This is a genomic window from Streptomyces sp. A3M-1-3 (assembly GCF_024213665.1).
Classification (GTDB): Bacteria; Actinomycetota; Actinomycetes; order Streptomycetales; family Streptomycetaceae; genus Streptomyces.
Genome location: NZ_JANAVP010000027.1, coordinates 1 through 95,890, shown reverse-complemented (window position 1 = coordinate 95,890; position 95,890 = coordinate 1). Strand labels below are relative to the sequence as shown.

83 protein-coding genes, 2 tRNA genes and 8 pseudogenes are annotated in these 95,890 nt (G+C 69.5%); 29 read left to right on the top strand and 64 right to left on the bottom strand.

What is annotated here, in order from left to right; translation table 11 throughout:
• Positions 1 to 215 precede the first annotated feature (215 nt).
• The 4 genes from NLX86_RS26490 to NLX86_RS26475 all read left to right on the top strand — a co-directional run bounded on the left by NLX86_RS26490 (position 216) and on the right by NLX86_RS26475 (position 6,586).
• Positions 216 to 530 carry a hypothetical protein gene (locus NLX86_RS26490; protein ID WP_254374305.1) on the top strand — a complete coding sequence of 105 codons (315 nt, stop codon included), beginning with the start codon at positions 216 to 218 and terminating at the stop codon, positions 528 to 530.
• Entirely contained in the window at positions 530 to 856 is a 327-nt protein-coding gene (locus NLX86_RS26485) for a hypothetical protein (RefSeq protein WP_254374304.1), read from the top strand. The genes NLX86_RS26490 and NLX86_RS26485 overlap by 1 nt, the downstream gene beginning before the upstream one ends.
• 177 nt (positions 857 to 1,033) lie before the next feature.
• A complete protein-coding gene (locus NLX86_RS26480) occupies positions 1,034 to 3,115 on the top strand; it encodes an AAA family ATPase (RefSeq protein ID WP_254374303.1) in 2,082 nt (693 codons plus the stop codon).
• A gap of 36 nt (positions 3,116 to 3,151) precedes the next feature.
• On the top strand, positions 3,152 to 6,586 hold the full coding sequence (locus NLX86_RS26475; protein ID WP_254374302.1) for an AAA family ATPase: 3,435 nt from the start codon (positions 3,152 to 3,154) through the stop codon (positions 6,584 to 6,586).
• Positions 6,587 to 6,961: 375 nt separating this feature from the next.
• On the opposite strand, the gene NLX86_RS34840 is transcribed toward NLX86_RS26475, so the two are convergent.
• Together NLX86_RS34840 and NLX86_RS26465 are read right to left on the bottom strand one after the other, a co-directional pair.
• The gene (locus NLX86_RS34840) at positions 6,962 to 7,882 is read right to left on the bottom strand and encodes an SUMF1/EgtB/PvdO family nonheme iron enzyme (RefSeq protein WP_254374301.1); all 921 of its coding nucleotides are present in this window, start codon (positions 7,880 to 7,882) and stop codon (positions 6,962 to 6,964) included.
• Between the two features lie 15 nt (positions 7,883 to 7,897).
• Entirely contained in the window at positions 7,898 to 8,677 is a 780-nt protein-coding gene (locus NLX86_RS26465; RefSeq protein WP_254374300.1) for an aminotransferase class IV family protein, read from the bottom strand.
• Positions 8,678 to 8,833: 156 nt separating this feature from the next.
• On the opposite strand from NLX86_RS26465, the gene NLX86_RS26460 reads away from it, so the two are divergent.
• From NLX86_RS26460 to NLX86_RS26450, 3 genes and pseudogenes are all read left to right on the top strand, one after another.
• A complete protein-coding gene (locus tag NLX86_RS26460; RefSeq protein ID WP_254374299.1) occupies positions 8,834 to 9,046 on the top strand; it encodes a hypothetical protein in 213 nt (70 codons plus the stop codon).
• 133 nt (positions 9,047 to 9,179) lie between these two features.
• Positions 9,180 to 9,329 (top strand): annotated as a pseudogene (locus NLX86_RS26455) (NUDIX hydrolase); the annotation flags it as partial.
• A gap of 16 nt (positions 9,330 to 9,345) precedes the next feature.
• Complete coding sequence (locus NLX86_RS26450) at positions 9,346 to 9,687, top strand: hypothetical protein (protein WP_254374298.1); 342 nt, start codon at positions 9,346 to 9,348, stop codon at positions 9,685 to 9,687.
• Positions 9,688 to 10,211: 524 nt separating this feature from the next.
• Here NLX86_RS26450 and NLX86_RS26445 read toward each other — a convergent pair.
• Positions 10,212 to 10,294: transfer RNA gene (locus tag NLX86_RS26445), tRNA-Leu, on the bottom strand.
• 302 nt (positions 10,295 to 10,596) lie between these two features.
• On the opposite strand from NLX86_RS26445, the gene NLX86_RS26440 reads away from it, so the two are divergent.
• The 7 genes from NLX86_RS26440 to NLX86_RS26410 all read left to right on the top strand — a co-directional run bounded on the left by NLX86_RS26440 (position 10,597) and on the right by NLX86_RS26410 (position 19,856).
• Positions 10,597 to 11,424 (top strand): DUF3662 and FHA domain-containing protein, encoded by an 828-nt coding sequence (locus tag NLX86_RS26440; protein WP_254374297.1) that lies wholly within the window; start codon positions 10,597 to 10,599, stop codon positions 11,422 to 11,424.
• A 10-nt stretch (positions 11,425 to 11,434) separates the two neighbouring features.
• Positions 11,435 to 11,932: an FHA domain-containing protein gene (locus NLX86_RS26435; protein ID WP_254374296.1), complete on the top strand. Its 498-nt coding sequence runs from the start codon at positions 11,435 to 11,437 to the stop codon at positions 11,930 to 11,932.
• A gap of 129 nt (positions 11,933 to 12,061) precedes the next feature.
• Positions 12,062 to 13,567, top strand: coding sequence for a Stp1/IreP family PP2C-type Ser/Thr phosphatase (locus tag NLX86_RS26430; protein WP_254374295.1), 1,506 nt, complete (start codon positions 12,062 to 12,064; stop codon positions 13,565 to 13,567).
• A 24-nt stretch (positions 13,568 to 13,591) separates the two neighbouring features.
• Positions 13,592 to 15,004 carry an FtsW/RodA/SpoVE family cell cycle protein gene (locus NLX86_RS26425; RefSeq protein ID WP_254374294.1) on the top strand — a complete coding sequence of 471 codons (1,413 nt, stop codon included), beginning with the start codon at positions 13,592 to 13,594 and terminating at the stop codon, positions 15,002 to 15,004.
• Positions 15,001 to 16,461, top strand: a complete 1,461-nt coding sequence (locus NLX86_RS26420; protein WP_254374293.1) for a penicillin-binding protein 2 — start codon at positions 15,001 to 15,003, stop codon at positions 16,459 to 16,461. The genes NLX86_RS26425 and NLX86_RS26420 overlap by 4 nt, the downstream gene beginning before the upstream one ends.
• A gap of 167 nt (positions 16,462 to 16,628) precedes the next feature.
• Positions 16,629 to 18,614, top strand: a complete 1,986-nt coding sequence (gene pknB, locus NLX86_RS26415) for a Stk1 family PASTA domain-containing Ser/Thr kinase (RefSeq protein WP_254374292.1) — start codon at positions 16,629 to 16,631, stop codon at positions 18,612 to 18,614.
• Positions 18,615 to 18,824: 210 nt separating this feature from the next.
• Positions 18,825 to 19,856 (top strand): restriction endonuclease, encoded by a 1,032-nt coding sequence (locus NLX86_RS26410; protein WP_254374291.1) that lies wholly within the window; start codon positions 18,825 to 18,827, stop codon positions 19,854 to 19,856.
• Positions 19,857 to 19,864: 8 nt separating this feature from the next.
• On the opposite strand, the gene NLX86_RS26405 is transcribed toward NLX86_RS26410, so the two are convergent.
• The 6 genes from NLX86_RS26405 to NLX86_RS26380 are packed head-to-tail and all read right to left on the bottom strand — an operon-like array spanning position 19,865 to position 24,200.
• On the bottom strand, positions 19,865 to 20,542 hold the full coding sequence (locus tag NLX86_RS26405; RefSeq protein ID WP_254374290.1) for a class E sortase: 678 nt from the start codon (positions 20,540 to 20,542) through the stop codon (positions 19,865 to 19,867).
• A 37-nt stretch (positions 20,543 to 20,579) separates the two neighbouring features.
• Positions 20,580 to 21,785 (bottom strand): class E sortase, encoded by a 1,206-nt coding sequence (locus NLX86_RS26400; protein WP_254374289.1) that lies wholly within the window; start codon positions 21,783 to 21,785, stop codon positions 20,580 to 20,582.
• The gene (locus tag NLX86_RS26395; protein WP_254374288.1) at positions 21,782 to 22,420 is read right to left on the bottom strand and encodes an aminodeoxychorismate/anthranilate synthase component II; all 639 of its coding nucleotides are present in this window, start codon (positions 22,418 to 22,420) and stop codon (positions 21,782 to 21,784) included. Before NLX86_RS26395 ends, NLX86_RS26400 begins: the two co-directional genes overlap by 4 nt.
• Positions 22,417 to 22,593 (bottom strand): hypothetical protein, encoded by a 177-nt coding sequence (locus NLX86_RS26390; protein WP_254374287.1) that lies wholly within the window; start codon positions 22,591 to 22,593, stop codon positions 22,417 to 22,419. Before NLX86_RS26390 ends, NLX86_RS26395 begins: the two co-directional genes overlap by 4 nt.
• Before the next feature lie 58 nt (positions 22,594 to 22,651).
• Complete coding sequence (locus NLX86_RS26385) at positions 22,652 to 23,386, bottom strand: class E sortase (protein WP_254374309.1); 735 nt, start codon at positions 23,384 to 23,386, stop codon at positions 22,652 to 22,654.
• A 43-nt stretch (positions 23,387 to 23,429) separates the two neighbouring features.
• Positions 23,430 to 24,200 carry a DUF881 domain-containing protein gene (locus NLX86_RS26380; protein WP_254374286.1) on the bottom strand — a complete coding sequence of 257 codons (771 nt, stop codon included), beginning with the start codon at positions 24,198 to 24,200 and terminating at the stop codon, positions 23,430 to 23,432.
• 140 nt (positions 24,201 to 24,340) lie between these two features.
• Between NLX86_RS26380 and crgA the strand changes: the two genes are divergently transcribed.
• Complete coding sequence (gene crgA / locus NLX86_RS26375; RefSeq protein ID WP_254374285.1) at positions 24,341 to 24,601, top strand: cell division protein CrgA; 261 nt, start codon at positions 24,341 to 24,343, stop codon at positions 24,599 to 24,601.
• A 296-nt stretch (positions 24,602 to 24,897) separates the two neighbouring features.
• On the opposite strand, the gene NLX86_RS26370 is transcribed toward crgA, so the two are convergent.
• Together NLX86_RS26370 and NLX86_RS26365 are read right to left on the bottom strand one after the other, a co-directional pair.
• The gene (locus NLX86_RS26370; protein ID WP_254374284.1) at positions 24,898 to 25,803 is read right to left on the bottom strand and encodes a rhomboid family intramembrane serine protease; all 906 of its coding nucleotides are present in this window, start codon (positions 25,801 to 25,803) and stop codon (positions 24,898 to 24,900) included.
• Between the two features lie 109 nt (positions 25,804 to 25,912).
• Positions 25,913 to 26,440: a peptidylprolyl isomerase gene (locus tag NLX86_RS26365; RefSeq protein WP_254374283.1), complete on the bottom strand. Its 528-nt coding sequence runs from the start codon at positions 26,438 to 26,440 to the stop codon at positions 25,913 to 25,915.
• A gap of 284 nt (positions 26,441 to 26,724) precedes the next feature.
• Here NLX86_RS26365 and NLX86_RS26360 point away from each other — a divergent pair, with 284 nt between their 5' ends.
• On the top strand, positions 26,725 to 27,411 hold the full coding sequence (locus tag NLX86_RS26360; RefSeq protein ID WP_254374282.1) for a DUF5324 family protein: 687 nt from the start codon (positions 26,725 to 26,727) through the stop codon (positions 27,409 to 27,411).
• A gap of 1,498 nt (positions 27,412 to 28,909) precedes the next feature.
• On the top strand, positions 28,910 to 29,674 hold the full coding sequence (locus NLX86_RS26355) for a response regulator transcription factor (protein WP_254374281.1): 765 nt from the start codon (positions 28,910 to 28,912) through the stop codon (positions 29,672 to 29,674).
• Positions 29,675 to 29,987: 313 nt separating this feature from the next.
• Here the strand turns inward: NLX86_RS26355 and NLX86_RS26350 are convergent, their stop codons facing one another.
• The 38 genes and pseudogenes from NLX86_RS26350 to NLX86_RS26165 form a co-directional block, all read right to left on the bottom strand.
• The gene (locus NLX86_RS26350; RefSeq protein ID WP_254374280.1) at positions 29,988 to 30,173 is read right to left on the bottom strand and encodes a hypothetical protein; all 186 of its coding nucleotides are present in this window, start codon (positions 30,171 to 30,173) and stop codon (positions 29,988 to 29,990) included.
• 25 nt (positions 30,174 to 30,198) lie between these two features.
• Positions 30,199 to 30,480, bottom strand: a pseudogene (locus tag NLX86_RS35170) (activator-dependent family glycosyltransferase); the annotation flags it as partial.
• A gap of 398 nt (positions 30,481 to 30,878) precedes the next feature.
• Positions 30,879 to 32,471 (bottom strand): acyl-CoA carboxylase subunit beta, encoded by a 1,593-nt coding sequence (locus tag NLX86_RS26345; RefSeq protein WP_254374279.1) that lies wholly within the window; start codon positions 32,469 to 32,471, stop codon positions 30,879 to 30,881.
• 11 nt (positions 32,472 to 32,482) lie between these two features.
• On the bottom strand, positions 32,483 to 33,274 hold the full coding sequence (locus NLX86_RS26340; protein ID WP_254374278.1) for a 4'-phosphopantetheinyl transferase superfamily protein: 792 nt from the start codon (positions 33,272 to 33,274) through the stop codon (positions 32,483 to 32,485).
• On the bottom strand, positions 33,271 to 34,230 hold the full coding sequence (locus tag NLX86_RS26335; RefSeq protein WP_254374277.1) for a Gfo/Idh/MocA family protein: 960 nt from the start codon (positions 34,228 to 34,230) through the stop codon (positions 33,271 to 33,273). The genes NLX86_RS26340 and NLX86_RS26335 overlap by 4 nt, the downstream gene beginning before the upstream one ends.
• Positions 34,227 to 35,636 carry an NDP-hexose 2,3-dehydratase family protein gene (locus NLX86_RS26330; protein ID WP_254374276.1) on the bottom strand — a complete coding sequence of 470 codons (1,410 nt, stop codon included), beginning with the start codon at positions 35,634 to 35,636 and terminating at the stop codon, positions 34,227 to 34,229. Before NLX86_RS26330 ends, NLX86_RS26335 begins: the two co-directional genes overlap by 4 nt.
• Before the next feature lie 171 nt (positions 35,637 to 35,807).
• Positions 35,808 to 37,112, bottom strand: coding sequence for a lipopolysaccharide biosynthesis protein RfbH (rfbH, locus tag NLX86_RS26325; protein ID WP_254374275.1), 1,305 nt, complete (start codon positions 37,110 to 37,112; stop codon positions 35,808 to 35,810).
• The gene (locus tag NLX86_RS26320; protein WP_254374274.1) at positions 37,109 to 38,146 is read right to left on the bottom strand and encodes an NAD-dependent epimerase/dehydratase family protein; all 1,038 of its coding nucleotides are present in this window, start codon (positions 38,144 to 38,146) and stop codon (positions 37,109 to 37,111) included. Before NLX86_RS26320 ends, rfbH begins: the two co-directional genes overlap by 4 nt.
• Positions 38,136 to 39,122, bottom strand: a complete 987-nt coding sequence (gene rfbB / locus NLX86_RS26315) for a dTDP-glucose 4,6-dehydratase (RefSeq protein ID WP_254374273.1) — start codon at positions 39,120 to 39,122, stop codon at positions 38,136 to 38,138. Before rfbB ends, NLX86_RS26320 begins: the two co-directional genes overlap by 11 nt.
• Positions 39,119 to 40,186 (bottom strand): glucose-1-phosphate thymidylyltransferase, encoded by a 1,068-nt coding sequence (locus tag NLX86_RS26310; RefSeq protein WP_254374272.1) that lies wholly within the window; start codon positions 40,184 to 40,186, stop codon positions 39,119 to 39,121. The genes rfbB and NLX86_RS26310 overlap by 4 nt, the downstream gene beginning before the upstream one ends.
• A 203-nt stretch (positions 40,187 to 40,389) precedes the next feature.
• A pseudogene (locus NLX86_RS26305) lies at positions 40,390 to 41,271 on the bottom strand (acyltransferase family protein); the annotation flags it as partial.
• A gap of 600 nt (positions 41,272 to 41,871) precedes the next feature.
• Positions 41,872 to 43,260 (bottom strand): FAD-binding oxidoreductase, encoded by a 1,389-nt coding sequence (locus tag NLX86_RS26300; protein WP_254374271.1) that lies wholly within the window; start codon positions 43,258 to 43,260, stop codon positions 41,872 to 41,874.
• A 387-nt stretch (positions 43,261 to 43,647) separates the two neighbouring features.
• Positions 43,648 to 44,739, bottom strand: a complete 1,092-nt coding sequence (locus NLX86_RS26295) for a methyltransferase (RefSeq protein ID WP_254374270.1) — start codon at positions 44,737 to 44,739, stop codon at positions 43,648 to 43,650.
• Positions 44,740 to 44,822: 83 nt separating this feature from the next.
• Entirely contained in the window at positions 44,823 to 46,346 is a 1,524-nt protein-coding gene (locus NLX86_RS26290) for an FAD-dependent monooxygenase (RefSeq protein WP_254374269.1), read from the bottom strand.
• Positions 46,347 to 46,534: 188 nt separating this feature from the next.
• Positions 46,535 to 47,374 (bottom strand): NAD(P)H-binding protein, encoded by an 840-nt coding sequence (locus NLX86_RS26285; protein WP_254374268.1) that lies wholly within the window; start codon positions 47,372 to 47,374, stop codon positions 46,535 to 46,537.
• A 45-nt stretch (positions 47,375 to 47,419) separates the two neighbouring features.
• Positions 47,420 to 47,905, bottom strand: a complete 486-nt coding sequence (locus NLX86_RS26280) for a flavin reductase family protein (protein ID WP_254374267.1) — start codon at positions 47,903 to 47,905, stop codon at positions 47,420 to 47,422.
• Between the two features lie 31 nt (positions 47,906 to 47,936).
• Positions 47,937 to 48,761, bottom strand: a complete 825-nt coding sequence (locus NLX86_RS26275) for an SDR family oxidoreductase (protein WP_254374266.1) — start codon at positions 48,759 to 48,761, stop codon at positions 47,937 to 47,939.
• A complete protein-coding gene (locus NLX86_RS26270; RefSeq protein WP_254374265.1) occupies positions 48,758 to 49,588 on the bottom strand; it encodes an SDR family oxidoreductase in 831 nt (276 codons plus the stop codon). Before NLX86_RS26270 ends, NLX86_RS26275 begins: the two co-directional genes overlap by 4 nt.
• Before the next feature lie 11 nt (positions 49,589 to 49,599).
• Positions 49,600 to 50,715 (bottom strand): acyl-CoA dehydrogenase family protein, encoded by a 1,116-nt coding sequence (locus tag NLX86_RS26265; RefSeq protein WP_254374264.1) that lies wholly within the window; start codon positions 50,713 to 50,715, stop codon positions 49,600 to 49,602.
• Between the two features lie 17 nt (positions 50,716 to 50,732).
• Positions 50,733 to 51,644, bottom strand: coding sequence for an FAD-binding oxidoreductase (locus tag NLX86_RS26260; RefSeq protein WP_254374263.1), 912 nt, complete (start codon positions 51,642 to 51,644; stop codon positions 50,733 to 50,735).
• Positions 51,545 to 52,102: an FAD-binding protein gene (locus tag NLX86_RS26255; protein ID WP_254374262.1), complete on the bottom strand. Its 558-nt coding sequence runs from the start codon at positions 52,100 to 52,102 to the stop codon at positions 51,545 to 51,547. The genes NLX86_RS26260 and NLX86_RS26255 overlap by 100 nt, the downstream gene beginning before the upstream one ends.
• Positions 52,099 to 52,509, bottom strand: coding sequence for a hypothetical protein (locus tag NLX86_RS26250; RefSeq protein ID WP_254374261.1), 411 nt, complete (start codon positions 52,507 to 52,509; stop codon positions 52,099 to 52,101). The genes NLX86_RS26255 and NLX86_RS26250 overlap by 4 nt, the downstream gene beginning before the upstream one ends.
• Before the next feature lies 1 nt (position 52,510).
• Positions 52,511 to 54,016 (bottom strand): MFS transporter, encoded by a 1,506-nt coding sequence (locus NLX86_RS26245; RefSeq protein ID WP_374213963.1) that lies wholly within the window; start codon positions 54,014 to 54,016, stop codon positions 52,511 to 52,513.
• Between the two features lie 232 nt (positions 54,017 to 54,248).
• A complete protein-coding gene (locus NLX86_RS26240) occupies positions 54,249 to 54,824 on the bottom strand; it encodes a dTDP-4-dehydrorhamnose 3,5-epimerase family protein (protein WP_254374259.1) in 576 nt (191 codons plus the stop codon).
• A gap of 7 nt (positions 54,825 to 54,831) precedes the next feature.
• Complete coding sequence (locus NLX86_RS26235; RefSeq protein ID WP_254374258.1) at positions 54,832 to 56,103, bottom strand: nucleotide disphospho-sugar-binding domain-containing protein; 1,272 nt, start codon at positions 56,101 to 56,103, stop codon at positions 54,832 to 54,834.
• Between the two features lie 10 nt (positions 56,104 to 56,113).
• Positions 56,114 to 56,626: a nuclear transport factor 2 family protein gene (locus NLX86_RS26230; protein ID WP_254374257.1), complete on the bottom strand. Its 513-nt coding sequence runs from the start codon at positions 56,624 to 56,626 to the stop codon at positions 56,114 to 56,116.
• Positions 56,627 to 56,644: 18 nt separating this feature from the next.
• A complete protein-coding gene (locus NLX86_RS26225) occupies positions 56,645 to 58,141 on the bottom strand; it encodes an FAD-dependent monooxygenase (protein WP_254374256.1) in 1,497 nt (498 codons plus the stop codon).
• A 27-nt stretch (positions 58,142 to 58,168) separates the two neighbouring features.
• Positions 58,169 to 58,804 carry an NAD(P)-dependent oxidoreductase gene (locus NLX86_RS26220; RefSeq protein WP_254374255.1) on the bottom strand — a complete coding sequence of 212 codons (636 nt, stop codon included), beginning with the start codon at positions 58,802 to 58,804 and terminating at the stop codon, positions 58,169 to 58,171.
• 93 nt (positions 58,805 to 58,897) lie between these two features.
• Positions 58,898 to 59,080 carry an acyl-CoA carboxylase subunit epsilon gene (locus NLX86_RS34535; protein ID WP_308409644.1) on the bottom strand — a complete coding sequence of 61 codons (183 nt, stop codon included), beginning with the start codon at positions 59,078 to 59,080 and terminating at the stop codon, positions 58,898 to 58,900.
• 445 nt (positions 59,081 to 59,525) lie between these two features.
• Positions 59,526 to 61,013, bottom strand: a complete 1,488-nt coding sequence (locus tag NLX86_RS26205; protein WP_254374254.1) for an FAD-dependent monooxygenase — start codon at positions 61,011 to 61,013, stop codon at positions 59,526 to 59,528.
• A 2-nt stretch (positions 61,014 to 61,015) separates the two neighbouring features.
• Positions 61,016 to 61,951 carry an aromatase/cyclase gene (locus tag NLX86_RS26200; RefSeq protein WP_254374253.1) on the bottom strand — a complete coding sequence of 312 codons (936 nt, stop codon included), beginning with the start codon at positions 61,949 to 61,951 and terminating at the stop codon, positions 61,016 to 61,018.
• A 21-nt stretch (positions 61,952 to 61,972) separates the two neighbouring features.
• Positions 61,973 to 62,758 (bottom strand): 3-oxoacyl-ACP reductase, encoded by a 786-nt coding sequence (locus tag NLX86_RS26195; protein WP_254374252.1) that lies wholly within the window; start codon positions 62,756 to 62,758, stop codon positions 61,973 to 61,975.
• Positions 62,759 to 62,846: 88 nt separating this feature from the next.
• Positions 62,847 to 63,116, bottom strand: coding sequence for an acyl carrier protein (locus tag NLX86_RS26190; RefSeq protein ID WP_254374251.1), 270 nt, complete (start codon positions 63,114 to 63,116; stop codon positions 62,847 to 62,849).
• Between the two features lie 84 nt (positions 63,117 to 63,200).
• Complete coding sequence (locus NLX86_RS26185) at positions 63,201 to 64,424, bottom strand: ketosynthase chain-length factor (protein WP_254374250.1); 1,224 nt, start codon at positions 64,422 to 64,424, stop codon at positions 63,201 to 63,203.
• Positions 64,421 to 65,701, bottom strand: coding sequence for a beta-ketoacyl-[acyl-carrier-protein] synthase family protein (locus NLX86_RS26180; protein WP_254374249.1), 1,281 nt, complete (start codon positions 65,699 to 65,701; stop codon positions 64,421 to 64,423). The genes NLX86_RS26185 and NLX86_RS26180 overlap by 4 nt, the downstream gene beginning before the upstream one ends.
• Positions 65,698 to 66,024 (bottom strand): TcmI family type II polyketide cyclase, encoded by a 327-nt coding sequence (locus tag NLX86_RS26175; RefSeq protein ID WP_254374248.1) that lies wholly within the window; start codon positions 66,022 to 66,024, stop codon positions 65,698 to 65,700. The genes NLX86_RS26180 and NLX86_RS26175 overlap by 4 nt, the downstream gene beginning before the upstream one ends.
• 665 nt (positions 66,025 to 66,689) lie before the next feature.
• Positions 66,690 to 67,481: a hypothetical protein gene (locus NLX86_RS26170; RefSeq protein WP_254374247.1), complete on the bottom strand. Its 792-nt coding sequence runs from the start codon at positions 67,479 to 67,481 to the stop codon at positions 66,690 to 66,692.
• Between the two features lie 273 nt (positions 67,482 to 67,754).
• Positions 67,755 to 68,513: a TetR/AcrR family transcriptional regulator gene (locus tag NLX86_RS26165; RefSeq protein ID WP_254374246.1), complete on the bottom strand. Its 759-nt coding sequence runs from the start codon at positions 68,511 to 68,513 to the stop codon at positions 67,755 to 67,757.
• A gap of 63 nt (positions 68,514 to 68,576) precedes the next feature.
• On the opposite strand from NLX86_RS26165, the pseudogene NLX86_RS26160 reads away from it, so the two are divergent.
• Positions 68,577 to 69,243 (top strand): annotated as a pseudogene (locus NLX86_RS26160) (IS5 family transposase); the annotation flags it as partial.
• Here NLX86_RS26160 and NLX86_RS26155 read toward each other — a convergent pair.
• The 8 genes and pseudogenes from NLX86_RS26155 to NLX86_RS26120 form a co-directional block, all read right to left on the bottom strand.
• The gene (locus tag NLX86_RS26155; RefSeq protein WP_254374245.1) at positions 69,164 to 69,934 is read right to left on the bottom strand and encodes an alcohol dehydrogenase catalytic domain-containing protein; all 771 of its coding nucleotides are present in this window, start codon (positions 69,932 to 69,934) and stop codon (positions 69,164 to 69,166) included. The pseudogene NLX86_RS26160 and the gene NLX86_RS26155 overlap by 80 nt on opposite strands.
• Before the next feature lie 236 nt (positions 69,935 to 70,170).
• Positions 70,171 to 70,567: pseudogene (locus NLX86_RS26150) on the bottom strand (ATP-binding protein); the annotation flags it as partial.
• A 200-nt stretch (positions 70,568 to 70,767) separates the two neighbouring features.
• On the bottom strand, positions 70,768 to 72,216 hold the full coding sequence (locus NLX86_RS26145; protein WP_254374244.1) for a DUF2786 domain-containing protein: 1,449 nt from the start codon (positions 72,214 to 72,216) through the stop codon (positions 70,768 to 70,770).
• Positions 72,217 to 72,319: 103 nt separating this feature from the next.
• Positions 72,320 to 73,378 (bottom strand): hypothetical protein, encoded by a 1,059-nt coding sequence (locus NLX86_RS26140; RefSeq protein WP_254374243.1) that lies wholly within the window; start codon positions 73,376 to 73,378, stop codon positions 72,320 to 72,322.
• A gap of 134 nt (positions 73,379 to 73,512) precedes the next feature.
• Positions 73,513 to 73,902 (bottom strand): hypothetical protein, encoded by a 390-nt coding sequence (locus NLX86_RS26135; protein WP_254374242.1) that lies wholly within the window; start codon positions 73,900 to 73,902, stop codon positions 73,513 to 73,515.
• Positions 73,899 to 74,168 carry a hypothetical protein gene (locus NLX86_RS26130; RefSeq protein WP_254374241.1) on the bottom strand — a complete coding sequence of 90 codons (270 nt, stop codon included), beginning with the start codon at positions 74,166 to 74,168 and terminating at the stop codon, positions 73,899 to 73,901. The genes NLX86_RS26135 and NLX86_RS26130 overlap by 4 nt, the downstream gene beginning before the upstream one ends.
• A gap of 64 nt (positions 74,169 to 74,232) precedes the next feature.
• Positions 74,233 to 74,487 (bottom strand): annotated as a pseudogene (locus NLX86_RS26125) (ATP-binding protein); the annotation flags it as partial.
• Between the two features lie 150 nt (positions 74,488 to 74,637).
• Positions 74,638 to 74,710 (bottom strand) — tRNA-Ala (locus NLX86_RS26120).
• Positions 74,711 to 74,848: 138 nt separating this feature from the next.
• Here NLX86_RS26120 and NLX86_RS26115 point away from each other — a divergent pair.
• Positions 74,849 to 75,397, top strand: a complete 549-nt coding sequence (locus NLX86_RS26115) for a DNA-binding protein (protein ID WP_254374240.1) — start codon at positions 74,849 to 74,851, stop codon at positions 75,395 to 75,397.
• Positions 75,398 to 75,447: 50 nt separating this feature from the next.
• Positions 75,448 to 76,776 (top strand): serine/threonine-protein kinase, encoded by a 1,329-nt coding sequence (locus NLX86_RS26110; RefSeq protein ID WP_254374239.1) that lies wholly within the window; start codon positions 75,448 to 75,450, stop codon positions 76,774 to 76,776.
• Position 76,777: 1 nt separating this feature from the next.
• Here the strand turns inward: NLX86_RS26110 and NLX86_RS26105 are convergent, their stop codons facing one another.
• The 3 genes from NLX86_RS26105 to NLX86_RS26095 all read right to left on the bottom strand — a co-directional run bounded on the left by NLX86_RS26105 (position 76,778) and on the right by NLX86_RS26095 (position 79,620).
• On the bottom strand, positions 76,778 to 78,133 hold the full coding sequence (locus NLX86_RS26105; protein WP_254374238.1) for a hypothetical protein: 1,356 nt from the start codon (positions 78,131 to 78,133) through the stop codon (positions 76,778 to 76,780).
• A gap of 307 nt (positions 78,134 to 78,440) precedes the next feature.
• The gene (locus tag NLX86_RS26100) at positions 78,441 to 78,575 is read right to left on the bottom strand and encodes a DLW-39 family protein (RefSeq protein WP_003958712.1); all 135 of its coding nucleotides are present in this window, start codon (positions 78,573 to 78,575) and stop codon (positions 78,441 to 78,443) included.
• Between the two features lie 355 nt (positions 78,576 to 78,930).
• Positions 78,931 to 79,620, bottom strand: a complete 690-nt coding sequence (locus NLX86_RS26095; RefSeq protein WP_374213961.1) for a tyrosine-type recombinase/integrase — start codon at positions 79,618 to 79,620, stop codon at positions 78,931 to 78,933.
• 211 nt (positions 79,621 to 79,831) lie between these two features.
• Here NLX86_RS26095 and NLX86_RS26090 point away from each other — a divergent pair.
• The 3 genes and pseudogenes from NLX86_RS26090 to NLX86_RS26080 all read left to right on the top strand — a co-directional run bounded on the left by NLX86_RS26090 (position 79,832) and on the right by NLX86_RS26080 (position 81,609).
• Positions 79,832 to 80,661: pseudogene (locus tag NLX86_RS26090) on the top strand (IS5 family transposase).
• Positions 80,658 to 81,101, top strand: a complete 444-nt coding sequence (locus NLX86_RS26085; RefSeq protein ID WP_254374237.1) for a hypothetical protein — start codon at positions 80,658 to 80,660, stop codon at positions 81,099 to 81,101. Before NLX86_RS26090 ends, NLX86_RS26085 begins: the two are co-directional and overlap by 4 nt.
• Positions 81,102 to 81,171: 70 nt before the next feature.
• Positions 81,172 to 81,609, top strand: a complete 438-nt coding sequence (locus NLX86_RS26080; RefSeq protein ID WP_308409640.1) for an HNH endonuclease family protein — start codon at positions 81,172 to 81,174, stop codon at positions 81,607 to 81,609.
• A gap of 342 nt (positions 81,610 to 81,951) precedes the next feature.
• Here the strand turns inward: NLX86_RS26080 and NLX86_RS26075 are convergent, their stop codons facing one another.
• A complete protein-coding gene (locus NLX86_RS26075; protein WP_254374236.1) occupies positions 81,952 to 82,170 on the bottom strand; it encodes a hypothetical protein in 219 nt (72 codons plus the stop codon).
• 602 nt (positions 82,171 to 82,772) lie between these two features.
• Between NLX86_RS26075 and NLX86_RS26070 the strand changes: the two genes are divergently transcribed.
• The 3 genes from NLX86_RS26070 (at position 82,773) to NLX86_RS26060 (ending at position 90,563) form a co-directional block, all read left to right on the top strand.
• Entirely contained in the window at positions 82,773 to 83,105 is a 333-nt protein-coding gene (locus tag NLX86_RS26070) for a hypothetical protein (RefSeq protein ID WP_254374235.1), read from the top strand.
• 71 nt (positions 83,106 to 83,176) lie between these two features.
• On the top strand, positions 83,177 to 90,133 hold the full coding sequence (locus NLX86_RS26065) for a polymorphic toxin type 27 domain-containing protein (RefSeq protein ID WP_254374234.1): 6,957 nt from the start codon (positions 83,177 to 83,179) through the stop codon (positions 90,131 to 90,133).
• Between the two features lie 16 nt (positions 90,134 to 90,149).
• Positions 90,150 to 90,563: a hypothetical protein gene (locus tag NLX86_RS26060; protein WP_254374233.1), complete on the top strand. Its 414-nt coding sequence runs from the start codon at positions 90,150 to 90,152 to the stop codon at positions 90,561 to 90,563.
• A gap of 198 nt (positions 90,564 to 90,761) precedes the next feature.
• Here NLX86_RS26060 and NLX86_RS26055 read toward each other — a convergent pair whose 3' ends face one another.
• Entirely contained in the window at positions 90,762 to 91,502 is a 741-nt protein-coding gene (locus tag NLX86_RS26055) for a hypothetical protein (protein WP_254374232.1), read from the bottom strand.
• A 537-nt stretch (positions 91,503 to 92,039) separates the two neighbouring features.
• On the opposite strand from NLX86_RS26055, the pseudogene NLX86_RS26050 reads away from it, so the two are divergent.
• Positions 92,040 to 92,324: pseudogene (locus NLX86_RS26050) on the top strand (HNH endonuclease); the annotation flags it as partial.
• 71 nt (positions 92,325 to 92,395) lie between these two features.
• Here the strand turns inward: NLX86_RS26050 and NLX86_RS26045 are convergent.
• Positions 92,396 to 92,929, bottom strand: coding sequence for an NUDIX hydrolase (locus tag NLX86_RS26045; protein WP_254374231.1), 534 nt, complete (start codon positions 92,927 to 92,929; stop codon positions 92,396 to 92,398).
• Between the two features lie 49 nt (positions 92,930 to 92,978).
• Positions 92,979 to 94,313 (bottom strand): transcriptional regulator, encoded by a 1,335-nt coding sequence (locus NLX86_RS26040; protein WP_254374230.1) that lies wholly within the window; start codon positions 94,311 to 94,313, stop codon positions 92,979 to 92,981.
• A gap of 326 nt (positions 94,314 to 94,639) precedes the next feature.
• On the opposite strand from NLX86_RS26040, the gene NLX86_RS26035 reads away from it, so the two are divergent.
• Complete coding sequence (locus NLX86_RS26035) at positions 94,640 to 94,876, top strand: hypothetical protein (protein ID WP_254374229.1); 237 nt, start codon at positions 94,640 to 94,642, stop codon at positions 94,874 to 94,876.
• Positions 94,877 to 95,388: 512 nt separating this feature from the next.
• Positions 95,389 to 95,817, top strand: coding sequence for a hypothetical protein (locus tag NLX86_RS26030; RefSeq protein ID WP_254374228.1), 429 nt, complete (start codon positions 95,389 to 95,391; stop codon positions 95,815 to 95,817).
• Positions 95,818 to 95,890 lie beyond the last annotated feature (73 nt).

Here is a 95,890-nt window from a genome sequence, read left to right as displayed (position 1 = left end):
CAGGTCTGTCTTCACACACTGACATTGGACGCCCTCGTCCTATGTCCGCAGGCCATCCCTTGGACTCATTCATCTAGGGCCTGTTCTGAGTTGAGATCACGCGAGGACTGGCAGGCTGCGTAGTACGCAGGCCGCCGCAGGCGGTCGGACCGGTCGTCCTGGTCACCCGCGGAGCGCGCAAACGCGAGATTCTGTGCCGCCGCCCCTGGGAGAGCGTGCTGGCCGCGGCGACCGAGCGGCTTGAGGCCCCCGGGACCGCCAGCTATCTGTTCCGTCCGAACTACCACAGCCGCGGGAAGAACGCGGTCACCAACTTCCTGGACCGAACCAAGCCCAGCCAGGGCGTTCGACGGCTGTCCGTGACACGTCTGCGATCGACCTGGCTGGTCGGCCTGTTCAACGACCGGGTGCCCATCACCGTGATCGTCGCAGCAGCGGGTGTCGACACCCTGCACGGCCTCTCGCGCATCCTGCCGTATCTCGACGCCGTCCCCGCGCACGAAGCCGCGACACTGCTGCGGGGCGATTGATGACTACGCCCAGCGGTCCGCCCCGCAACCGGCACGAACGGCTGCTGGCCATGCGTGCCGAACGAAGGCTCCTGCACGACGCCGACGTCGAAGCCGCCATCGATGCTGTGGACAACAACGGGCTCATCCCCCTCCTCCAGGACTTTGTCCACCTCGGCCGCGGCCGCAAACTGCGCCTCAGGGCCCTTCTGACCGGCATCGAGCTGCGCGCCGCGCGTGCCGACAGAAATCCGGACCCGCGCGGTCGGGCTACCTCAGTGAGAACGATCAACCAGGTCGGCACACGGCGGACAGCAAAGCGGGAACAAGAGCCCGGCAACGAGTAACTAGCCCATCTTGTCTGGCGAGTTGATAACCCGGGTTATCAACTATTCAAACCATTCAAGGTTCCAATCTCCCTATCGTTCCGTCCCGTTGGCGAGCAGCGCAGCAGGCACCTGCCGCACCGCCGTCCACTCCGCCCGTCCCCTCCGCACCACCGACCGGCGCCCGGGAGGCACCTCATGACCGAGACGGAACAGTCCGAGCAGAACGTGCACCACTCCACCGACCCCGCCCAGCCCGACCAGCCCGCGACTGTGGCCGAACTCGTGCAGAGGCGTCTCGAGGAGTCGTCGCTCAGCGAGCCCGTGAAGGTACTCCTGCAGGAGGGGCTGGGCAACGGCGAGGCCCGGGGGACGTCTTCCGTCGGCCGGATCTACCTCGAATCCGTCGCCGTCACCGGGTTCCGCGGCATCGGCCCCCGGACCTGGCTGGGCCTCAGCCCCCGGCCCGGCGTGAACCTGGTCGTGGGCCGCAACGGCTCGGGGAAGTCCAGCATCGCCGAGGGCATCGAAACGGCCTTCACCGGCATCAACATGAGGTGGCACGGTCTGCACGCTTCGCGCAGCAGCAACTGGCGCAACCTCCACCACGGCGGCGGCAAGCCGGAGATCGAGGTCAAGCTCGCCATCGAGGGCGACGCCGGCCGCAGCACGCTCACCCGCACCTGGGACGGGGAGGACTTCGGCGCCTCCCGGGGCGAGCTCAAGCGGCCGGGACACGGCCGCGGCGCCGTCGACCAGGTGGACTGGAAGCAGGCCATGGAGGACTACCGGCCCTTCCTGTCGTACGTCGATCTCGACCGCATGATCAGCGGCAAGCCCGCCCAGATGTACGACGCCATCGCCTCGATCCTTGGCCTCAGGCATGTCAGCGCGGCCGACGGCCGGCCGGGTGGAGGAGAAGGCACTCGACGACGCGGCGAAGGCGGCGAAGGCGGAAGTGCCGGAACTCATGGCCGCTCTCTACGGCCTGGAGGACGACGAGCGGGCGGTCCACGCGCTCGTGGCCCCCGATACCCCGGGCAGCCCGGCCTTGCCGAGCTGCGCCTCGCGGCCGGTGCCCAGGGGCCCGACATGGAACAGGTCGACGCGGCGGTGGCCCGGCTGAGCAGGGCCCTCGCCGACGAGGAGGATGTACGCGGCACTAGCGCCGAGGAGGCCCACCAGCGCGCCGACCTCCTCGCCAAGGCCCTGTCCCACAGCGACCGGCACCCCGACGAGGAAGCCTGCCCGGTCTGCGGGGCGGACGGCGTGCTGGACGCGGACTGGGCCGCGAGCGCCGCCGCGCAGGTCGCCGTCCTGAGGCAGGAGGCGAAGGCCGCCGACGACGCGCGCCGCGAACTGCGGTCGGCCGCGCAGGCCGTGCAGGACCTCGTGTACAGGCCTCAGCGGATCCCGGCCGCTCTAACCGACCCGTGGGGCGCCTGGACCGCCTGCCGGACGATCAGCGATGCCGGCGAGCTGGCCCGGCGTGCGCGTGAGGCCGCCGCGACCCTGGCCGACGCCTGCGCTGTGGTCAGTCAGAGCGCCGCCAAGGAGCTCGAGAGGCGGGACGAGCGCTGGCGCCTGCTCGTCATCCGCCTCGCCGCCCGGGCGGAAAGGGCCCGGGCCGCCGAGGAGAACGATCCGCGGCTGAGGAACATCCGCAAGGCCCGCGCATGGATCAAGAAGCTGTGCACCGAGCTGCGGGAGCGGCGCATGGAGGGCTTCGCCGACCACTCGCAGCAGATCTGGGAGAAGCTCCGCCAGGAGAGCGACATCGACCTCAACGGCGTGAGCCTGCGGGGCAGCGAGAAGGCCGCCGTCCGCTCGCTCGTCATGGACGTCTCCGTCGACGGTCAGGACGCTTCGGCCCTCGGCGTCATGAGCCAGGGGGAGCTGCACTCCCTCGCACTCTCCCGGCGCCACAGCCGCCGGCCGTCACCGCGGGGCCTCCCTCGCCCTTCGGACGGCACTGGAGATCTGCATCGACCGGGTGCTGGACGCCGCGGTGCCCGGGCTGTCCCGGACCACGGGCAGGGCCAAGCTGCTCTGTCTGCGCTGCTACACGGCGGCAGAGACGGCCCGTCGCGCCAAGGCCACCTGGTCGCACCTGTGCCTGGGGTGCCACTACCACCAGTACGAGATCGGCCCCACACACGACCAGGTCCGCACCTGGCGTGCGGAGGTCGGGGAGCTGGTCCGGGAACTGACGTCCTGACTGTTCGTCACTGTCCGGTCTCTGATAGTTGTTTCAACGGGGTACGGGCGCATGGCCCGTAGCGGCGTCCCGCCGGCGCCGCAGGGAGGGATGCACACATGAGCACCACCACACGCGACGAGGTCCTCGCCGTCGAGCAGAAGGCGGTTGACCACGCGTACGACTGCTACACGGCGCGGCTGGCCGGGATGAGCGGGACGTCGGCCGCCGCGGCATCGGCGAGCGGTAAGGACGGCATCGCCAACCGGATCGACGCGGAGGCGCGGGCCGCGGCGTACGGCGGGCTCGGCGACGAGGCGCTGGTCTTCTCCCGCGTCGACGCGCCGGAGGAGCCCGGCGGTGAGCCCCGCCCCTGGTACATCGGTCGACGGATCGTGTACGACTCCGCGAAAGAGCTGGTGGTCCTGCCGTGGACCAGCCCGCTGGCGAAGACGTGGTCCGAGGCGCGGCCCGAGGCACCCGGGGAGGTGGTCCTGCGGCGGCAGCTGCGCTGCGTGCAGGCTGTCGTCAAGGACTACTTCGACGAGATCGCCCCAGCGACGCCCGCCGCCCCCGCTCCCAAGACCGTCCCGGAGCCGCGGCCGGCCGCCGACGACGCGACCGAGGACAACGCACGGACGGCGCCCGCGTCCGAGATCCCTGCCGAGGCACGGCCGGAACCGGACACGCCGCAAGGGAAGGAGTGCCTGCCGTCCCCCACGCCCGGCGACGTCGTCGGCGTCCAACGCCGTAAGCCGCTCCAGCCCGACGACTTCCTGCTGCGCGAACTCCAGCGCTCGCGCAGCGGCCGCATGCGGGACATCGTCGAGACCATCCGCCGCGACCAGATGGACCTGGTCACCGGCTCCCCGTCCGACATCCTCGTCGTGCAGGGCGGCCCGGGCACCGGCAAATCCGCCGTCGGTCTGCACCGCGTGACCTGGCTCGTCAACAACGAGCACTTCAAGGCCCAGGACATCCTCGTCATCGGCCCCCACCAGCGGTTCCTCGACTACGTCGGGCAGGTCCTGCCCACCCTCGGCACACGGGACGTCAACGCCGTCCAACTGACCCGACTGTGGGACGCGGAGACACTCGGCACCGACACCCCGCAGGCGCGGCTGGTGAAGTCCGACGAGCGCATGGCGGCCGTACTGCGGCGCCGTGTCGAGAACGACTGCCGCCCCGAGGCACTCGACGAGCTCACCACCGCGCCGTCCTTCGAGGGCGACGAACCCGCCGTCGTCGTCACCGCCGGAAGCACGACCCTGCGCGCGCCAGGATCCAAGGTCCTCGCCCTCCTCGACGAGGCCCGCGGCGGCGACGGACCCTACCGGCAGCGCCGCGAACGCTTCCGCAGCCTGTTCGTCGACCTCCTCCTCCAGGAACTCGCCGCCGTCGCACCGCGCCGCGGACAGGGCGGCACCATCCGCCGCGACCTGGAACGCAACCGCCGCGTCGAGCGGCTCGTCGAACGCATCTGGCCGTCGCCGGGCGCCAGGGAGGCCCTGCGCAGCCTCTACGACTCGCCCGACATCCTGCGCGCCTGTGCCGACGGCATCCTCGACGACGACGAGCAGTCGACCCTGCACCGCCCCCGGGCCGCCACCGCCGACGCCGACCCCTGGACCCTCGACGACCATGTCTGCCTCGAGGAACTCATGTTCCTCATCGCCGGGGAGACCCCCAGACGCTACGGGCACATCGTCGTCGACGAAGCGCAGGACCTCACCCCCATGCAGGCCCGTGCGCTGCGCCGCCGCTGCGCGGTGGGCGGCTCCATGACGGTCCTCGGCGACCTCGCCCAGGCCACCGGGCCCCATACCCACACCGGCTGGGACCGTCTCGGCACCCTCCTGTCCGACGACGGCGACTGGCGGGTCGCCGAGCTGAACACCAGCTACCGCGTGCCGGCGGAGATCATGGCGTTCGTCGCGCCCCTCGCCCGTGCCGTCGCCCCGACACTGCCCTACCCGAGGGCCGTGCGCGAGGCGGGCACGGACGCCGTACGGACCGTGGCGACCGAACCGTGGAAGCTCCTCGAGGACACCGTCGCCCACGTGACCCGCCTGGTGGGCACCAGCGACGGGCGCACCCTGCGCTCCGTCGCCGTCATCGTCCCCGACGACTCGGGATGGCTCGAAGAGATCACCCGTCACCTCGATCAGAGCACCGGCATCGCGGGGCCGCGCCGCGAAGCGGTGTCCGTACTGGCCGCCGCCCAGGCCAAGGGAATGGAGTACGACCACGTCCTGGTCGTCGAGCCCGCCACCATCGCCGACCGCGGCCCGGCCGGCCTGCGCCAGCTCTACATCGCCCTCACGCGCAGCACACAGAGCCTGACCGTGCTGCACACCTCCCCGCTCCCGGAGATCCTCACGAACACCGACAGCACCACCGAACCGCCCTCCACCGAGGCAGGATCCGGCACAGTACCGGGCGACGTCCCCGAGATCGGGACCGACGTTCGGGTGCGGGTCCTCGGCCCTGGGCCGGGTGGCCGCTACAAGGTCAAGGCGCTGTCCCCCGACACCTACCGCCCGCTGGTCCTGACCGTCCGGCACGGCTCCGCTCCGCCGCGCCCGGGCGAGGAACTGGACTGCTGGGTCTTCGCCAACGAGACCAACCAGAGCGTGCTCACCGCCGACCAGCGCGGCCGCCGGCCCATCTCGCCCAGGATGGCGGAACGCTATGTGGCAGCACTCGGCGTGCTCGACGAGCTGGTGACCACTGACGGAGGCGTTCCCCAGGACGCCCGCAGCCGTCTGTCCGAGCTGCAGGGCATGGCCAATCGCATCCTCCGCCGCGATCAGGCAGATTGGGTGGACGTACGACGCGTGCTCGGTTCCCCGGGAAGGCACCGTCTGGGCGTGCTGCGCGACCTCGCCGCAGGTGCCAACCGCGCGCTCAAGGACCACGCGCTGGACGCCAACAGCCTTCGGGACGAGCTCGCGAACTCCGGCTGGACCGATGCCCTGACCGAGGCACGAGAAACGCTCCGGGCCCGCCTGGCCGATGCTGCGGAACCGGACTCCGAGAACGCACTCGCCATCGCTGCGCATCAGCCCGAGCAGAAGGAAACCGAACCCGTGACCACCATCGAAGAGGCTCCCGCCGTACCGGCCGTGACCACGAAGGAGGGTTTCCTTCGCGCGCTGGAGACCTCGGCGGCTGCCGACCGCACGTGCAAGAGGCACGAGGCGGTACGCCACGCGCTGAAGTCGGCCCTGCTGTGGGCAGACCTCGAGCCAGCCGACTCGCCGGTCGTCGACGTCAGCTGCGTCACGGACCGCGGCCTACTCATCTACGAGGCCCTGGGGGCCGGCCGCTCCACGTACGCGGACCTCCGCTCGGGTGCGACCCGCCTCCTCGAGATCAACCACACCCTGCCCAGCCCGGCCGACGGTCTCTATTTGGTCCTCTGCGAACCGCCCGCCGAGGACTGGTCGGCCGACACCGTCCGCGACGTCTTCAAGGTCCACGTCTTCTGGCGCAGCACTGAAGGATGGGGCGGCCAAGACACGGAAATCGCATTGGGCTCCTCCGGGGCATGATGCTGGCAGGCACGCACGGGCGCAGGACGCGCGAGCCTGTCGGAGACCTGAGCACCCCAACACCGGTGAAGGATCGTCCAGAATTTGGGCTGCCGCCCTCCTGCCGGGGCGGGCCGTAGGTCGCGTCGCCGCGGATCGGTACCTTCGGTGCGGTCCAGTAGGCACCCCCTGGCTTCTGATGCCGCACCAGAAGGATCATCCGGGTCAGTGGATCCAGGATCACTGGGAGCACGAAATTGGAAGGGCGATCAGGGCGTCCGGCGTTCATCGTCACACACCGAGGCTGCATTGATGTTATTCGAATCGCATCATGTGGCGTGGGCACGGGTGATCGACACGCAATGCAGGCGTAAAGCAGCATTGGGCGAACGAGGATCAGTCCGGCAGGGTGACGCAGCGAAAGCTGGTGTCGTCGTCACTCATGTCGGCGGATGCGTCGTTGAACGTCGACGGGGCGGCCAGGCCGAAGGGGCTAGTGAACGCGCTGCCTTTGAGTTCGTGCCGGCCGGGATTGGTCTCGTCGGCGCACCATTCCCACGTGTTGCCGCACAGGTCGTAGACCCCGAATGGGCTGACCCCACTGTGGTATCGGCTGACGGGGGTGGTGTGTCCTATCCCGGAGTCGCGGACGTTGCACTTCGCAGCGGTGGCTGCCTCCCCCCACGGGTACGTGCTGCCCTTGCTGCCGCGTGCTGCTTTTTCCCATTGCTGGCTCGTGGGGAGGGATTTGCCTGCCCACGCGCAGTAGGCGGCGGCGTCGCGCCAGGTCACCCACACAACGGGATGATCGAACGTGCTGTCCGGTGGCCGCTTCTCGTCGCCCCAGTGCTTGGGCGTCTTGTGGCCTGTCGCGGTGGTGAAGCGGGAGTAGTCGGCGTTCGTGGTTGGGAAGACGTCAACGTAGAAGGCGGGCAGCCACCCGGGCTCGTTGGCGGGGCCGGCCAGGTGGATGCCTTCCTCGATGAGGACCATGAGCTTCCCGTCGATGGGATGGCGCCGGTACTGCCGGTCCGGAGTCAGCAGTGTCTCGGCGCGGGGATCGGCGGTGGCGGCGGCCTGCGCGGTCATCAGGGCAGCGAAGCGTTCTTGCACCTCGGGCCCCGAGCGGGCTAATGATGTGTCCAGCGCGGACTGATTGGCGAGACGGGGCGCGATGGCCTCGCCGCCTCGCTCCCACTTGGAAACCATGCGGTCGCTCACCCCGATGTGCGCGGCGAATGCGCGAACGGTCATTCGCTTGGCTTCGCGTAAGGCCCGGGTCTCCCGGCCGGTCCAACGCACCACCTGGCCCCTCACCGCGGCGTGCCCGCCTTACAGGGGATCGCCGGGGACACCGAGGTACGCCTCACGCAGGGCCGTCAGGACCGGGTGCTCGGTGGAGAGCTGCACATCATCGATGGTGCTGATCGGCCGCACCCCGATGGTGGTGTTGGTCGCGAACGCGGCTTGCACTGTGCCAACGGAGTCGAGGGAGACCGGGGCCGTGGTGTGCTCGTGGTACTGCTGGAGCAGACCCATGGTGACGCCAGGCAGGACATCCCCCTTGGGCCAGACCACGCTGCCTGTCTCGTCGATAAATCCGACGTTCCACGTGCCGCCCTCGGAGATCAGGTGGTCCGGGCCCACGAACAGGGCATCGTCGAAGCCGTCCAACTGGGCTGCGCGCCGGTGATGCAGGGCGCCGAACAGTCCGAGGTGCTTCACCTGCGCGATGTCACGCTGATACGGGACGGTCTTCACGCCCAGCGGCGGCAGGGGCAGGTCAGAGGCCGACCGGTGGGTGACCAGGACCTTGGGGGCGTCGGCAGTCGCAGGGTGGCCCATGTCGAAGGCGGGGTCGAAGACGGTCACCCGCACGACGAACGACCCGGCGATACCGCCGACCGCTTCTCGGACGAAGCCGAGGACCTGTTCCGAGTGGAGCGTGGCGCCGAAAACGGTTCGGCAGTCTCGCACCAGACGCTCAAGGTGCAGACCGAGACCGCGCACATGCCCGTCGTCGACGCGCATCGAGGTGAAGTGGCCGTAGTTGGTCAGTCCGAGCACCTTGAGTGCGTCAGGATCAACCGGTTGTCCGTTCAGCAGTGCCATGCCGCAAGTCTGGCAGCCCCGGCCGCGTCGCGGCGAACAATCCCCGTCGTCAACGGCCCTAAGTTCAGCAGGAGTTCCTTCCTCGCCCGCTACCCGCAGCCGTTAGCTGGTCACACACAGCCAGCCACGAAACACGCTACGGAAGAGGCAAACCCGTTGATCTCTCATGCCACCCCCCGCCAGCGCGACGTGCCGTACGACCATCGCGCGCAGCAGGCTGCTCTGCCTGTTCAGCTCCACCACCGTGACGGCACCACGGAGGACACCATCCTGGTCCTCACCCCTTCCGAGGTAGAGCTGTTCCACCTCCAGCTCGAACGAGCCATCGATCTCCGCGAGAAGGCGATGGAGCGTTCGGTGGCGAACTGAAGGGCCTGTCGCCTGCCGACATCCGACACGCTCGGGGCTGCTGTCAGGGCATTCGGAAAGCCGCGACCTTATGCGACATTGTGGTCCGCCTGATCGGCTCCGCGGACCCTAACCCCCTTGAAGGTGAAGAGACATGAAGCGGCTCATCGCACGTATCTGGCGCATCATCCGTGGCCCGATGCAATGGCGGATTCTCTGGTTGGCGCACGCCAAGTTCATGGTCGGTGTCACCGGCGTCGTGCGCGATGACGAGGGGCGCGTCCTCCTCCTGCGCCATCGCATGTGACGTCACCGGCACGTTGGACTCGTCGGACACGGAATCGCTGGCCACCCCCGACACCCGAGCCGTCCCGACCAGCAACCCGGCGGCCGACGCGTTCCTGACCACCATGGGCAACTACCAGCAAGGCGTCAACCAGCGGTACGACGCGTTCCTCAACGAGGTCGGCCACTCCGAAGTGGAGCAGCTGCACGCGGTTGTCCTGCAAGCAATGATCTCTGGTGCCCTGACCGGCCTCTCGTCATGGCTCAACCAACGTCACGGGCCCCGCTCGTTCGTCTCCCTGTTCCTGTCGCCCACATACCCCCGCGCCACTGGCGGGCGGCAGGCCAGACAGATCGAGCTTCTGCCCCTCGACTAGATCCGCCACCCCCCGGACCTCCGAGGTCTACTTCCGCCTTCGCAACAGCGTCGAGGGCTACAACGGCTACGCGAAGAACCCCCTCGCCGAAGCCATCGAGGCCGCGGGCTCCCGCCGGATCCGCGGCATCGCCGCGCAGACCCTCCTGCTTGTCTTCCAACTCGCCCACGCGAACCGCCGGAAGATCAAGAACTGGGTCGAGACCCTCGCGCTCGACGGCGAGCGACCCCGCAGGCGCACCCACCACAGATGCCGGACAAAGCCACTCGGAACCTGGACCCCCACCGGGTACCTGGCACCGGCCGGCTCACAGCCCCGGAGCTCCTCACAACCGCAGAAGATCGACAAACAGCAGGGCCCTCCGGGTGACCGATGCCACCGGGAGGGCCCTGCCGCGTACAGACGGACTCTGAGGCATCGCCCGAGGCCGCCCCAACGCCCCATGACCGACCGGACAACGAGAAACGGGCCCCCGCGAGCGACTTTCGTCACTTGCAAAGACCCGTTTCATCGGTTTCTCTTTGTGCGCGAGGGGGGATTTGAACCCCCACGTCCCGAAGGACACTGGCACCTGAAGCCAGCGCGTCTGCCGTTCCGCCACTCGCGCATGAGTAGTGCTGCTGGGGCTCTCTCACTGGCTTGTGCGAGCGCCTGGCGACATCCGGAAGATTAGCACGCTGGCGAGGGTGGATTCACATCCGTTTCCGGGCACCCGTCACACACCCCGGCCGCACCCCGCCCGGCCGGAGACCATCCCGGGTGCGGGACACTGTCCATGGCCCGCCTCTACGATCCCTTGTGAGGACCAACACTCATCCACAGGGCAGACAAGGGGAACCAGCCGATTTCCCGACGCGTGGATACGATCAGTAAGCAGTACCAGGACGGCAACGACGGAGGAGGTGCCTCATGGGAGTCCTGAAGAAGTTCGAGCAGCGACTCGAAGGTCTGGTCAACGGCACCTTCGCCAAGGTGTTCAAGTCCGAAGTCCAGCCCGTCGAGATCGCCGGCGCCCTCCAGCGCGAGTGCGACAACAACGCGACGATCTGGAACCGCGAGCGGACCGTGGTCCCCAACGACTTCGTCGTCGAGCTCTCCGCCCCGGACTTCGAGCGCCTGAGCCCCTACTCCGGCCAGCTCGGCGACGAACTGTCCGGCCTGGTCCGCGACTATGCCAAGCAGCAGCGGTACACCTTCATGGGACCCATCAAGGTCCACCTGGAGAAGGCCGACGACCTCGACACCGGCCTCTACCGGGTCCGCAGTCGCACCCTCGCCTCCAGCACCGACCAGCAGGGCCCCGAGCGCGGCGCCGCGGCCCCGGCCGCAGGCCGGCCCGGCGGCTACGGCTACCCGCCCGTGGGCGCACCGCCCATGCCCGCGGCGCCGCCACCCGGCGGCGGGCGCCCGGCCGCGGACCGCCGACCGGCCGCCCCGGGACCCATGCCCGGCACCCAGGTGCGACGCTGGATCGAGATCAACGGCACCCGCCATCAGATCTCCCGCCCGACGCTGGTGCTGGGCCGCAGCACCGAAGCCGACGTGCGGATCGACGACCCCGGCGTATCCCGCCGGCACTGTGAGATCCGGACCGGAACGCCCTCGACGATCCAGGATCTCGGGTCTACCAACGGCATCGTGGTAGACGGGCAGCACACCACCCGCGCTACGCTCCGCGACGGCTCGCGGATCGTCGTGGGCAGTACAACCATCGTTTACCGGCAAGCCGAAGGGTGAAGCGGGGGCAATGTCAGAGCTGACCCTGACGGTCATGCGGCTAGGTTTCCTGGCCGTTCTGTGGCTGTTCGTCATCGTGGCCGTACAGGTCATCCGCAGCGATCTCTTCGGTACGAGAGTGACCCAGCGCGGCTCACGCCGCAACGCGGACAGCCGCCAGCAGCAGGGCGGCCGGCAACCAGCCGCGCCCCCGCAGCAGCGCCAGCGCCGCGGAGCACCCACCAAACTGGTCGTGTCCGAGGGCTCCCTCACCGGCACCACGGTCGCCCTCCAGGGCCAGACCATCACGCTGGGCCGGGCGCATGACTCAACGATCGTGCTGGACGACGACTACGCGTCCAGCAGGCATGCCAGGATCTACCCGGACCGTGACGGCCAGTGGATCGTCGAGGATCTCGGGTCCACCAACGGCACGTATCTCGACCGGACCCGACTCACCACCCCGACACCCATTCCGCTGGGCTCGCCGATCCGCATCGGCAAGACCGTCATCGAGCTGCGGAAGTAGTACGACAATGAGCGAGCGGAGCGAGCGAGCCGCGGCGGTCCCGACAGCGGACCCGAGCGCGCTCCCGACCGGAGGGTGGGCAGTGTGGCTCGAGACCGGTTGTACCCGGATCCGACGGGCGAGGTGCGCATGAGTCTTTCACTGCGCTTCGCCGCCGGATCGCACAAGGGCATGATCCGCGAGGGCAACGAGGACTCCGGCTACGCCGGCCCCCGCCTCCTCGCCATCGCCGACGGCATGGGGGGCCAGGCCGCGGGCGAGGTCGCCAGCTCGGAGGTGATCTCCACCCTCGTGCAGCTCGACGACGACGTACCCGGCTCGGACATCCTCACCTCGCTCGGCACGGCCGTACAGCGCGCCAACGACCAGCTGCGCGTCATGGTCGAGGAGGACCCCCAGCTCGAAGGCATGGGCACCACCCTGACCGCCCTGCTGTGGACCGGCCAGCGGCTCGGCCTCGTCCACGTCGGCGACTCCCGGGCATACCTGCTCCGCGACGGCGTACTCACCCAGATCACCCAGGACCACACCTGGGTGCAGCGCCTCGTCGACGAAGGCCGCATCACCGAGGAAGAAGCCACCACCCACCCGCAGCGCTCCCTGCTGATGCGCGCGCTGGGCAGCGGCGAACACGTCGAGCCCGACCTCTCCATCCGCGAAGTACGCGCCGGCGACCGCTACCTCATCTGCTCCGACGGACTCTCCGGGGTCGTCAGCCATCAGACGATGGAGGACACGCTCGCCAGCTACCAGGGCCCCCAGGAGACCGTCCAGGAGCTCATCCAGCTCGCCCTGCGCGGCGGCGGCCCCGACAACATCACCTGCATCGTCGCCGACGTCCTCGACGTCGACGGCAGCGACACCCTGGCCGGGCAGCTCAGCGACACCCCTGTCGTCGTCGGCGCGGTCGCCGAGAACCAGCACCAGCTGAACGACGGCAGCGCCATGCAGACCCCCGCGGGCCGCGCCGCCGGCCTCGGCCGTCCCGTACCCCCGCAGGCCCCCGCAGGCGGCTTCGGCCCGCCCGGCAGCGGCGACGACTTGGGATACGGAGCCGCGCCCGACGGCGCCTTCGGCGCGTACACCGACGAAGACTTCGTCAAGCCGCGCGGCGGCCGTAAGTGGCTGAAGAGATCGTTCCTCCTCGTACTCGCGCTCGCGGTCATCGGCGGCGGCGTGTACGGCGGCTGGCGCTGGACCCAGACCCAGTACTACGTAGGCGTCAACGACGAGCACGTCGCGCTCTACCGGGGCATCAGCCAGGACCTGGCCTGGGTCAGCCTCTCGGAGGTCGAGAAGGACCACCCCGAGATCGAACTCAAGTACCTGCCGCCCTTCAAGCGCAAGCAGGTCGAGGCGACCATCAGCGAAGGCAGCCTCGGCGACGCCCGCGCGAAGATCCAGGAACTCTCCACCCAGGCCGCCGCCTGCAAGAAGGACGAGCAGCGCCGCAAGGCCGAACAGGAGATCAGCAAGCCCACGGACCAGGCCGATGGAGAAGGCCAGGCCGGCGGCACGACCGGCGTCCCCGAGAACCAGTCCGCGACGAACAAGCCGACCGCAGCAACCCCCACACCCGGTCCCAGCCTCTCCGAGGAAGAGAAAAAGCTGGTCCCGCTGTGCGGTAAGCAGTAAGAGCCGTAGGGGGCCTTCAGCACCATGAGCGTTGTCACCAACACGACCACGATCGGCGCGATCGACGCACCGAGCCGACGCAACACCGAGCTTGTCCTGCTCGCGTTCGCCGTCGTCATCCCGGTTTTCGCGTACGCCAACGTCGGCCTGGCCATGACCGGCGAAATGCCCACCGGCATGATCGGCTACGGTCTCGGGCTCGGCCTGCTCGCCGGCGTCGCCCACCTCGTGGTGCGCAAGTTCGCCAAGTACGCCGACCCGCTGCTGCTCCCCCTCGCCACCCTCCTCAACGGCCTGGGCCTGGTGCTGATCTGGCGCCTGGACCAGTCTGCGCGCCTCATCAACCGAGCCGAACAGCGCTTCGGCGCCTTCAGCCCCGACGCCCCCAAGCAGCTGATGTACTCGGCGATCGGCATCGCCCTGCTCATCGCCGTCCTGCTCATCCTCAAGGACCACCGCATCCTGCAGCGCTACACCTACATCTCCATGGCGGCGGCGCTGTTTCTGCTCATCCTGCCGATGTTCTTCCCCGCGGTGAACGGCGCCAAGATCTGGGTCAGCCTCGGTCCCTTCTCCATCCAGCCCGGCGAGTTCGCGAAGATCATCATCGCGATCTTCTTCTCCGGCTACCTGATGGTCAAGCGCGACGCCCTGGCGCTCGCCAGCCGCCGCTTCATGGGCATGTACCTGCCGCGCGGCCGTGACCTCGGACCCATCCTCGTGGTCTGGGTCATGTCCATCCTGATCCTCGTCTTCGAGACCGACCTGGGCACCTCGCTGCTGTTCTTCGGCCTGTTCGTGATCATGCTGTACGTCGCCACCGAGCGGACCAGCTGGATCGTCTTCGGCCTCCTGATGTCCGCGGCCGGAGCCGTCGGCGTCGCGACGTTCGAATCACACGTGCAGCAACGAGTCAACGCCTGGCTCGACCCCTTCGCCTGCTACGACAAGCTCGGCGCCTGCGAGCAGATCGCCCAGGGCCTGATGTCCTTCGGCTCCGGAGGCGTCCTCGGCACCGGCCTCGGCCAGGGCGACTCCGACCTCATCGGGTTCGCCGCCAACTCCGACTTCATCCTCTCCACCGTCGGTGAGGAGTTCGGCCTCGCCGGCACGATGGCCTTCCTGCTGATCTACGGCCTCATCGTCGAGCGGGGCGTACGCACCGCCCTCGCCGCCCGCGACCCCTTCGGCAAGCTCCTCGCCATCGGCCTCTCCGGAGCCTTCGCCATCCAGGTCTTCGTCGTCGCCGGCGGCGTCATGGGCCTCATCCCGCTGACCGGCATGACGATGCCGTTCGTCGCCGCCGGCGGATCGTCCGTGATCGCGAACTGGGCACTGATCGGCATCCTGATCCGCATCAGCGACACCGCACGCCGCCCCGCCCCGGCCCCCGCACCGTCCCCCGACGCCGAGATGACCCAGGTGGTCCGACCGTGAACAAGCCCCTGCGCCGGATCGCGATCTTCTGCGGCCTTCTCGTCCTCGCCCTGCTGATCCGTACCAACTGGCTCCAGTACGTCGAGGCCGAAGAGCTCAGCACGCACGCCAAGAACCGCCGCGTCCAGATCGAGCAGTACGCCCAGGAGCGCGGCAACATCATCGTCGAGGGCCAGCCCATCACCGGGTCCATCGTCACCAACGGCAGCGACTTCAAGTACAAGCGCACCTACAAGGACGGCCCCATGTGGGCCCCCGTCACCGGCTACGCCTCGCAGGCCTTCGGCGCCAACCAGATCGAAGCCCTCGAAGACGGCATCCTCACCGGCAACGACGACCGGCTCTTCTTCGACCGCACCGTCGGCATGTTCACCGGCGAGAAGAAGCAGGGCGGCAACGTCGTCACCACCCTCAACGCAGCCGCCCAGGAAGCCGCGTTCAAGGGCCTCGGCGACAAGAAGGGCGCCGTGGCCGCCATCGACCCGCAGACCGGCGCGATCCTCGCCCTGGCCAGCACCCCCTCGTACGACCCGTCCAGCTTCGCCGGCAACTCCAAGACCGACGAGAAGAACTGGGTCGCCCTCAAGGACGGCAAGGACAAGGCACTCGTCAACCGCGCGCTGCGCGAGACCTACCCGCCCGGCTCCACCTTCAAGGTCGTCACCGCGGCCGCCGCCCTGGAGCACGGCAAGGTCACCGACATCAACGCGCCGACCGACACCCCCGACCCGTACATCCTGCCCAACACCAGGACCGAGATGGTCAACCACGCAAGCGGCTGCGAGAACGCCAGCCTCATGCAGGCCATGAAGGTCTCCTGCAACTCCGTCTTCGCCAAGCTCGGCGACGACGTCACGCGGGACAAGATGGTGGAAACCGTCGAGAAGTTCGGCTTCAACGACCCCAAGATCGACACCCCGGTCCGCGCCTTCGCGTCCGTCTACGACACACAGATGGACCGCCCCGGCAACGCACTCTCCTCCATCGGCCAGTTCAACACCGCCGCCACCCCGCTGCAGATGGCCATGGTCACCGCCGCGATCGCCAACGACGGCAAGCTGATGAAGCCGTACATGGTCGACCAGCTGACCGCGCCGAACCTGGACGTCCTGGAGAAGCACGAGCCGGAGGAGATGAACCGGCCGCTCTCGCAGGAGAACGCCCAGAAGATCCAGCAGATGATGGAGACCGTCGTCGAGTCCGGCACCGGCACCAAGGCCAAGATCGACGGCGTGACGGTCGGCGGCAAGACCGGCACCGCCCAGCACGGCGAGAACAACAGCAAGAACCCCTACGCCTGGTTCATCTCGTACGCCAAGACCGGCGACGGCTCCCCGGTCGCCGTCGCCGTGGTGGTCGAGGACGGCGCCGCGGTCCGCGACGACATCTCCGGCGGCGGACTCGCCGCCCCCATCGCGAAGGCCGTGATGAAGGCGGTCATCGACAGCAAGAAGTGACTCGCCTCACATCCGGGGCCTATCCGGCCACGTAGCGGTACCGGTCCGATATCAGCCGGCGGTCGCGGACGGATCAGCTTCGCTTGGCCGGTAGCGTATGCGCGAACAGCACACCGCCGGACCACACACCGGTGCGGTCGGGACTGACGGAGAGGGCTGGAACAGTTATGGAAGAGCCGCGTCGCCTCGGCGGCCGGTACGAGCTGGGCTCGGTGCTCGGCCGTGGTGGCATGGCCGAGGTCTACCTCGCACACGACACCCGGCTCGGCCGCACCGTCGCCGTGAAGACACTGCGGGCGGACCTCGCCCGTGACCCGTCCTTCCAGGCCCGGTTCCGCCGTGAGGCCCAGTCGGCCGCCTCGCTCAACCACCCGGCGATCGTCGCCGTCTACGACACCGGCGAGGACTACGTCGACAACGTCTCCATCCCGTACATCGTGATGGAGTACGTCGACGGGTCCACCCTGCGTGAGCTGCTGCACTCCGGCCGCAAACTGCTGCCCGAGCGCACCCTGGAGATGACCATCGGCATCCTCCAGGCCCTGGAGTACTCGCACCGCAACGGCATCGTCCACCGCGACATCAAGCCGGCCAACGTCATGCTGACGCGCACCGGCCAGGTCAAGGTCATGGACTTCGGCATCGCCCGCGCCATGGGCGACTCCGGCATGACCATGACGCAGACGGCGGCAGTCATCGGCACCGCGCAGTACCTCTCGCCCGAGCAGGCCAAGGGCGAGCAGGTCGACGCCCGCTCCGACCTCTACTCCACCGGCTGCCTGCTCTACGAGCTGCTGACCGTACGGCCGCCGTTCGTCGGCGACTCCCCGGTCGCGGTCGCCTACCAGCACGTACGCGAAGAGCCGCAGCCGCCCAGCAACTTCGACCCCGAGATCACCCCCGAAATGGACGCGATCGTCCTGAAGGCGCTGGTCAAGGACCCGGACTACCGCTACCAGTCGGCGGATGAAATGCGCGCCGACATCGAGGCATGCCTCGACGGCCAGCCGGTCGCAGCCACCGCGGCGATGGGCGCGGTGGGCTACGGCGGCTATCCCGACGACCAGCCCACGACGGCCCTGCGCTCCGCCGACGCGCAGCAGACGTCGATGCTGCCGCCCATGAACCCCGTCGACGGCGGCTACGGCTACGACAACCGGCCGGACCGGCGCCGGCAGGACCGGCAGAAGAAGTCGAACGCCTCCACGATCCTTCTGGTGGTGGCCGGCATCCTGGTGCTCGTCGGCGCGATCCTGATCGGCCGCTCGCTCTTCGGGACCAGCGGCGGGGACAACAAGCCCGACGTGCCGCAGCTGGTGGGCGAAACGTTCACCGACGCCCAGAAGCTGGCGGACAACGTCGGCCTGAAGGTCTCCATCTCCAAGCAGGAGCCCTGCGACGAACAGCCCAAGGGCAAGGTCTGCAGCCAGGACCCGGCCGGCGGCACCAAACTCGCGGAGGGCGAGACCATCCAGGTGGTCGTATCCACCGGAGCGCCGAAGATCGCGGTCCCGGATGTTCTGGGCCTGTCCTTCGACGAAGCGAAGAAGCAGCTCCAGGACAAGGGCTTCAAGGTCGACCGCAAGACGGAGGAGTCCGACCGCACACCGGGCACGGTGATCAAGCAGAACCCGGAGGGCGACACCTCGGTCCAGAAGGGCACCGAGATCACCCTCACGGTCGCCCGGGAGGCCAAGAAGGCCGAAGTTCCGGACCTCACGGGCAAGACACCGGACCAGGCCAAGCAGGCCCTGGAGGCGGTGGGGCTCGCGCTCGGCAGCACGACCGAGGTCGACTCGGCGTCCACGCCCGGCACCGTCGTCGGCCAGAGCCTCCAGGCGGGCACCCAGGCGGAACCCGGCTCGCCGGTGAACATCCAGGTCGCCAAGGCGGCCCAGCAGCTCACCGTGCCGCAGGAGATCTTCGGCAAGACCATCGCCGAGGCCCGGCAGATCCTGCAACAGCGGGGCCTGCAGCTCGGCAACATTGTTGAGGGTCCGCAGGAAGAGGACGCCAGGGTGATCAGCAGCGACCCCGGCTTCGGCCAGCCGGTACAGCCCGGCCAGTCGATCAACGTCAAGACGATCGGCGGCCAGGGCAACAACAACGGCGGCCAGAACGGCGGCGGCGGCCTCATCGGCGGCAGAGACTGACCCACCCCGGCCCGCACAGCACGGCGAGAGGCCCCGGCACCCGGACGAACGGGTGCCGGGGCCTCTCGTTGCGCGTACCACCGCACCACTGCACAAATAGCCGAATGCCGATCGTGTCTTCATATGTCCGCACTCGTTAGCCCGGATAGGGGTGGGGTGCCGGACTCCGCCCGGGCCGCATGGCCACTACGCGAGTAGAGGGGCAGGAACATGATCAACGAGTCGGTGCTGCTGGAGTCGAGGAGTCTTCGGGCTAGCGTGGTCGACAGGACGGACGTACTCGACCGCGTCAAGGCCCTGTCACTGCTGCCGGACGGCATGCATGTGACGACCGCCATGGTGGCGGCCTATTTCAAGGTCGGCATCAAAGCCATCCGCTCCCTCGTGCTGGACCACCGCGAGGAGCTGGAAGCACACGGCTATCGCGTCTTGACAGGTACAGAACTGAGCTCCTTCAAGGAGCTCAGTGGGATTCAGTCGCACACAGCCTCACTGGCGCTGTTCTCTCGCCGCGCCGTCCTGAACGTCGCCATGCTGCTCCGCGACAGCGAAGTCGCACGTCAGGTGCGTACGTACCTGCTCGACGCCGAGTACATCGCCCGCACCCAGCCTGTGGATAACTCTGTCCACAGGGAGGCGGAGTCCCTCGACGACCGGATCGACCAGCGCATCACACACATCCTCGGCAAGACCGTGGTTCCGATGTTCAACGCGCTGATCGAGACCTCCGGCGAGCAGCGCAAGGAGCTCATCACTCTCCGGGAGGACGTCCAGCGCATCGAGCGCAGGCTCGTCCAGCACGACGTACAGATCCGGCGCCTCCAGCAGGCGCAGGAGCAGCGGCCGATCACCGGGGTCATGGCATCCATCGACGCGATGAACTGGCGGAAGTTCGAGGAGCATGTGGCCGGGCTGCTCCGCAGGGACGGCTGCACCGACGTCCAGGTCCACGGCGGCAGCGGAGACCGCGGCGCCGACGTGACGGGACACACCGCGGACGGACGGCGCGTCGTCGTCCAGTGCAAGAACTTCGCGCCGCACCGCTCCGTCCTGAGCGGCGAGATGCAGAAGTTCCTCGGCGCCTCCAAGGTCCAGCACCGCGCCGAGGTCGCGCTGTACGTCGCCACCTGCCCCTTCACCCGGGAAGCACTCGCCATCGCCGCCGAGTACGGCGTCACCGCCGTCCACCGCGGCCTGCTGGAGGCCTGGAGTGCCGGAGCGAGGCTGCAAGTGCTGCGGTGAGCCGTCGTCTAGCGCAGCTCCGCCGGCGGCGTCCGCTTGCCGTCCACCTTCTCCGTACGCTCCAGCTGCCCCCACACCACGTACCGGTGCTTCGACGTGTACACCGGTGTGCAGGTCGTCAGCGTGATGTACCGGCCCGGCTTGGTCTTCCCGGACTCCTTCGGGACCGCGCTCAGGACCCCCACGTTGTACTTCGAGGTCTCGGGCAGCGCCGCGTAGACCTTGTAGACGTACCAGAGGTCCTTCGTCTCGAAGACGATCGAGTCGCCGTTCGTCAGCTTGTCGATGTTGTGGAACTTCGCCCCGTGCCCGTCCCGGTGCGCCGCCAGGGAGAAGTTCCCCTGCTTGTCCCACGGGAGCGCCGACTTCACCGGGTCCGTGTAGTAGCCGGCGATACCGGCATTGAGCGCTTTCGTACCAGTTCCCCGCTTGACCAGCACCTCGCCGTTGTCCATCGCGGGTACGTGCAGGAAGCCGATGCCGTCCTTGGTGTCCAGCGCGCCCGGGCCGCTGCTCGCCCAGTTGTCGCGCACCTCGTCTCCCTGCTTCGAGGCCTCGCGGTCCGCGAGTACATTCGTCCACCACAGCGAGTAGACGACGAAGAGCCCGAGCACCAGACCGGCCGTGATGAGAAGTTCGCCGAAGACACTGATGACGCCGGCGATCCGGCTGCGCGCACGTGCCACTGCACCTGTTCCTGTCTAGAAATGTCAGCCCCTCGCCTCACCCGACGAGTGCGTCCGGTTTGCCCTTGCTGCGCGGCCGCTCCTCCACCATCTTCCCCCAGACGATCATCCGATACGTACTGGTGAACTCAGGCGTACAGGTCGTCAGCGTGATGTACCGGCCGGGACCCGTGAAACCGGAACCCTCCGGCACGGCGCCGATGACGCTCACGTTCGACGGCGGCGTCTGCGGCAGGATGCTCGCCATCTCGTACGTGTAGAACGTGTCCTGTGTCTCGACGACGATCGCGTCGCCCGGCTCGAGCCGGTTGATGTAGCGGAACGGTTCGCCATGGGTGTTGCGGTGGCCGGCGACCGCGAAATTGCCCTGCTTGTCCGACGGCATCGCGGTCTTCAGCTTGCCTTCGGCGTAGTGGCCGACCATCCCCCGGTCCAGCACCCCGTGCTTGTCGATGCCCTCGGCGATCGGGACCTTCACATCGAGACTGGGGATGTACATGATGGCGAAGCCCTGCCCCGGCTCGAAGGCCCCCGCCTTCCGCCCCTTCGCCCAGTCGTCCTGAAGGTTGTTGGCCGCGCCGTTCGCCTGCCGCTCGGCAAGTACGTTCGTGTACCAGAGCTGGTACGTGACGAACAGCAGCATCAGCACCCCGAGGCTGATGAACACCTCACCGACCACACGGCTCGCGACAACGGCCGGGCTCTCCTTGCACGCCCGGGCCGCCCGCCTGGCCTCCATACGCGTCCTGGGGGCGGCCGCAGCCGGGCCGGCCGCAGAGTCAGCACGGCCGCCGCGCTTGGCCGCCCTGCGGCGCTCGGCGCGCCCCCCGGTGGGCGGGGCCGCATCCGGGGACACCGCGCGCCGGGTCTCAGCGGTACGCAGAGCCACGGTCTCGTCGTCCTGCACGGGGACGAACGCGCCAGGCTCGGGCACAGCCTCCGGCGCCGCCACGGGCCGGGGCTGGGGCTGGGGCTGCGCCCGCACCCCGTACCAGTCCTGCTGGTAGCCCTGCGGGTCATACCATTCCTGGGGGTCCCGCTCGGCCTCCACAACCGGCGCCTCCTGCGGAGGCGGCAGGTTCCCGGCCCGGAACCAGGGAGACGCATCCTGCCCCGGCAGCGGGTCGTTCAGCGGGTCGGCCAACCGGTCCACCGCCGCCTCGAACGTACCGGCAGCCTCGTACGAACCGTTCTCGTACGAGGCGTCGTAGCCGGAATCCCGCTCGGGGCGGAGTGCGGTCACGCGACAGCCTTGCCCACCACCGGCGCAAGACCCGCCGACCGCTCGACGGCACCGTCGTCCCCGCACTGCACCAGCCAGTTGGCGAGCATCAGGTGCCCGTGCTCGGTGAGTACCGACTCCGGATGGAACTGCACTCCCTCCACCGCGAGGTCACGGTGGCGCAGCCCCATGATGATGCCGTCGGCCGTCCGCGCGGTGACCTCCAGCTCCGCCGGAACCGTCTCCGGCTCCGCGGCGAGCGAGTGGTACCGCGTCGCCGTGAACGGCGACGGCAGCCCGGCGAAGACCCCCTGGCCACCGTGCGTCACCAGCGAGGTCTTGCCGTGCAGCAGCTCGGGGGCGCGGTCGACCACACCGCCGTACGCGACCGCCATCGACTGCATCCCGAGGCAGACACCGAACACCGGCACCCCGGTGTCCGCACAGTGGCGGACCATGTCGACGCAGACACCGGCCTGTTCGGGGGTGCCGGGGCCCGGCGACAGCAGCACGCCGTCGAAGCCGTCCTGGGCGTGTTCGAGTGCGACCTCGTCGTTACGCACGACCTCACACTCGGCGCCCAGCTGATACAGGTACTGGACCAGGTTGAACACGAAGCTGTCGTAGTTGTCGACGACCAGAATGCGTGCACTCATCGGGCGGCTCCCGCTCCCTCGTCGACGGTCACATCGTTGAACGGAAGCAGCGGCTCCGCCCACGGGAAGACGTACTGGAAAAGCACAAAGACCACTGCGAGGACCAGCATGAGCGAGAGAGCGGCCCTCACCCACGCGTTGCCCGGCAGATGCCGCCAGATCCAGCCGTACATGCTGTCCCTTCCGATCGGTACGGCACCAGACTAGAGGGCGGCGGCGGGGGCTGGTGGGTCAGCTGCGCAATGCCTCCGGCTTGCCTTCCGCAACCGGCTGGGTGGCGTCCATATACGCCCAGGCGATCAGCCGGTGGCTGTGCCCCCACTCGGGCTCGCAGGTGGTCAGTGTCAGATAGCGGCCGGGCCCCTTGAAGCCCGCCGCGTCCTTCTGCAGCGGCCCCGGCACCGGATCGATCACCCCGACATCGCTCGGCAGCGTCCGGTACGGCTTCCTGACGATCCGGTACGTGAACCAGGTCGTCCCGTCCGTCAGCACCACCGCATCGCCGGGCCGCAGCTTCGGGAAGTCCTTGAACGGGTCCCCGTACGTACGCCGGTGCCCGGCCACCGAGAAGTTCCCCGTCTCACCCAGCCGCGCTGTGCGGGCATAGTGGCCGAGGCCCTTCTTCAGCGTGCCGGTCCCGGTGCCCTCGAGCACGGGCTTGTGCCACTGCTCGCCGAACCGCGGGATGTACATCACGGCGAACGGCCTGCCCTCCCGGTACGGCGGCGGAGGCGGAGGCGTACGCGTGGGCGTGGGCAGCTCAGCCGCCTGCGACGGCTTCTCGTCCGTACCGATCGGCACCGGAGTCTGCTCCCACCGCTCCCGCAGCCGGCCGATCTCGCCGTCCATCGCGGTGTCGGCCTTGACGCCCGTCCAGAACACCACGTACGCCACGAAGAGCACAGTCAGCGTGCCGGCGGTGATGCACACCTCGCTGAAGGTCCGGACGATCAGGCGCACGGTCACCGTGGTGCTCGTCGTGCTCACCGGCCGTTCCCTCCCCCAGGGGCTACCGCACAGGCTTCGCGTAGTGGAGATCCACTGTGCCCGAGTAGCCGGGAAGAGTCACCGCCTCGTGGTCGTCGACTTTCCAGCCGAGGCCGTAGGCGTCGACGTACAACTGGTAGTTCTGGATCGCGGGGGAGGCGGTCAGCGCCCGCTTGAGGTCCGCCGGATCGCCGACGGCCGTCACCTTGTACGGCGGCGAGTAGACGCGGCCCTGGAGGATCAGGGTGTTGCCGACGCAGCGCACCGCGCTGGTGGAGATCAGCCTCTGGTCCATCACCCGGATGCCCTTGGCGCCGCCTTCCCACAGGGCGTTGACGACGGCCTGGAGGTCCTGCTGGTGGATGACCAGGTCGTTGGGCTGGGGCTCGGGCACGTTGGGGATACGGGCGGTGGCGTTCGGCGGGGCGTCGTTGAGGGTGACCGTCACCGCCTTCCCGGCCAGCGGCTCGGTGCCGGCGTCACGCTGCAGCGCCCTGAGCTTGGCGTCCTCGGCCTTCGTACTGCCGTCGTCGCGCTCGGCGAGGGCGTCGACGTCCTCGCGCACCGACCCGGCGGACTCCTCCAGCGCCGCGTTGTTCCCGCTGCGCTCCCGGATGAGGTCGGAGAGCTTCAGCAGAGAGTCGTCGGTGCGGATGTTCGTACCCTTGGAGGTGTTGAAGCTGGTGACGAAGATGAGGCCGGCGAGGGCGAACACAGCAGCCGTGAGCAGCCGGACCGGCCGCCAGGAGACACGGCGGGCGGGCCCGGTGGGGGAGTCGGCAGAATTGCTCAACGTACCCTTATCTCCTTCGGCGCCGCGGAAGCACTACGCTAACGGACGCCCGGGGGAGGCAGAGATCCCCCTGCCCCCCATCCCGGCGCCAGCCATAGTTCCCTGCGCGGTAACGCAGCGCATCGACAGGAGAGTCCCTCGTGCCGAAGTCACGTATCCGCAAGAAGGCCGAGTTCACGCCGCCGTCTTCGGCGACAAAGCAGGCGACCAGCATCAAGCTGACCAACCGAAGCTGGGTCGCGCCGGTGATGCTGGCGCTGTTCCTGATCGGTCTCGCCTGGATCGTCGTCTTCTATGTGACCGAGACCCAGCTGCCGATCGAGGCCCTCGGTAACTGGAACATCGTCGTCGGTTTCGGCTTCATCGCCGCGGGCTTCGGCGTTTCCACCCAGTGGAAGTAGCCTGCAGCTCCTGCGTGAGTAGCCCTTGCGGGCCGCTCGGTCAAGCTCTGCCCTGAAGTTATCCACAGCGCTATCCCCAAGATGGGGAAAAGGTCAGACGATCTGTGGATAACTCGACGGGTGTTGACGCCGGTGTGACTGCCACCGCTCCTCACCGGATACAGCCTCGCCCCTTGTCCGCCCTGGGAAAACCCTGATCAGCGACAAGGGGCACAGGTGTTCCCCACGCCACGCACAAGATCCGCCACTCACTGTGGACAACTCAAATGGGCGGCCCGCCCTGAGGGTCCCGGCTCTCAGGTGAGCATGGCCGTACGGGCGACGACGGTGAGGACGACCGCTGCGAGGACGAGCGCGCAGGTGCCCCACTGCACGAGCGCCCGGCGCTCGCGCGGTGCGTGGACCATGGCGGCGGCTATCACGACGCCCGCGATCAGCCCACCGACGTGCGCCTGCCAGGCGATGTTCGACAAGGTGAAGGTGAAGAGCAGGTTCAGCGCGAGCAGCACGAAGACCGGGCGCATGTCGTAGTTCATCCGCCGCATGAGTACGACGGTGGCGCCGAGCAGGCCGAAGATCGCACCGGAGGCCCCGAGTGAGGGCTGGTTCTGGGCGGCGATGAGGTACGTCAGCGCGCTGCCGGCGAGTCCGGAGATCAGATACAGCGCCAGATAGCGGGCCCGGCCCAGCGCCGCCTCCAGCGGCCCGCCGAGCCACCACAGTCCCAGCATGTTGAAGGCGAAGTGCCAGATCGCCTGGTGCAGGAACATCGAGGTCAGCAGGCGGTACCACTGGCCCTCGGCGACGCCCTCCAGCGGGGCGCCGAAGAAGTCCTGGTAGCGGCCGATGAGGGAGAGCTGATCGACCACCCGCTCGCCGACTCCCGGGATCAGCGCGAGGAGGAACACCGCCGCGTTGAGACCCAGCAGGATCTTGGTGACCAGGTGCGGGTCCGCCGCCACCGCGCCGCCGGCGATGGTGCGCGGCCTGTTCGCGGCCGGGGCGTGCCCCGTGCCGGAGCCGCCGCGGACGCATTCGGGGCACTGGAAGCCGACGGATGCGCTGACCATGCACTCGGGGCAGATGGGCCGCTCGCAGCGTGTGCAGCGGATGCCGGTCTCGCGGTCCGGGTGGCGGTAGCAGCCGGGCAGGCGGTCCGCGGGCACGCTCTTCTCCGGGCTTCCCGGTGGCTGCTGACCCATCTGGTCCCCTCGGTTCTCTCTGCTCACGGCGCCGCTCAGTGCGCCGCCCCGCCTATCCAGTACGGATGGGCGGGGCGGAATGGTTCCCGTAGGAACGCAGCCGGGCGCGTCAGCGCTTCTCGATGACGACCGACTCGATGACGACGTCCTGCACCGGGCGGTCGGTGCGCGGGTTGGTCTTGGTCGCGGCGATGGCGTCGACGACCTTCTTGCCGGCTTCGGTGCCGACCTCACCGAAGATCGTGTGCTTGCGGGTCAGCCACGCCGTCGAGGAGACGGTGATGAAGAACTGGGAGCCGTTGGTTCCCGGGCCGGCGTTGGCCATGGCCAGCAGGTACGGCTTGTCGAACGACAGCTCGGGGTGGAACTCGTCCGCGAACTCGTATCCGGGGCCGCCCGTGCCGTTGCCCAGCGGGTCACCGCCCTGGATCATGAAACCACTGATCACACGGTGGAAGACCGTTCCGTCGTACAGCCGGTCGGTGGACTTCTTGCCGGTCTGCGGGTGGGTCCACTCACGCTCGCCCTGGGCGAGCTCCACGAAGTTCTTGACCGTCTTCGGGGCGTGGTCCGGCAGCAGCCGGATCTCGATGTCGCCCTGGTTGGTCTTCAGGGTGGCGTAAAGCTGCTCGGACACGATCTACCTTCCATAGTCCTCACTGACGACTCACGATCCTCGCACGGACCTGATTGGGACGAGTACCTCACGAACCGCCGCGCGGCGTGGCGAACCGTGGCATTGTCGTCGGCAAGCTCCCCTTGCACCGCATTGCCCGGTGTCATCACCGATGACCCGGATGCCCGCCCGCACATGCCACCTTGCCGCCTGACAGGCATGATCCGACAAAGGGTGGAAAGGTGAACCGTGACTTTCCTGGGCCAACAGCCCCAGACTCGTCCGCCACCGAGGAGGAGGATCCCGTGACCCGCATCGAAAGCGTGCGCGCCGCGACCGGTACGGCGAAGGACAGCGTGCAGCACGCCGCGGAAGCGGTGGCGCCCTACGCCGGCCAGGCCAAGGACCAGGCCGCGTACTACGCCCATGAGGCACGCGTACGGCTCGCACCGAAGGTGTCGCACGCGGCACATCAGGCGGCCCACCAGGCCCGCACGCAGTACGCCGTACATCTGGCGCCCCGGGTGCCCCCGAGGGTGGACGAGGCCGCGCACAAAGCCGCCGTCCGCACCCGGAGGGCTGCCCGCCAGGCGGCTGAATACACCGTTCCGCGCGTGGAGAGCGCGGTGGCCGCCGCACAGCCGGTGGCCGAGGAAGCCGCGTCCCGTTCGGCGGCGGCTCTGGCCGCGCTGCGCGGGCAGGTGACCGTCAAGGAGATCAGCAAGATCGTCAGGAAGCACGAGCGGCGCGCCAAGGCCGGCCGGGCGGCCAAGGGCCTGGTGGTGCTCGGTGTGCTGGCGGGAGGCGCTTTCGCCGCCTGGAAGTGGTGGGACAAGCAGGCGAACCCGGACTGGCTGGTCGAGCCGCCGGAGGCGACCGAGGTGTCCGACCGCGCCCCGCTGGCGTCGGTCGACGGCACGGGCCCGCTCGACCCGGAGGTGCAGGCCAAGCAGGCAGAGGCCGAAGCGCGCGACCGCGACGACAAGCGCTGACCACAGCCGGACGGAAAGAGTCGGCCGGAAACGGGAAAAGGCGCCGGGAGACCACAGGGTCTCCCGGCGCCTTTTGCTGTCGCTGTGGAGCCTAGGGGAGTCGAACCCGAACCGAGCGACGCTCTCACCTGCGGCTTTACGAAGTCTTTGCGAGAGAATCGGACTTTCCCACCCGTTTCAGCCCTGCTCCATCCTGCTCGATCCCGTTGCCCCGACTCGATGTGCCCACTGGTGGGCACACCCTCACAACCCGTTGCGACTGCAACTCGAATGCGAGCCTTGCCCCCAAGAATCATGGGCTCTCAGCCCTCCATATCTGGCAAACGCGCAAACAGCGTGTGAGCGCCCGACGGTCGCGGAGCCGGGCCAGCTCAAGCAGGCATTGCCATCCGAATGGTGTCGGCTCCGTCCGTGCTCGTTAGGCCGAGGTCCGTGAGGGGCTGCGTGCTGGTGACCACGTCGACGCGATGGGATCGCGCGTAGGAGGCCAGTGGCAGAGAGAGCTTCAGCTCGCTGACCACCCTCCGCGCGACTACAGCCAGGTAGTGCAGCAGTCCCGTCGTCACTCGCATCCACCCTTGGAGGAGCCGGAGGTTGGCGATACCGCACTCAGCCTCCAGCCGGGCCACCTGCTCACGGCCGGGTTTCAGGAAGAACCCGCCGGGGAACCGTGCCCGGCCACCTGTACGGCTACCAGCTCGCGCACGGCGTGATACCTCGTCTGGGCTGGGGCACCGGGCAGCCCAACCGTCTGCCACACCTGCGACAACCACTCCTGCCAGCAGCCGAGACACCTTCGACTGGGGCACCGCAGCGGAGAACCGGGCCGAATGGCTCGCCCGGCGCCGCGACCCAGGCAGCCCCCTGGCCGACCTCCGCGGCCCTTCTGGCCGATCCCGCGCGATCGGCGCCGCCATCCGCGCCGGCCGGGAGGACCACGAGTCCGAGCGGGAGATCGCAGCCCACATTCAAGCCGCCATTGCGGAAGGCAGACCGCGGCTCATCGTGGCTCCGCTCAACGCCTCGACGCCGGGGACTCCGGTCGTTGCCGACCCCACCCCCAGGCGATTCCTGGTCGCCCGGGACCTGGGATCGTCGGCGGACCTCGACTTCGCCCCCCCACATCGATCGGTCACCGCCGAGTGCGAACCCGAAACCCCGTGTACGACGTACGGAGCGTGTGTACACTGTTTGCGTGAGCGAAACAATGACGTGAATGTGCATGTTTAACTTGCATTAAACGGGGGGCACTCATGGTCGACGCCATGACATCGTTGGCCGACCAACGGGGAGCGGGGAAACAGCCTGACGAGGTATCGCCTCTGACAAGTTGGTGGCGTGCCAGCTACCCAATGGCTCTGGTACGGATTAACTTTCGCTGCATTTCGATGCAATACCGGGCCCCCTCACTTTCGCCGTTCATGGGCATCCCTCTATGCATGCAGGTAGATGCTTACTCAAAATCCATTCATTGGACGAAAGTGGAGGCTATCTCGATATGAAATACCAGTCCACGAAAACGGTCGCGCCACTCATTCCGCATCAATTATCCGCAGAAGCCGCGTCCACTCGACCGCAGGAGCGGACGGATCACAAGGCCGTACGCGTACTCGTCGTGGAGAGCGAGTCCCAAGACGCCGACCTGCTCATTCTGGGACTGCGCCGACATGGGTGCAAGGCGGAGCAGGTCCGAACCGGCACCGAGGCGCTCCAGCAGTATCGGAAGGCCGACCTGCTCCTCGTCGACCTGGATCTGCCGGACCTGGACGGTGTGGAACTGTGCCGCAGTATTCGGGCCGTCTGTGACGTCGCCATCATCGTCGTCACCGCCCGCGACACGGAACTCGACAGGGTCCTCAGTCTACGCGCGGGAGCGGACGACTATGTCGTCAAGCCATGCAGTCTGACCGAATTGGCTGCTCGCATAGAAGCCGTGATGCGCAGGGTCCGGCTGCAGCCGTTCGTCCCCGAGGACGTCATCACGGTCGGCGCACTGCACATTGATCACCGCGCCCGGGAAATCCGCCTAGACGGCCGCCATATAGAGGCGACCCGAAAGGAATTCGATCTACTCTATCTGCTCGCCTCACGGCCGGGCAATGTTTTTTCGCGCAGACAGATCATGACCCAGGTGTGGAGCGACCCCAGAGCGAAACCCGGTCGGACCATAGATACGCACGTCAGCAGCCTGCGCAGTAAACTCGGTTCCAGCCGGTGGATCGCCACGGTGCGCGGTGTCGGTTTCCGTTTCGGACCTTCCTGATTTTTTCGGCGACAGCCGCACGGCTGTTGCCCCGACTGCTGAATCCTCTCCCGGGGACTCCTCCAAGAACTCCGGCACATTCCAGGCCCCGTGACAGAGGATCCGGGACCCGTCGATCAACGGCGATCGCGGTTTCCGGGGCGGCACCGTCCCTGGGCTCCGGACGACGCGGCCGACGACCGCGCACGTGGCCCTCGGCGGCCCGATCGCCCGGCCGTGAGCCGTTCCAGGAGTGCCACCACCTCCAGCGGCCCCGGTAGGCCCAGGGACCGTCGATGCAGTGTGCCAGCCCCCTTGGCGAACGCGGGGTCCTTCACCACCTGCTCGATGCCGAGGTACAGATCGTCCACGGACCACTACGGCAGCGGCCCCGGGCAAGCAGCACGTCGAGCGGTACGTATCCAGCCGCACGGACGTTGTCGGGCAGCGCGTGGGCGACCAGTTCGACGTCCCGGTGCGCGGCCTTCCTCAGGATGTCCATGAGGGGCAGGCCGCTCATGCCCTCGGGTCATGCCGAGGAGGAGGACCACTCGCGGGCGCTCGGGCCGTGCCCGGAGCCAGTCCGGCAGGTTGCACGCACCGGTGTAGGCCACTCTCCGGATCGGTACGGACAGGCCCCTGAAGGAAAGTTGTGTCCCCGGTGATACCAGGTCCAGGCTCCACTGGCCCAGCAGCTGCTCGGGCGAGAAGGCGAGGCCGTACCGCCGCAGATGCGGCCGCAGCCACTCGACGAACCGGTCGACCTCCCGGTCCTGCTGCCCGTGGATCCAGCCAGGACGTCGAGCGGCCGTGATGGCGGCGGACATGTCGGCCTCCGCGAGGCCTGCGTGTGAGGCGACTCACACATCGTGACCGGCCGCCCGCAGCGACGCGGTGATCGACTCGAGCACGTACCCGCCCATGGCCTCGAGCGCGCCACGCGGACGAGTTTCCAGGGGTAGCTTTCCCTCGCTCAGTCCGGCACAGCATGTCGTCGACGTGGTAACAGTTGCCGATGCTCACCGCGTTGAGTCCGGCCGACCGGACCGCGCCCAGCACATCCGGCTGCCTGGCGACCACCACGTCGTGCCCCGCAGCCCACAGGGCCCACGCCAGTGACACCGACGGCGTGGAGTGCTTCGGCGCCCGTCGACATCATGAGTACGCACATCTGTCTGCTCCAAGGGTCGATGACAATCGCCGGACGGCGGTGGCCCGGCGACGGTCACACCGGCGGGTTGCCGTGCTTCCGGGAGGGCGGGTCGGCGTGCTTGGTGCGGAGCATCGCCAGGGACCGGATGAGCACCTCGCGGGTTTCGGCCGGGTCGATGACGTCGTCGACGAGGCCGCGTTCGGCCGCGTAGTACGGGTGCATGAGCTCGGTCTTGTACTCCTTGACCATGCGGGCCCGCATGGCCTCGGGGTCCTCGGCCTCGGCGATCTGGCGCCGGAAGATGACGTTGGCGGCACCTTCGGCGCCCATGACGGCGATCTCGTTGGTCGGCCACGCGTAGGTGAGGTCCGCGCCGATGGACTGGCTGTCCATGACGATGTAGGCACCTCCGTACGCCTTGCGCAGGATCAGGGAGATCCTGGGGACCGTGGCGTTGCAGTAGGCGTACAGCAGCTTCGCGCCGTGGCGGATGATTCCGCCGTGCTCCTGGTCGACACCGGGCAGGAAGCCGGGGACGTCCAGGATGGTGACGATCGGGATGCTGAAGGCGTCGCACATCTGCACGAAACGCGCCGCCTTCTCGGATGCCTCGATGTCGAGCACCCCCGCGAGGCTCTGCGGCTGGTTGGCGACGATGCCCACCACCTCGCCGTCCAGGCGTGCCAGGGCGCAGATGATGTTGCGGGCCCAGCGCTCGTGGACCTCCAGGTAGTCGCCCTCGTCGACGAGTTCCTCGATGACCTTGGCCATGTCGTAGGGGCGGTTGCCGTCGGCCGGGACCAGGTCCAGGAGCGCGGTGCTCCGGCGGTGGGCCGAGTCGTCCGGGACGGCCGACGGAGGCAGCTCGCGGTTGTTCTGCGGGAGCATCGACAGGAGGTAGCGCACCTCCGCGATGCACGTCTCCTCGTCGTCGTACGCGAAGTGGGCCACGCCGCTCGTCTCGGCGTGCACGTCCGCGCCGCCGAGGCCGTTCTGGGTGATCTCCTCGCCGGTGACCGTCTTGACGACGTCCGGTCCGGTGATGAACATCTGGGACGTCTCGCGGACCATGAAGACGAAGTCCGTGAGGGCGGGGCTGTACGCCGCGCCACCCGCGCAGGGTCCCAGCATCACCGAGATCTGCGGGATCACCCCGCTCGCCCTGGTGTTGCGCTGGAAGATGCCGCCGTAACCGGCGAGGGCGGAGACCCCCTCCTGGATCCGGGCGCCCGCGCCGTCGTTCAGCGACACCAGCGGAGCCCCGGCCGCGATGGCCATGTCCATGATCTTGTGGATCTTCATGGCGTGGGCCTCGCCCAGCGCCCCGCCGAAGATCCGGAAGTCGTGCGCGTAGACGAAGACGGTACGGTCCTCCACCGTGCCCCAGCCGGTGACGACACCGTCGGTGTACGGCTTCTTCGTCTCCAGGCCGAATCCGGTGGCCCGGTGCCGGCGCAGCTGCTCGACCTCGTTGAAGGAACCCGGGTCCAGCAGCAGCTCGATGCGTTCCCGCGCGGTCAGCTTGCCCTTGGCGTGCTGCGCCTCGGTCGCCTTCTCGCTCGGGCCGGCCAGCACCTGGGCACGCATCTCGTGCAGCTCCGCCACGCGCCCGCGCGCGTCGTCGAGTTGGTGCCTCTCCCCCGGGCGGTCGTCCAAGACGGTCATCGTCCTCCTCCTCAGATCTGTGTCGGGCTCTTGGGTGGCGCCTGCCTCGACGGCGCCCGGACGCGTTCACCGACGAGTACCGCCCGTGGCGGCAGCCGACGTACGACCTGTCGCGGCGCGTGTCCCCGGATCGCGGCCGCGGCGGCGTGGTCCCTTCCGCAGGGCACGTCCACGACGGTCCAGCCGGCGGGCCGTGACGGGGTGTGCGCTCCTTCGTCGCCGAGGTACACGTCCGACATCCAGCCGCCGACCCCGACGCCAGTCCCCTTGAGGTACGCCTCCTTGCGGGCCCACAGCCGGGCGAACAGAGCCGGGCGGTCCCCGGGCGCATGCTCCTCCAGCTCGCGCCGCTCGCTCGGGTGGAGTGCGGGTGTGCACACCTCGACCCGCTCCGGTCGCGGGAGCGGCTCCACGTCGACCCCCACCGGTGAGAGGGCGACACCGATGAGGGCGGCGCCCGGGCTGTGCGACAGCGAGAAGTGCACACCCGAGTCGACCAGCACCGGCCGCCCGTGCGGAGCGCCGCACCGAGGGCACGCCGCCCGCGAGAAGACGATGTCCTGCGGCGCTGTCCTCGAGTACGCCGCCAGCAGCCGCCGCAGCGCGATGTGGGCCACCACGTACCGCTGGCGGTCGGCGGGCCGCCGGAAGGCGTCCGCGCGACCGCGCTCGGCTTCGTCCAGCTCGTCCAGGGCGAGTGGGCCGTGCAGGGCGGCCGTCTCGGGCTGGGGCAGCAGCCAGAGGTCGAGCCTCCCCTGCCGCAGCCGCGGCTCGGCTCCGAGCGGTGACCGCGGGACGGTCACGCGGCCGCCTCGCGTACGTCGTCCAGCAGACGGGCCTGGCGCAGCGTCTCCTCGGCCGGGGCAGCGCCCGCGCGCACCGAGGTGACGAAGGCGGCGATCGTGGCGGCCACCTGGTCGTGGGGGGAGAGCCGGATCTCCTCACGGCCCCCGCCCCGGTGCAGCCCGATCACCGGGACGAAGTCCGCGGGCGGGGTGAACGCACGGTCCACCGTGATCCGGCCCGTACTGCCCCACAGCTGGTACTGGGAGAGGTACGCGTGCTCGAGACCGAAGGTGATCTGTGCCGTAATCCCCTCGCGGGTGCGCAGGAGGACGGCGCCCGAGGTCTCCACCGCGCGGCCGCGCCCCCGTGTGAGCTGGGCCCCGACGACCTCCAGTCCGGGGCCGAGGAAGTGCAGGGCCGCCCGCAGCGGGTAGAGGCCGACGTCCGCCAGCGCCCCGCCGCCGAGCTCGGGTTGGTAGCGGATGTCCGTGTCCGCCAGCGCCGGGATGGTGAACGCCGCGCGCAGCGACCGGAGTTCGCCGATCGCGCCGTCGGCCACCAGGCGCCGTACCGCTTCGTGGAGCGGATGGTGGACGAACATGATGTTCTCCATCAGCGCCAGCCCGCGGTCCCGGGCCAGGTCGAGGAGATACCCGGTGCGGGAGGCGTTCATCGCCAGGGGCTTCTCCGCGAGCACGTGCTTGCCGGCGTCGAGAGCGGCCTCGACCCATCGGTCGTGCAGCGCGGCGGGCAGCGGTATGTAGACCGCGTCCACCTCCTTGAGCTCCAGCAGCTCGGCGTAGCCCAGCACCGGGTGGCCGCCGAAGCGTTCCGCGAACCGTTCCGCCTTCTCCGGTGAGCGGCTGGCGACCGCGACGATCTCGGTGTCCGCGTCGGCCTCGAAGGCGGGGAGCATCCGGCGCACCGCGATGTCCGCGCAGCCGATCATCCCAATGCGCACCGGTTCGCTCATCGGGCGGCCCCCGCCGTCGCGTTGAGGCACGCCAGCAGGGTGCGCCCCTGGACGTTGACGTAGTGGCTGTGCCGGACCAAGGACGTCAGCTGTGCCGGGGTGACCCAGGCGTAGCCGGGCGGCGGGTTCTGCGGCGCGTCGGCCTCGTCCGCGTCCACGATCAGGTAGCGGCTCTCGGCGTTGAGGAAGCGCCCGCCCTCCTCGGAGTGGACGGCCTCGTAGCGGATACGGTCTCCGCTCGCATGCAGCACCGTGTCGAGGAAGCGCGGCCGGTCCCGCGCATCGAGGTGGGCGTAGTTGGCGGGGGTGTACTGCACGGTGGGTCCCAGCTCGATGGTGTCGAGGAAGCCGCCCTCGACCCGGGCGTGCACCAGGACGTGGGGCACGCCCTCGAACTCGCGGGTGAGGAAGGCGGTGACGCCCTGGCCCACCGGTTCGAAGAGGGGCTGGGTCCACCCCGTGACCTCGCGGTTGCCCGCCCGCACGGACACCGCCGCCACCCGGAAGTAGCGGCCGTCCTCGTGCTCGATGGCGCTCTCGCCGCGCTTCCACCGGGGAACACGCGCGAGCGGGACCCGCTCGGCCCGCACATCGTGCCGGGCGCGTTCCCCGGTGATCCAGGAGAACAGCTCGGTGTCGCCGAGCAGCGCTCCCGCTCCGGTGTCCGGGTGGGGCAGGCAGGACAGCACGGTGCGCGCGTCCATGTTGACGACGTTGTCCCGGTGCAGCAGTTCGCTGATCTGGCCGAGGGTGAGCCAGCAGAAGTCGTCGAGCAGCGGCACTTCGCCCGTCGCTTCCACGATCATGTTGCGGTTGGACTTCCGGTAGAACCACGAGCCGTGTTCGGACTGCAGCACGTCGGCGATGACGCGCCCGCGGCGCGGACCGGCGAAGTACTCGATGTACTTCACGTCCGCACCCTTGTGGGCCTTGGTGTAGTTGCTGCGGGTGGCCTGAACCGTGGGCGAGAGCTGGAGCAGGTTGGGGTTGCCCGGCTCCATCTTCGCCTGCATCAGCAAGTGCGGCACCCCGTCGAACTCCTTGACGAGGATGCCCAGGATGCCCACCTCGGCCTGCTTGATGATGGGCTGGTACCAGTCGGCGTACGGACCGTCCCCGTAGGGGCCGTCCTCCTCCGTGACGTGCAGGCCCTCGACGGTGAAGAAGCGGCCGCTGCGGTGTCCGAGGTTGCCGGTGTGCTCGTCGAACGACCAGCCGTCCAGCTCCGCGAACGGGATGCGGTCCACGCGGAACTCATTGACCCGGCCACGCTCGGCAAGCCAGGCGGCGAAGTCCCCGGTGGGCAGCTGGACGCCTTCCGCGGCGGCGGCGGACAGCGCGATGCGGGACGGCAGACGCACATCCGCGCGCGCCTGGAGCTGAGTACGGAGGGGTGGGGAAAGCATCAGGTGACTCCCTGGATCCGGTGCGCCGAACCGCGAGGGCCGGGCACGAAGGCGTGAGGGTGAAGCCGACGGGTGTCCGCCGATGGTGGTCGGGCCGTGCAGGCCGGTAGGGGCCGCAGCCGCATGCCCGGCCGCCGCGCACCACCGCGCGTCCTCGCGCAGCGGCGCGGCTCACCCGTGCGCGGCGACGAACTCCTTGATCGAGGCGGTGACGTAGTCCAGCATCTCGTCGGTGAGAGCCGGATAGACCCCGATCCAGAAGGTGTGGTCGGTGATGATGTCGCTGTTCGTCAGCTCGCCCACGATCCGGTGCGGCTGGTCGATGTAGGCCGGGTGCCGGGTCAGGTTGCCGCCGAACAGCCGGCGGGTGCCGATCTTCCTGTCCTCCAGGAAGGCCACCAGCTCGGCGCGGCTGAACGGCGCCTCGGGGTCCACCGTGAGCACGAAGCCGAACCAGCTCGGGTCGGAGCGGGGGGTGGCCTCCGGGAGCAGCAGACCCGGTATGCCGTCCAGGCCGTCCCGCAGCCGCCGCCAGTTGCGCTTCCTGGCGTCGATGAAGTCGTCCAGCTTGGCCAGCTGGGTCAGCCCCAGGGCCGCCTGGATGTCGGTCGCCTTCAGGTTGTAACCGACGTGGGAGAAGATGTACTTGTGGTCGTACCCGGCGGGCAGTTTGCCCATCTGGTACTGGAAGCGCTTGAGGCACTTGTCGTTCTCGCCGGGCTCGCACCAGCAGTCCCGGCCCCAGTCCCGCAGCGACTCCACGATCCGGGCCAGGCTCAGGTTCGAGGTCAGTACGCAGCCGCCCTCACCCATGGTGAGGTGGTGCGCCGGATAGAAGCTGACGGTGGTCATGTCGCCGAAGGAGCCGGTGAGCTTCCCGTCGTACAGCGAGCCGACCGCGTCGCAGTTGTCCTCGATCAGGAAGAGGTCGTGTTCCTCGGCGAGTTGGGCGATCTCGGTGACGGGGAACGGGTTGCCCAGCGCGTGCGCGATGATGATGGCTCGGGTTCTCGGGCCAATCGCGGCCGCAACCCGGTCGGCTGTCGCGTTGTAGGTGGTGAGGTCCACGTCCACGAAGACCGGGACGAGGCCGTTCTGCAGGATCGGGTTGACGGTTGTCGGGAAACCCGCCGCGACGGTGATCACCTCGTCGCCCGGCTTCAGCCGCCTGTCCTCCAGGACGTGCGAGGTGAGCGCCGACACGGCCAGCAGGTTCGCCGACGAACCGGAGTTGGTGAGGTGGGCCTTGCGGCGCTTGAGCCGCCGGGCGAAGGCCGACTCGAACTTGCGGGAGCTCCGGCCGGCGGCGATGCGCATCTCCAGCGCGGCTTCTACCAAGGCCGTCCGGTCCGTCTCGTCCAGCACCGCGCCGGACGGCCAGATCTCCGTCGTACCGGGGACGAACCCCCTTTCCTGGGAGGTCTCCTGGTGGTACTTGCGGACCTCCTCGAGTACCTGTTCCTTGCGGTCGCTCACAGTGATTCCTCTTCCATGTCCGGTGCGTTGGCCGTGACGCCGAGCGGTGGGTGCCCGGGCGGCAGTACGGGCGCGAGCAGATCGCGCAGGGAGTCGTCGAGGTTCCGGCACGGCCGCCAGCCGAGCAGCCGCTCGGCGCGTGCGATGTCCAGCCGTTGCCAGGCGACGTCGGTGCGCGAGGGCGGGCCCTCGGGGTCCTCGACGACCGGGACCTCCAGACCGCTGAGCGAGACCATCCGGTGGATCAGGCCGCGCATCGGGACCGCCTCGCCGCGGCCCACATTGACCACCCGGCCCCTGACGGTCTCTCCCGGTGCGGTGGCCACGGCCAGCACCGCGGCTGCGGCGTCGCCCGCGTCCACCAGGTCGCGGGCCGCACGCAGCGGCGGGAGCCGCAGCACGGCGGCTTTCTCGCCTCGCGCGATGTTGCGTGCGGCCTCACCGAGATGTGCCGCGACCCGGCCGAAGAGACTGCCCTCCGGTACTCCGGCGCCGAGCACGTTGGCGAGCCGGAGCACCACGCCGTCGACGCCCCGCTCGGACGCGGCGCGCAGGACGGCCCGTGTGCCCAGGAGCTTGGTGCGTCCGTACGCGGTGACCGGGGCCGGCTCATGGTCCTCGCCGGTGGCGGCGTCCAGGGCGCCGGCCCCGTACTCGTGGACGCTGCCGAGCTGGATCAGCCGTACGGGCGGACCGGGCAGCTCAGCGAGGGCCGCGACGAGGCGCTCGACCAGTTCGGCGTTGCCCGCGGCCATCTGTTCCTCGTCCGCCCGCCAGGCCCGGCCGGCCGCGTTGACGACCACGTCGGCGCCGGTCGAGTCGAGGAGCCGGGCGATCTCCTCCGGCTCCGTCGCGAGCAGGTCCAGGCGTACGGACGTGAGGCCTTGCGCGGGGTCGTCCCCACCGGTGCGGGACACCGGGTGGACCCGGGCGCCGAGCGCGGTGAAGGCCTCGCCGATGTGGCGGCCCAGGAACCCGGTGCCGCCCAGGACGACGACCGAGAGCCCGGCCGCCGGACGGGCGTCAGGTCGCACGGGTCGCCCCGTGCTTGACGGCCTTCCACCAGCCGGGGTTGTCCCGGTACCAGGCGACCGTCTCGGCCAGGCCCTCCTCGAAGCCGGTCAGCGGAGCGTAGCCGAGCTGCTCACGGATCTTGGAATCGTTGATCGAGTACCGCAGGTCGTGCGCCTTGCGGTCCGGGACCCGGCGGATCATCTCCTCGCCCACGCCGGTCAGTTCGAGCAGCTTCTCGGTCAGGGCGAGGTTCGTGTACTCGTTGCCGCCGCCGATGTTGTAGATCTGGCCGGGTTGCCCGTGGTTGAGCACCAGGTCGATGCCGCGGCAGTGGTCGTCCACGTGCAGCCACTCGCGGGCGTTGCGCCCGTCGCCGTACAGCGGGACCTGGCGGCCCTCCAGCAGGTTCGTGACGAACAGGGGGATGACCTTCTCGGGGTGCTGGTACGGCCCGTAGTTGTTGGAGCAGCGCGTGATGGACAGGTCCACGCCATGTGTGCGCCAGTACGTCCGGGCGACCAGGTCCGAACCGGCCTTCGCCGCGGCGTACGGGGAGTTGGGCGCCAGCGGCCATTCCTCGGTCCAGGATCCCTCCTCGATCGAGCCGTACACCTCGTCCGTGGAGACGTGCACGACCCGTTCCACGTCGTTGCTCTCCAGCACGGCGTCCAACAGGGTCTGGGTGCCCAGGACGTTCGTACGGAAGAATTCGCCGGCGCCCTCCAGGGAGCGGTCGACGTGGGTCTCGGCCGCGAAGTGGACCACGGCGTCGTGGCCCCGTACCAGTTCGCGCATCAGGTCGCGGTCGCAGACGTCCCCGCGGACGAACACCAGCCGCTTGTGCGAAGCGGGCAGGTTGTCCCGGTTGCCCGCGTAGGTCAGCTTGTCCAGGGCGGTGACCTGGGCACCCGCCCAGCCGCTGTACTCGTCGGCCAGCAGTTTGCGGACGAAATTGGAGCCGATGAAACCGGCCGCTCCGGTGACCAGGATCCTCATGCCGCGACCTCCACTCGGGTGTGGTCTCCGACGACCAGGCAGTGATGGTCCATGCCCTGGCCGGTGGTGCCGACGGAGGCGGCGCGCCCGATCAGCGAGTCGCGCAGGCCGTGGACGCCGGTGACCGATGCCTCGTCCAGGGTGATGGAGCTCTCCAGCCGGCTGTCGGTCACCAGGCAGTCCCGTCCGATCGAGGTGTACGGGCCCACATGGCTCTCCTCCACGACGGTGCCGGCACCGATGATCGCCGGGCCCTCGACCCGGGACCGCAGGATGCGCGCCCCCACCTCGACCACGACCTGGCCGACGAGGACGCTGCTCGCGTCGACGTGACCGTCCACGCGCCGGGTCAAGCCGTCGAGGAGATGGCTGTTGCACTCCAGGACGTCCTGGACCTTTCCGGTGTCCTTCCAGTAGCCGTCGTACCGGCTGGCCCGGACGTCCGCGCCGGAGGAGACCAGCCACTGGATGGCGTCGGTTATCTCCAGCTCGCCGCGGGCGCTGGGCTCGATGGCCTCCACCGCCTCGTGGATGGCGGGCGTGAAGAAGTACACACCGATCAGCGCCAGGTCGCTGCGCGGCTCCTGCGGCTTCTCCACCAGGCGCAGCACCTCGCCGTCGGGACCGAGTTCGGCGACCCCGAAGGAGCGGGGGTCGGCCACCTTGTACACGACGACCTGGGCGGCCGGGCGGTGCGTGGTGAACTCCTCGGCGATGCCGACGACTCCGTCGGGCAGCATGTTGTCACCCAGGTACATCACGAAGTCGTCGGCGCCGAGGAAGTCGCGGGCGATGGACACGGTGTGGGCCAGTCCGCGTGGCGCGTCCTGGGGGATGTAGGTGATCCGCAAGCCGAACCGGGAGCCGTCGCCGAGCACGGCCTCGATCTCGGGCCCGCGGCTGTTGACGATGACGCCGACCTCGGTCACCCCCAGATCCCGGACGCCCTGCAGTACGTGTACCAGGACGGGCTTGTTCGCGATGGGGATGAGTTGTTTGGGCATCGAGTAACTGAAAGGCCGCAGGCGGGTACCGGACCCGCCTGCAAGCACCAGAGCCTTCATCGAGAGGTCCTCTCCGTTCGTGTGTTCATGCCGGCTGTTCGAGCGCGGTGATTACCTTCCCGGGCCTGAGCTGCGCGTTTGACCTCGCTGCTGCTCTTTCAAGCGGACGTGGGCGGGGGCGGGGCCTGTGTCCGAGGCAGCCCACAGGTACTCGATGCCGGCGGTGTCGAGGCGGGTACTCGACAGCTCTGTCCGCTCTTGGGTCATTGACGCTTCTTGGCTGTACTGAAGCGTCGGACGATCGGCATCTCCACGTACCGGTACAGCAGCCACGCCAGGACGACGGAGCTGACCAGGGCCAGTGCGAGATAGAGGATCACCATGGCCACCGAGTCGAACGGGCCGTGCATCACCTTGATGTTGAAGGTGTAGAGCACCAGGTAGTGGCAGAGGTAGAGGGCGAACGACACATTGCCGAGCAGCACCATCGTCCTCGACGACAGGAACGTCGGACGCCGTTCGATGTCCCCCTGTGCGGCGGCAACGATGAGCAGCACGCACGAGATCAGCAGGGGTGCCCGCCAGCCGAACAGGAAGGGGCTGTAGTTCGCCACGACGTAGCAGGGCACGAACGAGATCAGCACCCACGGCATCCGCACCCGGGGGAAACCGCCGGAGATCACCAGGAGCACGGCGAACATTCCGACGAGGAAATCGAAGAGGCGGCCGAGCGGGAAGGTATAGGCGAACCACATCTGGAAGCTGATCGCATCCGGCGCGCCCACGAACGAGATGATCCCGGCGGGCATGTTGTAAGCCAGGACCGGCACGAGGAAGGAGCCCGCCACGCAGAGGGCCAGACCCGTCCAGGCCGCGCGTCGGCCCAGGTCGCGGAACCAGCGGATGGCGAAGGGGAACACCAGGTAGAACACGGCCTCCGCGGCCAGGGACCAGCCCGTCGCGAGGACACCGAAGTTGACCCGCGGGTTCGGTATCCACACCTGGACGAGGCCCGCGTAGGCGAGCAGGTCCTGCCACCGGATACTCACGTTCCACAGCAGCACCGCCGCCGCGGCGCCGGCCACGTAGTACAGCGGCAGGATCTTGACGAACCGGCGGCGGTAGAAGGCGCCGGTGCGGTCGGTCCTGGCACGGCGGACGAGGGCAGGGGGCGCCCCCTCCTGCGGGGGCTGCCGCCCGCGTACGAATCTCTGCTCTGTCGGGGGAAGTCACTGCTCGACCAGCGACATCACGGCCGTCGATTCCCGTGTCATGAACGCTCCTCCAGGGGAGTAGGGTCCGCGGGCCCTGGGTGTGTGGCCCGCGGGTGGGGGTGGTCAGAGTTGGCGTACGGGTGCGGCCGGCCGCTGGTCCTCGGCGAGGGGACAGGCCGGAGGATCTGGAACCTGGGCGTGGGTTCCTCGCCGAGCGCGACCGCGTCGGTGACGGCCGTGCCGACTATTCCGGCAGCCGTCCTCGCCCCGGAGAGGCGTCGCTGAAAACGCTTATTGCTTCATCGCGCCAACTGTGGATTCCGGGATGGAGCAAGGGGAGGAAACGGCGTCTGGCCGGGAACTCAGGGGGACATGAGGAAGGGGACGCCGGAAAACGGCGTCCCCTTCCTGACAACGTGGAGCGTCGTACCGGGGCGTCATCTGAAGAAGATGACCACCAGGCCCGGAGAGCCAACCGCCCTCAGGTCCCGGCCGGCTGCCGGAGCACAGCCGCGCACGGCCGGTGAATTGTCACGACGTTGCGGGCAGAATGTTGTGATTGGAGTTGAACAGGTTGGTCGGGTCGTATTTCGCCTTGATCTGGGCGAGTCGTTCCCCTGTGGCCCCGGGGTAGAGCGCCTCCCGGACCTGTTCCGGCCCCGCGTTCACCACGAAGTTGCCGTAGGAGCCGGGGTCGGTCTGTCGGATGGCGGCCATGAACTCCTCGACCCAGGTGTCGTGCAGGTCGACGTCGGCCGGGTCGGCATAGACGGCGGACAGGTGGGCCATGATCTTGCTCTGTCGGTGAGCGAAGGCCGTGGCGTCGGACGGGACCCGTGCCAGCGCCCCTCCCAGCACTCGCAGCTGCGCCCCGGCGACGATCGCGCTCGAGGTGGTGACGCGCTCCACGATGGTCTCGGCGGTCGCGCGGTCGACCCGGTCGATGAAGAGGTTGCGCGCCACGGAGACGGGGCGCATGAGGGGGTCTGCCGGGGGGAACATCCCGGGGTACGGCATGGACTGCACCATGTCGGCCAGCGGCGGGACGATCGCCCGGAACCGGCCGATGACCTCCTCGCCCGCCTCGGAGGGGCCGGCGTAGCACATCACCGCCAGAATGATCGGCTTGCCGTGGTACTCCTCGGGCACGAACGGGAAGGGGGGTGCCGTCCACACGTTCACGATCGTGGAAAGCTCCTCGGGAGCGGCCTCGGCCTCGGCGATGAAGGTCTCGAGGATCTCGGGGGTCACGGGGAGCACCAGCATTCCGCCGTACACGCTGGTGAGCTCGTGCAACCGGAGCTTGAAGCGGGTCGCCACCCCGAAGTTGCCGCCACCACCGCGGATGGCCCAGAACAGGTCGGGGTGGTGGTGCTCGTCCACCGACAGTAGTTCGCCGTCGGCCGTGACGATCTCCGCGGCCAGCAGATCGTCGATGGTCATCCCGTGCTTGCGGGACAGGAAACCGATGCCGCCGCCCAGGGTGATGCCTCCGACCCCGACCTGGGTGCTGTCGCCGAATCCGGTCGCGAGCCCGTGCTCCGCGGCGGCTTCGGTGTACTCGCCGGCGGAAATGCCGGCCTCGGTCCAGGCCGTACGGGCCTCGACGTCGATCTCCAGCGCCCGCATGTTGGCCAGGTCCACGACGATGCCGCCTTCGCAGACACCGTGCCCGGCCCCGCTGTGTCCACCGCCGCGGACGGCCAACTGGAGCCCGGTCTCCTGCGCCAGCGCCACGACGCGCGCCACCTGCTCGGCATTCCTGGGCCGCAGGATGACGGCGGGCCTGCGGTCGACGTCACCCGCGTACACGGTGCGCGCTGCCTCGTACTCGGCGTCATCCGGGCTGATGATCTGCCCGTACTGCTCATCGGTGAGCTCCCCGATCGAAAGGGGGGCGCCGCCGCGAGGTGCTGTCACAGAGTGACTCCTTAATATGCGTATTCATATGCTTCGCCGGTCCGCCTGGCGGCTCCGGACCGATCCCCGAGTGGAGTCGTCCCGATTCTGCAGACGCTCGGACCGTGCCACCCGGGCCTTTTTCTTGTCAACCTAGGGAGAAAACTCCCCGATCACATTCGGCCAAGGCGTCCGGTTTCCCATATGCCGGGGTGTGAAAGGTTGCAGCTCAGTGAATTGCGGCATGGGGGAAGAGCCCACGCCGAAGCTTCTTCAGGGCGGGCCCCGCAAAAAGGCAGGAATTATCGATGAACCCATTTTGGGCAGGGAGCGCGTGCCCCAGGTGCTGTCTCTCGGGTGAATTTCCCCCCGGGCCACCCGGCCTCTTCGGCCCGTATGGCGAGACCGTCAGACGGGCGATTTCACGAGGGTGATCACGCGTGCGCCGTAGGCGAGGGCAGACGACACCGAGTCGATGCTCATGCCCGCGGCAAGCGCAAGCTCCTGCCACTGGCCGTGCGTGCGCTCGCGCCCCCCGAAGTAGACCAGCATCCGGAGATCGGCGCTCGTGAAGCCTGGATCCGGCTTGGAGGGCGACTCGTCGGCGCACTCGATGAGCAGCACGGAGCCGCCGGGCTCCAGCGCATCCGCACAATGGCCCAGGATCCGCACGGCTTCGTCGTCCGACCAGTTGTGCAGAACGAACGACAGGACGATCGTGTCGGCCTTCACCGGCAGCGGATCGAAGAAGCTGCCGTCGACCACGCCGACCTTGCCGGTCAGTCCGGCCTCCTCGATCTTCGCTCGCGCCTTGGCCGCCGGACCGGGAAGCTCCAGCAGGGTGGCGCTGATTCCGGGCTCCTTGGCCAGCACGGTGGCGAGCAGGTCGCCGTCGGCGCCGCCGACATCGAGGATGTGACGCACACCGGTCCAGTCGTGTTCCTCCGCCACCTGGTCGAAGACGCTCCGCTGGCCGTGCGCCATCAGGTCGTAGAAGGTGGCGCCGAGGGTCGGATCGTCCGAGATCTCGTCCCAGAACTCCTTGCCGTACTGCTGCTGGTAGACGGCACCGCCGTCGCGTACGGCTTCGAAGAGGTGGACGAGTGCGAGGTCCGCCCGCCCGACCATGTGACTCGGGTCCAGCCATCCCGCCTGGGACGCGGGGTGGTTGTGGGCCAGCAACTCGCCGACGGCGGTGGGGACGTAGTGGTCCGGCTCGGACTCCGCCAGTACGTCGACGGCGATCAGGTGCTGGAGCAGCCTCCTCAACGTGTCCTGATGGGAATCGGTCGCCTTCGCGAGCGATGCGAGGTCGTGCACGCCGTTCTGCATGTGGTCGACCAGCCGGAGGCCCGCGGCCACCCTCAGCGCCATGGGGGTCACCAGGTCGGCGAGCCGCAGCAGTGCGGCGAACCCCGAGGAGGTATCGGCGATGGCAGGGAGCGTGCTCGAACCGCTGTCTTCTGGCTTCCGCGCCACATCATTCGTCGGTTCATCCATGGAAACGCGATTCTCCAATCAAATGGGCAATATCGACCAGGTACGGGGACCGGTGTTCGTCATTCCGGGACAACGGTCGGCGATCAGACAAGAGCGGGGCCGAACCACCGGGTGAGCGCAGACCTGAGGGTCGCGGTGTCGGTCTCCGGAAGGGCCGCCGCGCCGGCGGGGTCGGCGGACGCGGTCCAGGCGACATGGCCGTCGGGGCGGATCAGCACGGCCGCGGGGGCCGGGACGTCACCGATCACCGGGAACGCCCAGTGGTCGTCCTGGGGCTCCGCCTCAACGAGGTCCACCCGGTCCGTCCAGCCGTCTAGGGCGGCACGCAGGTCGGGTCGGCCGGTGAAGTCGAGCAGCACGGGTCGTGCGGCGTGCAGCAGCTCGAAGACGCGTACCTGCCCGGAGGGTGACTTGATGTCGAGGTCGGCCATCCGGCGGCCGAGGGCCGGATGCCCGTCGCCCACCGGGTAGTGGGTGTCGAGCTGGCTGATGACGCCGCCCAGATACCGATTACCGTCCTCGAACCCGGCAAGGGTGCCGACCACCTCGCGGAGCGCGTCGACCTGGGGGCCCGCACGCCAGAGGGCGGTCTGTGCGCGGATGTTGCTGAGCAAGCGCTCGGTGGCCAGACGCCGTTCGGTGTCGTAAGTGTCCAGCAGCTCCACGGGGGCCTGCCCGCGCGCTACCGTGCCGAGCTTCCAGCCCAGGTTGACGGCGTCCTGGAGCCCCAGGTTCGCTCCCTGTCCACTAGATGGGAAATGGATGTGCGCGGCATCCCCGGCCAGCAGGACCCGCCCTTCGCGATACTTCGCAACCAGTCGGCAGGCGTCGCTGAACCTGTCGATCCGGTGGGGGCTGTGCATGCCGAAGTCGGTACCGGCGATCTTGGCGCATGCCTCGCTGAGCGTCTTCAGGGTCACGGGGGCGGCCCGATCCGTGCCCTTGTCGAATTCCATGGTGATCACCCGGTACATGCCGGGTTGTTCGGAGTGGAAGACCGTGAAAGTCCCGTTCTCCCGCCGGCCCTCGGGGCCGAAGATGATCTCGGAGGGCGGGTCGGTGAGCTTGACGTCGCCCAGCAGCGCGGTCAGCGTGGCCGGTGTGCCGGGGAAGTTGATGCCCGTCAGCTTTCGTATGACGCTGCGGCCGCCGTCACAGCCCACCAGGTAGCCGGCTCGCAGCCGTTCGGTGCCCTCAGCCCCGGCGATGTGCACCTCGACCCCGGTCTCGTCCTGGCGCACGTCGATTACCTCGGCGGACCGGCGCAGTCGTACACCCAGCTCGATCGCGCGTTCCTCCAGGAGTCGCTCGATCCGGGACTGGTGGATGGCGAGCGCATACGGGTGTCTCGTCGGAAAGTCCTGGATGTCCAGGTGCATGAAAGCGAAGTGCGCGAGCGGCTGCGCGCTACCCACCTCGAGGAACCGGTCCACGATTCCGCGCTGGTCGAGGAGTTCCACGCTCCGGGCGTGGAGGCCGCCGGCCCGTGACTCGCTGTTCAGCTCCGCGAGCCGTTCCAGCACCAGAACCTCCACCCCGGCGAGCCGCAGCTCGCAGGCGAGCATCAGCCCGGTCGGGCCGGCGCCCGCGATGATTACGTCCTCCATAAGGAAACCTCTCTTCTTCTGCCGTGCAACTGCACACAAGTGATGTCGTTTTCCGTACGGATGGGGTACCGGTACGGCGGGGAGCTTCATCGACCCGGTGGCGCGCGTGCCCCGGCGAGCGGCCTGGTGCCGATCCGTGTGCGCGGACCGACACCCGGCTCGACGGCCTCCGACGGCTCTCGTCGCCCCTACCGGAAGTCGTCCGCGTGATCGGCGGCCCACTGGTCGAACGTGCGCGCTGGGTGGCCGGTGATCTGCTCGACCGCCGGTGAGATCTCCGTCGGCACACCGACGAGCTCCGCCAGGAAGGTGAGGTTCATGTCGACGAAGTCGGCGGGGATCCGGCTCTGGATCATCTGCTCGCGGGCGACGTCCGGCGGCACCTGCTCGTACCGCACTGGGCGTCCGACGGCCATGCCGATCCGCCGGGCCTGCTCGGCCTGGGTGAGCGACTCGGGGCCTGTCAGCACGTACTTCGCGCCCACGTGCCGGTCCGTCAGCAGCGCCTGGGCGGCGACGTCGGCGATGTCACGCTCGTGGATGAGCGCCATCTCGGCTCCGGCGTACGGCCCGCTCACCACGTCGCCCGCGCGGATCTGCGGTGCCCACTGCCGGGTGTTGACGGCGAACCCGCAAGGCCGGACAAGGGTCCACTCCAGCCCGGACTCCTCGACCTGCCGCTCGATCTCCCTGTGGTAGGCCACGACCGCGTTGTCGGCGCTCTCGGAGCTGAACTCGACGGCCGAGGAGGAGAGCAGGACGACCCGGCGCACCCCGTGCTCCCTCGCGGCCCGGAGGACCGGACCCGCGGCCCCCGGCGCGGGGAACAGGAACAGCGCGGAGACGCCCTTCAGCGCGGGCTCCACCGTTTCGGGCCGGTTGAGGTCACCGCCCACCACTTCGACCCCCGCGGGCAGTTGAGCTGCCGCGGGGTTCCGGCTCAGGGCGCGCACGGCCTCCCCCGAGGTGAGCAGTTGATCAACGACATGGCGACCGACGTTCCCGGTCGCTCCGGTCACAAGAAGCACGAGCCCTCCCATCTCACGGACATTCCTTGATGACTCTCGATGACTTCATTCCGCGTGCAAGCGCTCTTCCAGGCTGGCGTAGCGGCCGGAATGGAAGATCAGTGGCCTCGCGTCAGCCCCGACGGACCAGTCCTCCGCTTCGGCGATCACCAGTTCGTGATCCCCTTCGACCTGGACGGTCCTGATCCGGCAGTCCAGCCAGCCGAGTCCGTCCACCACCGTGGGCCGCCCGGCAGGGGTCCGGGCCCAGTCCCGGCCGGCGAACCGGTCCGTGTCGCGTACCGAGAAGGCCCGGCAGACCTCTTCCTGCGTATCGCTGAGGATCGTAATGGCGAAACCGCCCGTCGCCCGGATCGCCGGCCAGGTGGTCGAGGTCAGCGCGGCGCAGAACGCGATGAGAGGTGGATCCAGGGACACGGAGGTGAAGGAGTTCACCGCCATGCCGACCGGCCCGCCGTCCGACTCCGCGGTCACCAGCACCACTCCGGTGCCGAAACGTCCCAGTACGTCGCGGAAACTGCGCTGGGTCATCACTGTCGCGCACCCTGCCCTTTCCTGGGTGTCAGCGGAACCCGTCGGCGTTGTCGCGCGCCCACCGCGCGAACGTCCTCGCCGGCTTCCCCGTCACCTTCTCGACCGTGGGCAGGGCCTGAGTCTCCGTCGCGGTGGGGCTGCCGAGGAAGTCCAGGGTGGCGGCCACGATCTCGGCCGGCATGAAAGCGGCCATCTCCTCGCCGGCCCGCTCCGCGGTGATCTCCTCGTGCCGCAGCTTCCGGCCGATCGCTTCGCCGATCGCCGCCACCTGCTCGACGGGCGTGACCGCCCGGGGGCCGCTGAGCGAGTAGACCGTGGCCACGTGCCCTTCCTCGGTGAGCGCGGTCCTGGCCACCGCCGCGATGTCACCGGGGTGGATGGCGGGCAGGCCCACCCGGGCGAACGGCGTGCGGACGACATCGCCCTCGGCGATCTGCGATGCCCAGGCCCGGGTGTTGGAGGCGAACTGGCCCGGACGCAGGAACGTCCACTCGAGACCCGATCCCTCGATGGCGCTTTCGGCCTCCTGGTGCACCCTGCCGATCAGGGATTCCGGGCGGGTCTCCACGGCCACGCTGGAGAGCAGCACGATCCGCCGCACCCCGGCGCGGGCCGCCTCCTCGACCACCGCGGTCTCGTTCCCGGACATCATGAGGAAGGCGGCCTCCACCCCGGAGAATGCCTTGACCAGCGACTCCGGTGTGGCGAAGTCCCCTCCGACCACGTCCACATCGGCCGGGAGCGCGGCCCGCCCCGGGTTCCGGGTGAGCGCCCGAACGGGGGCCCCTTCGGCACGCAGCTGCCGCAGCAGCTCGCCGCCCACGTTGCCTGTGGCACCGGCTACCAGAATCATGATGTTCCCTTCCGGAACGTGTCTGCGTGATCGGCGACCCACTGGGCGAAGCTCAGCCCGGGCCTGCCGAGGTAGGAGTCGACCGGCGAGATCTCGTGCGGGGTGCCAACCAGCTTGGCGAAGATCCTCAGCCGTGCCTCCACGGCGTGCGGGGGGATACCGGCCCGGAGCCACTCCTGCCGCGCCTCGTCGTGGGTGAGCTCCGCGAAGCGGACCGGCTCGCCGGTCACTTCGCCGATGATCCGTGCCCGGTCGGCGTAGCTGAGCGACTCCGGACCACTGAACAGCGGTGTTTTGCCGACTAGTTCGTCGGTCAGCAGCGCGCGGGCGGCCACCGCCGCGATGTCGCGCTCGTGAACGGGGGCGGTCCACGCGTCCCCGAAGGGGAAACGGGCGACGCCTTCGGTCCTGATCTGCCCGGCCCACTCCAGGGCGGTCGCGGCAAACCCTCCGGCGGGCCGCAGGAACGTCCATTCCGCACCGGTCTCCCGGATGTGGCGCTCCAGCTCCCGGTGTTTCACGGCGATCATGTTCTTGGGGTCGTCGTCGAGGACCGAGTAGGACGACAGGGCGACGATGCGGCGGATCCCCGCCGCCTTCATCCGGGCGATCGGTTCCGCGGAGCCCCCCGGGAACGCGGCCAGGACGAAGAAGACAGAGTCGATGCCGTCCAGGGGCAGATCGACGGTGGCGGCCACCTCGACCTCGGCGGGCAGGTCGGCCCCAACCGGTTCGCGGCTGAGTGCCCGTACCTTTCGGCCGGCCGCGAGCAGTTCGTTCACCAACGGCCTGCCGACGTGCCCGGTGGCTCCGGATATCAAGATCATGTTCGTCTCCTTCAGGCCGGCCCGACGAGGCCCTGGGTGTAGTCGATCCCCGCAGGCTCGAACTGCATGACCGCGTGGCCGGTGACCGAGTGCACGTCCCGCCAGTACCGCTGCAGCGGGTGCCCGTCCTCCTGGGCCCTGGTGCCGCCGATCCTCAGCAACCGGTCGGTCGCGTCGACCAGCATCTGGAGCGCCAGCGCGAAGTCCCTGCGGTTGCGGCGTGCGAGCTCCGGGGACAGGGCGCCACCGTCCACGACGGCGGAGGCCCGCTCCAGCAGCAGCTGGGCCGCGTCGATCTCTCCGGCGGCCCTGGCGTAGTCCACCTGGTAGGACGGGCCGGCGGCGGCCCGGGGACCGGTCGGGGCGACCGCCACGAACTGCGTCGCGGCCGCGAGCGCGCCACGCGCGGCGCCCAGTACGGGGGCAACGAACGTCAGCCCGCTCACGGCGGGGTTCGGCAGCGGGGGGCGCCCCGGCAGGCCCACCGTCGCGCCCCGGAACGCGTCCGCGCGCAGGCAGACGCGGTGCTCGGGCACGAACACGTCGTCCAGGACGAGCGTGTGGCTGCCGGTGCCCCGCATGCCGAGGGAGGACCAGGTGTCTTCGAAGGTGTAGTCCTGTCGCGGTACCGCGAAGAGCCTCATCGGCTGCCCGCCGGACTTCGGGCCGGGGGCAGGGCCCGTCAGCAGCGCCCAGTCGGCGTGCTCGACGCCGCTGACGTAGGTCCAGGAGCCGGTGAGCCGGAACCCGCCCTCCGCATCGACCGCCGTACCCAGCGGCTTGATGACGGCCGCCACCAGCGCGTCGGGGCCGTCCCCCCAGATGTCTGCCTGGCCCTGCTCGGGCAGACAGGCCACGTACCGGGCGGCATGAGCGGCGAGGCAGGCGAGCCATGCCGTCGAGGAACACTCCTCACCCAGCTTCGCCACCGCGGCGGTCAGCTCCGTGTAACTGCGCTCGGCCCCGCCCCAGCGGGTCGGCACCAGCCACCGGGCGAACCCGGCGTCCACCACTGCCCGTATCACCTCCGGGCTCACCCGGCGCTCGGCGTCGGCCTGCACGGCCTGGGCCCCGGCCAGCTTGGCGGCCTCGACCAGCGGTGCCTGTATCTCCGATGTAACCGACATTCCGGCCATTCCCCCTTTCACGCGCCGTCGAAGACGGGCGGGATGTTGTGGTTGATGCGGAACAGGTTGTGCGGGTCGTACTCGGCCTTCAGGCGGGTCAGCCGCCGGTAGTCCGGCTCCGCGTAAGCCCTCCGGACCCGCTCGGGGTCGGAGTCGTGGTCGAACAGGAACCCCGGCAGCAGGTCGCCGGTGTCCCATGGCCTCAGCCGTTTCAGCACCTCGTCCGAGACCCGGCGCGCCTCGTCCGCCGTCCCGTCCGGGGTCGGCGTCCGCATCCACAGGTGGAACGGCGCGTCCCTGACGCCCACCGCGTGCGCCAGCTCGGGCGGCCGGCTCAGCGCCCCGCCCAGGTGGCGCAGCTCGATGTTGGGGAACGGTCCTCCGGGCAGCGCCGGATCGATGAACGAGACCAGCGTCTCGACCGCCACGTCGTCGAGCTCGTGCAGCAGCGCGCTGCGGAAGTGCACGCTGACCGGGTGCTTCGGGTCGTGATGGATCTCGGTGACCTGCGTGTACGGCATCGTGGCGCAGGTGTCCTTCTCGGGGGCGAGCGCGCGCAGCGGTTCCACCAGCCGGTCGCCCCGCTCCTCGTCGGCGGTGCAGACGATGTGCACCAGCACGAAGGACCGGCCACGGTACTCATCGGGCAGGTGCGGCGCGTCAGGAAACCGCAGCAGTGTCACCGAGGACGACATCTCCTCCGGCTGTTCCTTGGCCCAGGCCAGATAGGACCGCACCACGTGCGCCGCATACGCGGGGTCCTCGCCCGGGTAGTAGAGCTCGCCGGCGTAGACGCTCCGCAGTGGCACCAGGTCGATCTCGGCCGCGGTCACCACGCCGAAGTTGCTCTTGCCGCCCCGTACCGCCCAGAACAGATCGGGTTCCCGGGTCGGCGAGACGGTACGGACCCGGCCGTCGGCCGTGACCAACTCCAGGGAGCGGACACGGTCCGCGGCGAAACCCGGCAGGCCAGCGGCAGTCCGCCACCGGTCAGGAAGCCCATCACTCCGACCTCGGCCGAGGAGCCGCAGAGCGGCGCCAGGCCGTGCTCGGCGGTGGCGGTCAGCACCTCGCCCCAGCTCAGACCCGCCCCAATCCGGGCGGTTGCGGCCCGTGGATCGACCGAGAGCTCGCGCAGTTCCCTCGTCGAAACGAACACCGCCCCGTCGGAGGCCACCGACTTGCCGTGGCCGGTCGACTCCACCGCGACCGGCCGGTTCGCCGTGGCGGCGAATCGGACGGCGGCGGCCACGTCGTCGGCGTCGGCGGCGATCACGACGGCGAAGGGGCGGTGCTCGACATTGAGCAGCCAGCCGGAGCTGGCCTCCTCGAATCCGTCATCCCCACGGTGGAGCGTGCGTCCGCGGATCGGCGTACCCAGGCTCACAACGCCGTGCCGGCGGCGTCGTGCCAGTCGGCTGGTGCGTCACCGACTCGGTCACCGGCGAACTCGGCCGTGGCGCTGTGCACCAACGTGCCGTCGGGGGTGTAGATCCGGGCGGTGCCGACTCCCCTGTGCGCGGCCCCCTCGATGTGGGCCTCGACGTGAGCCTGTACCCGCCCCGCGCGGCCGCTCGCCGGGGTGAAGGTCTCGGTGAGATCGTAGGAGAATTTCCCCGCCTCCCCGGCGACCCAGGTCCCGGTGCCCACGGTGACGGACGTGCGCAGCGCGATCGTTCCGTCCGGCGCGAAGGAGATGGTGTAGGAGTCGGTCTCGTCGTCGTGGCGCACCAGGCCGGTCCAGACACCCACAGGTGTCTGGACCGCGTTGGTCGCAGAGCTCGTGTCCGGCACGTCAGTTGTCCGCTTTCTCTAGAGGCTTCGCCGTGTCGTCCGCCTCCGTGACCGGCGGAGGACCCGGCATTTGGGCGTTGCGCAACAGGGTCGCGGCCGCCGCTGCCAGCAGCAGGGCGAGCACCGCACCGACGACCGCGGTCGTCTGGAGGCCCTGTACAAAGGAGTCGCGGGCCACCGCCAACAATCGGTCGGCGACCTCGGTGGGAAGCCCGCGGGCGGTGTCCACCGCGGCAGCGAGGGTGTCCTTCGCCGCGTCGGTGTCCCGTGCGGAGAGCCCATCGGGGAGCCGGTCGGCCAGGTTGGACCGGTACACCGCGAAGCCGACGCTACCGATCACCGCGACCCCCAGCGCGCTGCCGAGTTCGGGGCCGGTCGCGGCCAACGCGGACGCGGCACCGGCCCGCTCGGGCGGGGCCGCACCCACGATCAGTCCGGTGCCGAGCGAGATCATCGGGCCGAGCCCGAGACCGATGACGGCCGTCCCGCCCACCGCGAGGAACAGGTCGGAGGGGCCGCTGACGCGGGTCAGCATCACCATGCCGAGCGCGGAGACCACCAGGCCCCCGGCAAGCAGATTGCTGAGCTTCACCCGCCCGGCGAGCGCCGGCCCACCCATCGCGCCGACCATGACTCCGAGGGTGATCGGCAGCGACCAGAGCCCGGCCTGGACCGGGGACAGGCCCCGAACGAGCTGCAGATACTGGATGACGAAGAACTGCAGTCCGGCGGAGAGCAGGGTGGCGAGCACCAGCATGCCCAGCGCGGTGCCGAACAGGCTGTTGCTGAACAGCTTGAGGTCCACCAGGGGCTGGGCCAGGCGGCTCTGGCGGTACACGAACAGCATGGCGAGCACCAGGCCGAACACGATCGGGACGCCCGACTCCAGGCCCAGCCCGCTCTCGGCGATCCGCTTGAGACCGAAGATCAGGGCGAGCATGCCGATGACGGACATGACGGCGCTGATGAGGTCCGGACGGGCGACCGATCGGTCCCGGTACTCAGGCAGCAGCATCGGGCCGAGGACGAGCAGCAGCGCCATCACGGGAACGCCGATCACGAAGACCGCGCCCCACCAGAAGAGCTCCAGGAAGGTCCCGCCGACCAGCGGGCCGATCACCGTACCGAGGCCGAAGAAGCCGGTCCAGGCGCCGATCGCAGCACCCTGCTGCTTGGGGTCCTGGAACATGACCCGGATCAGGGAGAGGGTGGAGGGCATCAGCGTGGCGCCCGCGATGCCCAGCAGCGCCCGGGCAGCGATGAGCATCGTCGGGTTGGCCGCGAATGCCGAGAGCACCGAGGCCACTCCGAACGCGGCCGCGCCGATCAGCAGCAGCCGCCGGCGGCCGATCCTGTCCCCGATCGCGCCCATGGGGATGAGGAAGCCGGCGATGAGGAAGCCGTAGATGTCCACGATCCACAACAACTCGGTGTTGCCGGGCCGCAGGTCGGCCGTGAGCGTGGGTAATGCCAGGTGCAGCACGGTCAGGTCCATGGCGATGAGCATGGTCGGAAGCGCGAGGACCGCCAGCCCCAGCCATTCTCTACGGGTCGCCCGTGGTGCTTCCGACTTATCGCCGTCGGTAATCAAAATGAATCTCCCTGCGTTGTCATTGAGCGCCGAACGACCGAACCCTAGAACCTCAAGCCGAGTTGAGGTCAAGACCTGATCTTGCTGAGGCTCCGTCGGCTGTTTCGCGCACTGCCCCGAGGTGTCCCGTACGCCCCGTCCGGCAGGATCAGCGCACGTCGTGCCAGTCCGCGAGCGCCCCCGAGGCGAGCGCCGCATGCACCCCGGGTGCGTTCGCGTCCTTCCCCGACATCAGTGGCGGCTCGCTGAACCCCCACGGGAGCGCCAGGTCGGGGTCGAGCGGGTTGACGTCGATCTGCGTGCCGGGCACGTACGGCGTGGAGACCACGTAACAGATGCAGGCGTCGTCGGTGAGGGACAGGAATCCGTGCCCGACCCCCTCCGGCACGTACACGCACCGCCCGGACTCGGCGTCCAGCAGGGTCACGTGGTGCGCACCGAAGGTGGGCGAACCCACCCGCAGGTCGACGACGATGTCGCGAAGCGCCCCGCGGACGCAGGTGACGTACTTGGCCTGTCCCGGCGGTACGGCCACCCCGTGGACACCGCGGAGGGTGTTCCGCCGGGACACCGAGTAGTTGATCTGTTCGGGCCGGAAGGGACGCCCGGTGACCGCCTCGATCTGGTTGCAGCGGAACGCTTCGAAGAACGCGCCCCGCTCATCGCGGATCTGCTTCGGGGTGAACACGAACGCGCCCGGCACCCGGGTCTCGACTACATCCATGTCCGGTTCAGTCCCGGGTACGGTACTGCGCGGCCATCCGCTCCAGTACCGGCACGATCTCGCCGGGGCCGGGGACGGAGGTCAGGTCCGCGTACACGGCGGCGGCCCCCCGTCGGAACGACGGCTCGGTCAGCATCCTGGAAAGCCCGCCGCCCACCTGCGCCGCGGTCAGGCCGTCGCTGGGGAGGGCCACGCCCGCGCCCCTGGCCTCCAGATAGCGGGTACTGGACAGCGCGCTGCCCAGCTCCTCCATGACGATCATCTGGGGCACCCGGTGCGCGGCCGCCGCGAAGAACGTGCCGAAGCCACCGTGGTGGATGATCGCTGAACAGGTCGGCATCACCTGAGTGAGCGGGATGTAGTCGAATATCCGTACGTTGTCGGGGACGCGCGTGTCCTCCCCCAACTGAGTGGCGTTGACCGTGGCGACCACCTCGATGTCCATGTCGGCCACCGCCTCGAAGGCGGCCGTGATCCGCGTGTCCGGGCCGTCGTGGACCGTGCGCCCGGTGACGCCCAGCGACAGGCACACCCGGGGCCGCGACGGTGGCTGCGACAACCACTGCGTCACCGGGGCCGCCCCGGTGTACGGCACCCAGCGCATCGGGACCCGGCGCAGCCCGTCGGGCCTGGGCAGCTGCGAGGGGATCGGGTCCACAGTCAAGTCGCCGAACAGCAACTGTTCGGAGAAGTCATGGCCGAACCGCCCGAACACCGGCGCCAGGAGCGCGGCGAGCGGATCCGTGTCCGCGCTCACCGCGGACGCCGGGTCATTCATGCGTTCGACCAAGCGCCTACGGATCCAGCCGAAGTAGTCAGGGCCCCACATCATCCGAGCGGACGCGGCCCCGCACTCGCGGGCCGCGACCGATCCCACCGGACATGCCGGATCCCAGATCACCAGGTCCGGTTGCCAGTTGCGGGCGGCCTCGACCAGGTTGTCGGCGAGCTCCTGCCGTCCCTCCTCGTCCGGGTGGTACCGCGAATACGCGGCCATCAGGTAGTAGCCGGTCGCCCGCCAGAGCTGGTCGAAGTCGGAGCCGGCCTCGAACCCGAGTGCGTCGCTGAAGCGGTCCAGCGCCCCGTCGGTGATCGGCGCGGGCGGCGAGGTGCGTTCGCCGAGATCGACCGCCGTGAGACCGGCTGCGGTGATCTGCCCGACCAGACCGGTGTTGCTGGCCACCCGCACTTCGTGTCCGGCGCTCTGCAGCGCCCATGCCAGCGGGATGCTGGGGTACAGATGCGCGGTCAGCGGTGCGACCGCGAAGAGAACTCGCACGTGAATGCCCCTAGCTGTCGTGGATGTCGACGCGCCCCGGCGGTGTGCCGCGGGTCCAGACCACCTCGAACGCGAGCCGCGCGAAGCGCCAGCCGGCCTCGGTCCGCACCGCCTCGCCCTCGAAGCGGTCCCCGACCTGGAAGGGCTCGGGAGCCCCGGGCGTCTCTTGCGCCTCTGACCGCCCGGGCGGCTTCTCCGGTGTCGCCTCTTGGGGGTGCAGGTGGGTGGCGATCAGGTTTCCCCTCACCCGCGCCCGGTCCCCGTCGATCTCGACGAGGTGGCCGGCGGCCACGTGGTGGGTCCGCCGCCACTTGCCCATCATCGCGGCGGTGAACTCGGCCATGCCGGCCACGCCGTCGTGACCGCCCATCAGGAACTGGAACCTGCCGTCCTCAGTGAAGATCGACCGTGCCCAGGCGTCGTCGAACTCCGCCTCGTCCAGACCGGCCAAATAGCGGTCGACCAGGTCCTGGACGTCCATCCGGTCGGCGAGTCGGCGCAGTCGGTCCGCGTCGTGCGGCATGTGCATCTTCCTCTGCTCTCAGCTCACCGGGGTGACAGGAGCGCCGAACCAACGGCCCAGCGCGTCGGTCAGCTCCTCCTGCCCGCCGGGCGCGGCCCACGCCACGTGCCCGTCGGGCCGCACCAGCACGGCGTCCACCTGCGGGACCGAGGAATCGGCGGCCGGCTTGGCGGTCACCACGTCCACCCGGTCGGCCCACGGCTGCGCGGACTGCCGTACGGACTCGTCGTCGGCGAGGTCCAGCAGGAGGCCGCGCCCCTCGCGCAGCAACGGGAACACCGTGGTCGTCCCCGCCTCGTCGGCGAGCTCGAGGTCCGGCATGCACAGACCGAGCAGCGGGTGGTCACCCGGGCCCATCGGGTAGCGGATCTCCAGCCCGCTGACCATTCCGGCCAGGTGCCGGTGCACGACCTCGTGGTCGGTGAGCTCGCCGAGCACGTCGCGGAGCGGCTGCATCTCGGTGCCGCCCAGGAAGAGCAGCCCTTGGGCCCGGGTGTTGTTGAGCAGCCGTGTGCCCACCGGGTGCCGTTCGTCGTGGTAGGTGTCGAGCAGCGTGCCCGGGGCCCGGCCACGCACCACGGCGGCGAGCTTCCAGCCGAGGTTGAAGGCGTCCTGAATGCCGGTGTTCATGCCGAGCCCGCCCGCCGGGAGGTGGACGTGCGCGGCGTCCCCCGCGAGCAGCACCCTCCCCCTGCGGTACTCGGTCGCCAGTCGCGTGGCGTCGCCGAAGGCGCTCACCCACAGCGCCTCGCCCTGGCTGATGTCCTCTCCCGTGAGCCGCTGCCAGCTGGCGGCGACCTCGCTGAACGTCGGCGGCTCGGTGCGCCGTTGCGGGGGCGTGTCCCGTTCGCACACCACGACCCGGTCTATCCCGTCACCGATGGGGGCTGACATCGCGACCCCGCCGGGCAGCCACTCACCGATGAAGCGTGGCCGGATGTCGCAACCGCGCACGTCGGCGAGGAACAGCTCGAGAGTGGCGGGGGTGCCGGGGAAGTCGAAACCGCCCAGCCCGCGGACCATGCTGCGGCCGCCGTCGCACCCGACCAGGTACCGCGTGCGCAGCACCAGCGGCCCGTTGGGCCCTTCGACCTGGACCTCCACGGTCTCGCCGGTGTCGGTCAGGCCGACGACCGTATGGCCGCGGCGCAGGTCGCATCCGAGCTCCGCGACCCAGCCGCGCAGCATCGTCTCGGTGTGGACCTGCGGAAGGTTCACGACGGCCGGATGGGCGTGGGGGAACACTCCGAAGTCCAGCGGCAGCCCGCCGAAGTGCCCGCGGGTGGTCGTCTGGAGCGGGGTGTCCAGCACGTCGAACCGGTCCACCAGGCCGCGTTGCGCGAACACCTCCATGGTCCTCGGGGTGAAGCCCAACCCGCGTGATTCGGTGGTCGGTTCGATCAGCCGGTCCAGCACGACGACCTCGACCCCGGCCAGGCGCAGCTCTCCTGCGAGCATGAGCCCGGTCGGCCCGGCGCCGACGACGATGACCTCGGCGTCGAATGCAGCATCCATCAATGGTCTCCTGTTCAGATTCGGGGCTCAGCGTGCGACGCCCACCGGCTGCCGCACCGTCGCCGGGTCGTCCAACATCGCCAGGACGGCGTGGGCAAGGTCGGCCCGGGAAACGGAATGGGCCTTCGGCACGTTGCCGCCGACAACCCTGCGGTACTCCAGGGACAGCGGCCGGTCCAGCAGCCGTGGGGGGCGCACGATCGTCCAGTCCAGGGCGCTGCCCTCGATGAGGTCCTCCATCACCGCGAGATCGTCGTACTGCGGCCGAAATGTCCGGGACACCAAAGGCAGGATCACGGTACGCATCAGCAGGCTCTCCCCCTTGGGGACCGAGCCGACCGGAGCGGCACTCACCGCGAGGAACCGCCGCACCCCACAGTCCTGTGCTGCCTCGACGATCGCCCGGGTCGCCGCCGACGCGATACCCGCACAGGCGTTGCCGCGCGCGCCAAGGGCGGAGATCGCCGCCTCCCGTCCGGTCAGGAGCGGCCGCAGCGCCCCCGGGTCGGTCACGTCGGCGACCCGCACCTCCAGTGCTTCATGCCGGATCGTCAACGCGGCCGGATCGCGCACGACGGCCGTCACCCGGTGACCGGCGCCCAAGGCCTGACGGACAACGTGGATGCCGGTGCCGCCAGTCGCCCCGAAAACGGTGAGCCTCATACGCTTCCCTTCAGCCAGACTTGCCCGGTCTCCCAGGTGTGCGGGGTGTCGCCACCCTCGATGGCGAACAGCAGCGGCTGTGCCCGGGCGCTTTCACGCATCGGCGGGCGACTGCCAACTGCGGGGCGACGGGTACCCCGGTGCCCGCTCGGGGCGCCGCCGGCCCGCGGTGGCCCGGCGCGCCCGACCTGGCGTGGGAGAGCTGGCCTCCTGGCGCGCCAGCAGCACCGTGATCACGACGGCCAGCTCCTCGGCCGTCGGGCGCCCCCTCACCACACGGATCGCTGGGCGGGGATCGCTGTGCTTGCGCACCAGCAGGTCGGCGTGCTTGTCGTGGAGCGTGGCCGGCGATCGGACCAGCACAGAACGTGCCTCAGCGGGGTCGATGACATCGTCGATCAGGCCGCGCTCCACCGCGTGGTAGGCGGTCTCCGGCCCGAAGCCGTCGGCCCGGTGCCGGCGCAGCTGCTCGATCTGGGTGAAGGCCCCCTCGCCCAGCAGCAGGTCGATGCGGTCCCCGGCGGTGAGCTTTCCCTTTGCCCGCTGCCGCTCCGAGGCGGCCGGGTCCACCGTGCGGGCCTGCTCCTTGATCTCGCTCAGCTCGGCGATGAGCTCAGGCATGGGGTCCTTCACCGGGCCCGGCAGCACGCCTGCACCGCCCGCTGGAGCCGGTCCGCGTCGTTTCCTTGCAGTCTTGTTCATGGCAGGCGCTCTCTATTGATCATGTGTTTGGGGTGCCGAACCAACGGTGCAGCGCGGCACGGAGAGGTGTCGTACAGTCGTCGGCCCATGCGACGTGACCGTCGGGGCGCAGCAGGACCGCTCGGACGACCGTGCCGGCGGGTTCGAACGGGGACCCGGTCTCAGGGCCGTGCGGCGTCGCGGCCGATACCATGCGGACCCGGTCCGCCCAACCGGCAACCGCTTCCGGCGGCAGGCCGGCAGCGAAGTCGAGCAGCACCCCACGGCCGGTGCGGAGCAGCTCCGCAGTACTGGACGGGCCGGTCTCGGTCAGCTCCCAGTGCGGCACCCGGCCGCCGAGCAGCGGGGCGTCGCTTCCGTCGGGGTATCGGACGTCCAGGCCGCTGATCATGCCGGCCAGATGCCCGACCACCTCGCCGTGGCCGAGCAGCTCGGCCACGATCGCGCGCATCGGCTCCACCTCCGCGCCGCCGAGCAGCAACGTGGCCTGCGCCTCGATGTTGGCCAGCACACGGCGGCCGACGGCGCGCCGCTCGTCGTGGTAGGTGTCGAGCAGGCCCTGCGGCGCCCAGTCAAGCACCTGCGCCGCCAGCTTCCAGCCCAGATTCACGGCGTCCTGCAGGCCCAGGTTGAGGGCTTGGCCTCCGACCGGCATCTGCACGTGGGCGGCGTCCCCGGCGAGGAGCACCCGGCCGCTGCGGTACCGCTCGGCCAGCCGACGGGCGTTCCCGAACGCGTTCACCCAGATCGGCCTGCCCGCGCCGATGTCCTCCCCGGTGACCCTCGCCCATGTGGCGGCGACCTCCGCGAACTCCGGCTCCCCGGCGCGTGCCGCGGCGGCCCTGCCGAACTCGTGCACCATGACCCGGGTGACCCCGTCGGGCCGACGGTGGGCGATGGCCAGACCGCGCTCGTGGCGTTCGAACCGACGGTCGGGCACGTCGATACCGGCCACGTCGGCACGGAGCAGCTCCCGCGTCGCGTCCGTGCCGAGGAAGGCGAAGCCCGCAAGCCGCCGTACGGCACTGCTCTCACCGTCGCATCCCACCAGGTAGGAGGCCCGAATCCGGACCCGGCCGCCGGGGCCCTCCGCCTCGGCTTCGACCCCCGACTCGGTCTGCCGCAGGCCCACGAGCTCGTGACCGCGCCTGACGACCGCGCCGAGACCTACCGCCCAGTTGCCCAGCAGTTGCTCGGTGCGGGCCTGCGGCACCTTCCACTGGCCCCGGTATCGGCTGTCCAGCCCGCTGAAGTCCAGGCGGATGCCACCGAAGTGCCCGGCCATGTCGTTGGGCGCCGGCCCCAATGCGTCGAGCAGCCCTCGTTGATCGAAGATCTCCATGGTGCGGGCGTGAAGGGTCGACGCGCGGGACTCGGTGGTGGGTTCGGCCAGCCGCTCCAGTACGGTCACCCGCGCCCCGCCGGTCCGTAGTTCACCGGCGAGCATCAGACCGACCGGCCCGGCGCCCACGACGATGACGTCGGTGTCCACAGGGTGCGCGGCCATGGTCAGCGCTTCTTCTCCGCGTAGTCCTTCGCATGGCCGAGGGTGGCCCGGCTGTTGGTGCTCAGCGCGTTGCGGACGTACTCCCGGGCATCCGTGACGCTCGCCTCGGGGCCGAGCACCCGGGCGATGTTGTCAGTGTTGAGGACCACGGTGTGCTGCGAGGAAGCGGCGACGCCCCGCTCGTTCTCCGTGAAGGTCCAGTAGCCGGTGTGCAGCGTCATCAGGGCGGGCAGGGTGACCTGCTTGTACGCGATCCTGTGGTGCGGGAAGGTCACCCGGTACGACTTGGTGGTGTGCGTAGAACCGTCCTGCGCGCGGGTGTCCATCTCCAGGGCCTGCAGCCCCGGGGTGTCCTCGTCCAGGCGGACGCTCGCCACGTGCGGGAGCCGCTCGGCCCACAGCCCCGCCTCGTTGATGAAGTCGTAGACGTCCTTGGCCTGGCCCTGTATCTGGACGGTGTCCTCGAAGGAGAAGGTGATCTCCTCAGAGGCGTGGGCCAGTTCGACGTTCTGCTTCAGGGAGGCGAGTTCGGTACGGGAGTTGCGGTCGACGGCCTCGTCGATCCATTTCAGGCTCTCGGGGTCGTCGCCGACCGCCCGGTAGTCGTGCAGCAGCCGCACCCGGGAAGCCGAGTCGGACAGCGGTTCGACGATCCAGGTGCCGCCCATGGCGGCGACCGGCGGGCTGGAGACCTCCTGCCGGAAGGTGATCCGCAGCTCTCGCGGATCCAGGGTGCGGTGCGACGTCCAGTTCTTGGCCTCGCCGTTGGCGGTAGCCCAGATCCGTATGCGCTCCTCGTCGACGCCTCGCTCCACGTGGTCGACGTAGATGGTGGGCGGGAAGATCCGGGGCCAGTTCTCCACCTCGGCGATCAGCCGGTAGACGGCGGCGGCCGGGGCGTCGACGGCGATCTCGTGCTCGACCATGCGGTTCGTCATTGGTCCTCTTCTCCGCGAATGTCAGAAGTTGCCCAGGCCGCCGCAGACGTTCAGCGCCTGTGCGGTGATGGAGGCGGCGGTGTCGGAGGCCAGGTAGCCGACCAGGCCCGCGACCTCCTCGGGGGTGGAGTAACGGCCCAGCGGGATCTTCGCCTCGAACTTCTCGAGGATGGATTCCTCGCTCGTGTCGTAGGCGGCCGCGTAGCCCTGGCGGACGCGTTGCGCCATCGGGGTCTCGACATAGCCGGGGCAGACGGCGTTCACGGTGATCCCGGTCGGGGCCAGTTCGTTGCCGAGCGACTTGGTGAAGCCGACGACGCCGTGCTTGGAGGCGGAGTACGGGGCACCGAGCACCACGCCCTGCTTTCCGGCGGTGGAGGCGATGTTGATGATCCGGCCGCGGTCCTTGTGCCGCATGCCGCCGGTGTTGAGCACCTCACGGGTCATCAGGAACACACTGTTGAGGTTGGTGTTGATGACGTCGAACCAGAGCTCGTCGGCGATGTCGGCGGTGACCCCACCACCCGATCGGCCCGCGTTGTTGACCAGCACGTCGATCGGGCCGAAGCGGTCGACGGCCTGCTGCACGAAGCGGTGGATGTCCTCCGCGGAGCGGACGTCGCACGGGGCGCCGTCGACGTCGAGTCCCTCGTCGACGAGCTCCTTCACGGTACGGGTCACGCCATCCTCCGTGCGGGCACAGAGGAACACGCGGTGGTCCTGGCGGGCCAGCAGCCTGGCTACCTCCAGCCCGATGCCGCTGGTGGCGCCGGTGACGATGGCGACCTTCGGATTCTGCTCCGTCATGCTGTCTCCTGACTGCGTTGGTGGGCGACGCCGGGCACGGCGGCCGGGGCACGGCCGTGCGGGGCGCGAAGTGGACCGGGGCGCGGGATCAGACGACGCCGGACGGCACCAGCGCGCCGTTGACGGCCTCGATCAGAGCGCGCGGCGTTTTGGCGTCGGTCAGCGTGTCGTCGTCCAACGTCACATCGAACTCGCGTTCTATGCGGCTGCCGGTCTCCAGCATGGCCAACGACTCGTAGCCGAGCGACTCGAAGTCGATGTCGAGGATGTCTCCGTCGAGGTCGACACTTTCGTCCGCGCCGGCTCCCTCGCGCAGGATGCGCTTCAGGTCATCGACGGTGAACTCGTGGGCAGACATGAATGGCTGTCCTTTCATCTCGGTGGGACGGTCACTGCGGGGGTCGGGCCAGGGGGTGTCCGGCGGGTCAGGGCCGGACTCCCCCTAGACGGCGCGTGCCACCAGCGCGGAGTTGAAGCCGCCGTGGCCGCGGGCGATCACCAGGGCGGAGCGGACCGTCGCGGTGCGCTCCTCTTCGACGACCAGGTCCAGGTCGTACTGGGGGTCGGGGGTGACGCCGATGGAGGGCGGGATCACTCCGTCGCGCATGGCGAGGAACGCGGCGGCCGCGTCTAGCGGTCCCGCGCCCGAGTAGAGGCGTCCGGTCATCGTCTTGGGCGCGGTGACCGGCACGGCCCGCGGACCGAACACCCGGGAGATCGCCTCGGCCTCGACACGGTCCAGTTCGGGGGTCGCGGCCGCGTCGGCGAACACCACGTCGATCTCCTCCGGGGCGATGCCCGCGTCGGCCAGCGCCAGTTCGATCGCCCTGGCCAGCCCGGGGGGACGGCCGCTGCCCGGCCGGGGGTCCAGGGTGGAGCCGAATCCGGCGATCTCTCCGTAGACCACCCGGGCCCCTCGGGCACGGGCGCTCTCCAGATCCTCGAGGACCAGCAGCGCCCCGCCCTCCCCCGGCACATGTCCTCGCGCGGCGGCGTCGAAGGGCAGATACGCCCGCTTCTCATCCTCACTCGTGCTCAGCCGGCCGCTTGCCATCTGGGCGACCCAGCCCCACGGGCAGATCGAGGCGTCGACGGCCCCGGTCATCACCAGCCCGGTGCCCTTACGGATCTGACGTCGCGCCTGGGCGATCGCGTCGAGCCCGCCCGCCTGGTCGCTGACGACCACACCGCTCGGGCCGCGCATGCCGTTGCGGATGGAGATCTGGCCGCTGTTGACCGCGTAGAACCAGGCGAAGGACTGGTAGGCGCTCACGTAGCGGCTGCCCTTGCTCCACAGTGCCTGCAACTCCCGCTGACCGAACTCGAACCCGCCCGACGAGCTGGCCGTGATCACGCCCATGTCGTACTCGGGCCTCTCCTGCGGGTCGACACCCGCGTCGGCGAGCGCCCAGTCGGCGCTCGCCAGAGCGATCCGGGTCATCCGGTCGGTCTGTGGCAGCAGCCGCCCCGGCAGATGGTCCTCGGCGACGAAGTCGTCGATCTCCCCCGCCAGTTGGGCCGGGTACTGCGCGGGGTCGAACCGCGAGATACGGCCGATGCCGCTGACCCCCTTGCGGGCCGCCGCCCAATACGTTTCCGTGCCACAGCCGTTGGGGGCGGCCACGCCCAGACCGGTGACCACGGTTCTGACGGCGGCGCCGCTCATGCCGCGCTCCTTTCGGGACGGGCCAGCACCATCGCGCTCTGGAAACCGCCGAAGCCACTGCCCACCGAGAGCACGGCATCGGTCCGCCAGTCACGTGCCGTCAACGGCACGTAGTCCAGGTCGCACTCGGGGTCGGGCGTGTGCAGGTTGGCGGTCGGCGGCACGACACCGTGTTCCATCGCGAGCGCGCTGGCCGCGATCTCGATCGAACCGATGGCACCCAGCGAGTGACCGACCATCGACTTGATCGAGCTGACGGGCACGCGGTAGGCGTGCTCGCCCAGGCTGCGTTTGAAGGCGGCGGTCTCGTGCCGGTCGTTCTGTTTGGTGCCCGAGCCGTGCGCGTTGATGTAGTCGACGTCGTCCGGATTGAGCCGGGCCTCGTTCAGGGCGACCCGGATCGCCTCGGCCATCTCCCGCCCCTCGGGGCGCAAGCCCGTCATGTGGAAAGCGTTGCTGCGCGTGGCGTAGCCGGCGATCTCCGCGTAGACGTGCGCGCCGCGGCGTCTGGCACAGTCCAGTTCCTCCAGGACGAAGACGGCCGCCCCCTCGCCCAGGACGAATCCGTTGCGGGTGCGGTCGAAGGGACGGGAGGCGTGCTCCGGATCGTCGTTGCGCGACGTGGTCGCCTTGATCGCGTCGAAGCACGCCACCGTGATCGGTGAGATGGGGGCGTCCGACGCGCCGGCCACCATGACGTCGGCCGAGCCCTCACGGATGAGCTCGGCGGCGTAGCCCACCGCGTCCAGCCCGGAGGTGCAGCCGGTGGAGACCACCGTGGCGGGGCCTTCGGCACCCACGGCCCACGCCACCTCGGCGGCGAAGGAGCTGGGCACCAAGTAGTTGTAGAGGTGCGGGACGGCGTAGGTGTGGTCGACGAGTTCGAGCCGGCCGCTGTCGCTGACGGTGCGGTACTCCTCGTCCAGCCCCATGGTGGCGCCGACCGCGCTGCCGATTGTCACACCGGTGCGATGCGGATCGAGGGCGGTGAGGTCCAGTCCGCTGTCCGCCACCGCCTCGCGTGCCGTCACCACGGCGAACTGCGCGGCCCGGTCCATCCGCCGGATCTCCTGGGTGCTGAGCCCGAGGAGTTCGGCGTCGAAGTCGGCCTCCGCGGCGACCTGTGAGCGGAACGGGGTCGGGTCGAAGAAGCTGATGCGGCGGGTGGCGGTGCGGCCGTCGGTCAGCAGGCTCCAGAAGTTCTTGACGCCCACCCCACCGGGCGCGGTGACGCCGATTCCGGTGATGGCGACCCGCCGGCCATGCGGCGCGCTCACCGTGCGGTCCAGTCGTAGAAGCGCTCCGCCATCGCGTCTGCGGGAGAGCGCCAGGTCGCCGGGTCGTAGGCGGTGATGAACGGTTTCAGGTCGTTGCTGATGGCGACGAACCGGGAGTCGGTCTTCGCCCCCTCGATGCGCTCGCCACCGTCTTCGCCGTCGAAGTCCTGCAGGTGGAAGTACAAGCCGCGGTACGAGAAGAGCTGTCGGCGCCTGGTTCCCATCCGATGCGGCATCTCCGTGTCATCGAAGGCGCCGAAGAGGTTCGCGACCTCCGTGGCCGAGTGGGGTTCCATCCGGGCCACGATCAACGTGCTGTGCATCCAAATCTCCTTGTCGGGATGAGCAGATCCGGGAAGGGCCGAGTCCGGGAGGGGCCGAGCCGGCGCTCGAGCGCCATGGGCGTGCCGTGGTGGCTGCCGGGCGCGGGCCCGGGCCACGTGTACGTCGGGGCGGACGAGGACAGCGTGCGGTTCCTGGGTGTTGCTGGTCTTCCGGCTGCCGGTCACCAACTCCAGGTGCGGCATGCGCGTTCCCAGCCGTGGATGGCTGCAGGGGCCGACGCCGTAGCGGATGTCAGCCCCCCGCTCGCACGCACCCTGCGAGCATCGTCTCGGTGGATGGGTACGACGAAGCGGCGCACCGGAATATCCAATCGGTGCGCCGCACGAGTAATGCAGTAATTTCACTTCGGGCCGGATGGGGAATACCCCCGAAACGGCCTTCGCTTGTCCTGGCCACCGAATCGACACAGTGCTGAGGAAGTTACTGAACAGCTTCTTCGGAGAACCGGCGGATGTCAATGCCCATTTCTCCAAGCAGCGACAGGGCTGAGTCAGAGAATGGTTAAATCCCGCTGCGCGGGCAACGCGGTTTCACCTGGCCAGGGTGCGGATGCCCGCGGTTTCGCCCGCGCCCGCGCATCCTCCGGAAAACGAGAGCGGGCACGGCGCCGAGCCGTGCCCGCTCGTCCTGGAGGACCGATCCGTCAGGAGCGACCGCCGGTGCGCGCTCCGAGAGACCGCAGGACGTCCTCATCGTGGTAGAAGGTGCGGCCCTTGCCCGTACGCCGTCGCCACCGCTGCTCGCTGGCATGGCGGTACACGCTCCCGGAGGGGGTCCCCCACAGCAGGGAGATGTCCCGGGCGCTCAGCCACCGCACCGTCGGTGCCGGGAGCGCCGGGCCGGCCTGCCGCTCCGGCCGCTGCGTCCGGTCCGCCGACGCGCCGCGGCTCAGCGCCATCCACTCCTGCGCGGACCAGCGGTGCGCTGGAACCGCGGCGCAGCTGACCTCGACCGGCGGATCGGCCCGGTCGGAGACGCGCACCGCGGCCGTCAACTCGCCCTCGCAGTCCGCCACGACGCACGTCCCGACGCGCATGCCTGAGCCGCGGGACGGGTCGATCACGTACAGCGCCCGGCGTACCGCTCGCGCCACCTCCTCGGACAGCTCACCTGCGGCTTCGTGGGCGGCCAGCCACCCAGCGTGCCGGATCAGGAACTCGACGACGCCGGCCACCGTGTCCCGGGGCGCGGCGACGACGCGCTCCCCGACGACCAGCCCGGCCCAGGAGCGCAGCACACCGAGGATCCCGGAGCGGGCCTCGGCCGCCGAGGTGTTGAAGGGGAGCCCGGGCACCGAGCCGCCGCCGGACGTACGGTCGCGCGGCCGGTGGGAACCCCCAAGGAGCAGTCCGCACTCGTCGTACAGGCGGGGCAGCCGCGTCAGATCGCTAGTCAGGCGGAGGCCGCAGGCCGAGCAGAGCCGGGTTCCGGCCACGGCGAGGTCTCGGGGACGCCCCGATGCCTCACTTCTGCTGCGGCATGCGATGCCCTCGCATGCCGCGAGGTGCGCCACCGCGTAAGGCGCTCGTGTCGTGTCATTGAATTCGCGTGTCATGTTGCCCCCGTCTCGAGTGGGACGAATGTATTTCGCGCATTCAATGACAGGCAAGGAAAGGCCCGCTCTATGTCAATCCTCTGTAGCGGGCCTTTCATTATTTTGATGGAACTGTCTTGCACATGTAGATCGACTGAAACCGATCGACGTCCGTCACATTTCGGACGGCGCGTGATCGATTTTCAGCCGAGCGGCGATACCGTCAAGGACACAGTCCAGGCCGATTTCGAACTGCCATTGTGGATCGTTCTTGCGGGCAGCCTCTCCGAGGTAGCGCTCACACATCGGGTAACGGCCGGTCTTCATCAGCCAGGCCATCTGCGGGGCCAGTTCGGAGCGCGCCTCCTCCTGGCTGGACCACCCTCTCGCCCGCAGCAACTGGTTCAGGCCGATCTCCAAGTCGACGGCGCCCCGCACATAGGAGGTGACGGTGCTGTAGACCGCCATGGAGGTATCGGCGTCGAACCGGTTACCGGAGAGCACGGCCAGTGCACCCTCCAGTACGGCCAGCTGGTTCGGAGTGGGCCCGCACCAGTCGGCCCGAGGCACCCAGGGATGCTGCAGGGACACAGCGCGCAGACGCAGGGCCAGCGCCCGGGTGGCCTGCCGCCAGTCGGCCTCCCCGGAGGGGAGCTCCAGCTCTCCATACGCGTGGTCGATCATCAGCTCCAGGAGCTCGTCCTTACCGGTGACGTAGCGGTACGCGGCCATGGGCACGACGCCCAGAGCGGAGGCGAGGCGTCGCATCGTGACGGCGTCCAGGCCCTCGGCGTCAGCGATGGCCACCGCCGCCTTGGCGATCCGCTCGGGGCTCAGCGAGGTGCGGGGGGCTGGCGCCGGCCGATCGAGCCGCTCCCACAGAGGGGTGCTCTCGCGGTCCTTGCTCATGTCCTGCCTGTCCCTGGTGGGCATCGACGGGACTCCTTCCACTTAAGAGGGTCGTTTCCTATGGCACCGGCGGTCCTTGGATCGGCCATGACGGATCTGATTGAGCGGCTGGTGCCGGACGAGTTGTGGGTCTTGTTCCGGCGCGTAGTGCCGTCGACCGACGTCATACGTCCGCAGGGTGGGGGACGCAGGCGAGCGGGGGATAGCGAGGTCCTGGCAGCGATCGTCTTCGTGGCCACCTGGGCGGCACCCGGGCGGCACCTGGCAGACGGTCTACCAGCGTCTCGCCTAATGGAGCCAGGGCCGTGGCTGGGCTCGGCTCCACCGTGTCATCGTCCACGAACTCGGCGCCCGGGGAGAGCCGGACTGGACAATGCGCAATAGACCCCGTCAGCGTCCGGGCTTCAACAGGGGGCCGATTACGGGGCCAAATCCGACCGACCGCAGTAAGAAGGTCACCGAAGATCTACCTGATCAGCAGCCGGAACGGCCTTTCTCTGTCACTGGGCGTCTCTGGTGCCAACCTGCCCGACAGTCAAGCCCTGGAGCCGCTTATGGGCGGCATTCCTCCCGTCCGCTCACCCGTGGGCCGCACAGGCGACGCTCCGGCAAGCTGCACGCCGACAAGGGCTACGACTACGATCACCTGCGCCGATGGCTCCGCAGCCGCAGCATCACGCACCGCATCGCCCGCAAGGGCATCGAGTCCTCACAGCGATTGGGCCGTCACCGTTGGGTGGTCGAGAGAAGCCTCCCGACGCCGTCGAGGACGACGCTGAAACCGACCGCGCGGCGCAGGCTTTCGGCCCACCCGTCGGCGGTGTATCGACGACAGTGTCCGCACCGAGACCGCTCACCAGGCGCGTCTTCTCCTCACCGGCGGCGCCGACGACCTTGGCGCCCACCCGGAGGGCGGCTTGGACGAACAGCGCGCACATGCCTCCGGCCGCTGACATCACGAACACGGTGCCGTCCGGCGTCAGTGCGGCGACCGGCAGGACGCCAAGCGCCGAGGCGCCGGTCGTGAGCATCGCGACGGCCACCGCGTAGCCCAGGCCGTCGGGCACCGGGTGAGCGGCTCCGGCATCCGCTACCGCAAGCTCGGCGTAACCTCCTCCCCCTTCCAGGGAGGCGACGACGCGGCGCCCCACCCAAATCTCCTCAACGCCCGAGCCGACGGCGATCACGTCACCGGCCACCTCGGAACCGGGAACATGGGGAAGGGCAGAGGGCTGGTGCCACCCGAAGGACTCGCCTCGGAAGAGGGCGCTCTCGGCGACCTGAACGCCGGCAGCGCGTACGTCAATCAGGAGTCGCCCAGGACCGGGCACAAGGTCAGCGACCGACCCTTGAAGGCCAGATTGTCCACAGGGCCGTAGGCGAGCGGCCGTATCGCATGCAACTTGAAGTCCCCGTCTGGTGGGTCGAGTCCCCCGTAGTCTCATTCCTCAAGCACTCTTGAGGTCAAGCCCTGGGCAGGCGACGCCGAACACACACCTCTCACGGCGCGAAAGCTGCCCGCCGACTACCGCCGCCTCGCCAAAGGAAGCAACGTCCAAAAACTGCATCGACCGCTAGGCCGCCGAGATCCGCAGCGCCCTCGACGCCGGCCCGCCCCGCACCGCCGCCTGACGGCTTCCCTCATCCACGGTCCGTAGCCACCCGTGCGCGCACAGGCCTGTCACGTTCCGTAGAGAGTGGGCAGATCTACCAGGAGGAGGTCGTCGCGCCGGTCGGCCAAGTCGATCAGGTCGGAGTAGAAGCCGTGCAGGGAGTACAGGGCCAGCGTGGTGCCGACGGTGTCGTACCCCTGATCGGCGAGCAGGGTACGGATGCACTCCAGGCGCTCCAGGTCCCCGGTCCCCCGGCGGTCGCCTTAACCTCACCCAGGAGCGCGATCTTCGCGCGGGGGGGGCCTGCGGGCGCTCGCCGGCGGCCAGCGCGATGACGTCGACCTCGCGCTTCGTCCGGGCGGCCTGATCGGCGACCTCGGTGGTGCCGACCGGGCCGGGCAGTCCGCCGGGCAGCAGGGTGTGGGCGTAGCGGCGGGTGAACTCCGGGGCCAGGTCCTCGAAGTTGGACAGCACGTCACGCCAGTCCGTCAGGCGCAGGCTCCCGGGCCTCAAGCCGGCGTAAGTGGCGACCGCGTCACTAAACCGCAACACAAAAAGCCTATGAACACTGGGCTCAATCCCACCATCACGACTATTTGCGCAAATCAACAAGCTCGCTGCCGTAGAGGGCATCCGGCGGCCTTGTTGCCCGCTGCCCAGGATGGTCATGTGAGCTCCCCGCTCTCCGTACCGAGGGTGGCACGGTCGGCTGCCGCCCGGCCGCTCGTCCAGCCTTCCCAGTCGCTGACGCCCGAGGACCGGGAGTAGGAGAGCTGAGGGAAGATCCGTTCGGTCTCTTCCTCGACCGCCTGGTGCCGGGCGGCGAGGACGGGCAACAGTGTCTTCTCGCCGGTGGCACCCCCCGTCCGCCCGACTGTTGACGTGCCCTGCGCGGCCACTGCCTCGTCCGTGGCGTGCGCGGTCGCCTCGGTGAGCCGCTCACCGATCCGGGTCGCGTACGAGGTCAGGAACGAGGAACGGAAGGAGCGGGTGCGGCTGCCGCCGCCCGCGTGACTGCGCCCGCCCTCGGCCTGCAGGGCGGCAGTCACCTGGACCAGAAGCGAGGTATACAGCAACTCCACCGCGTCCAGATCGGCTTCGAAGCCGATGACGGTGGCGAAACCGAGGTTCTTGGACCACACCGAACGGCAGCGGTTCGCGGCGGCCACCACCTCGAGCAGCACCGCCTTGGGCTGCTCGTACGGGTTCTCCACGCCCACCCGGATGCCGGCCGGGGCGTCCCGGCGCCCACCCCGCGCGGCCAGCAGGGCCTCGCTGATGCTGTGCTCGGCCATCAGCTGCTGTGCCTTGGCAGTGAGCGCCTCGGCCTCCTCGGGGAACTCCGTCGACTCCGCCTTGGTCAGCAGCGCGCGGATACGCCCCAGCATCCGGGCCGCCTCGGGTGACGCGGGCCGGGCCGCCGTAGCGGTGGCCGACGTGTTCGGCGGCGGGCAGAGAACCTCAAGCGCGGGCAGCCAGGACAACAGCCGCAGCAGCTCGAACAGGCAGCTCGCGAGGGCCAGATGGTTCAGCTTCTCGCGGGCCGCGAGGGCTGGCAGCCATTCCTCGTCCGACCCCCACCACGGGTGCGCCTCGAGCTCGTTCAGCTGTGCGGCCCAGCGGTACTCAAGACCGGCGGCCGCGTACCGCCGAGCCTCGGCAGCGATCATGTCCACGGCCAGACGGCCATGGCGCGCCTTGAGTTCCTTGCGTACCGCCCGTACGACATCGGCCGGCTGCCAGCCCGTACGCCACAGGGCGCCGAAGAGCCGGTCGGTCATCGCGAGCACGGCCCGGCTGAGCGGCGGCCTGCGCCGCTCGGAGGAGGCCAGCCAGGACGCGGCGACGACGATCTCCCGCTCGGCGTGCTCCTCGGGCGCCTCGATCACGTCATGGACCGTATGTTCCAGCTCGTCGGCGAGTGAAGGCTTTCGTGGCGGCGGCACGAAACCGAACGGCCCGTCCTGCGCATCGCCGAACGTGCCACCCCCGAAGACACCGCCGAACCCGAAAGCACTGCCAGAGGGCGCCGACTGCCCCTGCTCCCGCGATCGCGCCTGCTGACGACGCTGCTTCTGCTTGGCCCTGCGGCGCTCTTGATTGCGCTTGCCCATGGGGTACTCGTCCCGCCGTCCTCACTCACCTGCCTGACGCGTCCAGTCTGGCAGTCCGCGACACGGTGCCGAAGACCGCGATGCCGCCCCGGGAGGTCTCAGCTCAGAGGCCGTGCCGTGCCATGCCCGCCCGAGCGCTCTCCGGCACCACGGCGCCGGTCTGTGCGGCGAGGTCGTGCAGCTCCTCGTGGCCAGGGAGTTCGGCCAGACCTTCCTCGACCAGGTCGCGCGCCCGCTGTGTCTCGCCGCGCTGCCGGGCCAGCTTGGCCTGGAAGAGGCGGTGTTCCGCGCCGGCGAACGCCGGGTGTCCGGCGATCTTGTCCAGGCGGTCCGCCGCGTCGTAGTCCACCAGCCGCTCGAGCAGCATCCCGTTCCACTCGGCCAGACTGCGGGCCCGGTCCTTGCGCAGGTAGTCCACCGAGCCGTAAGAGGCCCGGGCGTGACCGGGATCGGTCTGTGCCACCTCGTCCAGGGCCCGCAGGTATCCGTCCGCGCACTCCACCCACGCTCCGGGGTCGCGCAGCAGCCGTTCGAGTACGACGGCCAGGGTGGTCTCCTTCTCGCTGACCTTGCCCCAGCCCGACCGCGTCCAGCCGTACGGGGACTCCCAGCGCACCAGTTGCTCCATGGCCTGCTCGGCGAGCCCGTCCACGCCCCGCAGTTCCAGGACCCGGCCCCACAGCCGGGCCACCACGTCGGAGGCGACGAAACCCGCCGCTTCCATCGGGTCCTCGGAGCGGAAGTGGTCGTAGGACTTCACCTCGACGGCCAGGTCGACCAGGTCGGCCACCGCCTCCCGCGCGGGCCCGCACTCCTGGGCCGCCAGCGCGGCCTGCGCATCAGCGGCCAGACGCCGGAAGGTGAACCGCCAGCCCGACCGCTCGCGGGGCGAGACCCGCCGGTCACCGGCCATGTACGAGCCCGTACGGGCCAGCGCGGTGAAGCCGCGCACCTCATCGAGAACCCGCTGCGGATCGGGCGGCCCGCTCGTCACCGGACGGCGCGGGGCCGGTGCCACCGGGGCGGTCTCCGCCTCGATCCGCTCCCGCACCGGGACTGCCGAGCGCCAGTACACCGCCCACAGGGCCTTCTTCAGCCGCGCCTCGTCCAACACGTCCAGCCGCGCGTAGAACTCCTCGCGGTTCATCCGGTTCATCGCCATGCCTCCGATCGTAGAAGGCGACGCGGAGACGTCGGCCACCCTGATGCGCTCGGCTCAGCGCGACGTCATGCGGGCCGTAGCGTTGCCCGGACTCATGGGCCGTGGCCACGTGGGCGCGCGTCACAGCGGCTGGTTCAGCGGTTGAGATCGAAGATCCGGACCCCTGACCCTTGGTACGCCTCAAGGGCGACTGTCGCGACCAGAGCGTCATTCTCAGGGTCGAGGAGGAGGTTCCGCGCACCGTGGATCGCCGCAGCGACCCCCAGCGGGACACCTTCGCGGTGCAGCGACATCACCCCGTAGGTTCCGGCGTAGTCGAGATCGAGGGTGTGGAGCACTTCGAGTTGCCCGATGTGCTCGATGATCCCAGGCTTTTCACGCTCGGCTTCGACAAGGGACAGCAGAGGGACCCACAGCCGTGCGTCCGGTTCGGCATAGGCACGGTGGATGAGACCGGACAGCTGCTTGTTGCCACCGAGCCCAAGGAGGGTGGGAGTGTCGAGAACGTAGTGCGTGAGGTTCACCGGCCGACGGTCTCCGCACGGTGTGCGGCAGCGGCTGCGCGCATCTTGTGCCCCATCTCGGCGCTCTCCTCGTCGGTGACGTAGTGCCCGAAGTGCTCGGCCATATAGGCGCGGGCCCGCTCCGCACGCTCACGGCGCTCTTCGGGGGTGAGGGTGGACTGGGCGAATTCCTCGATGACAGCACGCATGGATGTGCCGCGCGCCTCGGCAAGCACGGCGAGACGGTCCCGGACTTCCGCCGGCACACGGATCATGACATCAGACATAGCGCGAGTATACGTGCGCGTAGACGCCGCGGGCACTACTTCCGCATATCCGGACTCCCACAACGCCGTAGAGGGTGGGCAGGTCGACGAGGCGCGGGTTCGTCGCGACGGGCGGCCAGCTCGAAGAGGTCGGGGCAGAAGGTGTGCAGGGAGTACAGGCGCCAGGGCAGTACCGGTGGCGCCGTAGCCCTGGTCGGCGACCAGAAGGGTGCGTATGCGCTCCAGGCGCTTGAGGTCGCCGGTGCCGCGGCGGGCGGCCGTCGCCTTGGCCTCGCCCGATGAGGGCGATGCGGACGCGGGGCGCCTGCGGGCGCTCGCCCAGCCAGGGATCTACGGGGAGCAAAAAGCCTTCGCACCCCTGAAGAATCAAGGGCTCCCACACTCCAAGTGGGCATCAACGCGCCCACCGATGGGCACGAAAAACACCCCCTGAAACCGCGTTTACGCAGGTCAGAGGGCATTTACGGGGTGGAGCCTAGGGGAGTCGAACCCCTGACATCTGCCATGCAAAGACAGCGCTCTACCAACTGAGCTAAGGCCCCGAAACGGCGCACTGGGCGGCCGCCGCAGAACAGAGTACCGGGTGACCCCCTGTATCCCGCAAAATGAATAGGACTCCCCGTGGGCGACCACGCTCCGTAGGATGCACGCGAGGTTCGCACCAGCGAAGGGGAGACGCAGTGGATGCAGCACAACAGGAGACGACGGCGAGAGCCAGAGAACTGCAGCGCAGTTGGTACGGGGAGCCGCTGGGGGCGCTCTTCCGTAGGCTCATCGACGACCTCGGCCTGAATCAGGCCCGGCTTGCGGCGGTACTCGGACTGTCCGCGCCCATGCTGTCCCAGCTGATGAGCGGCCAGCGCGCCAAGATCGGCAACCCGGCCGTGGTCCAGCGCGTCCAGGCCCTGCAGGAGCTGGCAAGCCTGGTGGCCGACGGCAGCGTCAGCGCCGCCGAGGCCACCGACCGGATGGACGAGATCAAGAGGTCCCAGGGCGGTTCGGTGCTCAGCAACAGCAGCCAGACGACGAGTAGTTCCGGCGCCCCCACGGTGCGCCGGGTGGTGCGGGAAATCCAGTCCCTGCTGCGCTCGGTGGCGGCGGCCGGCGACATTATCGATGCCGCGGACACCCTCGCACCGACCCAGCCGGAACTGGCAGAGTTCCTCCGGGTGTATGGCGCCGGGCGTACCGCGGACGCGGTCTCCCACTACGAGGCGCATCAGGGCTGAACGAGGCAGACGAAGCGGCAGGAAGTCGGACGGGGAGCGGGCGCAGCACAATGGGTGAGGTCTTTGCCGGTCGGTACGAGCTGATCGATCCGATCGGACGCGGTGGAGTAGGCGCGGTCTGGCGTTCCTGGGATCATCGGCGCCGCCGGTATGTGGCGGCCAAGGTGCTCCAGCAGAGCGACGCGCATACCCTGCTGCGCTTCGTGCGTGAACAGGCGCTGCGGATCGACCACCCCCACGTACTCGCCCCTGCCTCGTGGGCTGCGGACGACGACAAGGTGCTGTTCACCATGGACTTGGTGAGCGGCGGATCGCTCGCCCATGTCATCGGCGACTACGGCCCTCTGCCTCCTCGCTTCGTCTGCACGTTGCTGGACCAGCTGTTGGCCGGTCTCGCCGCGGTGCACGCGGAAGGCGTGGTGCACCGGGACATCAAGCCGGCCAACATCCTGCTGGAGGCCACCGGGACGGGGCGGCCGCATCTGCGGCTGTCCGACTTCGGCATCTCGATGCGCAAGGGTGAGCCGCGCCTGACCGAGACCAACTATGTGGTGGGCACGCCCGGTTATTTCGCTCCGGAGCAAATGCTGGGCGCGGAGCCGGATTTCCCGGCCGACCTCTTCGCGGTCGGCCTGGTCGCGCTCTATCTGCTGCAGGGCCAGAAGCCGGACTCCCAGGCCCTGGTCGAGCACTTCGCCGCGTACGGCACTCCTGGCGCGCCGCAGGGTATTCCGGAGCCGCTGTGGCAGGTGATCGCCAATCTGCTCCAGCCGGACCCGCAGGCCCGCTTCCGTACGGCAACGGGCGCCCGTAAGGCGCTGACCGCGGCAGCCGAGATGCTTCCGGAGCCGGGTCCCGACGACGATCCGGTCGAAGTTTTCGACCAGATCGGCCCGCTCCCGGCCGGGTTCGGCCCGAACGGCCCCGAGCCGGCCGCCCAGTCGACCCCACAACCCCAGCCGCCCGCTCAGCAGTCCCCCGCGATGTCGGAGACGGGCAGCTTTCATCTGGCCCCGCCCCCACAGCAGGCCACATCGCTCCCTCAGCCGGCGCAGCCGTCCACTCCCCCCACCCCGATCCCCGCCCCGATCCCAGCCCCGACGTCCTACGCGGCCCCCGCCCCCGTACCCGCGCATGCGGCCTCCCCCCTCTCCGCCGCCGCGTACGACCCGTCTCAGGCCCCGACGTCAGCGGTGCAGCACGACAATCCCCTCACTCATCCATACACCGCTCAGGGCCCGCAGGTTCCCGCTCGGACGGCGCCCGTACCCGCGCCCGCCGAACGGCGACCGGGACCGCCCCCGAAGGTGGCGATCCCGGTGCTGCTGGTGGCGCTGCTGTGTTTCGCGGTGGGCATCTGGGCGCTGACCCAGTCCTGAACTACCAGGCAGAGGGCCCGTATTGCTGCTGTGTCGGCCCGTCCGACACGGGCCCGGCGGGTGCGGCGCTCCCGCGCCGCCTGGCGAGCATCGTCCACGCGCCGAGTCCGAGCACGAGCACGGTGCCTGCCCCGATGCCGACGGCGGCGACGACCTTCATCGTGCCGCTCTCGCCCGCTTCGACGGCGGTCTGGCCCTTCTCAGCGGCTTCCCGGTCGGCTCCGGTGAGCCCGAAGCCGGCTGCGGCGGCGTCCCCGTCGTAGTCCGGCCCCTGGGCGGCTTTGCCGCCGATGGTGACCCGCAGCGTCAGCGGCACGGTCCCCGTGGTGAATTCGCCGACCCTCTTGTCGAGGGTGACGGCGAGGTAGTACCAGCCCGAGAAGCGCATGGGCAGCGCCGCCGAGTCGTTGGAGAAGCGGTTGCTGTACGCGACGGGGGCGGTCGGCCCGAGCCCGTCAGCGGCCTGTTTGCCGTCGTACGAGGTGTTCTCGGAGACGGCAGGTCCGCGCGCGGTGTTGTAGAGCGCCGTGGTCAACGCGGGGGCGGCGAAGCCGCTGTCCTTGGTCATCTTCGCGTTGGCCAGTTCCGCGTTGACGGTGAGCTGCTGCCCCCAGTCGAGCGGCACCCGGTAGAAGCGGGTCTGTCCCGGCGCCAGGGTGTCCTTCCACACCCCGTCGCCCAGGGCGCGGGCGTCGTTGAACCCGGTGCCGCCCTCACGCTTTTGCGGTGTGCCGCTCGCGGGGGCGGGTGAGGCGGAGTTCCAGGAGGTCGGCGGAGCCGTCGCGGACGCGCCGCTCCTCAGCCCGGGCTCCTGCATGAAGGCGAGTTCGACCGGCCATGCCTCGGGCCCGGACGTCTTCTCGCTGGTCCGCACCACCTTCACGTAGTACGGGCCCGCCTGCTGGCAGTCCCCGTCCTCGCGGATCCTGCGGTGGGCGTAGTCGGCGATCGGCCGGGCCTGCTCCGACCCGAAGTCGGTGTCGTCGGAGGAGCTGCACTCGTCGCCGCCGGTGCTCATCAGGACGATGTCGATGCCGTCGCTGAACGCGACCTTGCTGCCGGCCGCGGGCGCGCCGACCGCGGAGACGAAGACGTTGGACTTGGCGTCCAGGTCGACGGTGTAGAAGCGCTCCTCGCCCGGCTTGATGCTGTCGGTGTAGATGCCGCCGGGTTCGAGCCGCGGCCCTTCCGCGCTGCTGGCCGCGCCCTTCACCGGCTTGGCGTCCGCGGCGGTCTTGTACGGCTGCACGTCGTCCGGACCCGCGGCGTACGCCGCCCCGGGCGCGGCTGCCACCGCGCACATTGCCGCCGCCGCGGCGAGAGTCGTCCGGCCGCTCCTGCTGCGCTGCCTCTTCACGCCCTACCCCTTGTCGTCACTCCGGCCGCCCTGCGCCGCACCACGACGTACGCCGCGACCAGCAGGGCCCTCGCGCCGCCCGCAATCGCGGCGATCACAGCGCCGGACCATCCTGCCCCGCCTGCCCCCGCGCTGTCCGCCCCGGCGGCTGAATCATCCTTTCGCCCCGCCCGCCACGCTCATCAACTTTGCCGTAGCAACCCATTGATTTGCTCACGTGAACTCAAGGGCCTCTGTGTCACGGTCCCGCGACAGCACGGAGCCCCGGCCGCGCCGCGGCCGGGGCTCCGTCATTCAGGCTTTTTCGTCACACACCCGAACCTGCGGGCACGGAGTCGGTCGCCTCCGTCCACAGATCCTGCTCGGCGCGATCCGCCTGGATCTGGCGGTACACGAGGAGCCCGCCGATGGCGGCCAGTGCGACCAGGAGGAGCTTCTTCACCGCGCGACCTCGTCTTTCCTTGACGTAGGGGACTTCTGGCGCCCGACTATACACACCGACCGATACCGATCGGTGACCTCCGCGCGACCCAAGTTCCGCCCCGGACAAAGCAATCGGCCCAGACAAAGCAGTCGGCCCGGTCGGAGAATCTCCGTCCGGGCCGACCATCGCGGTGGGGCTAACAGGATTTGAACCTGTGGCCTCATCCTTATCAGGGACAGTTTGCAAATCGGGGACTTGCCAGGTCAGGGCGATCTCCCATCGACCAGCACCTACAGCCATCTACATCTACAAGCATACGTAGACCCCTGCCCGACTTACGAACGTTCCGGACTCATAGCGGACTCCCCCGGACTCATGCCGCGACCAGCTGCAGCTTGCCCCGCCGAGGCTTGCGGTCCTCTAGGGCGGCCAGCACCTGGCCCGCGTAGTCCGCGGCCGCGTGCGTGTAGAGCCACGTCACCTCGCCCGCCCTCTCGTGGCCGAGGACTTCCTGGACGATCGCCTCTGGCACCCCGCGCGCGTGCAAGCGCGAGGCGTATGCGTGGCGCTGGTCGTGGAAGTCAGGCCAGTACTCGGTGCGTGTCTTCTCCACCTTCTTCATCCGGCCTGTCTGCTTGTCGGCGACCTCTGCCGTCCAGGTCTTGACCGTCTTCCGGCAGATGCCGGCCTTCTCGATGGCGGCTACCCACAGGCGGCGGAATGCGCTGCGGCGGAGCGGGGCGCGGTACGGCTGTCCGTCCCGGCCGCGGCGGTTGCGGCCGTGGAACACCAGCTCATCCTCACACAGCCCGTCCTTCGGTTCGGAGCGCCTGGTGCTCGGCTGCTCCGCGGCGAAGTGGTCGCGCAGGACGCGGGTGGCGAGGCCGGTGAGCGGCACGGTTCGCAGGCCGGCGTCCGACTTGGGGTACTGCTTGCGCCGGATTTTGCCGCGAACTTCGGTGAGCACCTCGCGTACCTGGATGCGACGTGCGTCGAGGTCGACCCAGCAGGCGCGGAGGCCGGCCAGCTCCCCCCATCGGAGGCCGGTCTCCTGAGCGACGATCTGCAGAGCGTGGTGGTAGTCGGGGAGGAACGCCCTGGCACGCCACAGCTGTCCGTACGTTGGGGGCCGCCTGTCCTCAGGGTGCTTCTTCTGCAGCTTCGGCAGCTTGAGAGGGCGTTATGAGGCTTTATCAATGATTTGATGTCGCTCGGACGGGTGGTTCTGAGGTGTTCATGCCGGTCGGCGGGCTTGGGGTTGCTGGGGTAGCGGCATGAGTGAACGCAAGCCGTACCCGAGCGACTTGTCCGACGAGCGGTGGGCACTGATAGAGCCACTGACCACTTCGTGGAAGGCCTAGCGGCCTTCGGCCACCGGCTACCAGGGCACTCACGAGATGCGGGAGATCGTCAACGCGATCCTGTACCAGAACCGGACCGGCTGCCAGTGGAACTACCTGCCGCACGATCTGCCGCAGAAGGGCGCGGCCTACTACTACTTCGCGCTCTGGCGTGACGACGGCACCGACCAGAAGATCCACGATCTGCTGCGCTGGTACGAGCGGGAGCGGCTGCGTCGATTAGCCGACCCGAGCCTGGTGATCCTGGACACCCAGAGCAAGCGCGCGGCGGCCGGCGTGCCCGCCGGGACGACGGGCAAGGACGCCGCGAAGAAGGTGCCAGGGCGCAAGCTCGGAATCGCTGTCGACGTCCTGGGGCTGATCATCGCGGTGGTCGTGGTGCCCGCGGACGTCCACGAGAACACGGTCGGGAAAGCGCTGCTGGACCAGACCGCCGAGCAGGCCACCACGGTGAAGAAGGCCCTGGTGGACCAGGGTTTCAAGACCTCGGTCGTCGAGCACGGCGCGAGCCTGGGCATCGATGTCGAGATCGTCCAGCGCAACCCTGACCAGCACGGATTCGTCCCGCAGGCCAAGCGGTGGTGGTGGAACGGGCTTATGGGATCTTGTCGATGTTCCGCAGACTGGTCCGCGAGTACGATCACCGCCCGACGACCTCGCGCTCCCGCGTGTACTGGGCCATGACCGACACCATGACCCGGCGACTGACCGCCACCACCGCCCCGGCCTGGCGAAACGCATGACCGACACGAACGCGGCGAGGCCGTTCCTGGACCAGATCGACACCCTCCAGCACGCCCTGTCCGAAGAGATCGATCATGCCCGCGAGACCATCGCCGACCTCACCGAACGCCTCCACCAACTTCAAGAGCGGGCACAGAGCCTGCAGGTCACCCGCGTCACGCTGCTGGAACTCGCCGCCGAGGCCGACCGGCACGACGCACCGGAGCCGAAGGAAGCCCCGCCGGCGCCGGCACTGCCCGACCACCCGGCCTACCAGCAGATCATGGCCCTGTTCGCCGACTCCGGCACCCCACTGCGGGCCCGCGACCTGTGCGAGGCCCTCGACCTGCCCATCCTGCCGAAGAACACCGAAGGCATCCGCTCCAAGCTCAAGCGCCTGACCGCCCGCGGAATCCTCACCGAGACCGAACCGGGCCTGTTCACCCAATCCCGCGCGTAGCACCAGGACAACCTCAGCAACCAGCACGCCTCACCCAACACCCGCCCCATAAAGGATATTAAGGCCCGTAATGTCCTCTGAGGCCGTCGAGGCACCCCAGGTCGCTACAGGTTGCCAGCTGACAGGCGGTGCGTGGCTCAGCGCCTACGACAACGTCGTCGTGACCGACGCGGCCCGCCTCGACGTCGACCACTTCGTGCCGCTCGCCGAGGTCTACGACTCCGAGCAGACCCCATGGAGTGCGGCCCGGCGTGAGGCGTACGCGAACGACCAGGACAGCCCCGACACCCTGATCGCCGTCACCGCGGCGTCCAACCGGTCCAAGAGCGACAAAGACCCCGCCGAGTGGCTGCCCTCGGACGCCTCCTACCACTGCACTTACGCCGCGACCTGGGCCGGCACAAAACTGCGCTGGGACCTCGCCGCCGATGAAGCCGAACGCCAGGCCCTCCTCGGACTCGCCGAGGACTGCCCCACGACCATCGTCGACTACGAACCCGTGCTGTAGCCGAGCGACATAGTCAGCAATTGGTCCCGGGCGTGATCGGTAGCCCGGGACGGCCCTGTTCTCGTATCGCTGCGGCCAGGTGGTGTGTAGCGCTGAGGGGCAGTCCTGGGCCGTCGCCTCCCTGTACCCCGCCATGAACAAGTGATGACGGGTGGGGTGGAGGAGCGCGGATGCGGCAGGACCGGCCGCTTCACCAAGGTGCCCCGCTTCTCGCGAAACTGCTGCGGGTGCCGACTCCGCCGACCGCAGGCCAGTTCGGCCGTGGCGGCCCGGCACACTCCGGCACCGATCAATCCCGACACCCCGACTGCGGGCATCCGGATTCTCCGGGCGCGCCGTGGGCTAGCTGGGCTTGAGGGCCAGGCCCTCGCGGGAGCAGATGATCTCTCCGGTGCTGGCCCCGGCGGCCGTGGCGGTGAGGTAGGGGCACTGGATCTCGTCGGCGATCGCATCCGCCGCGTTCTCGGGAGCGGCGAAGCCGCCCGTGGGGGTGGCGAAGCCGCCCGTGGGGGTGGCGAAGCCGCCCGTGGGGGTGGCGAAGCCGCCCGTGGGGGTGGCCATGCCGGGCCAACGAGCGCACCAGGTCAGCCGATGCCCTGGAAAGCCGGCCCCGTCCTTGGCCCGCGCCGCCTGTGCCGGGTTCGACGTTCAGGCGCTGGACCGGCACATCCGCCGTCACGACAGGCTCCGTCTCGGACTCGACGGGCAGGAGGTGCACATCGCGGCCGTCACCGCGGCGAGCACCTCCGCAAATTCCGGGCCGGTCCCGTCGAGCACGTCGACCAGGGTCACGATGGGAGTTCTCGCAATACGAGACAGCCACCTCTGACACCCGATGGCCTACGCGCTACGCCAGGTAACAAGGTGATCAACTCGCTCACGGCTTTGTCCGTCATTGGGAACCTGTGCGCTGTTAGTGAAGATTATTTGATCTTCACGTGCGGAGTGTTGCGTGACATCGTCGCCGTGTAAGCGGCAGCGCCGGCTCGTGGGGGAGGCGAGCGCGCCGGCAGTTGCCGTGCCGAGGGGGGACACCGCCTGGGCCGTAAGCCGCCGTCTGTCATGCCCATGTCGGGATGCTGTCGAACGATCGAGAGATTGTCAGGCAGAACATGTCATTGCTCAGAGACGCCGGCAGACGCCGGCGTCGTCTACGGTCCGCCGTGACCAGGGCCATCAGCGTGACGGCCCTCGTCACCGCCTCGGCCGTACTGACCGGCCTCGTCCAGGCCGTGCCCGCCGCGGCGGACACCGTGCCCGAAGAGGACACCGGTTACGACCGCAACACCATCGGCCAGGACCGGCGGCTCGACCGCTGCCTCACCGGAGTGGCGCTGCACGTCGGCGGCCCCCTGATGAAGGCCAAGGCCATCGAGGGCCTGAGCGGTACCGAACAGCAGCTCCGCGACACCGTCGGCGACCGCGGCTGGATCGGCTACGGCCCCCTCGGTCAGGCCGCCAAAGCCGACACGCGGCCGGCGTCTACTCCGAACTGAACACGGCCCGGACCACTGCCCTCGACGACGCCAACAAGCCCTACCGCGAGTCGGCGTGGGCCAGCGAGGACATGGAGTGGCACGCGCCGAGCTTCGGCGAGGACGTCACCCGCTTCGCGCTCGTCACCCAGACCGAGCTTGCCTGGCGCCTCGGCAAGGACGAGCACAGCAAGGCCAGCCCCGAGGCCGTCGCCCGTGCCAAGGCCGTTACGGAGGAGAACCGCGGCAAGGACGACTGGCACGACTGGTCCGCGGACTCCATGCTGCGGGACAGCGAGGTCTCCTGGGACTACTTCGGCGGTACGACCTCCAGCGACATCGCGTCCTACCTGCGGCGCGGCGGCTTCGCGAAGGAGGCCCCGGCCAAGGACTCCCCGGCGTACCGCGTCGAGGTCGAGGACCTCAAGCAGGCCTGGACGGCCTGTGACCGGCAGAACCCCGTCGACCCGCGGCGGACGCTCAACGAGCCCGTCATGAACGCGATGCTCGAGTGGGAGCAGGAGTACGCCGGACAGGCGACCCAGCGCGCCACGATCATCAAGGCCGAGGCCGAGGCCTCGTCGGCGGCCCGCGAGGCCACCGACCAGATGATCCAGGCCATCGGCCAGGCGTGGCGCGCCGACCAGATCCTGACCTGGCGCAAGTACTGGGTGGACCAGCTCGCCCAGGACCCCGACACCATCCTCGACAAGCCCGACCAGGCGTTCTACGACAAGGCCACGGCCGACCTGGCCCAGGCCCGTACCAACGCCACCGCCCTCGTCACCTCGGCCAAGGCACAGGCGGCCAAGGCCGCCGCCGCGGCCCAGAAGGCGGCGACCGCGCAGCAGGAGGCGTGGGCCGTCGCCGACACGTCCCACGTGCCGCGCGGCCGGGGTCTGATGTACGCGCAGCAGTCGGTCCAGGTCGCCCGCGCCTCCGCCGCCGCCGCCGAGGCCGCCGCGAAGGCCACCGAGACCGCCCTGGCCGCCGCGAACGCCACCGTCGCCACCAGTGACGCGCTGCTCGCGAAGGCGCAGACCGAGTCGCACGCGATCAACACGGAGTTCCGCCGGGTCGCCGCCGAGGAGGCCGCCGCCCAGGCGAAGGCCGCCGCCGACAGTGCCGAGGCCAACGCCACGGCCGCCGCTGAGAGCGCCGCGACCGCGAAGTCCGCGCGGACGACGGCCGAGCAGAAGCGCGACAAGGCCAAGACCGCCGCGACCACCGCCGCTTCCGAGCGTGCCAAGGCGCAGGCGGAGCAGGCCACGGCCGTCGCTTCCCGCGCCAAGGCCGCGACCGAGCGCGCCAAGGCAGAGGAGGCCGAGGAGCGCGCTACCAGTCAGCAGACGACGGCGAAGAACGCCGACACGGCCGCGGGCACGGCGACGACCGATGCGACGGCGAAGCGGAAGCTGGCCGACGAGAAGGCGAAGGCCGCGCAGACCGCGCGCGAGAAGGCGATCGAGGCCGTCCGCGCGAAGCAGGCCACCGCGGCACGCGCCGACGCGCTCGAGGCCGCCGCCACCGCCGCCGAGGGCAGCGCCGCCGCCGCCGAGGCGCGGGCGGCCGCCACCGCGGCTCGTACGGCCGCGAACCAGGCTGTTCAGGCCGCCGCCTCCGCGCAGACCGCCGCCGACCAGGCGACCACGGCCGCCGTCGGCGCGCGGACCGCCGCCACGACGGCGGAGGGCGCCGCCGAGCGCGCCCAGGCCAACGCGAGCAGCGCGTGGTCGGCGTACCGCACCTCCCTCGACGCGGCTTCCACCGCGCACGTCGCCGCGGCCACCGCGCTCGACGCGTCGCAGGACGCCGCCACCCGTGCGGACAATGCCGCGACGGCCTCGGAGAACGCCACCGAGCTCGCCAAGAAGGCGCAGCTGGAGTCGGTCGCCGCCGGGACCAGTGCCGCGGAGGCCGTGAAGTCGGCCGGGGTCGTCGTGGGCCGCGCCTACGCCGCAGGTCAGGCCGCGCTCGCCGCCCGTGACAGTGCCGCGGCCGCGGTCGCCGCCGCCGGTGACGCCGTCTCGATCGGTACGCCGTACCAGGAGAAGGACAGTGCGGCCGCGTTCGCCGTGCTTGTCGGCCAGTCGTCGAAGACGATCGCCGAGCAGCAGGCCGCGGCGGCCGCGGCGAAGGCCACCGCCGCCGCTGCCGCCGCCGAGTCCGCGCAGCAGACCGCCGCGCAGGCCACGGGTGACGCGAAGCTCGCCGCGGAGGCCGCCGCCCGTGCGGCGAGCGATTCGTCGCGCGCCGTCGCGGCCGTGACCCGTGCCCAGGCGTCCGCCGCCGAGGCCACCGACGCCCAGCAGGGCGCGAAGAAGGCGTCCGACGCCGCCGCCGGCCACGCCCAGCAGGCCGGTGACGACGCCGCCTCCGCCCGCCTCACCGCGGACGGCGCGAGCAGCGCGGCCGCCGAGGCCGACCGCGAGGCCACCGACGCCGAGCGGCACGCCACCGAGGCGAACGAGAAGGCCGGCCGGTCCGCCGAAGCCGCCGAGGAAGCCGCGCGGAAGGCGGCCGAGGCGGAGAAGGAGGCCAAGGACGCCGAGACGAAGGCCGGCGACGCGGCGGGCGACAGCTCGGCCGCCGAGGAGGCCGCGAAGAAGGCCGAGGAGCAGCAGCGCGAGAAGAACGAGGCCGCGCACCAGGAGGCCCTGGAAGAGGGCACCACGCCCATCAAGGGCGGCGCGTCCAACTGGCCGGCGCTCGGTGAGCGCGAGGAGCGGATCCTGCTCGACGCGTGTGGTCAGACCTGTGTCGACGACTACCGGAAGGGCCTCGCGGCCGTCTCCGTGAACGTCGTCGAGTGGGCGACCGCCAACGGCGGGCAGATCCTCTTCGATCAGCTCGACGCCGCCAAGGTCAAGGAATGCCTGGCCGGTTACGACGTCGAGGACTGCCTCTGGGCGCTCGTCGACGTCCCGTCGTCCTCCGTGATCGTGGGCCGTATGCCCGCGCTCGCGCTGGCGATCGAGAAGGTCGCCGACGGCATGCGGACGATCTTCAACGACGCCGACAACGCCCTGCGCCGGCTCAACGACCTCGCGGCCGTCATCAGCGACGTCCGCTCCACCCCGCGCCTCAACCGCTGCCTCGCGGGAGTCGCTCTGCACGCGGGCGGCGCCAAGACGAAGGCCGTCGCCATCCAGGGCCTGACCGGCGGCGACGCCGGCCTGGAAGCCGTCATCGGCGACCGCGGCTGGATCGGCTTCATGCCCCTGGGGCAGGCGAGCGACCAGGACCGCGATGCCGGGTACCTCTACCTGGACTCCTTCGCGGCCCAGAAGGCCATGCTCGAGGACGCCAACCGGCCGTACGCGATGAGCTCGTTCAGCGACGAGATCACGCTGCACGCCCCGGAGTTCGGCGCCGACATCAGCGCCTACACCTACGCCACGCAGGCGAAGCTGGCCGACCGTATCGGCTGGGACGCGCACACCAACGCGAGCCCCGAGGCGATCGCCAAGGCCCGGCAGATCACCGAGCAGAACCGCGGCAAGGACGACTGGCACGACTTCGCGGCCGACTTCATGCTGCGGGACTCCAACGTCAACAACACCCGCTTCTACGGCGGCACCACCTCCGCCGACATCGCCGTCTACCTGCGGCACGGCGGCTTCCCCGCCAAGAAGGTCGCCGAAGGCACGCCCGAGTTCCGTATCGAGGTCGAGAACCTCAAGCAGGCCTGGGCCACGTGCAACCACGCGGACCCGGTCGACCCGCGCAACGCCCTCAGCGAGGCCGTCTCGCAGGCCTCGGCCGAGTGGGAGACGGAGTACGCCGGGCAGGCCGCCCCGCGCGCCGTCATCATGCAGGCGGAGGCCGACGCCGCCGCCGCGACCCGGACCGCCACCGCCACCATGATCGAGGCCATCGGCCAGGCGTGGCGCGCCGACCAGATCCTGCGCTGGCAGAAGTACTGGCACGACCAGCTCGAAGCCGACCCGGACCACATCCTCAAGCCGAAGCAGGCCCTCTTCGACAAGGCGAAGACGGACCTGGCGAACGCCCGGGGCAAGGTCCAGGCGCTCGTCACCAAGGCCAAGGAGCAGGCCACTCTGGCCACCGCCGCGTCCCAGCGCGCGGTGACCGGTCAGCAGCAGGCATGGGCCATCGCGGACGCCACCGAGGTGCCGCGCGGCCGTGGCCTGATGTACGCACAGCAGTCGGTCCAGGTCGCCCGCGCCTCGGGCGCGGCCGCCACGGCCGCCGCGAAGGCGACGGAGACCGCACTGAACGCGGCGAACGCCACGGTCTCGACGTCGGAGGCGCTCCTCGCCCTGGCACAGACCGAGGCGCACGCGGTGAACACCGAGTTCCGCCGTATCGCCGCTCAGGAGGCCGCCGCCCAGGCGAAGGCCGCCGCGGACAGCGCCGACGCCTACGCGGCCTCGGCCGCGGCGAACGCCGCGACCGCCAAGAAGGCCAAGGAAACCGCGCTGGCGGAGGAGGAGGACGCCCGTCAGGCCGCGGCCGACGCGCAGGCGCAGCGTGCCGTCGCCGAGCTGGAGCGCGCCAACGCGGCGGCCTACCGGGCCACCGCGGAGAGCGAGCGGGACAAGGCCGCGGCCCATGAGGCCGACGCCGTCGCCCAGGGCCTGATCGCGAGCAACGCCCGTACGTCGGCGGAGTCGGCGGGAGCCACGGCGTCGGCCCGCAGGGGTGACGCCGAGCAGGCGGAGCGCGACGCGGTCGCCGCCCGCGACCGGGCCCTGGAGGCCGAGCAGCGGCGTGACTCGCTGGCGGCGAAGGCGGCGGCCCTGGAGGCCAACGCCGAAGCCGACGAGGGTACGGACGCGGCCGAGGCGTCCCGCGCCGCCGCCACCGACGCCCGGTCGGCCGCGAATACGGCGACCACGGCGGCCACCAACGCCCGCGCGTCGGCGAACGCGGCCACGGCCGCGGCCGTCAACGCCCGTGACGCGGCCACCAAGGCGCAGGGCTCCGCGTCCCGCGCCAAGGCCGCGGCCGACAGTGCCTGGGCCTCATACATGGTCGCGGCTGGTTCCGCAGCCGCCGCCCACGCGGCCGCGGCCGACGCCATCGACGCCTCCGAGGCGGCGGCGGCCGACGCCAAGGGCGCCAAGGAGCAGTCGGAGAAGGCCTCCGCGGCGGCCAAGGTCGCCAAGACGGAGGCGGCTGCCGCCCGCACCGAGGCGCTGCAGACCGCGGCCTGGGCGGCGACCACCGCCGGCAAGGCCCTCGCGGCCGTGCAGGCCTCGCTCGCGGCCCGTGACTCCGCCGCGGCGGTGATCAAGCCGGCCACCGAGGCGATCTCCCTCGGCGGTCCGTTCCAGGAGGTCGACAGCTCCGCGGCGTTCGCGGTGCTGACGGGACAGCAGTCCCTGACGATCTCGCAGCAGCAGGCGGCGGCGGCAGCCGCCACCGCGAACCAGGCCGAAGGGTTCTCCGCCGAGGCGCAGGCCCTCGCCGCGCAGGCCGCCGCGGACATGAAGCTCGCGGCCCAGGCGGCCGCAGCGGCGGCGACCGACGCGGCCCGTGCCGCCAAGGCGTACCAGCGGGCCCAGGCCTCGGCCACCCAGGCTGCGAAGGACGCCAAGGAGGCGCAGGCGTCGGCGAACCGGGCCGACGGCTACGCCCAGTCGGCCGGCAACGACGCGATGGCGGCGTCGTGGGCGGCGATGGACGCGGAGCAGGACGCCATCGCGGCGGACGCGGCGGCCACCGAGGCGGAGAAGGACGCCGCCAACGCCCGTGCCGTGGCCACCAAGGCCGAGGAGGACGCCGCCAGCGCCCGCGCCACCGCCACCCAGGCGGAGAACGACGCGACGGCGGCGGAAGAGGCCGCCGCCGGTGCGCGGGAAGCGGCGGAGGAGGCCCAGGCCGCCGCGGACCGCACGGAGTCGCAGGGCAACACCGAGCAGATCACGCAGGGTGTCACCACCGGGATCGGCGGGGTGTGGGCGGTCCTCGACCACATCGAGTACATCGGCGACCCGCAGAACGTCGTCAAGGACAACTGCAACCCGGTCATCCACTTCGGGGACTGCACGATCACGGCCGACGTCACGTACAAGTCGCACGTCGACCTGTTCATGTGCCTGGCGGAGCCGGGCTCGTACCAGTACGGCTGCCCCGACGCGGACACAATCTACCTCGGCCCCGAGGTGTCGAAGGCCAAGACAGAACGGCTCAGCTACACGCTGACGATGACCGAGTTCAACTCGGGCATCGACCCGATCGACGTCCTCCTCGGGGACTTCATCGGCTGTGCCAAGCTGATCACCCCGGGTCTGTCCGGCGGCAGCTGGGGCGACTGTGCCTGGGCGGCCAGCTGGTTCGTCGCGGGCGCGATCTTCAGGTCGGCCAAGGCCGCGGTGACGGCGATGGACGCCGCCCTCAAGACGGGCATCGGGTTCACCGACGCCTGGCTGGCGCTCCGCACCATGGGCCTGACCGAGGCCGCCATCCAGGGCATCATCAGCCGTATCGTCCGGAAGCTCTCCGAGGCGTGCGAGAGGCTGGACACCGCAACCTTCAAGGTCGCGGCGTTCTCCGTCGCGTCGGCCGGCTCCGGCGGCATCAACGATTGCGCCGAGAAGTTCCTCCGCGACCTGGTGAAGGACGGCGATCACATCGTCCTCGGAGTCAACCCCGGCTCGGACAACCTGGCCAAGGCCATCGGCGGGCACACATTCAACGGCAAGGCGTACGCCGACGAACTGTCGGAAGGCCTGGGGATGGGGATCCGCCCCGTGTGGACGGTGGGAGTGGAGAGAGCAGTGTCCAACCCCAACGTGAAGATCTCGGTGTCCCTGGACGGTGTCGCCGGCGCCAAGAACGCTGACGAGGCGCTGACTCTGCTTCTGCAGCGAGGGGAAACGATCCCGGCCAACGACTGGGAGCTCATCCGGTCCAGCGGCTACGGAACCGCATGGGAGATGATCAAACTCCGTACGGCCGTCCGGCTGGAGCAGCGCGGCTGGTCGTCCATCGAGTGGCACATGACCAACGACGCGGGCAAGGTCGTACGCGTCTACCCGCAGCGCTTCAAGTACCCCAACGGAGAGCTGGTGCCCGAGTGAGGAGGAGAGAGTGGTCGTGACAGATTTCATCCGGGAGGGGCGGCTCTTCAGAGTCAGCGGGTTCCTCCCCTCGCACCGGCAGCTCTTTCTGACCAGTGAGGCCACACTGGTGGACCGGACCACGACGATGATCGAGGTCTATATCGGGCATGTGGAACTGATGTTCCTCAAGCCCTACTACGAGAACGGGCTCCACATCCGGCGGGCGACCGCCGACGAGTTCGGCGTGCTCGGCGAACGGCACGGCATTCCGGCGGAGGACGCCGTCTACACCTGGATGCTGGAGCGGGACGGCGGCAGCTTCGTCGTCGGCGGCAAGCCGTCCTGGCGGGAGGCGGAGTATGCGGTGATGGGTGAGCGGCAGTCGTTGTACGACCCGCGTGAGCCCTGGCCGCCGGACTTCCCGGCGGAATGGGGGCAGGTCGGCTGACCGTTTGCCGGCCGGAGCCGCCGAGGGGTGGCGCCGCGCTGTGGCGCGGCGCCACCCCTGCCCGGAACATGGAGGCCGCCCGTCCACGAGGAGGGGGCCGTCCCCAGTGAGACCCACTGGGGACGGCCCCCTCTCCGTGCCTACGGCAGCGGTGTCAGCCCGTCACGTCCGCGTTTTCGTCCTCGGAGCCTCGGCGGCTCAGCCCAGCTGCTCCAGTTGCGCCTTCACGACCGCTTCCGGGATCGCCGCGTGGTTCTGGTCGAGCATGTTGACGCCGTAGAAGGCGGCGATGATGCCGCCGCTGCGGACGACGGTGTAGGTCATCGGGACCTTCTGCTTCCCGATGTCGCCGGTGATCCGGTAGCCGACGGCCTCGTCGCCGAGCTTCGGCGCCGGGCGGCCCTCGACCTTGCCGTACGTGAGGCCGAGGGTCTTGAAGCCCTTGGGGCAGTCGGCGACGGCCGCGCGGAGTTCCTTCATCACCCGGGTGGCGTTGTCCTCCGAGTGCGAGGCGAGCCACATGGAGCCGACGGTCGCGTTGGTCGCCTCGCCGGGCTGCAGGGAGCGGTGCACCGTGCTCACCGCGGGGAGGTGCGTGAAGCCGCCGATGAGGCTGGCGAGCGGCTGGCAGGCCTTCTTGTCGGCCTCCATGCCGCGGCCGGCCTCGACCTCCGCCTTGGCGATCTTCTTGGCGTCGAAGCCCGCGGTCTTTCCGGTGATGGCGGCCTTTTCGAGGGCCTTCCTGTCGAACGCCCCCAGGCGCTTTGCCTCGGCGGCCTCTTTCTCCTCGGGGCTCTGCTTGCTCTTCGCGCCGGCGCTCGCGCTCGTGCTCGCCTTCGGCTTCTTGCCGTCGGAATCCGCCGATTCGCCGCTGCACGCGGACATCGCGAGAAGGGCCGGTATCACGGCGGCAATAGGGAGGGCCCTGCGCAGTTTCATGGTCTTTCCTGGCATCTCTCGCTGGCGAAGAATGAGCAGAATGATCTTACCGGCGGCAGAGAGGTGTCCCCATTACGTTTTGACGTCGACTCGACCAGTGCCGGATATTTCCGTCAGCTCCGCGATCTCCCTCTGGAGGTTGTCCCGAGTCTTGGCCCGGTCGGCGACTGGCACACCGTCACGGCCGTTGACACTCCTGCAAACAGCCTTGGCTTCCGTGCCGTTCTGCAGCTACCTCACCATCGCCGAAGACTGGGGACCGTTCCTTGCCGCGGCATTCTTCCGGCTACGACCAGAGTGCCAGCCCGCCCCAGCCCAGCACCGATACCTGGACGCTCTAGCCGACTGCGGCGTGTGCTGGCGACACACCCAGCTCGTCATCTCGTGGTTCGACGACGTCGGCCGTTCCCCGGACCGCAACGCCATCAGGGCACTCCTGGCCGGGCCTCGGCCGCACTCATAGGGGTGCCGGATCGGACTGCTCAGCCACCAGCGTCAGGCAGGAATACCGCACGGCTCGAATGACGCCCCCCACCAGCTGGGGCCTCACAGTGGACTGCGGCCCGACGCGAGGCCTACGCCAACGACCTCACCGCCGAGCGCTCCCTCGTCGCAGTGACGGCCGCCTCGAACCGCAGCAAAGCAGATCAAGACCCGGCGGAATGGCTGCCGCCGGACGTCAAGGTGACGTGCCGGTACACGTCGGAGTGGACCGCGACCAAGCTCCGCTGGGGCCTCACCCTCGACGCTGACGAACGGAACGCTCTCACTCAACTCGCTGACGCATGCCCCGGCACAACCGTCTCCTACGAACCCCGGTAGGGACGACGATCGACACCGCGCCCCCTGTTCCGGCTTCGGCCGGGGCAGGGGGCCTTTTCGTGCGTACCGGGTCAGCCGAGCCGAAGGTACCGCAGCATCAGCAGCGCCGCGACGGCGTTCGCGCTGCGGATCTCGCCGCGTGCCACCAGCTCGGGCACACGCTTCAGAGGCACCCATTCTCGGCGGGCCGACTCAAAGTCGTCCTCCGGATGGCCGACGAGTTCGGCGCTTTCCGCCCAGTAGACGTGGTGCCGCGACGTCGAGATGCCAGCCTGGGGGTCGAGAGACATGAGGTGCCGCATCGGGCCTGGCCGCCAGCCGGTCTCCTCCTCGAACTCGCGCGCCGCGGCGACCGCAGGATCTTCACCCTCGCCAGTGCCGCCGGAAGGCAGCTCCCAGCCCCATGCGCCTGTAATGAAGCGGTGCCGCCACAGCAACAGCGCCTCGTTGTCGTCGTTGACGACCGTGGCCACGGCAACAGGTCGCAAGCGAATCACGGTGTGGTCCAGATGCCGACCGCCGGGAAGCTGGACGTCGGCCATGTTCACCGTGACCCACCGGTTCTCATAAACGGTGCGCTCACCGAGGTTCTGCCACTCCGACACAGTCGAGACCCTTCGTTGGGAACCAGGCCATCCCAGCACACCGAGCGCGCTACAGGGGAATGCGGAGGGTCTCGTCGATGCGGTCGACTACATCGCAAGTCGAGCTGCAGCGCACCGCAGCAAGGGAATTGCGGACCTTGGCGAGTCGGTCGGTGAGGCGTCGCGACTCCATGCCCTGCACCGTATCGAGCATCTCCACGGCCGTGGCCGCAGCCTTGTCGACTTCCCCGGCACGCAGCTCGCAGTCCGTGAGGGTGGCGAGGCGGTGAACCCGGCCGCGGGCGTGCGTCTGCGTTGCGACCGCTTCCGCGGCATAGGTCTGTGCTGGGGTCATGTCCCCGAGTCGCATAAAGGCGTCTGCGAGGTTGGCCTCCAGGAGGCCAGGCTGTACGTATCCGGTCTCGGCTGGTTCCTCGTCGCGGCGGATCAGCCCGGCCGCGGTTTCGGCGAGGGCCATGCACCGGTGGGCGCCGGCCTGGTCACCCATGCGCGAGTACGCCTTCGCCTGCATGGCGTGCAGGTCGCAGGCCAGTGCGTGCGAGATGTGCTGTCCGGCCGTGCGAAGCCCCGCCTCGGCGAACGCTACGGCCTGCCGGTAGTCCCGCATGTACAGCGCCTGATTGACCAGCAGCGCTATCACGTACCCGCCAAACGCCCGGTCGCCGCTTGCCTTTGCCAGGCGCAGCGCCTGGTAGAAGTAGCGCTGCGCCAGCCCCTGCGCGTCCGAGTCGTACGAGCAGATACCGGCGATCGCGACCAGCCCGCCCACCGACCGATGCAGCTCGCGGCCGGTGGCATCGGTATACGAGCCACGGAGCAGGGGGGCTGTATCAGCGACGAGGAATCGAAGCACGCGCGACCGGGTGGTGATCCCGCCAGCCTTCCGGTACATCTGCTCGAAATGGCCGCGCGCAGTACGGAGCAGTTCGACGTCTGACAAGCCGACTCGGAGCGTACCGCCGCGGGAGACGTCTGTGTCGTCCGGTGGGTTCTCCCACTCCCAGACGGGGCCGACTGCGGGAAGCCCAGTAATGACAGGGGCCTGTTGCAGGTCCGGGCGTTGCTGGTCGCTGCGCCACAGGGCGGTGGAACGATCGATGAAGCCGTCGAGAGGTGTGGACGGTGCCTGCTGCGCGGCAGGGTGACCCATGCCGATGTCGTCCAAGGTCAGAGGTCGGCCGATACGAGAGGCGAGGGCGTCGCAGATCAGGTCAGGGACGATGCCGCGGGGCCGCTGACCCTTGAGCCAGCGGATCACCGAGCTGTGGTCATAGCGTGCCGGCTTGCCGCGCGTTGCCGCCAACTGGTTGATCCTTGTTGCGAGTCCGAGGCGAGACATGCCCGCCTCCTCCAGGAGAGCGTCCAGCAACGTGTTGGGTTCCATGGTGTGTTCCCCGCTTCACTCAGTGTGGTTGAGCGTAGCGACATCCGATTCGCACAGTGTGTGAATCGCGTACTGCGGCACACCCCCGTCACACACTGTCGTCGGCTGGCCTGTAGCGGAACGCTTGCGACATGGATTCCCCGGATCAAGTCGCACCGCCGCGACTCTCACTGCAGCCTGCAGACCCGATGCGGCCGCGAGGTATTGCCCTGCTGCCGGCGGGGCGGGACTGGGACGCCGTGCGCGTCCGACGGGCGATTGGGATCGAGGCGCATCGGGCATTGGGGCCTGAGTCCCGCGCGGTCATATGTGACGCAGCCAGGCAGTTGTACTGGCTGGTGCCGGTCGGCACGGCCGCCAGTTGGGACGTGCCGCACACCGAGGCGCTGGGTCCCAGCACTTACGTCGTCGTCCCGCCCGCCATCCTGCTGAGCGGCCCGGGAGACCACTGGGAACGGCCGCCCGGACCGGACGGTTACCTCACCGATCCGGGCGCTCTGCGTGGCGCGCTGCACAAGGCGGTAGCAGATGCCCTCGGTCCCCGCCCGAAGGTGTCGGCGTGATCGGCACGATCATCATGTTCGCGGACTGGACGATCGGCCCCGACGCGGAGCCTGGAGCGTCTGGCCCCGTATACGAGCTGGAATGCACCACGTGCTCGGATACGTCGGGACCCCACGAAGGGAAGGCCGGCCCGGAGAATTGGGCGCTCCGTCACACCGCGCGGAGCCACACGCACGCCGGGTTCCGCGCGATTGTCACCTCGTTCGTGCGCGTCACCCCGGCCCCTGGTAACCCGCTACGCAAGGAGGGGTCCTGATGATCTGTGGGGGCTGCGGCCGCACGATCCGCAACGGCGAGCGGTACCGGACGTACGAGATTGACCGTGCTTCCGGCCCTTTCGTCACGGTCAGACGGCACATCGTCTGCCCATCCCCCCGCCGCTGACTCCCGCCCCGGCCGCTGGATCCCTGCACAGGACGCGGCCGAGGCGGGCGGGCCTCCAAGAGGCCCAGACAGTGCACGACGGCGCGAGAGACCTCCCGCGCCGAGGACGCACCCTATGGAGCATCGCATGACCGCTCTCGCAACAGAACTGGTCCACGGGCGCACGCTCGTCGACCCCGACCTGTTCGACCGGCTTACCGACTTCTGTGCCGAGGAATACGGCCTGGAACGGTGCGTCGCCGAACGCGTCATGGACCAGGGCCTTGCGTTTCTCGACGTGATGGGCCGCACCGGTGAGGGCCTGTCGCCCTCGCAGAAGGTCGACCCGGCCTGGCACACCTTCATGCTGCACAGCGCCGAGTACACGACCTGGTGCCAGGAGCGCTACGGCCGGTACATCCACCACGCGCCGGGCTCCCGATACCGGGACAAGGCAACGATGGTCGACGTCGTCAGCAAGCTCCGTGTGGCTGGCTACATGGTCGACGAGGGACTGTGGGGCACAAAGGCGGACTGCAGCGAGCCGACGTGCTGTGGCGACGGCCCCTGCTGCTAGGGCCTGTTGCGAAAGTGGATCTCGCCTGTGAAATGATCTTGTGTTGTGGCGCGTGCAGATCTGACGGACGAAC

Bases quoted from the DNA above. Each gene is read 5' to 3' on its own strand.
- NLX86_RS26485 (WP_254374304.1), top strand. From the start codon at position 530: ATGACTACGCCCAGCGGTCCGCCCCGCAACCGGCACGAACGGCTGCTG.
- NLX86_RS26480 (WP_254374303.1), top strand. From the start codon at position 1,034: ATGACCGAGACGGAACAGTCCGAGCAGAACGTGCACCACTCCACCGAC.
- NLX86_RS26475 (WP_254374302.1), top strand. From the start codon at position 3,152: ATGAGCACCACCACACGCGACGAGGTCCTCGCCGTCGAGCAGAAGGCG.
- NLX86_RS26465 (WP_254374300.1), bottom strand. From the start codon at position 8,677: ATGGCACTGCTGAACGGACAACCGGTTGATCCTGACGCACTCAAGGTG.
- NLX86_RS26440 (WP_254374297.1), top strand. From the start codon at position 10,597: ATGGGAGTCCTGAAGAAGTTCGAGCAGCGACTCGAAGGTCTGGTCAAC.
- NLX86_RS26435 (WP_254374296.1), top strand. From the start codon at position 11,435: ATGTCAGAGCTGACCCTGACGGTCATGCGGCTAGGTTTCCTGGCCGTT.
- NLX86_RS26430 (WP_254374295.1), top strand. From the start codon at position 12,062: ATGAGTCTTTCACTGCGCTTCGCCGCCGGATCGCACAAGGGCATGATC.
- NLX86_RS26425 (WP_254374294.1), top strand. From the start codon at position 13,592: ATGAGCGTTGTCACCAACACGACCACGATCGGCGCGATCGACGCACCG.
- pknB (WP_254374292.1), top strand. From the start codon at position 16,629: ATGGAAGAGCCGCGTCGCCTCGGCGGCCGGTACGAGCTGGGCTCGGTG.
- NLX86_RS26410 (WP_254374291.1), top strand. From the start codon at position 18,825: ATGATCAACGAGTCGGTGCTGCTGGAGTCGAGGAGTCTTCGGGCTAGC.
- NLX86_RS26395 (WP_254374288.1), bottom strand. From the start codon at position 22,420: ATGAGTGCACGCATTCTGGTCGTCGACAACTACGACAGCTTCGTGTTC.
- NLX86_RS26390 (WP_254374287.1), bottom strand. From the start codon at position 22,593: ATGTACGGCTGGATCTGGCGGCATCTGCCGGGCAACGCGTGGGTGAGG.
- NLX86_RS26370 (WP_254374284.1), bottom strand. From the start codon at position 25,803: ATGGGTCAGCAGCCACCGGGAAGCCCGGAGAAGAGCGTGCCCGCGGAC.
- NLX86_RS26355 (WP_254374281.1), top strand. From the start codon at position 28,910: ATGAAATACCAGTCCACGAAAACGGTCGCGCCACTCATTCCGCATCAA.
- NLX86_RS26350 (WP_254374280.1), bottom strand. From the start codon at position 30,173: ATGAGCGGCCTGCCCCTCATGGACATCCTGAGGAAGGCCGCGCACCGG.
- NLX86_RS26345 (WP_254374279.1), bottom strand. From the start codon at position 32,471: ATGACCGTCTTGGACGACCGCCCGGGGGAGAGGCACCAACTCGACGAC.
- NLX86_RS26335 (WP_254374277.1), bottom strand. From the start codon at position 34,230: ATGAGCGAACCGGTGCGCATTGGGATGATCGGCTGCGCGGACATCGCG.
- NLX86_RS26330 (WP_254374276.1), bottom strand. From the start codon at position 35,636: ATGCTTTCCCCACCCCTCCGTACTCAGCTCCAGGCGCGCGCGGATGTG.
- rfbB (WP_254374273.1), bottom strand. From the start codon at position 39,122: ATGAGGATCCTGGTCACCGGAGCGGCCGGTTTCATCGGCTCCAATTTC.
- NLX86_RS26310 (WP_254374272.1), bottom strand. From the start codon at position 40,186: ATGAAGGCTCTGGTGCTTGCAGGCGGGTCCGGTACCCGCCTGCGGCCT.
- NLX86_RS26295 (WP_254374270.1), bottom strand. From the start codon at position 44,739: ATGGATGAACCGACGAATGATGTGGCGCGGAAGCCAGAAGACAGCGGT.
- NLX86_RS26290 (WP_254374269.1), bottom strand. From the start codon at position 46,346: ATGGAGGACGTAATCATCGCGGGCGCCGGCCCGACCGGGCTGATGCTC.
- NLX86_RS26280 (WP_254374267.1), bottom strand. From the start codon at position 47,905: ATGACCCAGCGCAGTTTCCGCGACGTACTGGGACGTTTCGGCACCGGA.
- NLX86_RS26275 (WP_254374266.1), bottom strand. From the start codon at position 48,761: ATGATTCTGGTAGCCGGTGCCACAGGCAACGTGGGCGGCGAGCTGCTG.
- NLX86_RS26270 (WP_254374265.1), bottom strand. From the start codon at position 49,588: ATGATCTTGATATCCGGAGCCACCGGGCACGTCGGCAGGCCGTTGGTG.
- NLX86_RS26265 (WP_254374264.1), bottom strand. From the start codon at position 50,715: ATGTCGGTTACATCGGAGATACAGGCACCGCTGGTCGAGGCCGCCAAG.
- NLX86_RS26245 (WP_374213963.1), bottom strand. From the start codon at position 54,016: ATGCTCATCGCCATGGACCTGACCGTGCTGCACCTGGCATTACCCACG.
- NLX86_RS26240 (WP_254374259.1), bottom strand. From the start codon at position 54,824: ATGGATGTAGTCGAGACCCGGGTGCCGGGCGCGTTCGTGTTCACCCCG.
- NLX86_RS26230 (WP_254374257.1), bottom strand. From the start codon at position 56,626: ATGCCGCACGACGCGGACCGACTGCGCCGACTCGCCGACCGGATGGAC.
- NLX86_RS26225 (WP_254374256.1), bottom strand. From the start codon at position 58,141: ATGGATGCTGCATTCGACGCCGAGGTCATCGTCGTCGGCGCCGGGCCG.
- NLX86_RS26220 (WP_254374255.1), bottom strand. From the start codon at position 58,804: ATGAGGCTCACCGTTTTCGGGGCGACTGGCGGCACCGGCATCCACGTT.
- NLX86_RS26205 (WP_254374254.1), bottom strand. From the start codon at position 61,013: ATGGCCGCGCACCCTGTGGACACCGACGTCATCGTCGTGGGCGCCGGG.
- NLX86_RS26200 (WP_254374253.1), bottom strand. From the start codon at position 61,951: ATGACGAACCGCATGGTCGAGCACGAGATCGCCGTCGACGCCCCGGCC.
- NLX86_RS26195 (WP_254374252.1), bottom strand. From the start codon at position 62,758: ATGACGGAGCAGAATCCGAAGGTCGCCATCGTCACCGGCGCCACCAGC.
- NLX86_RS26190 (WP_254374251.1), bottom strand. From the start codon at position 63,116: ATGTCTGCCCACGAGTTCACCGTCGATGACCTGAAGCGCATCCTGCGC.
- NLX86_RS26185 (WP_254374250.1), bottom strand. From the start codon at position 64,424: ATGAGCGGCGCCGCCGTCAGAACCGTGGTCACCGGTCTGGGCGTGGCC.
- NLX86_RS26175 (WP_254374248.1), bottom strand. From the start codon at position 66,024: ATGCACAGCACGTTGATCGTGGCCCGGATGGAACCCCACTCGGCCACG.
- NLX86_RS26165 (WP_254374246.1), bottom strand. From the start codon at position 68,513: ATGCCCACCAGGGACAGGCAGGACATGAGCAAGGACCGCGAGAGCACC.
- NLX86_RS26155 (WP_254374245.1), bottom strand. From the start codon at position 69,934: ATGAGACTACGGGGGACTCGACCCACCAGACGGGGACTTCAAGTTGCA.
- NLX86_RS26145 (WP_254374244.1), bottom strand. From the start codon at position 72,216: ATGGGCAAGCGCAATCAAGAGCGCCGCAGGGCCAAGCAGAAGCAGCGT.
- NLX86_RS26140 (WP_254374243.1), bottom strand. From the start codon at position 73,378: ATGGCGATGAACCGGATGAACCGCGAGGAGTTCTACGCGCGGCTGGAC.
- NLX86_RS26130 (WP_254374241.1), bottom strand. From the start codon at position 74,168: ATGTCTGATGTCATGATCCGTGTGCCGGCGGAAGTCCGGGACCGTCTC.
- NLX86_RS26110 (WP_254374239.1), top strand. From the start codon at position 75,448: ATGGGTGAGGTCTTTGCCGGTCGGTACGAGCTGATCGATCCGATCGGA.
- NLX86_RS26085 (WP_254374237.1), top strand. From the start codon at position 80,658: ATGACCGACACGAACGCGGCGAGGCCGTTCCTGGACCAGATCGACACC.
- NLX86_RS26080 (WP_308409640.1), top strand. From the start codon at position 81,172: ATGTCCTCTGAGGCCGTCGAGGCACCCCAGGTCGCTACAGGTTGCCAG.
- NLX86_RS26075 (WP_254374236.1), bottom strand. From the start codon at position 82,170: ATGGCCACCCCCACGGGCGGCTTCGCCACCCCCACGGGCGGCTTCGCC.
- NLX86_RS26065 (WP_254374234.1), top strand. From the start codon at position 83,177: ATGGAGTGGCACGCGCCGAGCTTCGGCGAGGACGTCACCCGCTTCGCG.
- NLX86_RS26055 (WP_254374232.1), bottom strand. From the start codon at position 91,502: ATGAAACTGCGCAGGGCCCTCCCTATTGCCGCCGTGATACCGGCCCTT.
- NLX86_RS26040 (WP_254374230.1), bottom strand. From the start codon at position 94,313: ATGGAACCCAACACGTTGCTGGACGCTCTCCTGGAGGAGGCGGGCATG.
- NLX86_RS26030 (WP_254374228.1), top strand. From the start codon at position 95,389: ATGACCGCTCTCGCAACAGAACTGGTCCACGGGCGCACGCTCGTCGAC.